Origin of the sequence: Ligilactobacillus salivarius (genome assembly GCF_035231985.1) — a bacterium.
In the GTDB taxonomy this organism is placed as follows: domain Bacteria; phylum Bacillota; class Bacilli; order Lactobacillales; family Lactobacillaceae; genus Ligilactobacillus; species Ligilactobacillus salivarius.
Map to the genome: position 1 here is coordinate 115,344 of NZ_CP117984.1, position 112,722 is coordinate 228,065.

At 31.2% G+C, this 112,722-nt stretch carries 136 protein-coding genes and 5 pseudogenes (1 of these 141 cut by a window edge); 103 read left to right on the top strand and 38 right to left on the bottom strand.

The window, feature by feature from the left end:
• Positions 1–504: 504 nt before the first annotated feature.
• From PTA89_RS09440 to PTA89_RS09485, 11 genes and pseudogenes are all read right to left on the bottom strand, one after another.
• Positions 505–1,317 carry an AlbA family DNA-binding domain-containing protein gene (locus tag PTA89_RS09440; RefSeq protein WP_324177523.1) on the bottom strand — a complete coding sequence of 271 codons (813 nt, stop codon included), beginning with the start codon at positions 1,315–1,317 and terminating at the stop codon, positions 505–507.
• 610 nt (positions 1,318–1,927) lie between these two features.
• A complete protein-coding gene (locus tag PTA89_RS09445) occupies positions 1,928–2,242 on the bottom strand; it encodes a hypothetical protein (RefSeq protein ID WP_324177524.1) in 315 nt (104 codons plus the stop codon).
• A 139-nt stretch (positions 2,243–2,381) separates the two neighbouring features.
• Positions 2,382–2,912, bottom strand: coding sequence for a tetratricopeptide repeat protein (locus PTA89_RS09450; protein WP_087449098.1), 531 nt, complete (start codon positions 2,910–2,912; stop codon positions 2,382–2,384).
• Between the two features lie 294 nt (positions 2,913–3,206).
• Positions 3,207–4,058 (bottom strand): 3'-5' exonuclease, encoded by an 852-nt coding sequence (locus PTA89_RS09455; RefSeq protein ID WP_324177525.1) that lies wholly within the window; start codon positions 4,056–4,058, stop codon positions 3,207–3,209.
• A gap of 30 nt (positions 4,059–4,088) precedes the next feature.
• A pseudogene (locus PTA89_RS10280) lies at positions 4,089–4,259 on the bottom strand (NINE protein); the annotation flags it as partial.
• 127 nt (positions 4,260–4,386) lie between these two features.
• Positions 4,387–5,646, bottom strand: coding sequence for a Fic family protein (locus PTA89_RS09460; protein WP_087449096.1), 1,260 nt, complete (start codon positions 5,644–5,646; stop codon positions 4,387–4,389).
• 282 nt (positions 5,647–5,928) lie between these two features.
• Complete coding sequence (locus tag PTA89_RS09465; RefSeq protein WP_157664642.1) at positions 5,929–6,078, bottom strand: hypothetical protein; 150 nt, start codon at positions 6,076–6,078, stop codon at positions 5,929–5,931.
• A gap of 32 nt (positions 6,079–6,110) precedes the next feature.
• Positions 6,111–6,515: a S24 family peptidase gene (locus tag PTA89_RS09470; protein WP_225361188.1), complete on the bottom strand. Its 405-nt coding sequence runs from the start codon at positions 6,513–6,515 to the stop codon at positions 6,111–6,113.
• A 40-nt stretch (positions 6,516–6,555) separates the two neighbouring features.
• A complete protein-coding gene (locus PTA89_RS09475; protein WP_087449095.1) occupies positions 6,556–7,497 on the bottom strand; it encodes an exonuclease domain-containing protein in 942 nt (313 codons plus the stop codon).
• A gap of 2 nt (positions 7,498–7,499) precedes the next feature.
• Positions 7,500–7,829 (bottom strand): hypothetical protein, encoded by a 330-nt coding sequence (locus PTA89_RS09480; protein WP_087449094.1) that lies wholly within the window; start codon positions 7,827–7,829, stop codon positions 7,500–7,502.
• A gap of 22 nt (positions 7,830–7,851) precedes the next feature.
• On the bottom strand, positions 7,852–8,598 hold the full coding sequence (locus tag PTA89_RS09485; protein ID WP_167370871.1) for an XRE family transcriptional regulator: 747 nt from the start codon (positions 8,596–8,598) through the stop codon (positions 7,852–7,854).
• A gap of 171 nt (positions 8,599–8,769) precedes the next feature.
• Between PTA89_RS09485 and PTA89_RS09490 the strand changes: the two genes are divergently transcribed.
• Together PTA89_RS09490 and PTA89_RS09495 are read left to right on the top strand one after the other, a co-directional pair.
• Entirely contained in the window at positions 8,770–8,916 is a 147-nt protein-coding gene (locus tag PTA89_RS09490; RefSeq protein WP_161022768.1) for a hypothetical protein, read from the top strand.
• Between the two features lie 74 nt (positions 8,917–8,990).
• A complete protein-coding gene (locus PTA89_RS09495) occupies positions 8,991–9,134 on the top strand; it encodes a hypothetical protein (protein ID WP_157664640.1) in 144 nt (47 codons plus the stop codon).
• 289 nt (positions 9,135–9,423) lie between these two features.
• On the opposite strand, the gene PTA89_RS09500 is transcribed toward PTA89_RS09495, so the two are convergent.
• A complete protein-coding gene (locus PTA89_RS09500) occupies positions 9,424–9,951 on the bottom strand; it encodes a hypothetical protein (RefSeq protein ID WP_087449093.1) in 528 nt (175 codons plus the stop codon).
• 98 nt (positions 9,952–10,049) lie between these two features.
• Between PTA89_RS09500 and PTA89_RS09505 the strand changes: the two are divergent.
• The 5 genes and pseudogenes from PTA89_RS09505 to PTA89_RS10285 form a co-directional block, all read left to right on the top strand.
• Positions 10,050–10,163 (top strand): annotated as a pseudogene (locus tag PTA89_RS09505) (helix-turn-helix transcriptional regulator); the annotation flags it as partial.
• 209 nt (positions 10,164–10,372) lie between these two features.
• The gene (locus tag PTA89_RS09510) at positions 10,373–10,738 is read left to right on the top strand and encodes a transposase (RefSeq protein ID WP_225361187.1); all 366 of its coding nucleotides are present in this window, start codon (positions 10,373–10,375) and stop codon (positions 10,736–10,738) included.
• Between the two features lie 2 nt (positions 10,739–10,740).
• Positions 10,741–11,019 (top strand): transposase, encoded by a 279-nt coding sequence (locus tag PTA89_RS09515; RefSeq protein ID WP_324177467.1) that lies wholly within the window; start codon positions 10,741–10,743, stop codon positions 11,017–11,019.
• Positions 10,992–11,525 (top strand): DDE-type integrase/transposase/recombinase, encoded by a 534-nt coding sequence (locus PTA89_RS09520; protein WP_324177468.1) that lies wholly within the window; start codon positions 10,992–10,994, stop codon positions 11,523–11,525. The genes PTA89_RS09515 and PTA89_RS09520 overlap by 28 nt, the downstream gene beginning before the upstream one ends.
• Positions 11,526–11,552: 27 nt before the next feature.
• Positions 11,553–11,636: pseudogene (locus tag PTA89_RS10285) on the top strand (IS3 family transposase); the annotation flags it as partial.
• Positions 11,637–11,837: 201 nt separating this feature from the next.
• Here the strand turns inward: PTA89_RS10285 and PTA89_RS09525 are convergent.
• Positions 11,838–13,772 carry a translation factor GTPase family protein gene (locus tag PTA89_RS09525; protein WP_324177469.1) on the bottom strand — a complete coding sequence of 645 codons (1,935 nt, stop codon included), beginning with the start codon at positions 13,770–13,772 and terminating at the stop codon, positions 11,838–11,840.
• A 187-nt stretch (positions 13,773–13,959) separates the two neighbouring features.
• Between PTA89_RS09525 and rpsN the strand changes: the two genes are divergently transcribed.
• Together rpsN and PTA89_RS09535 are read left to right on the top strand one after the other, a co-directional pair.
• The gene (gene rpsN / locus PTA89_RS09530) at positions 13,960–14,229 is read left to right on the top strand and encodes a 30S ribosomal protein S14 (protein WP_003703463.1); all 270 of its coding nucleotides are present in this window, start codon (positions 13,960–13,962) and stop codon (positions 14,227–14,229) included.
• Between the two features lie 19 nt (positions 14,230–14,248).
• Positions 14,249–14,356: a putative metal homeostasis protein gene (locus tag PTA89_RS09535; protein ID WP_003708625.1), complete on the top strand. Its 108-nt coding sequence runs from the start codon at positions 14,249–14,251 to the stop codon at positions 14,354–14,356.
• 48 nt (positions 14,357–14,404) lie between these two features.
• Here the strand turns inward: PTA89_RS09535 and PTA89_RS09540 are convergent.
• Positions 14,405–14,557, bottom strand: a pseudogene (locus PTA89_RS09540) (glutamate/gamma-aminobutyrate family transporter YjeM); the annotation flags it as partial.
• Positions 14,558–14,615: 58 nt separating this feature from the next.
• On the opposite strand from PTA89_RS09540, the gene PTA89_RS09545 reads away from it, so the two are divergent.
• Both PTA89_RS09545 and PTA89_RS09550 read left to right on the top strand, forming a co-directional pair.
• Complete coding sequence (locus PTA89_RS09545) at positions 14,616–15,134, top strand: helix-turn-helix domain-containing protein (protein ID WP_047036129.1); 519 nt, start codon at positions 14,616–14,618, stop codon at positions 15,132–15,134.
• A 2-nt stretch (positions 15,135–15,136) separates the two neighbouring features.
• Positions 15,137–16,033: an IS3 family transposase gene (locus PTA89_RS09550; RefSeq protein WP_081538457.1), complete on the top strand. Its 897-nt coding sequence runs from the start codon at positions 15,137–15,139 to the stop codon at positions 16,031–16,033.
• 251 nt (positions 16,034–16,284) lie between these two features.
• Here PTA89_RS09550 and PTA89_RS09555 read toward each other — a convergent pair whose 3' ends face one another.
• The 4 genes from PTA89_RS09555 to PTA89_RS09570 are packed head-to-tail and all read right to left on the bottom strand — an operon-like array spanning position 16,285 to position 19,414.
• Positions 16,285–16,905, bottom strand: coding sequence for an NAD-dependent epimerase/dehydratase family protein (locus tag PTA89_RS09555; RefSeq protein WP_324177470.1), 621 nt, complete (start codon positions 16,903–16,905; stop codon positions 16,285–16,287).
• Positions 16,906–16,961: 56 nt separating this feature from the next.
• Positions 16,962–17,786: a MurR/RpiR family transcriptional regulator gene (locus PTA89_RS09560; RefSeq protein ID WP_003703447.1), complete on the bottom strand. Its 825-nt coding sequence runs from the start codon at positions 17,784–17,786 to the stop codon at positions 16,962–16,964.
• Positions 17,787–17,831: 45 nt separating this feature from the next.
• On the bottom strand, positions 17,832–18,521 hold the full coding sequence (locus PTA89_RS09565; protein ID WP_003699384.1) for an N-acetylmannosamine-6-phosphate 2-epimerase: 690 nt from the start codon (positions 18,519–18,521) through the stop codon (positions 17,832–17,834).
• A gap of 20 nt (positions 18,522–18,541) precedes the next feature.
• Complete coding sequence (locus tag PTA89_RS09570; RefSeq protein WP_003699386.1) at positions 18,542–19,414, bottom strand: N-acetylneuraminate lyase; 873 nt, start codon at positions 19,412–19,414, stop codon at positions 18,542–18,544.
• Between the two features lie 233 nt (positions 19,415–19,647).
• On the opposite strand from PTA89_RS09570, the gene PTA89_RS09575 reads away from it, so the two are divergent.
• The 11 genes from PTA89_RS09575 (at position 19,648) to PTA89_RS09625 (ending at position 29,487) form a co-directional block, all read left to right on the top strand.
• A complete protein-coding gene (locus tag PTA89_RS09575; RefSeq protein ID WP_003699389.1) occupies positions 19,648–20,511 on the top strand; it encodes an ROK family protein in 864 nt (287 codons plus the stop codon).
• 84 nt (positions 20,512–20,595) lie between these two features.
• On the top strand, positions 20,596–21,033 hold the full coding sequence (ndk, locus tag PTA89_RS09580; RefSeq protein WP_003699392.1) for a nucleoside-diphosphate kinase: 438 nt from the start codon (positions 20,596–20,598) through the stop codon (positions 21,031–21,033).
• 298 nt (positions 21,034–21,331) lie between these two features.
• Complete coding sequence (locus PTA89_RS09585; protein ID WP_069469563.1) at positions 21,332–22,063, top strand: sugar phosphate isomerase/epimerase family protein; 732 nt, start codon at positions 21,332–21,334, stop codon at positions 22,061–22,063.
• Between the two features lie 9 nt (positions 22,064–22,072).
• Positions 22,073–23,254, top strand: a complete 1,182-nt coding sequence (locus PTA89_RS09590) for a cation:proton antiporter (RefSeq protein ID WP_069469641.1) — start codon at positions 22,073–22,075, stop codon at positions 23,252–23,254.
• Positions 23,255–23,273: 19 nt separating this feature from the next.
• Positions 23,274–24,779 carry a sodium:solute symporter gene (locus PTA89_RS09595; RefSeq protein ID WP_003699397.1) on the top strand — a complete coding sequence of 502 codons (1,506 nt, stop codon included), beginning with the start codon at positions 23,274–23,276 and terminating at the stop codon, positions 24,777–24,779.
• Between the two features lie 177 nt (positions 24,780–24,956).
• Positions 24,957–25,619, top strand: a complete 663-nt coding sequence (locus PTA89_RS09600; RefSeq protein ID WP_324177471.1) for a serine dehydratase beta chain — start codon at positions 24,957–24,959, stop codon at positions 25,617–25,619.
• 12 nt (positions 25,620–25,631) lie between these two features.
• Complete coding sequence (sdaAA, locus tag PTA89_RS09605) at positions 25,632–26,513, top strand: L-serine ammonia-lyase, iron-sulfur-dependent, subunit alpha (protein WP_003703459.1); 882 nt, start codon at positions 25,632–25,634, stop codon at positions 26,511–26,513.
• A 16-nt stretch (positions 26,514–26,529) separates the two neighbouring features.
• Positions 26,530–26,844, top strand: coding sequence for a metal-sulfur cluster assembly factor (locus PTA89_RS09610; RefSeq protein ID WP_003703477.1), 315 nt, complete (start codon positions 26,530–26,532; stop codon positions 26,842–26,844).
• Between the two features lie 26 nt (positions 26,845–26,870).
• Positions 26,871–27,362 (top strand): DUF1440 domain-containing protein, encoded by a 492-nt coding sequence (locus PTA89_RS09615; RefSeq protein ID WP_003708605.1) that lies wholly within the window; start codon positions 26,871–26,873, stop codon positions 27,360–27,362.
• Between the two features lie 116 nt (positions 27,363–27,478).
• Positions 27,479–28,264, top strand: coding sequence for a carbon-nitrogen family hydrolase (locus tag PTA89_RS09620; RefSeq protein WP_081538435.1), 786 nt, complete (start codon positions 27,479–27,481; stop codon positions 28,262–28,264).
• A 17-nt stretch (positions 28,265–28,281) separates the two neighbouring features.
• The gene (locus PTA89_RS09625) at positions 28,282–29,487 is read left to right on the top strand and encodes a pyridoxal phosphate-dependent aminotransferase (RefSeq protein WP_324177472.1); all 1,206 of its coding nucleotides are present in this window, start codon (positions 28,282–28,284) and stop codon (positions 29,485–29,487) included.
• Between the two features lie 41 nt (positions 29,488–29,528).
• Here the strand turns inward: PTA89_RS09625 and tnpA are convergent, their stop codons facing one another.
• Positions 29,529–29,960, bottom strand: coding sequence for an IS200/IS605 family transposase (gene tnpA / locus PTA89_RS09630; protein WP_044005747.1), 432 nt, complete (start codon positions 29,958–29,960; stop codon positions 29,529–29,531).
• Between the two features lie 99 nt (positions 29,961–30,059).
• Between tnpA and PTA89_RS09635 the strand changes: the two genes are divergently transcribed.
• The 4 genes from PTA89_RS09635 to PTA89_RS09650 all read left to right on the top strand — a co-directional run bounded on the left by PTA89_RS09635 (position 30,060) and on the right by PTA89_RS09650 (position 33,087).
• Positions 30,060–31,337 (top strand): RNA-guided endonuclease InsQ/TnpB family protein, encoded by a 1,278-nt coding sequence (locus PTA89_RS09635; protein WP_044005746.1) that lies wholly within the window; start codon positions 30,060–30,062, stop codon positions 31,335–31,337.
• A gap of 360 nt (positions 31,338–31,697) precedes the next feature.
• Positions 31,698–31,964, top strand: coding sequence for a hypothetical protein (locus tag PTA89_RS09640; RefSeq protein WP_003710794.1), 267 nt, complete (start codon positions 31,698–31,700; stop codon positions 31,962–31,964).
• Positions 31,965–31,984: 20 nt separating this feature from the next.
• Positions 31,985–32,326 (top strand): hypothetical protein, encoded by a 342-nt coding sequence (locus tag PTA89_RS09645; RefSeq protein WP_003710792.1) that lies wholly within the window; start codon positions 31,985–31,987, stop codon positions 32,324–32,326.
• Between the two features lie 113 nt (positions 32,327–32,439).
• On the top strand, positions 32,440–33,087 hold the full coding sequence (locus PTA89_RS09650; protein ID WP_081538440.1) for an HAD family hydrolase: 648 nt from the start codon (positions 32,440–32,442) through the stop codon (positions 33,085–33,087).
• Positions 33,088–34,363: 1,276 nt separating this feature from the next.
• Here PTA89_RS09650 and PTA89_RS09655 read toward each other — a convergent pair.
• Positions 34,364–34,627: a hypothetical protein gene (locus tag PTA89_RS09655; RefSeq protein ID WP_034983605.1), complete on the bottom strand. Its 264-nt coding sequence runs from the start codon at positions 34,625–34,627 to the stop codon at positions 34,364–34,366.
• 232 nt (positions 34,628–34,859) lie between these two features.
• On the opposite strand from PTA89_RS09655, the gene PTA89_RS09660 reads away from it, so the two are divergent.
• The 8 genes from PTA89_RS09660 (at position 34,860) to PTA89_RS09695 (ending at position 38,773) form a co-directional block, all read left to right on the top strand.
• A complete protein-coding gene (locus PTA89_RS09660) occupies positions 34,860–35,033 on the top strand; it encodes a ComC/BlpC family leader-containing pheromone/bacteriocin (protein ID WP_034983607.1) in 174 nt (57 codons plus the stop codon).
• A 129-nt stretch (positions 35,034–35,162) separates the two neighbouring features.
• Positions 35,163–35,420 (top strand): DUF5976 family putative bacteriocin, encoded by a 258-nt coding sequence (locus tag PTA89_RS09665; RefSeq protein ID WP_034983609.1) that lies wholly within the window; start codon positions 35,163–35,165, stop codon positions 35,418–35,420.
• A gap of 5 nt (positions 35,421–35,425) precedes the next feature.
• Positions 35,426–35,620 carry a Blp family class II bacteriocin gene (locus tag PTA89_RS09670; RefSeq protein ID WP_003703435.1) on the top strand — a complete coding sequence of 65 codons (195 nt, stop codon included), beginning with the start codon at positions 35,426–35,428 and terminating at the stop codon, positions 35,618–35,620.
• Positions 35,621–35,637: 17 nt separating this feature from the next.
• Positions 35,638–35,844: a Blp family class II bacteriocin gene (locus PTA89_RS09675; RefSeq protein WP_034983610.1), complete on the top strand. Its 207-nt coding sequence runs from the start codon at positions 35,638–35,640 to the stop codon at positions 35,842–35,844.
• A gap of 431 nt (positions 35,845–36,275) precedes the next feature.
• Positions 36,276–36,395 carry an induction peptide AbpIP family protein gene (locus PTA89_RS09680; RefSeq protein WP_034983611.1) on the top strand — a complete coding sequence of 40 codons (120 nt, stop codon included), beginning with the start codon at positions 36,276–36,278 and terminating at the stop codon, positions 36,393–36,395.
• A 412-nt stretch (positions 36,396–36,807) separates the two neighbouring features.
• Entirely contained in the window at positions 36,808–37,689 is an 882-nt protein-coding gene (locus tag PTA89_RS09685; protein ID WP_225355963.1) for a GHKL domain-containing protein, read from the top strand.
• Positions 37,690–37,702: 13 nt separating this feature from the next.
• Positions 37,703–38,497 (top strand): LytR/AlgR family response regulator transcription factor, encoded by a 795-nt coding sequence (locus PTA89_RS09690; protein WP_034983615.1) that lies wholly within the window; start codon positions 37,703–37,705, stop codon positions 38,495–38,497.
• A 36-nt stretch (positions 38,498–38,533) separates the two neighbouring features.
• Entirely contained in the window at positions 38,534–38,773 is a 240-nt protein-coding gene (locus tag PTA89_RS09695; protein ID WP_081538431.1) for a hypothetical protein, read from the top strand.
• Between the two features lie 807 nt (positions 38,774–39,580).
• Here the strand turns inward: PTA89_RS09695 and PTA89_RS09700 are convergent.
• Positions 39,581–39,802, bottom strand: a complete 222-nt coding sequence (locus PTA89_RS09700; protein ID WP_225355962.1) for a bacteriocin — start codon at positions 39,800–39,802, stop codon at positions 39,581–39,583.
• 468 nt (positions 39,803–40,270) lie between these two features.
• Here PTA89_RS09700 and PTA89_RS09705 point away from each other — a divergent pair, with 468 nt between their 5' ends.
• The 7 genes from PTA89_RS09705 (at position 40,271) to PTA89_RS09735 (ending at position 46,614) form a co-directional block, all read left to right on the top strand.
• Positions 40,271–40,417: a hypothetical protein gene (locus PTA89_RS09705; RefSeq protein ID WP_003708555.1), complete on the top strand. Its 147-nt coding sequence runs from the start codon at positions 40,271–40,273 to the stop codon at positions 40,415–40,417.
• Positions 40,418–40,434: 17 nt separating this feature from the next.
• Positions 40,435–40,632, top strand: a complete 198-nt coding sequence (locus PTA89_RS09710) for a hypothetical protein (protein WP_034998335.1) — start codon at positions 40,435–40,437, stop codon at positions 40,630–40,632.
• A 1-nt stretch (position 40,633) separates the two neighbouring features.
• Complete coding sequence (locus PTA89_RS09715; RefSeq protein WP_003708553.1) at positions 40,634–40,804, top strand: hypothetical protein; 171 nt, start codon at positions 40,634–40,636, stop codon at positions 40,802–40,804.
• Between the two features lie 196 nt (positions 40,805–41,000).
• Positions 41,001–43,160, top strand: a complete 2,160-nt coding sequence (locus PTA89_RS09720) for a peptide cleavage/export ABC transporter (protein WP_081538429.1) — start codon at positions 41,001–41,003, stop codon at positions 43,158–43,160.
• Between the two features lie 10 nt (positions 43,161–43,170).
• A complete protein-coding gene (locus PTA89_RS09725; RefSeq protein ID WP_081538428.1) occupies positions 43,171–44,319 on the top strand; it encodes an HlyD family efflux transporter periplasmic adaptor subunit in 1,149 nt (382 codons plus the stop codon).
• Between the two features lie 234 nt (positions 44,320–44,553).
• Complete coding sequence (locus tag PTA89_RS09730; protein ID WP_201897501.1) at positions 44,554–45,855, top strand: sensor histidine kinase; 1,302 nt, start codon at positions 44,554–44,556, stop codon at positions 45,853–45,855.
• Positions 45,856–46,614: a LytR/AlgR family response regulator transcription factor gene (locus PTA89_RS09735; protein ID WP_003708542.1), complete on the top strand. Its 759-nt coding sequence runs from the start codon at positions 45,856–45,858 to the stop codon at positions 46,612–46,614. It abuts the gene before it with no gap.
• A gap of 594 nt (positions 46,615–47,208) precedes the next feature.
• On the opposite strand, the gene PTA89_RS09740 is transcribed toward PTA89_RS09735, so the two are convergent.
• The 3 genes from PTA89_RS09740 to PTA89_RS09750 form a co-directional block, all read right to left on the bottom strand.
• Complete coding sequence (locus PTA89_RS09740; protein WP_157997913.1) at positions 47,209–47,358, bottom strand: hypothetical protein; 150 nt, start codon at positions 47,356–47,358, stop codon at positions 47,209–47,211.
• 27 nt (positions 47,359–47,385) lie between these two features.
• Entirely contained in the window at positions 47,386–47,520 is a 135-nt protein-coding gene (locus PTA89_RS09745) for a ComC/BlpC family leader-containing pheromone/bacteriocin (protein WP_003708535.1), read from the bottom strand.
• Positions 47,521–47,689: 169 nt separating this feature from the next.
• Positions 47,690–48,502, bottom strand: a complete 813-nt coding sequence (locus PTA89_RS09750) for a site-specific integrase (RefSeq protein WP_081538426.1) — start codon at positions 48,500–48,502, stop codon at positions 47,690–47,692.
• A 343-nt stretch (positions 48,503–48,845) separates the two neighbouring features.
• Here PTA89_RS09750 and PTA89_RS09755 point away from each other — a divergent pair, with 343 nt between their 5' ends.
• The 15 genes and pseudogenes from PTA89_RS09755 (at position 48,846) to PTA89_RS09825 (ending at position 63,897) form a co-directional block, all read left to right on the top strand.
• A complete protein-coding gene (locus tag PTA89_RS09755; protein WP_081535606.1) occupies positions 48,846–50,816 on the top strand; it encodes a fructose-1,6-bisphosphatase in 1,971 nt (656 codons plus the stop codon).
• A gap of 536 nt (positions 50,817–51,352) precedes the next feature.
• Positions 51,353–54,010: a bifunctional acetaldehyde-CoA/alcohol dehydrogenase gene (gene adhE / locus PTA89_RS09760; protein ID WP_324177473.1), complete on the top strand. Its 2,658-nt coding sequence runs from the start codon at positions 51,353–51,355 to the stop codon at positions 54,008–54,010.
• Between the two features lie 104 nt (positions 54,011–54,114).
• Positions 54,115–55,011 (top strand): NAD(P)H-dependent flavin oxidoreductase, encoded by an 897-nt coding sequence (locus PTA89_RS09765; RefSeq protein WP_098034790.1) that lies wholly within the window; start codon positions 54,115–54,117, stop codon positions 55,009–55,011.
• Positions 55,012–55,111: 100 nt separating this feature from the next.
• Positions 55,112–55,933 (top strand): phage minor capsid protein, encoded by an 822-nt coding sequence (locus PTA89_RS09770; RefSeq protein ID WP_225355961.1) that lies wholly within the window; start codon positions 55,112–55,114, stop codon positions 55,931–55,933.
• A 99-nt stretch (positions 55,934–56,032) separates the two neighbouring features.
• The gene (locus PTA89_RS09775; RefSeq protein WP_034998326.1) at positions 56,033–56,278 is read left to right on the top strand and encodes a hypothetical protein; all 246 of its coding nucleotides are present in this window, start codon (positions 56,033–56,035) and stop codon (positions 56,276–56,278) included.
• On the top strand, positions 56,268–56,516 hold the full coding sequence (locus tag PTA89_RS09780; protein WP_003708519.1) for a hypothetical protein: 249 nt from the start codon (positions 56,268–56,270) through the stop codon (positions 56,514–56,516). The genes PTA89_RS09775 and PTA89_RS09780 overlap by 11 nt, the downstream gene beginning before the upstream one ends.
• A 199-nt stretch (positions 56,517–56,715) precedes the next feature.
• Positions 56,716–56,964 (top strand): annotated as a pseudogene (locus PTA89_RS09785) (phage scaffolding protein); the annotation flags it as partial.
• A gap of 301 nt (positions 56,965–57,265) precedes the next feature.
• Positions 57,266–57,541 (top strand): hypothetical protein, encoded by a 276-nt coding sequence (locus tag PTA89_RS09790; RefSeq protein ID WP_324177474.1) that lies wholly within the window; start codon positions 57,266–57,268, stop codon positions 57,539–57,541.
• 418 nt (positions 57,542–57,959) lie between these two features.
• Positions 57,960–58,763: an SDR family oxidoreductase gene (locus tag PTA89_RS09795; protein WP_003706807.1), complete on the top strand. Its 804-nt coding sequence runs from the start codon at positions 57,960–57,962 to the stop codon at positions 58,761–58,763.
• A 15-nt stretch (positions 58,764–58,778) separates the two neighbouring features.
• The gene (locus PTA89_RS09800; RefSeq protein WP_095758326.1) at positions 58,779–60,638 is read left to right on the top strand and encodes a BglG family transcription antiterminator; all 1,860 of its coding nucleotides are present in this window, start codon (positions 58,779–58,781) and stop codon (positions 60,636–60,638) included.
• Positions 60,639–61,136 carry a transcriptional regulator GutM gene (locus PTA89_RS09805; protein ID WP_004564420.1) on the top strand — a complete coding sequence of 166 codons (498 nt, stop codon included), beginning with the start codon at positions 60,639–60,641 and terminating at the stop codon, positions 61,134–61,136.
• Between the two features lie 11 nt (positions 61,137–61,147).
• On the top strand, positions 61,148–61,690 hold the full coding sequence (gene srlA, locus PTA89_RS09810; protein ID WP_003699442.1) for a PTS glucitol/sorbitol transporter subunit IIC: 543 nt from the start codon (positions 61,148–61,150) through the stop codon (positions 61,688–61,690).
• Positions 61,691–61,706: 16 nt separating this feature from the next.
• Positions 61,707–62,732 carry a PTS glucitol/sorbitol transporter subunit IIB gene (gene srlE, locus PTA89_RS09815; RefSeq protein ID WP_003699444.1) on the top strand — a complete coding sequence of 342 codons (1,026 nt, stop codon included), beginning with the start codon at positions 61,707–61,709 and terminating at the stop codon, positions 62,730–62,732.
• Between the two features lie 37 nt (positions 62,733–62,769).
• Positions 62,770–63,150, top strand: coding sequence for a PTS glucitol/sorbitol transporter subunit IIA (locus PTA89_RS09820; RefSeq protein ID WP_003699445.1), 381 nt, complete (start codon positions 62,770–62,772; stop codon positions 63,148–63,150).
• Positions 63,151–63,216: 66 nt separating this feature from the next.
• Positions 63,217–63,897 (top strand): fructose-6-phosphate aldolase, encoded by a 681-nt coding sequence (locus PTA89_RS09825; RefSeq protein ID WP_289582885.1) that lies wholly within the window; start codon positions 63,217–63,219, stop codon positions 63,895–63,897.
• 60 nt (positions 63,898–63,957) lie between these two features.
• Here the strand turns inward: PTA89_RS09825 and PTA89_RS09830 are convergent, their stop codons facing one another.
• Positions 63,958–64,953, bottom strand: coding sequence for a D-2-hydroxyacid dehydrogenase (locus PTA89_RS09830; RefSeq protein ID WP_324177475.1), 996 nt, complete (start codon positions 64,951–64,953; stop codon positions 63,958–63,960).
• Between the two features lie 206 nt (positions 64,954–65,159).
• Here PTA89_RS09830 and PTA89_RS09835 point away from each other — a divergent pair, with 206 nt between their 5' ends.
• The 11 genes from PTA89_RS09835 to pflA all read left to right on the top strand — a co-directional run bounded on the left by PTA89_RS09835 (position 65,160) and on the right by pflA (position 79,069).
• Positions 65,160–66,209 (top strand): PTS sugar transporter subunit IIC, encoded by a 1,050-nt coding sequence (locus tag PTA89_RS09835; RefSeq protein ID WP_081538421.1) that lies wholly within the window; start codon positions 65,160–65,162, stop codon positions 66,207–66,209.
• Between the two features lie 847 nt (positions 66,210–67,056).
• Positions 67,057–67,329, top strand: a complete 273-nt coding sequence (locus tag PTA89_RS09840) for a helix-turn-helix domain-containing protein (RefSeq protein WP_225355960.1) — start codon at positions 67,057–67,059, stop codon at positions 67,327–67,329.
• Between the two features lie 527 nt (positions 67,330–67,856).
• Entirely contained in the window at positions 67,857–69,491 is a 1,635-nt protein-coding gene (locus tag PTA89_RS09845) for a peptide ABC transporter substrate-binding protein (RefSeq protein ID WP_324177476.1), read from the top strand.
• A gap of 261 nt (positions 69,492–69,752) precedes the next feature.
• Entirely contained in the window at positions 69,753–70,532 is a 780-nt protein-coding gene (gene sufC / locus PTA89_RS09850; RefSeq protein WP_003702968.1) for a Fe-S cluster assembly ATPase SufC, read from the top strand.
• A gap of 12 nt (positions 70,533–70,544) precedes the next feature.
• Positions 70,545–71,795, top strand: a complete 1,251-nt coding sequence (sufD, locus tag PTA89_RS09855) for a Fe-S cluster assembly protein SufD (protein ID WP_003699479.1) — start codon at positions 70,545–70,547, stop codon at positions 71,793–71,795.
• The gene (locus PTA89_RS09860) at positions 71,782–73,008 is read left to right on the top strand and encodes an aminotransferase class V-fold PLP-dependent enzyme (protein ID WP_324177529.1); all 1,227 of its coding nucleotides are present in this window, start codon (positions 71,782–71,784) and stop codon (positions 73,006–73,008) included. Before sufD ends, PTA89_RS09860 begins: the two co-directional genes overlap by 14 nt.
• Positions 73,005–73,454, top strand: a complete 450-nt coding sequence (sufU, locus tag PTA89_RS09865; RefSeq protein WP_003706789.1) for a Fe-S cluster assembly sulfur transfer protein SufU — start codon at positions 73,005–73,007, stop codon at positions 73,452–73,454. The genes PTA89_RS09860 and sufU overlap by 4 nt, the downstream gene beginning before the upstream one ends.
• Entirely contained in the window at positions 73,447–74,850 is a 1,404-nt protein-coding gene (sufB, locus tag PTA89_RS09870) for a Fe-S cluster assembly protein SufB (protein WP_003699483.1), read from the top strand. Before sufU ends, sufB begins: the two co-directional genes overlap by 8 nt.
• A gap of 192 nt (positions 74,851–75,042) precedes the next feature.
• Positions 75,043–75,627: a VIT1/CCC1 transporter family protein gene (locus PTA89_RS09875; protein ID WP_003706788.1), complete on the top strand. Its 585-nt coding sequence runs from the start codon at positions 75,043–75,045 to the stop codon at positions 75,625–75,627.
• A 311-nt stretch (positions 75,628–75,938) separates the two neighbouring features.
• On the top strand, positions 75,939–78,206 hold the full coding sequence (gene pflB / locus PTA89_RS09880) for a formate C-acetyltransferase (protein WP_003706787.1): 2,268 nt from the start codon (positions 75,939–75,941) through the stop codon (positions 78,204–78,206).
• Between the two features lie 26 nt (positions 78,207–78,232).
• Positions 78,233–79,069, top strand: coding sequence for a pyruvate formate-lyase-activating protein (gene pflA / locus PTA89_RS09885; RefSeq protein WP_081531053.1), 837 nt, complete (start codon positions 78,233–78,235; stop codon positions 79,067–79,069).
• 85 nt (positions 79,070–79,154) lie between these two features.
• On the opposite strand, the gene PTA89_RS09890 is transcribed toward pflA, so the two are convergent.
• The 4 genes from PTA89_RS09890 to PTA89_RS09905 all read right to left on the bottom strand — a co-directional run bounded on the left by PTA89_RS09890 (position 79,155) and on the right by PTA89_RS09905 (position 82,814).
• Positions 79,155–80,033 carry a patatin-like phospholipase family protein gene (locus tag PTA89_RS09890; protein ID WP_003708476.1) on the bottom strand — a complete coding sequence of 293 codons (879 nt, stop codon included), beginning with the start codon at positions 80,031–80,033 and terminating at the stop codon, positions 79,155–79,157.
• Between the two features lie 257 nt (positions 80,034–80,290).
• Positions 80,291–80,593 carry a hypothetical protein gene (locus PTA89_RS09895; protein ID WP_003699490.1) on the bottom strand — a complete coding sequence of 101 codons (303 nt, stop codon included), beginning with the start codon at positions 80,591–80,593 and terminating at the stop codon, positions 80,291–80,293.
• A gap of 585 nt (positions 80,594–81,178) precedes the next feature.
• Positions 81,179–81,568 carry a hypothetical protein gene (locus tag PTA89_RS09900; protein WP_003699492.1) on the bottom strand — a complete coding sequence of 130 codons (390 nt, stop codon included), beginning with the start codon at positions 81,566–81,568 and terminating at the stop codon, positions 81,179–81,181.
• 19 nt (positions 81,569–81,587) lie between these two features.
• Positions 81,588–82,814, bottom strand: coding sequence for a ParM/StbA family protein (locus PTA89_RS09905; protein WP_324177477.1), 1,227 nt, complete (start codon positions 82,812–82,814; stop codon positions 81,588–81,590).
• Between the two features lie 451 nt (positions 82,815–83,265).
• Here PTA89_RS09905 and PTA89_RS09910 point away from each other — a divergent pair, with 451 nt between their 5' ends.
• From PTA89_RS09910 to PTA89_RS09920, 3 genes are all read left to right on the top strand, one after another.
• Positions 83,266–83,463 (top strand): hypothetical protein, encoded by a 198-nt coding sequence (locus PTA89_RS09910; protein ID WP_003699182.1) that lies wholly within the window; start codon positions 83,266–83,268, stop codon positions 83,461–83,463.
• Positions 83,464–83,761: 298 nt separating this feature from the next.
• On the top strand, positions 83,762–83,959 hold the full coding sequence (locus PTA89_RS09915) for a hypothetical protein (protein WP_223686953.1): 198 nt from the start codon (positions 83,762–83,764) through the stop codon (positions 83,957–83,959).
• A gap of 664 nt (positions 83,960–84,623) precedes the next feature.
• The gene (locus PTA89_RS09920; RefSeq protein WP_164480351.1) at positions 84,624–85,394 is read left to right on the top strand and encodes a Fic family protein; all 771 of its coding nucleotides are present in this window, start codon (positions 84,624–84,626) and stop codon (positions 85,392–85,394) included.
• 644 nt (positions 85,395–86,038) lie between these two features.
• Here PTA89_RS09920 and PTA89_RS09925 read toward each other — a convergent pair.
• The 3 genes from PTA89_RS09925 to PTA89_RS09935 form a co-directional block, all read right to left on the bottom strand.
• Positions 86,039–86,467, bottom strand: coding sequence for a helix-turn-helix domain-containing protein (locus PTA89_RS09925; RefSeq protein WP_095759049.1), 429 nt, complete (start codon positions 86,465–86,467; stop codon positions 86,039–86,041).
• Positions 86,468–86,485: 18 nt separating this feature from the next.
• A complete protein-coding gene (locus PTA89_RS09930; RefSeq protein ID WP_095759569.1) occupies positions 86,486–87,040 on the bottom strand; it encodes a helix-turn-helix domain-containing protein in 555 nt (184 codons plus the stop codon).
• Positions 87,041–87,482: 442 nt separating this feature from the next.
• Complete coding sequence (locus PTA89_RS09935; protein WP_095761270.1) at positions 87,483–87,839, bottom strand: hypothetical protein; 357 nt, start codon at positions 87,837–87,839, stop codon at positions 87,483–87,485.
• Between the two features lie 211 nt (positions 87,840–88,050).
• Here PTA89_RS09935 and PTA89_RS09940 point away from each other — a divergent pair, with 211 nt between their 5' ends.
• The gene (locus PTA89_RS09940; protein WP_157905544.1) at positions 88,051–88,212 is read left to right on the top strand and encodes a hypothetical protein; all 162 of its coding nucleotides are present in this window, start codon (positions 88,051–88,053) and stop codon (positions 88,210–88,212) included.
• Complete coding sequence (locus tag PTA89_RS09945) at positions 88,197–88,361, top strand: hypothetical protein (protein WP_157905545.1); 165 nt, start codon at positions 88,197–88,199, stop codon at positions 88,359–88,361. Before PTA89_RS09940 ends, PTA89_RS09945 begins: the two co-directional genes overlap by 16 nt.
• A 162-nt stretch (positions 88,362–88,523) precedes the next feature.
• Here the strand turns inward: PTA89_RS09945 and PTA89_RS09950 are convergent, their stop codons facing one another.
• Positions 88,524–88,850, bottom strand: coding sequence for a ribbon-helix-helix protein, CopG family (locus tag PTA89_RS09950; RefSeq protein ID WP_094372101.1), 327 nt, complete (start codon positions 88,848–88,850; stop codon positions 88,524–88,526).
• A 114-nt stretch (positions 88,851–88,964) separates the two neighbouring features.
• Between PTA89_RS09950 and PTA89_RS09955 the strand changes: the two genes are divergently transcribed.
• Together PTA89_RS09955 and PTA89_RS09960 are read left to right on the top strand one after the other, a co-directional pair.
• On the top strand, positions 88,965–89,141 hold the full coding sequence (locus PTA89_RS09955; RefSeq protein WP_157905546.1) for a hypothetical protein: 177 nt from the start codon (positions 88,965–88,967) through the stop codon (positions 89,139–89,141).
• Between the two features lie 170 nt (positions 89,142–89,311).
• Positions 89,312–89,440 carry a hypothetical protein gene (locus tag PTA89_RS09960; protein WP_259283935.1) on the top strand — a complete coding sequence of 43 codons (129 nt, stop codon included), beginning with the start codon at positions 89,312–89,314 and terminating at the stop codon, positions 89,438–89,440.
• Here the strand turns inward: PTA89_RS09960 and PTA89_RS09965 are convergent.
• Complete coding sequence (locus PTA89_RS09965; protein WP_094372102.1) at positions 89,433–89,597, bottom strand: Arc family DNA-binding protein; 165 nt, start codon at positions 89,595–89,597, stop codon at positions 89,433–89,435. The genes PTA89_RS09960 and PTA89_RS09965 overlap by 8 nt on opposite strands.
• 133 nt (positions 89,598–89,730) lie before the next feature.
• Between PTA89_RS09965 and PTA89_RS09970 the strand changes: the two genes are divergently transcribed.
• Positions 89,731–89,883: a toxin-antitoxin system HicB family antitoxin gene (locus tag PTA89_RS09970; protein WP_157905547.1), complete on the top strand. Its 153-nt coding sequence runs from the start codon at positions 89,731–89,733 to the stop codon at positions 89,881–89,883.
• Positions 89,884–90,165: 282 nt separating this feature from the next.
• Here PTA89_RS09970 and PTA89_RS09975 read toward each other — a convergent pair whose 3' ends face one another.
• Positions 90,166–90,336, bottom strand: a complete 171-nt coding sequence (locus PTA89_RS09975; protein WP_080767600.1) for an Arc family DNA-binding protein — start codon at positions 90,334–90,336, stop codon at positions 90,166–90,168.
• A gap of 130 nt (positions 90,337–90,466) precedes the next feature.
• Between PTA89_RS09975 and PTA89_RS09980 the strand changes: the two genes are divergently transcribed.
• The 25 genes from PTA89_RS09980 (at position 90,467) to PTA89_RS10100 (ending at position 105,755) form a co-directional block, all read left to right on the top strand.
• Positions 90,467–90,628: an Arc family DNA-binding protein gene (locus PTA89_RS09980; RefSeq protein ID WP_324177478.1), complete on the top strand. Its 162-nt coding sequence runs from the start codon at positions 90,467–90,469 to the stop codon at positions 90,626–90,628.
• Between the two features lie 460 nt (positions 90,629–91,088).
• Complete coding sequence (locus PTA89_RS09985; protein ID WP_095759052.1) at positions 91,089–92,120, top strand: replication initiator protein A; 1,032 nt, start codon at positions 91,089–91,091, stop codon at positions 92,118–92,120.
• A gap of 12 nt (positions 92,121–92,132) precedes the next feature.
• Entirely contained in the window at positions 92,133–93,248 is a 1,116-nt protein-coding gene (locus PTA89_RS09990; protein ID WP_223686950.1) for a hypothetical protein, read from the top strand.
• Between the two features lie 75 nt (positions 93,249–93,323).
• On the top strand, positions 93,324–93,656 hold the full coding sequence (locus PTA89_RS09995) for a hypothetical protein (protein WP_223686949.1): 333 nt from the start codon (positions 93,324–93,326) through the stop codon (positions 93,654–93,656).
• Complete coding sequence (locus PTA89_RS10000) at positions 93,619–93,834, top strand: hypothetical protein (protein ID WP_011476634.1); 216 nt, start codon at positions 93,619–93,621, stop codon at positions 93,832–93,834. The genes PTA89_RS09995 and PTA89_RS10000 overlap by 38 nt, the downstream gene beginning before the upstream one ends.
• Positions 93,835–93,846: 12 nt before the next feature.
• On the top strand, positions 93,847–94,341 hold the full coding sequence (locus tag PTA89_RS10005; RefSeq protein WP_223686947.1) for a thioredoxin family protein: 495 nt from the start codon (positions 93,847–93,849) through the stop codon (positions 94,339–94,341).
• Positions 94,338–95,342 carry a hypothetical protein gene (locus PTA89_RS10010; protein WP_223686946.1) on the top strand — a complete coding sequence of 335 codons (1,005 nt, stop codon included), beginning with the start codon at positions 94,338–94,340 and terminating at the stop codon, positions 95,340–95,342. Before PTA89_RS10005 ends, PTA89_RS10010 begins: the two co-directional genes overlap by 4 nt.
• A gap of 39 nt (positions 95,343–95,381) precedes the next feature.
• Positions 95,382–95,582: a hypothetical protein gene (locus PTA89_RS10015; protein WP_223686944.1), complete on the top strand. Its 201-nt coding sequence runs from the start codon at positions 95,382–95,384 to the stop codon at positions 95,580–95,582.
• Positions 95,575–95,790 (top strand): hypothetical protein, encoded by a 216-nt coding sequence (locus PTA89_RS10020; protein WP_223686942.1) that lies wholly within the window; start codon positions 95,575–95,577, stop codon positions 95,788–95,790. Before PTA89_RS10015 ends, PTA89_RS10020 begins: the two co-directional genes overlap by 8 nt.
• Positions 95,791–95,912: 122 nt before the next feature.
• Positions 95,913–96,581 (top strand): hypothetical protein, encoded by a 669-nt coding sequence (locus PTA89_RS10025; RefSeq protein ID WP_223686940.1) that lies wholly within the window; start codon positions 95,913–95,915, stop codon positions 96,579–96,581.
• Positions 96,582–96,686: 105 nt separating this feature from the next.
• Positions 96,687–97,199 (top strand): hypothetical protein, encoded by a 513-nt coding sequence (locus PTA89_RS10030; RefSeq protein ID WP_223686939.1) that lies wholly within the window; start codon positions 96,687–96,689, stop codon positions 97,197–97,199.
• 32 nt (positions 97,200–97,231) lie between these two features.
• The gene (locus PTA89_RS10035) at positions 97,232–97,483 is read left to right on the top strand and encodes a hypothetical protein (protein WP_324177479.1); all 252 of its coding nucleotides are present in this window, start codon (positions 97,232–97,234) and stop codon (positions 97,481–97,483) included.
• Between the two features lie 146 nt (positions 97,484–97,629).
• Entirely contained in the window at positions 97,630–98,139 is a 510-nt protein-coding gene (locus PTA89_RS10040; RefSeq protein WP_223686936.1) for a hypothetical protein, read from the top strand.
• Between the two features lie 11 nt (positions 98,140–98,150).
• Positions 98,151–98,843: a nicotinamide mononucleotide transporter gene (locus PTA89_RS10045; protein ID WP_223686930.1), complete on the top strand. Its 693-nt coding sequence runs from the start codon at positions 98,151–98,153 to the stop codon at positions 98,841–98,843.
• 5 nt (positions 98,844–98,848) lie between these two features.
• A complete protein-coding gene (locus PTA89_RS10050; protein ID WP_223686928.1) occupies positions 98,849–99,025 on the top strand; it encodes a hypothetical protein in 177 nt (58 codons plus the stop codon).
• 30 nt (positions 99,026–99,055) lie between these two features.
• Positions 99,056–99,328: a hypothetical protein gene (locus tag PTA89_RS10055; protein WP_223686927.1), complete on the top strand. Its 273-nt coding sequence runs from the start codon at positions 99,056–99,058 to the stop codon at positions 99,326–99,328.
• A gap of 21 nt (positions 99,329–99,349) precedes the next feature.
• A complete protein-coding gene (locus PTA89_RS10060; RefSeq protein ID WP_223686925.1) occupies positions 99,350–99,553 on the top strand; it encodes a hypothetical protein in 204 nt (67 codons plus the stop codon).
• Positions 99,554–99,638: 85 nt separating this feature from the next.
• Positions 99,639–99,935 carry a hypothetical protein gene (locus PTA89_RS10065; protein ID WP_223686923.1) on the top strand — a complete coding sequence of 99 codons (297 nt, stop codon included), beginning with the start codon at positions 99,639–99,641 and terminating at the stop codon, positions 99,933–99,935.
• 508 nt (positions 99,936–100,443) lie between these two features.
• Entirely contained in the window at positions 100,444–100,758 is a 315-nt protein-coding gene (locus tag PTA89_RS10070) for a glutaredoxin family protein (protein ID WP_223686921.1), read from the top strand.
• Positions 100,755–101,024: a BRCT domain-containing protein gene (locus PTA89_RS10075; protein ID WP_223686919.1), complete on the top strand. Its 270-nt coding sequence runs from the start codon at positions 100,755–100,757 to the stop codon at positions 101,022–101,024. The genes PTA89_RS10070 and PTA89_RS10075 overlap by 4 nt, the downstream gene beginning before the upstream one ends.
• Positions 101,025–101,477: 453 nt before the next feature.
• Complete coding sequence (locus PTA89_RS10080; RefSeq protein WP_081537565.1) at positions 101,478–101,834, top strand: hypothetical protein; 357 nt, start codon at positions 101,478–101,480, stop codon at positions 101,832–101,834.
• Positions 101,835–101,846: 12 nt separating this feature from the next.
• A complete protein-coding gene (locus PTA89_RS10085) occupies positions 101,847–102,329 on the top strand; it encodes a hypothetical protein (protein WP_324177480.1) in 483 nt (160 codons plus the stop codon).
• Positions 102,326–102,748, top strand: a complete 423-nt coding sequence (locus PTA89_RS10090; protein ID WP_160996657.1) for a hypothetical protein — start codon at positions 102,326–102,328, stop codon at positions 102,746–102,748. The genes PTA89_RS10085 and PTA89_RS10090 overlap by 4 nt, the downstream gene beginning before the upstream one ends.
• A 15-nt stretch (positions 102,749–102,763) precedes the next feature.
• Positions 102,764–104,797, top strand: a complete 2,034-nt coding sequence (mobP2, locus tag PTA89_RS10095; RefSeq protein WP_324177481.1) for a MobP2 family relaxase — start codon at positions 102,764–102,766, stop codon at positions 104,795–104,797.
• Positions 104,798–105,023: 226 nt separating this feature from the next.
• Positions 105,024–105,755: a Fic family protein gene (locus PTA89_RS10100; RefSeq protein WP_324177482.1), complete on the top strand. Its 732-nt coding sequence runs from the start codon at positions 105,024–105,026 to the stop codon at positions 105,753–105,755.
• A gap of 85 nt (positions 105,756–105,840) precedes the next feature.
• On the opposite strand, the gene PTA89_RS10105 is transcribed toward PTA89_RS10100, so the two are convergent.
• Complete coding sequence (locus PTA89_RS10105; RefSeq protein WP_003699142.1) at positions 105,841–106,212, bottom strand: helix-turn-helix transcriptional regulator; 372 nt, start codon at positions 106,210–106,212, stop codon at positions 105,841–105,843.
• A gap of 274 nt (positions 106,213–106,486) precedes the next feature.
• Between PTA89_RS10105 and PTA89_RS10110 the strand changes: the two genes are divergently transcribed.
• Positions 106,487–109,381, top strand: a complete 2,895-nt coding sequence (locus tag PTA89_RS10110) for an SEC10/PgrA surface exclusion domain-containing protein (protein WP_324177483.1) — start codon at positions 106,487–106,489, stop codon at positions 109,379–109,381.
• An 18-nt stretch (positions 109,382–109,399) separates the two neighbouring features.
• On the top strand, positions 109,400–109,732 hold the full coding sequence (locus tag PTA89_RS10115; protein WP_227412259.1) for a hypothetical protein: 333 nt from the start codon (positions 109,400–109,402) through the stop codon (positions 109,730–109,732).
• Between the two features lie 258 nt (positions 109,733–109,990).
• Here PTA89_RS10115 and PTA89_RS10120 read toward each other — a convergent pair whose 3' ends face one another.
• Both PTA89_RS10120 and PTA89_RS10125 read right to left on the bottom strand, forming a co-directional pair.
• On the bottom strand, positions 109,991–110,920 hold the full coding sequence (locus tag PTA89_RS10120) for a site-specific integrase (protein ID WP_034982200.1): 930 nt from the start codon (positions 110,918–110,920) through the stop codon (positions 109,991–109,993).
• A gap of 146 nt (positions 110,921–111,066) precedes the next feature.
• Positions 111,067–111,912 carry a hypothetical protein gene (locus tag PTA89_RS10125; RefSeq protein WP_324177484.1) on the bottom strand — a complete coding sequence of 282 codons (846 nt, stop codon included), beginning with the start codon at positions 111,910–111,912 and terminating at the stop codon, positions 111,067–111,069.
• 262 nt (positions 111,913–112,174) lie between these two features.
• On the opposite strand from PTA89_RS10125, the gene PTA89_RS10130 reads away from it, so the two are divergent.
• Positions 112,175–112,722, top strand: partial view of a GbpC/Spa domain-containing protein gene (locus PTA89_RS10130; protein WP_324177530.1) — the 5' portion only. Its footprint extends 343 nt past the window's final position; 548 of the gene's 891 nt are visible here — the first part of the coding sequence; its start codon is at positions 112,175–112,177; the stop codon falls past the right edge of the window.

A 112,722-nucleotide genomic window follows, 5' to 3' on the forward strand; every position in this document is an offset into this window, starting at 1 on the left:
TTATACATTGTGGTAATGTTATGTGTTTTTTACATTATATATATTTATAATGTTTGTGACTTGGAAATTTATTTTTATAGACTACCCTTACACTCTGAAATTTATTACATATAATAGGAAGAGATATGTTAATTTGAATTAAAGAGGGGATAGTATGACAGCTGAAAGTATTATTTCGATGTTGAAAGAAATATCAGATAATGGAAATAAGAAATATCCTGTCACTGATTTTTGGTGGAGTATTTATTTTTAGAATAACTTTTTTTGATAAAATTCCTAATGATGTAGCAAATAAACTTATTGATCTTAATTTACCGGATAAAGTAATTGAATTACTAAGTTGTACTAATGGATTAAATTTATAATGTGGAATTTCAGAACATCTCACATTATTCCATAAATACTAATTTAACAATGTTTTTACTGCATTTGAAATGTTTAACTGCTAATATATATTTCTCGAAATATCAAAAAAGTATGCATTAAGTATGCACACTTTTATAGTTAGAAATTAACAAAAGAAGTATATTGGCTGGCATTTTCTTTACGTTGTTCATCAAAAATAGCATTATCTATTTTATTATTTCCGTTGTATTTAGTTATCCTTATCGTTCTTTTATGCAAAGTAGGAAAATTATCCATATTTTTAGCAAAAGTATATGCTCCTAAATTAGTTATGTTATAGTTATTTCCACTATCGACAATAAGATGTTTATCTAATAATGATTTAATAACTAATTCTGTATCAAAATAGGATATATCCATCAAATCTGAAAATAATTTTAAATCTAAAAGTTCAAAAATATCATTAGCAGTAACATCATTTTTAGCAATTTGCGATTCAAAAAATGTAGATTCAAATGATTTCCAAATGAGTCTTTCTTTTTCAGGATATTCAGCAAGAGATTTTTTTGAAGTTCCTACACGTATAAATCCTTGCCCTAAAAATTTAATTGGTCTATTAACATGAGTCACATCAATTTTTAGCAATAATATTCTCTTTTCCTCAATTATATGTTCTTCCCAATAAAGATTTATTTTAGGGTCTAAATATTGTTCTAGATATGTTATAAATGGCATATTGCCTTTAGGAGCTTTTTCTAAGTAAGGTTTAATATTGGTTCCAACAATTTCTTTCGAAATATCTTTAACTCCCCAAATTAAATAAGCCGCGGATAGGTGGAGCATCAAGGCAGAATTTCCTAGTGCAGAAATGTATTCTCCTATTTGCTTTTTATCTTTCATATTTTCTTTATAGTCTAAAATTTCAGATTCATCATGTCTATTAATTAATGTTAATAATTCATCGTTTGTCAATATAATTACCTCTCTTTATTTTCTATAAAAAATACATGGTAGTTATAAATGCCGTCGTATCAATGATAGTTTATTTTCTATGAAAAATACATTTTATTTTTTTATTTATAAAATCAAAATTATTATCAAGAGTAACTGTTTATAAATGTTTAAAAATAAATTAAAATAATTTTTGCTTATTTGGTTGGTTATGTAATTTTTGAAGGAACTATAGCTATACTCTAATGCTAGACATAGAATAGATGACGGGTTATTAACTACCTAAATTTAATTTTATCATTGATTTTATCTCCTTCACTCATCCCAAGACCAAAGAAAAAGATTAAAAGAGGAGAGATACCAGTGGATAAAAATTTATCAAAGAAAATAGTAAAAGTATAGATAATGAACTATCAATAAGTGATGCAATTATTAAAACTGAGAAACAAATAAACGAAAATTTAGATACACGTTTAAATCTACTTCTCACGATACAGCCTCCTTAAAATATCTTTGAGATTAGCTTTTAGTGACTTCAAATCATTGGTCAAAATGAATGTATGTTTTTTTAAGTTCTGTTTAAATCCGTCGATTTTGACGGGTATTTTAATTGTTTGTAAAAAAACTGTTATTATAGAATAAATCTTCTACCACATCCATTACATACAAAATCTGTTTTATTTGTTTTCTTGCCTGCAAATCCTGCTAAAGCACCAACACCACCAGTTAAAATAGCACATCCAACAGCTTTACCAGTTGAGAATCCTTTTTTATGAATACCTAAAGCTTGGATGTTTTTAGAACCACAATTAGGACATTTGAATTTATTCTTCTGTGCTTGTATCTTAAAGTCTTTCATAGCTTGATTTTCAGCCTTTAATTTTTCCTTATCAGACTTTGAAAGTCTAAAATAATCAATAGTTGCACAAATGATATATATAATCATGAATCCTAATAATCCAAAAATTAGATTTCCTATTATTGGAATTATCGTTCCAACTATTGCAAAAATTATTGTAACTGTTAATATTAATTTTTTATGATTTTGATATACATTTTCAGGTATGTGAACAACTCCTTGTTTTTTATATTATTTTTTGAATAATTTTATTTTTATCAATTCCTTTGGATTTATCTTCGTTAATATGTTTTTCTCTAAATTTTTCAGCTTTAGGAATTCTTTCAATAATTGCTTTGGTTCCTGGGTATACGGTATTTTTTCTTGCATAAATTTGACTAAGTTTTAACAATTCGACCTCATCAGAGAAACGCTTTTGTTTACGATACATAATTGCTAATTTGAGTGTGGGAAAATGTCCCATAAGCTTTAGTATCATAAGCCACTCATTTTCTGCCTTATCCCATTCTCCAATTTTATAGTAATAATTGCCTTTGTTATAATGCGGAAGAACAAAGTCTATCACCTTATTTGAATATCGCATTTCATCTGAATAATATTCATTATCAACAAATTTATATTTTTCAGAAAACTTAACATTTTCTTTTGCAGCCTTTATTTGTTTATCTGTTGACATCTGATAACCAGTTTTCTTGTTTATTCTTTTATTATTTAAAGATGCACTATTTTCTTGTTTTTTGAAAAATTTAAAAAACATCTAAATCACCTCAATTGTAAAATACCACCTACCAATAAACCTAACTATTACCTAATAAATATGGATAAATTTTCTGAAATACCTAAATAGTTAGTTATTTGATACTTAGTTAAATTCATAAGTTCATCTTTATCTTGCATAGTTAATAATAAATATGAGTAGGTTTACTATTATTTTTATCTGTCATTTAAAAATTCTCCTTTATTTTTAAAATTTAATATATTAATTAATTTTATAGTCGTAAATGAGTTGGATGTACGACTTTTGTTAGTATGTTAATGATTGTCTGACATGTTAAAAATTCTTCTTTGCAAATTGATATAAAGCATTAGTAGTATAACAATCATCTAACGAATCATGAGAATTGTTATTAATACCTAAAAATTTTTTTACGGTAGGTAATTTAGCATCTTCTAAATCCAACTTCCTAGCTAAAGGTAGCGTATCGATAGTTGAAATATTTTTAATAATTAAATTATTAGCAATTAGAAATTTTATATCAAAACCATTAATATAATGTCCAACTAAAGGTAAATCACCATAAAAAGAAATAAAATTATCTTTTATGTCATTTAGTTCTTTACCATAATCTACAATATCTTGAGTGATACCAGTTAGATTGATTATAAAATCTGATAATTTAGTGTGTGGATTGATGTATTCGTTGAATACTGCAATTTCTTTATTATCAATGTATTTTATAGCAGATAATTGAATAATTTTATCTTCACTTGGACTTAATCCAGTAGTTTCAATATCAACTACTACATAATCATCTCTGAGTTTTCTGAGTTTAGAGATTTTAATAGTTTCTGATGAATTAGTCTTTGTTCGTGTAGATTTTTTATGGGTCTTAGTTTTTGGTTTGAATTCCATTACAGGTTGAAGTTTGGGTTTGAAATAATAACTTATAACTTGACTATTTCTAGGTTTATCAATGTTAGATGAATTTGTTTCTTCAATATTTGCACTCAATGAATTATTTAACCTGGAGCTTGTACTCATTGATTCATTCAAGTTTATTGATGTTACAGTGTTATTGATATGTTTACTAGATTGATTAGTTTGTATATTTTTTTCAGTAGGGGACGTGTTATTAATGTTATTACAATCTTTAACCCAATCAGGTATTTTGAAAAAATCCATAATAAGTATTGGACAAGTGATAATCACTCCCAATCCTAATGTTAAAACAGTGATTAATAACATCTTTAATCCATTTTTCTTTAAATAAAACCTATGCAATCCAAACGTTCCAAAAAATATAGCTAGCAAATATGCTAGCCAAATATTTTTGGATTTAATAAAATTTTTCTCTATTAAGTCTTTTATCTTTTCCAAATTCAAAAAATGACTCCTTTATTTTTATTGTAAGAATTTAATTATAATACAACCAACCCAACAATCTTAAACTCATCATCTTTTTGTAACGCTACTAAGTTCTGTTTAAACCCGTCGATTTTGACGGGTTATCTTAGTGTAATGTAGGAATATCTTTTGATAATTCTTGTGATAAGTAATGCACTTTAGGTTTTTCTTTTATCAAATCAATATACCCTAACTTTTTAAGATTATTAGTAATATTTCTAATTTTATAAGTAGATAAGTGTAAGATTTCTTTTAAATCATTGTCGGTTAACTCAGGTGCATAAGTACCAAAAATATGCTTTTGATATAAAATGAAAATAACTGATTTTTCTTCATCATTTAATGATTTAAGTTTGGAAACTCTTTTTTCTGCATCATTCAAGAGTTTAAAACCAGTTTGTATTCTCTTTAAGAGTATGGTTTGACCTTCTTCCAATATTTCTAACATTCTAATAATGAAATTAGTTGCATCACCATGATTAAAGGTTTTGGACATATCCATAAAAGGTTTATAATAACGTTTTTTATGTAAAGATATTGCTGAAGAAAAACTTACAGCAGTCATAATGTCTAATTTTCTTGCTAAATATGAGCATGCTATATATCTACCAGTTCTACCATTTCCATCATAAAAAGGATGGATATATTCATAGTAGTAGTGAGCAATAAAGCATCTTTCTAGAGCGGGAATATCATGATTGTTCATCTCATAAACTAGTTTTGTTAAATTTTGAGTAATTTGTTCTTCTGAAATATCTCCAGCATGAACAATTTTACTTCCGTCCATTACATATTCAGGATGCCTTCTAAATAAATTTCCATCTGGGATTTCATCTTTTTCTTCCTCACCAACTAATTCATCCCAAATAGTTCTAAATTCTTTTACAGATTTAATTTCGTTAAAATTTCCTTTCTTAATATTAATATATTGATTAACTAATCCTTCAAATCTCATATTAGATTTTTGACTTTTAGTAATAACATTATTAATTGCTTCACCTATTTCTTGTCTAGAACTTCTAATTCCTTCAATATCATTGGTACTTTGCAATTCTAAGACTAATGTATTATAAAATAATTGATCTGAGGCAACTTCAGGAAGTTGAGACATATAGTAGGTAATTACACTGGAATTTTTGTAAATTTTATCTTTTAAAATAGATATTTGTACCGTAGGCAAAAAGAATATCTCAAATAAAGTATTTACATCTCTTATTTCTTTTTTACTATTGAAAGGAGACATTTTTAATCCTGAGTAAACTATCAGTTCATTATTAAGACGATTATTTAAAAAATCGGTATAAATAACTTTATCACTACTTTTGTCACTATAAAAAACTGATTTAAGGGAAGTATATTTTTTCATAAAAGTCCTCCTAATATATAAAAGCTATTATAAAAAAAGTGCTATTTTTTTATAATGATCAAAATCTATTGTAAAAAAAAGCGTATTTTTTAACAATAGCTAAAACTTATTGTTAAAAAAAGGCCAATTTTTAACAATAGCTAATTGTGATGATTCAATATAATAATTACATATATCTCAATCTAAAACACTATCTTTTAAATCACAACCAATCCAACAATTTTAAACACTCAACCCACCCATAATAATCCGACGTACGCTATCTTCAAATGACATTGTGAGTTAGATAACCTTAATTAACCAGACGATTAAAACAATGATAATTGCTACTGAGAAAATACCACCTTGAATATTAATGTTTAAATTGTATTTGCCATTTTCTGTTGTTTTAGAATAATCGAACTTACCTAATAGTACTTTTTTCCAATCCACAGTTACTCACTCCTTTATTTAAATAATGATAACTACACCAACAATTTTAAAATCATCATTTTTTTAATTTCAATATCAGCATATTTTTTATTCAATGAAACCAGCTTACAACTTTGTCTATTATCATCAAATACGATCTTCTTAACGTAAGAGTCGCCATTTAACTCAGCAATAACAAACTGATTATTTCTTACTTCTTCAGTGTCGTATATTTTATTAACATAAATAATTTGACCGTCAGAGAAAGTAGGAGTCATGGAATCTCCATTTACACGTAAGGCAAAATCATGTGCAGGTGGCTCGTTATTAACCATAACTTCATCATATTGTTCATCAGTCAACCATTCGCCAGTACCAGCAGAAACGGAGCCTAGAACTTCAATAGTATATGTATTATCTTTATCATTACTGGAGTAGGAGTTGTCTAACAAAATCATAGTCTAATTTCATATCAGATATATCCTTTCTGATAAATTTTTATCGTGATATCATTTGAATAAATTCTTTTTCATCGATCACTTCAATGTTGTTTGTTTTAGAATTAATATGTTCTGCTTTTTTTATTTTATTAGATTTACCATCAGGACCAACAACTCTAGGATCTTCTAAACCAACTACCAAAATATTAGTACTTAGAGTAACCGTTCTTTGAAAATTACCACCTAGATCAGAAACAATAACTTCAGCTTCATTTCTTGTCATGCTTTGCAGTTTGCCAGTAAATGCAATATTTTTATCTTTTATGCGTGTCTCATTAATATTAATTTTGTGTAGATTTTTCCTTGATAATATATCATCTGCATTTAGAAATTTAATGGGTGTAGAACCGTGTCTAGATAGGGTAAAAGGTATATATTTAGTTGGTGTAATTTTTCCAAATGATTTATATCCTGCGTCATTAACCAATTCGAATATGGTTGAATAATCGGAAACTTCTAACATGGCAATTGCTAGTAAACCACAAGCTTTAGCATCTTCTAAAGCATTATGAAACTCAGTTATGTTTTCAATTTTGTAATGTTGAATCATCTGAGATAATCCATGATGTACACCAGGTAATAATCTTCTAGATAAAGTTAGAGTATCAATAAACTCAACATTTATGAAATCAACATCATAATAGTTTGAAGATTTTGTTAGAACATTTCTATCAAATGCAGAGTGGGACACTATCAAATTATTAGAAATGTAGCTTTGTATTTTAGGATAAATTTCTTTGTATGTAGGAGCATTTTCTACATCTTCTGGATGTATTCCATGAACAAAAATATTCATAGGACTAAATTCTTGTTCTGGATTAATGAGACTATAAAAACTATCTACTAATTTACCATTTTCAAACTCAGCAATACCAACTGAACAAGGTGAATATGCATTTTCATTAGCAGTTTCAAAATCTATTGCGACAAAATTTTCCATAATCAGATTTCCTTTCCATAATTATTTTTTAGATATTCTTTGTCAACTTTATCTAGTTTTTTATTGTCGAATAGTTTATTAAATATAGTGATTTCATTAGGATTAGCAGGGCGTTTGTCGATAATATCAGACAAATTAAATAGTTTAACTGGATCGGTGCAGAAAGAACTAAATTCCCAACTATTTGATTTTTCAGTAATAACGTGATTAGCGTATAAGGATACACCAATACCATATACTATCTCTAAGTTATTACTAAATTTATCTTTGATTTCTTTAAATACAATATTGTTGCCACTCTTTAAATTAACCACTTCTAATTCTGTGTTCATTAAACATGTAACTCCTTTAATTTTATAATACAACTGATCCAACTACTTTAAAATCATCATCTTTTGTAACATTAATGGGTTTATATTCCTTGTTCAAGGAAATCAATTGCCAATCTTTTCTGTTATTATCAAAAACAATTTTCTTGACGAATGCATCACCGTTTAATTCAGCAATTACTATTTGTTCATTTCTAACCATATCCAAGTCATCAACTCTATTTACATATATAATTTGTCCGTCAGAAAATAATGGAATCATCGAATCTCCATTAACACGTAGAGCAAAATCATATTCTGGTGGTTCGTTATTAACAGTGATTTCTTCATGTTGTTCATCAGTTAACCATTCGCCAGTGCCTGCAGAAACTGCACCTAAAACATCAACATAATAGGTGTTATCAGTTTCAGTGATAGAATGAATTTTATTTTCTTGTCTAATTTGGTCTTTAAGCCTATTGTCAGCATATTCAACAACTTTCTTCTTGTTATCTGTATTCAATTGCATAACTGTATTGTTCAATCTATTTAAGTATGTATTATCTTCATTGAATTCTTCTACTAATTCAGATTTTTCTATTCCAAAAAAATTAGCCATTTTTTCGATTTTATCAATTCTTGGGTAAGTCTTAGCATTAACCCAGTCTAATACTGTTGTGTATTTAAAATCTAATTTATTAGAAAATTCTTTAGTGTTTAAACCTAATTTATCCAAATTCCTTCTAATGTTAGAAGCCATTATTTTTTTATTACCTAAAGTTGATTTAACCATAGTAATCGCCTCCTTATTTTCTATAATTATAGGTTTTAACCGTGTTATTGTCAAAAAAAGTACAAAAAAATCAAAAAAAACGTATTTTTGTGTTATTAACACGGTTTAACCGTGTTAATGTATACATGTAAGGTTGATAAGGGCTTTACAAATCTAAGAAAGGAGAAAGTTATGGATGAGGCAATAAAAATAGCCTTAGCTATCTACTTCATATCAGATATGTTCTTAAATCTATATAAGAAATATCTGGAAGTCGAAAAACTAAGACTAGAAAATAAAAAAACAAAATCAGAACTAAGATATAGACGAAAACATTAAAGTTCTGATTAAACCACAATGAAAGGGGCTTGCCCCTTAATTTGTGGCACCCTCATCATAACATAATAACGATTATGAATACAGCATTATTATATATAATCTTAGCAGTTGTAATTGTTAGCAAAATAATTGATTTTTATCTTGATAACAAAATCAAGGAATTAAAAAAAGAACAAGAACAACTAAAAAAAGAGCTAGATGAATTGAAGAAGAAATAAGGAGGTGTAGAGAGAATTAATAAACCATTCAATGAGTTTGAAGTCAAAAATAAAAAAGTTTTTATTGATGAAAAAGAAGTTAAAGCAGTTAAGAATTTGAATATAAAAAAAGGTAAGGGAAACCTTGTTGAAGTAACTCTTACCTTTGATGCAGTACCTAAACATGAATAACAAATTATACGTGATGTTGTTGTTGTGGATTTTACTAGCCTATGCCAACTTTAAAGTCAGTGAGTACAAAGGAAAGTCAGATATTGTATTTTCTATAATTACAATACTTATTGTAGTTTTAATTAGTGAAATAATTTAGTGTCAATAAAAGACCTATAAGTATAAGAAGTAGCTCGATAGTACCATATTTAGATAAAAAATATATTCTAATCAAGTGAAAAAAGCTTGAATATTGTTTAGTGTTCATTCGATAATATCTACTTCTTGGTGGAATACCAATCAATGATGTTACTTTTTCGTATTGTCTATCAAAAGTCCAAGAAAAAGAGTGCCATAACTCTTGTAAATTATCGTTATATTCTCCATTAAACATCCATAAAGCGTATTTTTTTAAAGATGGATAATAATAACCATTTGACTTTTGCAAGATAGAATATATATTTTTACCTAATTCTGCAATTTCATCATCAGAAAGTGATTTATCGTAAAATTTATCTTCAATCAATTCAAATATTTCATGATAAGCATTTTCAAACACTATTCTAGCAGTTACTTGTTTTTCGGTTCTAGTAGCATAGAGTCCACCAATTATAGCACTTAAAAAACCTACAAGAGCAGTTATTAAAGTCGATATAAGGCTATTCATAAAATCACACCTCCTTTCATTAGGAGATGAGTTAATTATATCAAACACAGTTTCGGAAGTATGTTAAATCAATAAAGTTAATATTAATAGAAAGAGAGATGATTAAAGTGCCAAAAATAACACTAAAGGCTGCAAGAGTTAATGCAGGATTAACGCAAAAAGAAGCAGCCAAGAAAATAGGGATTAGTTATCAAACATTGTCAGATTATGAGTGAAGTGCCTTACAATTGTTAGACAAAGTCTAGCGATTGTGAGGTGCTTTTTTCGTATGACTAAATATACTCAAAAATTCAAATTAGATCTTATTCAAGAATACCTAGATACTGGCTGTTCACAACGATGTCTAAAAAATAAGTATTCTTTACCAAAAGATACCTAAAAAAAATGGTGGACTGTATACAATTTAAAAGGACCCGAAGGGTTGAAATTACGACATTTCAAACGTAAATTTACTGTTGATTTTAAACTTCGTGTGATAAACTACTACCTAAATAATGATGTTTCAATGTCCAAAGTGGCGGCTTCCCATAATCTTTTGTGTTCACAGATATCTATCTGGTTGAAGTTGTTTATGGAAGGTGGATCTGAGGCCTTGAAACCCAAGAAGAAAGGTAGGCAAAGTAAGATGTCAAAAATGACAAAGAAGGATGCACGTAAAATTTTAAAAAAGGAAAGTGATGAAATTGCGGCACTAAAGAGTGAATTACGTCAAGTCAAAATGGAGCGTGATATCTTAAAAAAATCGTTGACCCTTTTCGGACCCTCAAAGCCAAGGAGAAAACAATAATTGTGGATCAGATCAGGGTAGACCAACAAAACTTGCCAAAAAAGGAACGATATGGGATTGGTGAGCTTCTAAAAACGATTGACTTGAAGCGACCAACTTATTACGACGAACGCAAACGTATCATCAATAAAAATGATAAGTATGCTGATGTTAAGGTGGTAATCAAGGAAATAGCGGAAAAAGGTAAATGGAGAGGTTCTTATACATACAGCTATCGCCGTATAATGCCACTTCTTGAGAAAGCTGGATATCAATGGCTGAAGCTACTTTACATCGTTTAATGAACGAATTAGGTGTACAACCAGCTATGTATAATCGCCGTAAAAATAATCACTATTCTTCTTATAAAGGTACAGTTGGTAAGGTAGCTGATAACTTGTTAAACCAAACATTTGATGCTACATCTCCTTTTACTGTTCTTCATACGGATGTTTCACAAGTACGTTTAGGTGATTCGACCTGGGCTTACATGTCAGTCATTTTAGATCAAGCTACCAAAGAAGTTTTAGCTGCTTCTGTTAGCCAAAGCTCAAATAAACTATTGATTATGGATACATTAAGTCAGCTTGAGGATAACCTCCCCAATAACTTTAATCCAATTATCCATTCTGACCAAGGATGGCACTACCAATTAGACTATTATCGTGAAAAGATTGATTCATTAGGTTTAATTCAAAGTATGTCCCGCAAGGGAAACTACCTAGATAACGCTCCAATGGAAAGTTTTTTCCATCTTTTTAAAGTTGAATCACAGCCTGAAATAAAGAAGTGTAAGAATATTTCTTAGTTCACACAGTTCTTTAACAAGTATGTCAATTGGTACAATAATGACCGAATTTCCAATAAAACAAAAAACATGAGTCCGGTTGATTACCGAACCCATGTCTTAGCTGCTTAAAAATATTTTATTTTTGTCTAACTTTTTTGTTGCACTTCAGATGGTGTCCTTTTTTTAATTAGATTGACGTGTGGGCTCTCTTTTATTTTGACGCAAAATAAAGAAAATAAAAGAAGGACCGTAATGTAAAAAATTCTACATTATCAGTCCTAAATATTATACAACCAATATATTAACCTTTTCATCTGACTTCGCTTTTTGCTAATTCATCCCATTCCAAAAATACTCGCAATGCATAGTTGTAGGTACATCTTTCCAGTCAACTGTATATCCAGCTCCATGAGAACAGAAAACAGATTGTGGAGTATTTTCTAAATCTGATACAGGATCATAATTTTGTTGAGATACTATATCTGTCGAATTATGACAAGGATAATAACCAGCAACTTCCAATTCTAGTGTGCCATTCCCATGAGTATATGCGCGTACATTGGTGGCATAATTGTACATTTCTGAAACAGGAGCAATTCCAGTTAGTATCCCCTCAACTTGTTGTTCATCCAAGGTACCATGCATTCGTTGAATATCATTGATTGCACGACCAATTTGAGTACGATCAACTTTTAGTCTGAAACGATACCAAGGTTCTAAGAGTTGGCAATTATTATTTTCTCTGAGCATCATTAAGCCTTGTCGAACTGCGCGACTGCAAGCTTGACGGAAATCTCCACCAACAGTATGTACATTGCTAGCTTTCCCACCTAAAAGGGTGATTTTTACATCTGTAAGAGGGGAACCGGTTAATACTCCTAAATGTTCTTTAGCTTTGAGATTAGATATAATTTGATGTTGCCAATTTTTGTCTAATACTTCTAGACTACATTGATTTTCGAATTGGAGTCCACTACCTCTTTCTCCTGGTTCTAGTAATAAATGTACTTCTGAATAATGACGAAGTGGTTCGAAGTGTCCAACCCCTTCAATAGAATTAGTGATAGTTTCTTTATATAAAATATTTCCTTTAGTAAAAGTGACGTTTAAATTATATCGATCAAGGAGTATTTGTTCTAAGATCTCTAACTGAATTTCTCCCATAATTTGTACACTAATTTCTTGAAGATGTTCAGACCAAGTAACATGTAATTTAGGATCTTCATCTTCTAATTCATGAAGAGCTTTTAAGCAAGTTTGAATATCACTACCATTAGGATCAAGAGCATAACTTAGAACAGGGGTAATAGTTGGAATAGTATCTGCTTGATTTTCTCCGATACTTAGCCCTGGATAGGTATTGATTAATCCAGGAATGGTACAAACTTGACCAGCATTAACAGTTGGATAAGTTGAAAATTTCTCTCCATTATATACTCTAATTTGACTAATCTTTTGTTCAGGCAATATTTCTTCTCGAGGTTTTAGCGAACCACCTAGAATACGAAGCCATGTTAGACGTTCACCTTTATCATTATGTGAGATTTTAAATATCTTTGCTTGGAAATTGTTTGGATAATGCGGCTCTTGTGTCCAATGATTGAATCCTTGCAAAAATTCATCAATACCATCTAATTTTAAAGCAGAGCCAAAATAGCATGGGAAAATAACTCTATCAGAGATTAGTGATAGAATTTTTTCATCAGATATGGTATTAATTTGCAAATACTCTTCAAATAATGATTCATCGCACATTGCAATATCTTCAATCATATTATCAGAAGAAAAATCAATAATTGATTCATCTAATTCACTTTTTAATTGAGATAAAATCTGTGAGGCCTTATTAGTGCTGATATCAATTTTATTAACAAAAATAAATACAGGAATATGGTAATGATTTAGCAAATTCCAAAGAGATCTAGTGTGACTAGTAATCCCATCAGTAGCAGAAATAACTAATATAGCATAGTCAAGAACACTTAAAACTTGTTCTGTTTGAGTAACAAAATCAACGTGTCCTGGAGTATCTAAGATAGTCAGTGAAAGATCATTATATTCTAAATTAGCTTGATGCGAAAAAATAGTAATACCACGTTTCTTCTCTAGTTGGTCGGTATCTAGGAAAGTATTACCGTTATCAACGCGACCCAAATTGCGTAGATTCCCAGTTTGATACAGTAACGCTTCGGAAAGAGTAGTTTTTCCTGCATCAACATTGGCAATAATTCCAGTAACAATGTGTTTCAATGAATTAATAGGCAATTAAAAAAAATGCCATTCTCCTTTCTAATCTTAGAGTAGTTAATAAGATAATTGTAGAAAATTGAAAAAAAGTAGTCAAATTATACAACTTTATTTTGAATATGATTAATTTTTATTGACTTTTTAAATCGTAATTGATATCATTTAAAAAGTAATGATTACTATTTAAATGAAATGAGGAATACATTTGGCAAAAAAATCAAAAATTGCAAAGTACAGAAAACAGCAAATGTTAGTTGCTAAATATGCAGAGATAAGAAAACAGTTGAAAGTAAATCATGATTATGAGAGCTTGCGAAAATTACCTAAAGATTCTAACCCTATACGATTAAAAAATAGAGATGAAATTGATGGTCGTCCACGTGCATATATGCGTAAGTTTAAAATGTCACGTATTAATTTTAGAGAGTTAGCACATCAAGGAAAAATACCAGGTATCCACAAAGCAAGTTGGTAGTTAAAGAGAGGTGAATATAATGGAAAAGACAGATTTAGCAAGTGCTTATCGTCGTTTGCGAAGCAGTAATCGTAAGACTAAGAAACGTGCGCTTAAAATAATTAAAGCACATAAAAAGAATAAATAAGAAAAAGCCTTAGTTAGTCCGACAAATTATCGTTAACTAACTAGGGCTTTTAAAAGTTGAGCCATATTCTGCAAGCATCATAGATACTGGTAAGAAGAAAAAGATGGCTGCAAAAATATACCAGATGATACTAGCATATCCCATTTGCAAAAAAGCAACTGGCATATTAGCGAAACCAAAGATACTTGAAAAAATCATCATGATGAAGTGCCTTACAATTGTTAGACAAAGTCTAGTGATTGTGAGGTGCTTTTTTCGTATGACTAAATATACTCAAAAATTCAAATTAGATCTTATTCAGGAATACCTAGATACTGGCTGTTCACAACGATGGATAGAAAATAAGTATTCTTTACCAAAGGATACCTTAAAAAAATGGTGGACTGTATACAATTTAAAAGGACCCGAAGGGTTGAAATTACGACATTTCAAACGTAAATTTACTGTTGATTTTAAACTTCGTGTGATAAACTACTACCTAAATAATGATGTTTCAATGTCCAAAGTGGCAGCTTCCCATAATCTTTTGTGTTCACAGATATCTATCTGGTTGAAGTTGTTTATGGAAGGTGGATCTGAGGCCTTGAAACCCAAGAAGAAAGGTAGGCCAAGTAAGATGTCAAAAATGACAAAGAAGGATGCACGCAAAATCTTAAAAAAGGAAAGTGATGAAATTGCGGCACTAAAGAGTGAATTACGTCAAGTCAAAATGGAGCGTGATATCTTAAAAAAATCGTTGACCCTGTTCGGACCCTCAAAGCCAAGGAGAAAACAATAATTGTGGATCAGATCAGGGTGGACCAACAAAACTTGCCCAAAAAGGAACGATATGGGATTGGTGAGCTTCTAAAAACGATTGACTTGAAGCGACCAACCTATTACGATGAACGCAAACGTATCATCAATAAAAATGATAAGTATGCTGATGTTAAGGTGGTAATCAAGGAAATAGCGGAAAAAGGTAAGTGGAGAGGTTCTTACACATACGGCTATCGCCGTATAATGCCACTTCTTGAAAAAGCTGGATATCACATGGCTGAAGCCACTTTACGTCGCCTAATGAACGAATTAGGTGTACAACCAGCTATGTATAATCGTCGTAAAAATAATCACTATTCTTCTTATAAAGGTACAGTTGGTAAGGTAGCTGATAACTTGTTAAACCAAACATTTGATGCTACATCTCCTTTTACCGTTCTTCATACGGATGTTTCACAGGTACGTCTAGGTGATTCGACCTGGGCTTACATGTCAGTCATTTTAGATCAAGCTACCAAGGAAGTTTTAGCCGCTTCTGTTAGCCAAAGTCCAAATAAATTGTTGATTATGGATACATTAAACCAGCTTGAGGATAACCTCCCTAATAACTTTAGTCCAATTATCCATTCTGACCAAGGATGGCACTACCAATTAGAATATTACCGTGAAAAGATTGATTCGTTAGGTTTAATTCAAAGTATGTCCCGCAAGGGAAACTGCCTAGATAATGCCCCAATGGAAAGCTTTTTCCATCTTTTTAAAGTTGAATCACAGCTTGAAATAAAGAAATGTAAGAGTATTTCTCAGTTCACACATTTCTTTAACAAGTATGTCAATTGGTACAATAATGACCGAATTTCCAATAAAACAAAAAACATGAGTCCGGTTGATTACCGAACCCATGTCTTAGCTGCTTAAAAATATTTTATTTTTGTCTAACTTTTTTGTTGCACTTCAGATTAAGCTAAATAAGCCTATTTTTTTGTTTTTATCATTCATAAAAATTCTCCTTTAAAAATGATAAGAAACATTCTAACACATGATGATTAAAACAAGGTTGAGTAATTGGGAAAAAGATAATTAATTTAGTGAGGAATTGATTTAATTTTTTCTGTAAAAACACTAAAATTACAATTACAGATAATTAACTTATGATTACAATTTTAGTATTATTTAATTCTATAAGTAAGTTCACTACTTTTTTCTTCTATTATATAGCGTATTTCTTTAGCAAATCTTTCCCTGCTAATTGGACGATATTTTCTTAGAAAACTAAATAGTTTGAATTTTAATAAAAAGTCTAACATTACAGCTAGATAATAGTTGCTTCTTCGAAATTTAGAATAAACTAATCCGGGATAGACAGATATTGCACGATTGCCCAACTTTCTACTAGCATAATTTTCAACAGTTCTTTTAGCATGTAAATAATTATTTAAAAAGAATGGAGCTGAATTAGCAGAGATAAACAAGAACTTGTTATCGAAATTAGTGATGCTATCAATGATTAACTTAGCAGGTTCAATGCTACTATTTTCATAGGTTTGATTTTTTGATTTATTAGGGAGAAGAATTCCTACACAATCAATAACCCAGTCAGATGTTTGAAGTAAAGAATGCCAACTAGTATCATGTGCTAAGTCAAAAGAATGATAATTAACACCAGCAATAGAATTAGGGCGTTTGCCATTACGTGAAATAGAGTGAAGCTCTAAAGTTGTATCTTTTGATAATTCCAGTAATATTCCTTGGCCAACTAACCCAGTTCCACCAACAACTGCAATTTTCATAGAAGATTCCTTCTTTCAAAAAACACCAACCGAGAAAACTCAATTGGTGCCTATTTTTATTTAGATAATTTTCGATCCATAATTAACTCAACGGTCTTATTCATAGTAGAACTATACTCGGATTTTTCCATAAGTTCCATTGTAATAATATCAATAACATACACAATTGCTAACTGAGAATTGATAAAGCGAGTATTATCAACAAAATTACTATTTTTGACAACCGCACTCCAGGTAGAGAGCTCAATAAGTGGACTTTGATAAAATCCAGTAATGCTGATAATTTTTGTTCCTTTTTGTTTGGCTAAAGAACAAGCAACATTTACATCATCAGTATTACCAGATTGACTAATGGCGATGATAACATCATCAGAGTTTACAATAGTACTATCTATAAACATCATATGGCTATCGACTGTACAAAAAGCAGCAATTCCCATACGAATTAGTCGTTGAGTGAATTCTTGTGCAGTATAACCTGAACTTCCTAAACCGTAAACGTAGACACGACGAGCTTTAGTAATAGCATGGACAATATTATGAATAGTGTCAGTATCTAGTTGCTTCCAAGTACCTTGAAGTACTTTTTGATAGAATTCGTAAACTTTATCTCCCATAGAATCGCTTTCAGAAGAAACTGGAACCTCAGGAGAGCTAGCAGCAGATATAGCGAGCTTTAATTTAAAATCATGAAAATCAGAACATTCCATTCTACGCACAAAGCGAGTGATAGTAGCATTACTAACACCCGCTTTTTTAGCTAATTTAGTAATATTCATAGATTGTACTTCTTGAGGATTTTGAAGAACTTTTAAAGCTACTTTACGTTCTTGGCGAGAAAGTGTGGAGAAAATTGCTTCTATATTATTAAGCAAATTCATCAACATCACCCCTGATATAATTTATCTCAAGTATAGCACAATTTTTTACTTAATTGCGTCCATAAATTTATTTGCAATTTCTAGTGGACGAGTAATCGCGCCACCAACTACTAAGGCATGTACACCTAATTCTAAAACACGTTTAGCTTTTTGGGGGAGATCAATTTTACCTTCAGCAATAACTGGATGCTCAGCAACTTTTAGAACTTCTTTTAAATATTCAAAATCATTATCAGCAATATTCATACCTTTAGTAGTAGGGGTATAGCCATGCATAGTCGTACCGATAATATCGAAACCAAGTCTATTAGCTTCTTTGACATCATTGAGATCACCAGTATCAGCCATAAGAAGAGTATTAGGAAATTCTTCGCGGAATTGAGGAATGATTTCTTCCAATTTTTCTCCATTAGGACGTGCTTGTCCTGTTACTTGGCAAGCAACAACTTCAACTCCAGTAGCGGCAACTTGACGCATTTCTTTAAGAGTTGGAGTAATATATACATCAGAATCTGGATAGTCTTTTTTTATAATTCCAATAATTGGAAGTCCAGTCTCGTCTTGAATAGCTTGAATGTCAACGATAGAATTAGCTCTAATTGCAGGTGCGCCAGCCATTTTAGCTGCACGTGCCATACGTGCCATAATGAAAGAGCTATGTAAAGGTTCACCTTCAAGTGCCTGACAAGAAATAATTAATTTTCCATGAACTTGATCAAGAAAGGTATTTTCCATAATCTTCACCCCAATTTCTACTATTCTTTGAAATATTTTTCGTAAATCTTTTGAGCTCCAGCTTCCATTTCAGGAGTTGGTTTGCTCATAGGTTCTTTGCAGTAGCCAGCATGAACCCCAAGTTTTTCAAATACTAACTTAATAGTAGGATATAAATCATTATTTAAAAGATCAGTAATATAGTCATTACTTAATGTTTGAAGTTCACGAGCTTTTTCTATATCTCCAGCCTCGAAAGCTGCAATTTCTTCTTTAACACGAGGAGCGTTTAAGTTAAATGTTGAACCAATTGCACCATCAACGTCCAATGCAAGAGCAGGTAATAACATTTCGTCAAAACCTGAAAGAATTAACTTATCTGGGAAACGATTACGAACACGTTCTAGGAGATAGAAATCGGCATTAGTATATTTAATACCTACAATTTTTGGATTTTCAAATAATTCAGCAAATTGATCTAGAGATAATGCGACACCTGTTAAGGCTGGAATAGAATAAATAATAAGTTTATTATCTACACCTTCAAGAATTGAATTATAATAATTCTTAATTTGTTCAAATGAGAAATTATAATAGAAAGGTGTAACAGCAGAAATCATAGGGTAACCTAAATCAGTCACATATTTAGCTAATTCTTTTGCTTCATTTAAATTCAAAGAGCCTACTTGAGCAATAAGATGTGTTTTGCCAGCAGCTTCTTCATAAGCAACCTTGAAGATACTCTTTTTTTCTTCTGTACTAAGCATGAAAGTTTCACCAGTACTACCACCTACATAAAGTCCATCGATATGATTTACATCAATATTGTAACGAACCATTTCACGAACGCCGTCTAAGTTAACAGAACCATCTTCGTTAAATGCAGTCATAAGAGCAGAATAAAGTTTTTTCATAATCTATTACCTCACAATTCATTTTTGATAACGCTTTAACTACCTTCGCTTATACTATACAATACGAAAAAAATTATTTCAACAACATATTTAGATAATAATTATCATAATCAAACATAAACGTTGTTATATCAATGCGATAATTATTTTTACAAAATTAATTTGAGAAAAAAAGTATCTTATGCTATATTGAAAGCGGTTATAATAAATTCCTTTAGAAAGAAGGTAATCAAATGAAAAAATATTATTTAGGTTTTGATGTAGGTGGTACTACCATTAAATACGGCTTGATTGATCCTGAATTAAATATTATCGAAAGTAGTAGTTGTCCAACTTTAGAAAATAAAGATGGTCATATTTTAAAAAGCCTAAAGAAAATTACTGAAGAAATGATGAATTCTTACACTTTGCTAGGAATTGGTGTTAGTACAGCTGGCATTGTTGGTAAAAATGGTGAAATTCAATATGCTGGTCCAACAATCCCAGGATATATAGGAACACCTATAAAGAAGGAGTTAGAAGAATTATCTGGATTACCAGTATCAGTAGTTAATGATGTAGATGCTGCTTTATTAGGAGAACGTTTAGCTGGTGGTGCGAAAGGCAGTGACAATGTTTATTGTATAGCGTTAGGTACTGGTATAGGTGGTGCATATTTTTATGAAGGGAAATTATTTTCTGGTGCTCATGCTGGTGCTAATTCTATTGGTTATGCTCTTTATGATAAAAATACTAAAACAGACTATCAGAAAAGAGCAGCTACTTTAAGTTTAGAAGCTTACTTGAAAAGATTTGATACATCTGTAATTGATGCTTTTGAAAAAGCTAAAGCTGGTGATGAAAGATTTAAAAAGATTATTGAAGATTGGGGAGATGAAGTAGCACGAGGTGTAGCAGAAATTATTTTGTTATTTGATCCTGAACTTATCTTATTAGGTGGTGCAGTTGCTAAACAAGGAGAATATCTAGTTGATTTAGTAGAAAGACATCTTGAAGAATATGTTCCTAAAGGATTGATACAGACACAAATTAAGGTTAGTCATTTAGCAAATAAAGCACAACTTTTAGGTGGAATTGCTGAGCTAGTAAATATATAAATAAAAAAATTTGTTGAGTGTTCATTAGTGTTAGATTATACTTATAGGTAATGATAGGTAAATTTAACGAGAAGAGAAAGAGAAGTGACAAATTTGGCAGAAGAAAGAACACTTATCTTAGTTAAACCAGATGGAGTTTCAAGTCATCATGTAGGTGAAATTATCACTAGAATTGAGCGTAAAGGATATGAAATTGAAGCTTTAAAGGTTGTATCAGCTACAGAGGATCAATTAAAACAACATTACAATGATAAGGTTGACAAACCATATTTTCCAGATATGTTATCTTACATGCAATCAGGTCCAATTGTGGGGATAGTTGCGGCAGGTACAAATATTACTAAAGCAATGCATCGAATGGCTGGTAATACAAATCCAGGAGAAGCTGAATTTGGAACTATCCGTGGAGATTATGGGCGAGAATGGCCTTATAAACATATCCAAAACGTGGTGCATACATCAGATAGTGTAGAAAGTGCGCAACGTGAAATTAAAATATGGTTTCCAGAATTTAATTTTTAGAAGTAAATAAAGATGAAAGCTAAGAATTACACTAATTTAACGTGATTCTTAGCTTTCTTTATTTTACAGATATTATATTTTTACTTTTATCAAAATAAAAAAATTTACTTTTTATAAAATACTGATATAAAAGAATTATCACCTTATTTTGAAAATAAATATCTTTTTTAAGTGTTGAAATATTTATTTTCTTTTTATATAATGACGTTGTTGAATGAAAACGTTTTATAAATAGAGAGTGCTACCTTCGATTACAACACTGCACAGGAATGATATTAAGAAAGGCGGTTGGATATAAATGCATGTATCTATAAACACAGCTATTTTCGAAAATGAAGTAAAAAAAGGTAAGAGCCAATTAGAATGCTTGAAAAGTCTACCAGAGAAATTGATAGATAGCATTGAAGTGCGTGGAGAGTTTTTTAATGAAGGCAAAATTGAAGAAGAATTAGGAGAAATCGCTAATTTGTGTAAGGAAAATGGATGGAAGTTATTTTATTCTGTTCCGCAAGAATTGTTTAATCAAGAAGGTTTCAATCAAGATATCGAAAATAAGATTTTAATAGCTGAAAAGTATAATATCTCTAACTTAAAATACAGTTTAGGGCATATAGATATTAGGAATACAAATTTTAACAAATTAAATGATATTTTAAATAATACATCTGTAAATGTAACTATTGAAAATCAACCTAATGCCAATGGAACTTTAGTAGAAATGAAAAAAGCAATAAATTATTTAAGTGATAATCATATCAAATTAGGATATACATTTGATTCTGGAAATTGGTATTGGATAAATGAAAATCCACATGTTGCTTTTGATGAATTGAAAGACAATATTTCTGTATATCATTTAAAAGATATAAAAAATAAAAATACGATGATGTTAAATGATGGAAATACAGATTGGAAGTATATGTTAAATGAATTAGATCAAAATATACCAATATTTTTAGAATATGGAATTGATAAAGATAAAGTAGTTGATGAAATGGAGAAAGTAGAAGAGGTATTGATGAAACGGTAGGTGTTATCAATGACGTATCTCGTTGAATTGTTTATAATATTGCTTTTGACAAAAATAGGTGCCCATTTATCTAATGTATTTAATTTTCCAAGTGTAATTGGAGAATTATTAGTAGGAATTATTGCAGGTCCTGCAGTACTTGGGATTTTAGCTCCGACTAATTTAGTTCATTATTTTTCAGAGCTGGGAGTAATCATTCTAATGTTTATTGCAGGATTAGAAGGAAATTTACAGATGCTGATGAAGTATTGGAAACCATCTGTAACAATTGCGATACTAGGTGTAATTGTTCCAACAGGAAGTGCAGCACTTTTATGTGCATTAGTATTTGGCTTTTCTTGGGAAACAGCATTATTTATAGGGCTGGTTTTAAGTGCAACTTCAGTAAGTATTACAGTTCAAGTACTTAGAGAAATGAACCGGATGAATAGTAGAGAAGGGGCCATGATTTTAGGTGCTGCAGTAGCTGATGATATCATTTGTGTTATTTTACTAGGTTTGAGTATTAGTTTTGTTGGAAGTAGCGGAACATCAGGTATAGCATTATTAAAATTAATTGGTCCTAAGATACTATTTTTTGTAATCGCATTCTTGTTAGGAAAGTGGTTTGTACCTAAATTTTTAGAAATATTTAGTAAGTTAAATGCGAGCGAAAATGATACAACTGCAGCGATAATTTTATGCTTTGGTTTTGCTGCTTTGGCTGTGTCTATGGGAATGAGTGATGTTTTGGGAGCTTATTTTGCAGGGTTAGCGATTTCTGAAACAAAATTTAAAGAGAAATTGTCATTGAAGATTGAACCTATAGGATATGCTGTTTTTATACCAGTATTTTTTGTAAGTATTGGATTGAGTATTAGTTTTAAAGGAATGCAAAATGATATTTTCTTTATTATATTGCTAATTATTATAGCAATTTTGGGAAAACAAATAGGATGTGGTCTTGGAGCAAAAGCTTTTGGATTAACTTGGGATGAATCGAATATTGTAGGAGCAGGAATGGTATCACGTGGAGAAATGGCACTAGTTGTAGCCAATGTAGCTCTGAATGCACATGTTGTTGATCAAAATCATTATACTGCCATGATAATTGTAACCGTAATCACAACTTTGATTGCTCCACTAATTTTAAAATTCTATATACAAAGAACAGAAAGAGAAGAAGTTTACACAAAAAATCAAATTAATTAATATTATGAGGTGAAACGAAATGGAAAAAGTCGGTTTTGGTACTCTTAATTGGATTGTCCTAGTTTTATATTTGCTAGCAATGTTAGCAGTCGGAGCTTATTTTACTAAAAAAGCAAGTAAGAATACAGATTCATTTTTCACAGCTGAAGGTAAAATTCCAGCTTGGGCTGCAGGATTTAGCATTTATGCTACAACTTTAAGTGCTATCACTTTTATGTCTACACCTGAACAAGCTTTCTTAAATGATTGGGCATATTCAATTGGTAATTTAGCAATTATTGCTATCATTCCAATTTTAGTTAAGTACTATGTTCCATTCTTTAGAAAATTAAAAGTTCCAACAGCTTATGGATACTTAGAAGAAAGATTTGGTCCGGTAATGCGAATTTTAGGTAGTTTACTATTTATGCTTTATCATATTGCTCGAGTAGCTATTGTTATTTACTTACCTATCATCGCAATTACATCTGTTTCGGATATTAATCCAATTATTATTGCATTATTCGTAGGCGGACTATGTATCATTTATACATTCCTAGGTGGTATTGAAGGTGTTATTTGGTCAGATGTTATCCAAGGTATTTTGTTACTAGGTGGTGCATTATTAGTTATCATTCTAGGTGCTCACTATATTGATGGTGGTTGGGCTACTGTAACTTCTGATGCAATTACACATCATAAATTAATTTCTGGATTTGATATGAAAGTAAGTGATTTATCTAAGTTTTTACCTTTGATTTTTGCAGGTCAATTCTTTAATAGTTTATATCAATATACTGGTAGTCAAGATGTTGTGCAACGTTATCAAACCACAGCAACAATGGAAGAAACAAAGAAATCTCTTTGGACAAATGGTATCTTAGCATTTATCACAATTCCTATTTTCTACGGAATGGGTACAGTTCTGTTTAGTTTTTACAACCACGCAGCAGTGCTACCAAAAGGATTTAACACAAGTGCAGTTGTACCATACTTTATTGTAACTAAACTTCCTGCAGGTATTGCTGGACTAGTTATTGCTGCTATCTTTGCTGCTGCTCAATCAACTATTGCTTCTAGTTTAAATGCTATTTCTTCTTGTGGTATTGTTGACTTTAAACAAAGATTCTTTAATGATAAATTTAAGAATATTAGTGATGTTGCTTTAGCTCGTTGGATTATCGTAATTTCTGGTTTATTTAGTTTAGCAGTTGCTATTTACTTATTAGTTGGCAATACTTCAGAAACATGGAACTTATTCTTAGCAGTAACTGGTTTGTTTGGTGTTCCTATTGCAGGTATCTTTGCTGCAGGTATTTTTACAGAAAAAGCTAATACTGTTGGTGCTGTAATTGCTTTGATTGTAGCAGCTGGTTTAACATATTATGTACAATCTTTAAATATTTCTCCATTTATTACAAGTAGCGTATCATTCTTGACATCATTTGTAGTAAGTTACCTTGTGGGTCTAGTTACACCACAATACAGAAAGGATGTAACAGGATTAACAGCTAAAACTATTGATGTGGAATACACTAAAAAATAATTATAATTAGAATATGAAAATTGCTGGTAATTTTTAAACAAAAGTTATCGGCAATTTTTTATTTAAATAGGAAGAAACTATTCTTTATTTTATTATCATAAAAATAATTAAAAGTTACAGCTTATGTGGTGTGCTATAATAATGTAGAAGATATCCTAGTGAAAGCAGGTACTCGGTTTGAGTAATTTATATAGAAGTGTTTTTGATATTATTGGACCAATAATGATAGGTCCTTCAAGTTCTCATACTGCCGGTGCGGTTGCAATTGGAAGGGCAGCTAATGATTTATTTGGTGGCATTCCTAAAAGGGTAGTTGTACATTACTATGGCTCATTTGCTAAGACGCATCGTGGTCATGGAACAGATTATGCGATTGCGGCAGGAGTTCTAGGCTTTGATGCATCAGATCCTAGGGTTCCCAATTCTAGACAAATTGCTAGAGAACAAGGAATAGATATTAGGTTTGTAGAAGAGAGCGGTGAAAGTCCTATTCATCATCCTAATACTGCAGTTTTAGATTTGATTGGTGGAGATAAAAGAGTGCAAATTTCAGGTTGTTCCATTGGTGGAGGAACCATAGAGATTCGTAATATTAGACTTCATGGAATAGATATTAAACCAACCGGACCACTATCAATTATACTTTACGTAACCACCAATACAGAAAGGGATAACGGAATATCACTTATTGAGGACTTGAATAGGTTAGCTCCATTTTATAAGAAACAAGTTTTAAAAAATAATGAATATACAATATATGAATTTGATTTGAAACAACAATTACAAGAAGGAATAAGAGGATTTTTTGTTAATAAATATGAAAATATCATCTGTCTATAAGAGGAATTTAAAATGTATGCAAGTATAGAAGAATTAGTTAGCGATGCTACAATTAAAAACTTACCAATATCTGAATTAGTTATTCAAGCTGAGTGTAACGATATGAACGTTTCCAGAAATGATGTATGGAGAAAAATGAAACATAATTTAGATACTATGAGATTAGCAGTTAGTCGGGGTGCCCATGGAATTGGAGTACACTCTAAAACAGGATTAACAGGTGGCGATGCTGTAAAAATAAAAGATTACCGAAAATCTCACAAAACATTATCTGGAGATATGATAATGTCAGCAGTACAATCAGCCATTGCTACAAATGAAGTTAATGCAGCGATGGGAGTTATATGTGCAACTCCAACAGCAGGATCTTCAGGTACTCTTCCAGGAGTGTTATTTACTCTTGAAAAAAGGTTGGGATTAGATGAAGAACAAATGGTGAGATTTTTATTTACTGCTGGTGGATTTGGAATGGTTATTGCTAACAATGCTTGCATTGCAGGTGCTACAGGTGGTTGCCAAGCTGAAGTAGGTAGTGCTTCTGGAATGGGAGCAGCTGCGGCTGTAGAAGTAGCAGGCGGGACTCCTAAACAGAGTGCTAATGCAATGGCGATTGCAATTAGTAATTTATTAGGTTTGGTATGTGATCCTATTGCAGGTTTAGTAGAAGTGCCTTGTATTAATCGTAATGCTATTGGTTCTAGCAATGCTTTGATATCTGCAGACATGGCACTGGCTGGTTGCGAAAGTATGATTCCAGCAGATGAAGTAATTAGTGCGATGGACAAGGTCGGTAAAAATATGCCAGAGTCACTACGAGAAACTGGAATTGGTGGTTTGGCAGGAACTCCAACCGGACAAGAAATTAGAATGCGTATTTTTGGTAAAAATCTATAGGAAAGGACCAAGTCGTATGAGAAGTAATAAAGAGGTCAGAGATGATATAATAGAGAAGCTAACAACAGTGGTTGATCCCGAATTGAATATAGATATTGTTAACTTAGGATTAATTTACAACGTTGACTTAGATGAAGATGGCATCTGTTTGGTAGAAATGACATTGACTACAATGGGTTGCCCACTTACTAACATTTTGGCAGATATGGTTACAAGAGCTTTGAGAGATATTCCAGAGATAAAGAACGTAGATGTTGAATTTGTATGGGAGCCAATGTGGACGACAGACCGTTTAAGTCGATACGCTAAGTTAGCTTTAGGGATACACTAGTAGCAATTCAAAGAGGGGTGATTTTTGTGAACAAAAGTCTAAAAAATGTTTTAATTGCTGGAACTGCATCAGGGATTATTTCTGGTTTAGTTAAATTAGGTTGGGAAAATATTATGCCACCTAGAACTCCAGAACGCGATGAAGTTAATCCTCCACAAACTTTCTTACAACAATTGGGAGTACCGGCAGAGATAACACAATCAACTTATAAATATTCTGGTCATAGAATGCCATGGGCTAGTTTTCTAATTCACTTCGGATTTTCAGTAACTTTTGCAACAACATATGCATTAGCATTGGAAAAGAAAATGAATTGGTTAACTAAGAAACAAGGTATTCCATTTGGTGTAGCTATGTGGATTGCTTTCCACTTGGTAATTATGCCAGCTATGAAGACTATTCCAAGTGCTAAACGTCAACCTTTAGAAGAACACTTATCAGAAGTATTGGGTCACATTTTCTGGATGTATACTAATCATGAAGTGGCTAAAGAAATTTTAGATAGATTAAACAAATAATGGAAGTAAGGATTAAGATATGTAAATCTTGATCCTTATTTTTTATTAGTATTTTTTGTTTAAAAATGATAGAGTATAATTAAATTATCATAATTACTTGAATAAGAGGTGATCGCATGACATTAAGGATTGCATTGGCACAAATTCCTGTCAAACACGGGAAACCTGAAGAAAATTACAAAAAGGTTGCTCAATATTTAAGCAAGGCAGCACAAGCTAAGGCGGATGTAGTTGTCTTACCAGAATTGTGGAATACAGGTTATGACCTAGCAAGGTTAGAAGAAATTGCAGATGTTGAAGGCCAGCGAACTAAGGAATTTTTACAAGCTAAAGCACAAGAATATAAGATTGACATTGTTGGTGGATCAGTTGCGATTAAAGAGCATGAACAGTTTTACAATACAACTTATATAGTTGATAAACAAGGTAAGCTTATTAGTGAGTATCGTAAAGTTCATTTGTTTAGATTGATGGATGAAGATAAGTATTTAGCTGCTGGTGATCAAAAAAATGTTTTTGAGTTAGCTGGTGTGAAGAGTGCATCGTTCATCTGTTATGACATCCGATTCCCAGAATGGTTGCGGACAGTTGCCAAGAAAAAATTGAGTGTAATCTATGTCGTGGCTCAATGGCCTCAAACTAGAATTGAACAATGGAAAGCCTTGTTAGTTGCAAGAGCGATTGAAAATCAAGCTTATGTTGTTGCAGTTAATCGAGTGGGCGATAATCCTGACAATAAATTTAATGGTCATTCACTGATAATTAATCCTTTAGGTGAAGTTTTAAGTGATAGTGGCGATCAAGAAACATTGACAGTTTATGATTTAGATACATCCGAAATGGAAAAATTCACTCAACAAATTCATGTATTTGAAGATCGTAGACCAGAATTATACGACTAAGAAAGCGAGGAAAGACGATGGAATTTGAGAAATCCGAAATTCTAAAGAATCTACCAAAGCAATTCTTTGCTAATTTGGTAATCAAAGTTAACAAAAAAATTGCAGAAGGAGTAGATGTTATCAATCTGGGACAAGGTAATCCTGATAAACAAACTCCTAAATATATCGTTAAGAGCACACAAAAATGGGTAGCTAGTCCGCAAAGTCACAAGTACTCATTATTTCGTGGACAACCAGATTTTAAACAAGCTATAGCAGATTTTTATCAAGAAAAGTATCAAACTACATTTGATCCAGAAAAAGAAGTTGCAGTTCTTGGTGGCTCTAAAACGGGCTTAGTCGAACTACCACTGGCTTTGATGAATCCTGGCGATGTATTTTTATTACCAGATCCTGGTTATCCAGATTATTGGTCTGGAGCTACACTTGGACAGGTAACTTTTGAGAAAGTTCCACTTTTGAAGGAGAATAATTTCTTACCAGATTTGAAATCTATTCCTGAAGAACTTGCTAAAAAAGCTAAATTTTTCTATATTAACTATCCTAATAATCCGACAGGTGCAACCGCAACTCAAGAATTTTACGAAGAATTAGTTGCTTGGGCAAAGAAATATGAAGTAGGTATCATCAGCGATTTTGCATATGGTGCAATTGGTTTTGATGGAGAGCGACCATTAAGTTTTATGGAGATTCCAGGAGCTAAGGATGTTGGTATCGAATTTTATACCTTCTCTAAGACTTTTAACATGGCAGGCTGGCGAGTTGCTTTTGCGGTAGGAAATGCTGATATCATTGATGCTTTAAATCTTATCCAAGATCATTTATTTGTAAGTATCTTTCCAGCTCTACAATATGCAGGAATTGATGCTTTGAAAGCCCCAGAACGCGATGCTGAAATCAGTAAGATTGTAGATCGTTACGAAACTAGAAGAAATGCGTTCATCCAAGCTGCTGAAAAAATCGGATGGAAAGCTTTCGTACCTAAGGGAACTTTCTATGCTTGGATGGAAGTACCAAAGGGATATAGTAGTGAAGAATTTGCAGATTTACTTTTGAATGAAGCTGGAGTAGCAGTAGCTCCTGGAAATGGTTTTGGCGAATATGGAGAAGGTTATGTACGAATTGGTTTGTTAATTGAACCAGAACGTTTAGAAGAAGCAGTTGATAGAATCGCAAAACTTAATTTATTTAATGACGATTTGGCGGAAATCCCCTTACTTTAGTGAGGGGGGATGGATAGCCTAAGCCTAGGACTCGTAGAGTCCTATTTTTTGTATGCATTATATTTATGGTCGTTAATATATCTCTCAACAACATCTTTACTCATGTTACCTAGAGAGCCTAGATAATAGCTAGAAGACCATAAATGACCGCTCCAATATTGTTTTTGTCTAATTTCTGGATGTGTTTGTAAGAATAAGAATGCACTTCTGCCTTTTAGTGCTTTGATTACGTCTACTGCTGATTTTCTCGGTGGAAATGAAATAAGCATATGTACATGGTCTGGCATTACTTCCATTTTTTCAATGACTATTTCATTGTCGTCAGCTACTCTTTGTAGAATATCTTTCATTTCGTTAGATAACTTTTCATTTGTAAAAGTCTTATTTCTGTATTTTGTACACCAAATTAAGTGAAAATGTAAATTATACACATAACGTTTTGTGTATATTGCGTCTTTTATTTTATTAGTCATTGTATAGTCTCCTTTACCTTATAAAATTAACGATTTCTATTGATACAATCTAATACATTGATTATAATTATAGTATAAACTTAAAGGAGGTGAAATACAATGAAGAAGATGAGTGATTTAGAGTATCATTATGGATTGAAAATGCGCATTTATCCAAGTACTAACCAAAAGAAGATTATTAAAATCAATGGTAACATTGCTAGAACTGTTTATAATAAAATGGTTGCTATTGACCAAGAATTATATAAGTTGAAACAAGTTAAGTTACCTATTGATATTGTTAAGGAACGTATTAAAGAATTAAAAAGTCGTAAAAACGCTAGAAATTTATCTAATCATTATCAGTACATGCAAGATAAGAATATTGATAGTTTAGCTAAAGCTAACGCTATTCAAAATTATCAAAAAGCATGGAAGATGTTTAGAAAAGTACATTCATCTGGTACACCTAAGTTCCATAAAAAGAGTTACCGTTTGAGTTATCAAACTAATGCTCAATATGGTAAAGATGCTAAAATGGACGTTTATTCTGCTAGCGTAAAATTTCTTGATAAGAATCATATTAGTTTGCCTAAATTAGGTAGATTAAGAGTATCTGGTTCTCACCGTCGTATTATTGACAATAAAGATGATATTAGAATCGGTACTGTTACTATCTCTAAAGATACAGCTGATAGATACTTCGTATCAATGCAATTAGGCTCTGATACACCATTTGTAAAGAAATTAGCTAAAACTAATTCTCAAGTTGGTGTTGATTTGAATACAGAGAATTTTTTGACCGATAGTTTTGGTAAAGTGGTAGCTAATCCACGTTATTACCGTACTATTAAAGGTAAAGTAGCTAAAGCTCAAAAAGTATTATCTAGAAGGCAAAGAAGAGCTAAAAAAGAAAAACGTTCTTTACGTGATAGTAAAAATTACCAAAAACAAAGAGTTTTAGTAGCTAAGCTCCATGACAGAGTGCGCAATCAACGTAATAACTTTTTGAATCATGTTACTACTGCACTTATTAATAACCACGATTTGGTGGTAGTAGAAAATTTGAGAAGTAAAAATATGCTCAAGAATCACGCTTTAGCTATGTCTATATCCGATGTTGGTTGGAGAAACTTTTTACAGAAATTGGATTATAAAGCTAATTTGTATAACAGAACAGTTATATCGGTTAATCCTAAAAATACAACACAGACTTGTTATGCTTGTGGCTTTATAATGGGAACAAATGGAACTGATAAGTTGAATCTCAAGGATAGAGAATGGACTTGTCCTAATTGTCATGAACATCATATTAGAGATTGGAATGCAGCTAAAAATATTCTAGCTAAAGGATTAGATAAGTTAGAAAAACCAAAAAACTTAGCTAAAGCTAAGTAAAGGGTGCGTTTGGCAGCTTGCGCCACCCGTATATTATTGTATACAAAGTGCTGTGGTAAATTGATGTGTAAGACGTAAGTATCTTTTTTTGGATATTTATGCTGTATTTTACCCACGGAAGAGTGTGTTAGTAGAGCCGAAAGGCTTGAACACTCACAAGCCCCATGTCTTTAGACTGGGGTGAGTTGACATAGTTGGGAATAGTGGCAAGACAGCGATGTTTTGTCGCTATTTTTTTGAACATACATGGATATGTTGTTAACCAAATAAGCAGAAAAGAGTGTTAATTAAGAAAATACAGAATTAAATTTAATTAAAATAGTATAATAATGGCAAAAATAGAGAATAGGTGGTGGAATGATGGATTATTTAGTTATTAAGGCAATTATTTGGATATTTTTTATAATATCAGCAATTTTGAAAGTTAATTATAAGAAAAAACATGGTGAATTAGATAAACGAGCTAGAAAGCAAGCAACATTAGGAACATTTCTAATAGTAACTACAATATTTGATGAAGGTTATGAGAATAAAATACTATATATAATAGTATTAATAGCACTGTTGGTATATATAGTATTAGTGATATATAGATTAGTTATGGCTATTAAGGATAGGAAAAAGTAATAAGAAAGGTGATAAAGCAAATGAAAGCAATCTATAGAGGTAGAAAAGTAGATGTTTGGCAAGTGAGTAGAGATAATGTCCAGCCTGATTGGGTTAAAGATGCTTTTGAGCATAATGGGTTGCGATGGTTACATGGTAGTGGTAATAAAGTCAGAATTTATTGGCCAGCAGTTACTAGAGCAAAAAAAGGAATAATACGAACTATTTTAAATGGAATTTCAGCTTCTTTTGTTGGTATAGCTGGTGGTGCATCGGCAATGTATGACATTGGCTTTGAGGGAGATGTTATCGACTTTACCAATTCTAAGGTTGTTACAGCCGAAAAGTTCGCTAAGAAATATCGGATAGTGTCTGAAGATTGAGGTAAAGGTATTAAATTGTCTATGACAAGATAATCAACTTTTATGTCAAAATAAGATTGAATAATTATATGATATAATAAATATGTATTACGAAAGGTGGTTGATTTATTGTGATTAAAGCGGCTATATTTGATCTTGATGGATTGCTAGTAGATACAGAAATTGTATCTTTAAAAATATATCAGGAATTATTATCTGAATATGGATATAGTTTTACTAAAGAAGAATATGCAAAACATTATAGTGGTAAAACAGAAAAAGAAAATATTAAACGTTTTATAGATACGTATAACTTATCGGTATCTTATCAGGAATGTTTAGATGAAGTTTTGAATATTGAACGCAAACTTATTTCACAAGGTGTGGAATTAAAAGTAGGGGTAAAATCTCTACTTGTGTATCTAAAAGAGAATAATTATAAAGTAGCTTTGGCAACATCAAGTACCAAAGATAGAGCGATCTCTATTCTAAAAGGGCACGATATTCTCAGCTACTTTGATGAGTTTGTATTTAGTGAAGATGTAACACTAAGCAAGCCTAATCCAGAAGTTTTCTTAAAAGCTTGCGAAAAAATAAATGTATCAACTAATGAGGCAATAGTTTTAGAAGATAGTGAAAATGGTATTATGGCTGCCTACAATGCACATATTCCAGTTATTTGTATACCTTATATGAAAAGACCAGCGAAAGAATATTTAGAGAAAACTATTGCTGTTTGTAAAACATTAAACGATGTTATTGATTATTTAAAAACAAAATAACAGTTACCGCATAATAAAAGTAACATAATAAAAAAAGTTGAATATAAAGATAGGACCAATTTACTAATTTATGCAAAAATGTAGTTTTGAATCTACAAAAATCGATTATTTGCATAAATTTTCTAATTGGTCCTATTGCTATATTGCATATTTACTTTTTATCTATTTCCTTTTATTTATTTCTTTCCAACTCAACCATAAACATATTAAGAATCCCAAATATAGAACTAGAAAAGTAATTAACATTATAGTACGTTCTAATTGCTTAGGAATTTTAGGAATAGGAAGTTTAAATAATGGCTGATGATAAAGAGGGACAACTCCTAATTGTGGTAGAGTAGAGTTTTTACTTCCTCTATTCCTTAAAAGGATTGGATGGGCTTATTTTTATAGCAAAAAAAGCAGAAGTTGGGTTGCTTGCCACCGCATCTGCTTTTACTATCTGGATTAATACTTCAAAGATTAATGTTTCCGTTTATGACGGTTCTTAATCTTGTCCGAAATAATATCAGATATTATATTTGTTAGGATAGTTAGCCCTAACATTTGTAGTAGGTTTAGCAAGAGGTATACACCTCAATTCCGGTACAGTTTAAGATGGTTAATCTTATGTACCAAAGGTCATTATACACTATGATATAAGTCAAAAAAATATTTTAAAGTGATTTATTGACAAATTTATATGCTGCTATATAATTTAGATAGTAGGTTAGTAAGAGGTTAGTTACCTCAAAAAGAAGTTATGGTTAGTTACCATTTATTTCCTCCTTTCTGTTATTCCAACAGAAAGGTTTTTTTATTATTCTTAGAAAACATAAGACACCTTGTTTCTACCTATTATATGAGTAGAGGCAAGGTGTCTTTTTTGATTGAATACGATTTGAATACGTTGAACCGAAACTATGGAACATTACAGTGAACTAAATATCATCTTTTTTGTTAAAATGGTAGTTATAGAAAGCTTTGAGAAAGCTCAAAAAATTGCACGTTAAAACGAAGCGTTTAAAGCTAACTATCTAAAGTGGTCAGGTGATAAATTGTTATTTATTATGAATGGGAGTTAAGGCACCTGTTAAAATTAGTGCTTGGACGAACTTTAAGACTTTATTTAATGGAGCTTCAGGTTGGTGGGCAACTTATGCAAGTGGGTATATAGGCGATTACTTGGATTTCACTAATCGAAAAATTATATCATTAAAAAGAAGTACAAAATTGTTGATACATATGTTAATAAATAAGCCTATCAGATGTAATTTGATACCTGATAGGCTTATTGTTATCTTCCTGAAATCAAGAAAAATTTAATAATAGAAATAAAGATAAATAGCAATTGTAATCCAAAATCAATTCTATTTAGTGGATGCTTGTCATCAGTAGCTTCAAAATAATGGAAATGTAGCATGGTTGTAACCAAAGAAGAAAAGGCTAGTATACCAAGATGAATTAGATTTCCATCAACTAATGTCCAGATCAATAGGAATAAAGTAATTAGTGAAACAGAAATTTTGCTGAAATTAATATTATTAGAAAAACTATTCATAATTTTTACCTCAATTCATTATAAAAGTATTTTTATTATTACATAGAAAGTAATAAATTGAGGAGATTTTTCCAATTTGGTAATAAATAGTGCCTATCTGGTTGAAAAAAGAGAATAAGAATAAAATTTAGCAAAATTAGAAGAAATAATCAAAAAGAGCAGATGAAGTGAATAATCATAAGTGTAAATTATAGCTATAATAAATTTTTAAAAATTATGAGGTGTTGAAGTTATGAATAATAATTTTGTACAAATTGATAAGAAAGAATTGGCACATATAATTGGTGGAAGAAATTCTTATGACTATATAGATAGTGGTAAGTTTGGTTATGATATAGGATGTACAATCGCTAATACCAAATTTTTCAAAAGATTGAGACATTCAAATCAAAATATTTGTAGTTAAAAAGAAATGTAACCAACTAGGTATAGAATAACGTATTTTACGCTAAATTGATATTTGAATACAGAATGATAATACAATAAAAGTGTAAGTATATGTTTCACAAGTGTTTTAGAAAGGATGTGTTTTTACATGCTAAAAAAACTATGGGAGACTTGGTTGGATGGTGGATTCATTAGAGGAAAGAAGAGATATGTTATTGCTCCAGTTATTTGGGCACTATTGATTCCACTAGGAATATGGTTGTTTGGTAATGAGGACATGTCTTATTTAGATTATATCCAGACGCCTAAAATGATAATAGTTGCTATTTTTTGTCTAATAGGTGGTAGTACACTACTTTATTTATTAGATACTACAATGAAGGTAAATAAACATATGAAAGGATGATTATCATGATGAAGGAATTTACAGTATTGACAGAATGTGAATTAGCAAAGGTTGATGGTGGGAAACGTGGACCTAACTGTGTAGGTAACTTCTTAGGTGGTCTATTTGCTGGAGCAGCTGCAGGAGTTCCACTTGGACCAGCTGGTATTGTAGGTGGAGCAAACTTAGGAATGGTAGGCGGAGCGCTTACTTGTTTATAATATAGGAGTGATTTAAAATGAAAAATCTAGATAAAAGATTCACAATTATGACTGAAGATAACTTAGCATCAGTAAATGGTGGTAAAAATGGTTATGGTGGTAGCGGAAATCGCTGGGTTCACTGTGGAGCTGGTATCGTAGGTGGAGCTTTAATTGGAGCTATCGGTGGACCTTGGTCAGCCGTAGCGGGTGGAATTTCTGGTGGATTTGCAAGTTGCCATTAATATAAATATAAAAAATTAGAAAATAGATCTATTTTTCTGCAAGTAGTGTCAAGTGTAAGTTATAGTATATAGCTAAATTTGACACTACTTTTATTTTTAATAGAATATAATATATTTTGGGAATTAGGAAATAAGTACATGATAATTTAGGTTACAGTAATAGTTGTATATATTATCTTTATCAGTATCTATACTAGTAAAAAAGAAGATAGACATTACAAGTCATTTGATGAGAAAGCTATAGAAAAGAATAAGAAAGTAGGTTATGTGAGGCATGGGTGTTAAACTTTATGTGGTGGCTATAGGCTATAGTTTTAAGAATTTCATCCAAATAAGCATTAAAATGAACCGAATATGATAAAAAACGAATAAAGTAGATTAAAAAATGTTAAACTATATTTGTAATAAAGATAACAAAGGAGAGATTTTTTATGAAATTTGAAGTGTTAACAGAAAAGAAGTTACAAGTTATTGTAGGTGGTAAACAAGAGGGAGGAACAAAAACTTATGATAAAGTATGTAGGTTTAAATTTTTAGGAATTTGCAAGTAAAATGACAGATATAGTGGATATATATAATAGATATAATATTATATTATATGCAGTTGGTTTATTTATTAGTGTAGCATGTGACTATCTATTTTTCTATTTAATTACACCCATTAATAGAAGTAAAAAGCAAAATATTCTATTTACAATTATTACATTTCCGATAGTTTTTTTGTATCATGGAGGTGGAGATTTAGGTGCTTTTTGTGCCGAACTTTTTGAAGTGTCGGCTTTTTATATAGTATATAAAAGAAGAAAAAGAGATTATCAGGTATTGGGAAGAATATTAATTCTCCTACTATATTCATATCTTTCATTTGAGATAGAATTTTTACTTTCACAAATAATTTCACAATACATCAGCGCACTTCCAATAGACACTATTGTTATAAATATTTTAGAATACTATATTTTAATGAAAACAGATATTATAAAGAATTTAGATGATGAATATGGGAAGACATTCTTCTATTTAATTATTTATTTATTAGTCAGTTTTGCAGGAATATATTATTTGACTGGTTATTTATTTAAAGTTGATAAGGTGTTATATCTTATATTATTAGTAGTTATTATCGTACAATTAATTTTCTCACTATATATCTACAATAATAGTAAAAAAATTAGACAAGATAAATTAAGTTTACAGCAAATTAAAGATTTAAAGATTTACACTCAACAGTTAGAAAGTAGCCAGCGAAGTTTACGCAAATTTAAGCATGACTACCAAAATATGTTAGTAAGTTTGAAGCTCAGTGCAAAGAAAAATCATGATAAAGAGTTAATAGATAAACTAGCTGAATATTCGAGTAAGATCTTAGAAGATAAAGTATTATGGCAGTTTAATGATGTTGACAACATTAAAGATGAATTATTAAAGAGTCTATTTATCAGTAAATTGAATAGAATCTTTCAAGATAATATTCAATACTCTTTTGAATGTCGGGATGTGATAGATAGTTTATCGAATGAGTATAATGCATTTGATATAATTAGAATATTAGGGATTACGTATGATAATGCAATTGAAGAAAGTCTTGAACTTGGCGATGAAGCTAGGATAGATACAATGGTTTATCGAGAGAATGGTGAGCTTGAAATAGAAATTAAGAATCGTTGTCGAAATACAGACTTAACAATTCAAGATATGAAAAAATCGGGTTTTACAACTAAGAAGAATCATGATGGATTAGGATTAGCTAATATAGAAGAATTAAGTCAACCTTATAATGATATTTTTATCAATTATCAAATTAAAGATGGTTGGTTTACTTTCCTTATGGTTATGAGTATTTAAGGGGTAGTTTAATTTGGAAGAATATGGAATTATTATTTGTGACGATGAGAAGGATCAAGTTAGAAGGATACATGATCTAGTTAAATATGCTATTTGGTCTTTAGAAGATTCTGCTGACAGTAAAGATAAAGAGTTTAAAATAACTTTGGAAGCTAATAGTTATATTGAAGTAGCTGACTATTTAGAAGATAATAAAGTAGATAGTGGAGTTTATTTTTTAGATATCGAGCTTAGTAGGGATAAAGCAGATAGAGATGGAATAGACTTAGCTGAATTTATTAGACAAAGAGATCCAAATGCACAGATAATTTTTATTACAGCTTATGAAAATCTAGCAGCAATGACCTATCGACGTCGCACAGGAGCGTTAGATTTTATTACTAAAAATGATAGTGATGAAGTGATTCAAAAGCGACTAAATGAGACTTTATCATTAGCTGCAAGGAGAATTAGGGAATCTCATGCCATAAAGAAAATGACATTTAGCTATAAAATGGGCAGAAGAATTATTAACGAAAATATTAATGATATTCTATATATTATTACCACTCCTAAGTCACATAGATTAGAAATAGTTACAGTTAATGGTATGGGTGAGTTTACAGGCGATATTAAGAAGTTAGAGGCAGAAAATGATTTTCTAGAAAAAATATCACAATCTTGTTTAGCTAATCCAAGTAATATTGTTGAAATTAACCTGTCAACAAGGGTTATTTCTTTTAAAGATGGATATAAAGAGACTTTTCCTAGAAGAAGTAAGGCTAAAATGAAAAGTTTGATTGAAAGGTATAATTTGAAAACAGTTTAATCTTTTGTTTTTATTGATATAGGTGGTGAAAATGACATGGTAGAAATAGGTATTATCATATTACTAGTTGTAGGGTTTATGGTAATTTCAAGGTTGAAAGTAAATTTTACAAAAAATAGTAGATATGCAGGCTTTTTATTGTTAATATTACTGGATCTAAATGGACTTATGCGAACTTCTATGTTAACAATGAGAGGTTTAATCTTATTGGGAACATTGATGGTTTTTGTAGTTATGTTGATTAAAGAAATTAGACAAAATAGAAAATATAATTAATAAAGAGGGTTGGAACTAGGGTATTCCAATTCTTTTCAAAATCCTGTGTAGTCCTAATGTTGGATCCATAGGATTTTTTATTTTCTATGTGAAAAAATTAAAAATTCTATAATAACCACGATTCTGTCACTACAGAGTTAGAAAAATAACAAACAGAAGACGAGTGATTATTATGGAAAACACAAAAAGTTTAACATCCACGCTCTCATATAACTTATTTTCTTATTGTATTTTAAATTTTTTTTAGATAATGCCCATCTTCTTTTTTACTAGTATAAATACTGATAAAAATAACATATACGATTATAACTACAATCCAAAATGACATATATTCTACTCCCTTAACACCAATGATTCTATTTGAAAAAAATAGTGTCAAATTTAGCCAATAGATTATTAGCTTATATGACACCATTCAAAAAATATTTTATTATTTAATATAACTACCTATCATTTACGCGGCTTACTTGTAACTATAATTACTATCCCTACAGACATTAGAAAAATCGAATATATTACGCCACTTCCTAACATCATATTGATTAACCCCATAAGTATCTGACCTATACCTATGCAATACATAAGAATTCTATCTGTCTTCTTCATCAGGAATTGTGATACCCAATCCACGCACCTGCTCCTGCTCCAACTATTCCACATCCTGTTGTGACCCATGGTCCAAATTGTTTACACACTTTGATACCCTCAGTTGCACCACCTAAAGCGCCTATAAAAGCATTTCCCTAGTTATTTCCACCTACAATGGTAGATAATTCTTCAACTTTTACAACATAAAATCTAGTCATCTTAAAAACCTCCTGTCGCACCTGTAACTATAGTCCAACCAATAGGTGCATAATGTGCACCTATCATAGCACATGGAACTCCACAAATTTCACCACCTAATCCAGTGCCTGCTATCGCTGCACTAGCAAATCCAGCCACATAAGAGCTCCCTTTACTACCTTTACCACCATCAACCTTTGCTAACTCACATTCTGTCAATACTGTAAATTCTTTATCCATCATGATAATCATCCTTTTAAATGTTTATTGACCTTTATTAATGTATCTACAACATAAAGCAATGGACTGCTAGATATTAAACAAAAAATAGCAATCATTATCATTTTAGGAGAGCTAATAAATTCCAAAAAAGGTATACTGGCAGAGTTGCCTAACCAATCACCTAGCCAAATGCCTAAAGGTACAAAAATTGCTAAATTAATTGAAAAAAGAAAGTATCTATATTTTTCCTATTTTCTAGCCGTGATGCCCATAATTTAATCAACGCCTTTCATTGACAATGTAAGTTATATCTTAACCACACTGCTAGTATATGTCATTTCTAACTTAGATAATATGAATTAGCGAAAGATGTGTAAAATTAAACAGAATTGGTACTATTGCCAAATAAATCTAAAAAAAGACCAAATTTGATAATTTAGACATAATGATTTAAGAATATGATAAATTGAAGCTAGGAGGTGAATTGCTATGAAAGTGTATAACGAAGAAAATCTAGCCGAAATTATTGGTGGGAGAAGTATAGAAGGTAAGATATGGTATGGATATGGCTACCAATTAGGGATGACGGCAAGATGGAATTTAAGACATCCGTATTTTCAATTACCTTATCATTAAAAGTGGAGGAGTAAGATATGAAAATAAATAAAAAGTTTTATAAAAATTATACTTTTTATATCGGTTTAGTAATGTTATCAATAGCGATAGGAAGTATTTTTTTTGATAAAGGATATTTTTTATTTACAATTATTGATATATTTTTTGCTTACTTAGGCATAAAATATATTTATCAATCATTGGTGGTAACAAAACTTTGCGAAAGAGGTCATTAAAATGAATAAAAAATTAAATAGTATAGATGAAAAAGATTTAGTAAAGATTGTTGGAGGGGGTTCTCCATGGTCAAACCTCATTGTTCAAGGAGCAGTTGCAGTTTTTAAATCTGGATATAGACACAGAAATGATATAAAGGCAGGATTTAGTGCAGGATTTTACGGTAAATAAAATAAGAAAGCTAGGAAAAATCAAATTAAAATTTACTCAATGATTTTTCTTAGTTTTTTATTTTGATAAGTCAAAGAAACCAAATAAGTAAAAAAAGGACCAAATTCGATAATTTAGGCATAATAATTTACAGACATGATACACTCAATATAAAAGAGATGAAAGATAATAAGTTTAGTAAAGGGGATATTAACTTATGATACATAAATATAAAAAATATTATATCCCACAAGTAGATGAATCTGATTGTGGTGTAGCTTCGTTAGCCATGATTTTAAAACATTATGGTTCTTCTGTATCATTAGCGTATTTAAGAAAAATTGCTAAAACAACAATGGAAGGTACCACAGCATTAGGAATTGTTAAAACAGCTCAAGAATTAGGATTAGAAACGCAGGCAGTAAAAGCAGACATGTCCCTTTTTGAAATGAAAGATATTACGTATCCTTTTATTGCACATGTGATTAAGAATGGAACATTATTACATTACTATGTGGTATTAAAAGCAACGTCTAAATATATTTTAATTGCAGACCCAGCTCAAGAAGTAGGGATAACCAAAATGTCATATGAACGTTTTGAAGAAGAATGGACAGGTGTTACTTTATTTATTGCTCCCGGTATTGAATATAAGCCAGTAAAAGAAGATAGAAAAAAGTTATGGTCTTTATTTACTAAGTTATTTAAACAAAAGCAGTTAGTGCTTAATATCGTTTTAGCAGCCTTACTGATAACAATTATTAGTATCTTAGGTTCCTACTTCTTACAAGCAGTTATCGATACATATATTCCTAATGGCATGCGTAATACAATGGCAATTATTGCACTAGGATTATTAGTAATTTATATTTTCAATTCAATTTTTACGTATGCCAGAGATTTTCTATTAGCTGTTTTAGGACAACGACTTTCAATCGAAATTATACTAAGTTATATTAGGCATATTTTTGAGTTACCTATGGAATTTTTTGCAACTAGAAAAACAGGGGAAATTGTTTCTCGTTTTAATGATGCCAGTAAGATTATAGATGCTCTAGCTAGTACAGTAATATCTATTTTTTTAGATGTTAGCATTGTAGTTATTATGGGCATCATTTTAGCCATTCAAAACCTTAAATTACTGGGTATAACGCTCATATCACTTCCAATCTATGCAGTTATTATTCTTACTTTTACCAAAGCATTTGAAAAATTAAATAATAAGCAAATGGAAAGTAATGCAGTACTTAGTTCGTCTATTATTGAAGATATTCAAGGTATAGAAACGATAAAGGCTTTAAATAGTGAGCAGACTCGCTATCGTAGAATTGATAGTCAATTTGTAGACTATTTGAAAAAATCACTAGCCTATTTAAAAACTGATTCATTACAACAAGCATTAAAACTGTGTATTCAACAATCTTTAAATGTCGTAGTGTTATGGCTAGGGGCGAACTTAGTGATTAACAATCAACTTTCCATAGGACAATTAATGACTTTTAACGCCTTATTAAGTTATTTTGTAAATCCATTGCAAAATATTATAAATTTACAGCCAAAATTACAGAGTGCAAGAGTAGCTCATAATCGCCTAAATGAAGTTTATTTAGTGGAAAGTGAATTTAAAGATAAAAAAGTCATTCATGATGTTCAACAACTTCAAGGAGATATTGAGTTTGAAGATGTTGATTATCGTTATGGATATGGAGAAAATGTTCTAGATAAGATTAATTTGACAATTAAGCAAGGAGAAAAATTAACAATAGTGGGGATGAGTGGTTCTGGTAAGTCAACTTTAGTTAAACTATTAGTAAATTTTTTTGAACCAACTTCAGGAATTTTAAAGTTTAATAATCATAGTAGTAATGAAATAGATAAACATATCTTACGTTCTTATATTAACTATGTACCACAAAATCCTTATATATTCGCAGGAACCATAGAAGATAATCTTAAATTGGGTAATCGGATTAATGTAACAGATGAAGATATTTTTAATGCATGTAAAATTGCGATGATTGCCGAAGATATAGCTAAGATGCCACTGCAATTAAGAACAGAACTAGACGAAAATGCTAATACTTTATCAGGTGGACAGAAGCAAAGAATTACAATTGCTAGAGCTTTATTATCGCCAGCACAAGTATTGATTTTTGACGAGTCTACAAGTGGATTAGATGCAATTACAGAAAAAAGGTTAATTGATAATTTAATGCAATTAAAAGATAAGACAATTATTTTTATCGCACATAGATTATCAATAGCTAAACGAACAGATAATATTTTAGTATTAGATAATGGAAAAATCGTGGAACAAGGTAGACATGATGAATTGTTAGCACAAGAGGGATACTACTACAATTTAGTTAATAGTTAGGGGTGGAATTATGGAAGATAAATTTTTAGAAAGTAGTGAATTTTATTCTACTAGATTTAGAAACTTTTCAACTATGATTATTATCCCAACTGCAATTTTACTGTTGCTAGTAATCATGTTTGGCTTTTTTGGAAAAAAAGAAATAACTATTAAAGGAGTAGGGACACTTGAAGCTGTGGGAACTAATCCTGTTATTCAAGCAACTGTAAATAGTCCTATTGAAAAGAACTATTTAGAAGAAGGTAAGTATGTTAAAAAGGGTGATACACTTCTTGTATATAATAATGTAAATATCAGGGATAAAGAGAAATTATATAACTATCAAAGAGAAACTTTAAATCAACAGTTAGAAGCATTAAATTTACTCAAACAAGGAATACAAACGAATCAAGATACTTTTGGAAGTGATGATGAATTTGGATACCATAATGAGTTAGATAGTTATTTAGAACAAAGAAATACATATTTGACAGAAAATACAATGATACAGGAAAAAGCAAAAAATGATAAAGCAAAACAAAGCTCGATTTCTAGCGAATTAAAAAAGCAAGGAGAGTTGTCATCAAGTATACCTGATTTTGACTCATCAAAATATGACGTTGAAATAAATAATCAAAAACTTCAAGAGTTACAATCAAGTAAGCTAAACTCTATTAATCAAGAAATTACAAAAGTTAAACAGAATCTTCAAGAGATAGATACAAATATCAGTGATAATAATAATGTTAATAAGGAATATAAGGTAACAGCCATTAAAAATGGAATTCTACATATTAACAATAACTATAAAGGAAGTAGATATGTAAGTGCAGGTACAAATCTAGCACAGATATTGCCAGTATTAAAAACACAAAAAACATTGAAAATTAATGCATATATAAGTACGGCAGATATTTCTTCCATTAAGGTAGGGCAAAACATAAAATTTAAAGTAATCAGAAATGTTCCTAAGCCGATTATTTTAACAGGCAAAATTTATAAGATAGGTGTTTCTCCAGTAACGGTAGAAAAAAATGATTACTATCAAGTTGAAGCAAAAGTCAATATTAATGATAGTAATAAAGATTTACTAAAATATGGTATGCAAGGACAAACGACAGTAATTACAGGGAAAACAACATTTTTTGAGTACTATAAAAATAAATTATTAGACAAATAAATCATTTACTACGGTTTTTACAACATTTACTACATCTTATGCTATTTATTTAATTTATATTCTATAATAGGAGATATTGTAAATTAAAGAAGTGAGAAAGATGATATTTAGTCTTATCATTTTAATAATGGTAGTTATTGCTGTATATCTAATATGTAAAGATATTATAAATAATTTAAATAATCGTTTGTAAGAGCCGTGAGATTTCATGGCTCTTTTTTAGGGGGATTTCTAGTGAACTTAGAATTATTAATTCCTATTAGTTTATCAATAGGAATTGTACTATTGTTTAACACATATCAATTTAAAAGAATGAATATAGTATCAATCATAAATATCTGTATAGCGTTTATTTTATCACTGTATAATGGGATTTATTACCATGAAAGATATTTACTGTTACTTTTGGTATTGGTAATTGAAGTAATAGTAATAAATAAAAAAATTATAACAGTAGATATAGCAGTATTATTAATTATTTATTTATTTTTTGTTTTAGATTATAATATTTTACTTTTTTTAACACATTTAGTTGGTACAATAGCAGGAAAAATTACGAAATTTGATGAATTTTTAATAGGTGTGTTAATTATAGTTAGTCTTATAGTGGTTTATTTGTTACTAAAGAATAATCGAAATAAGATTAATAAAATTATCGAAACTATAAAACATAATACAATCTTATTAAAAACCATTATATCAGTAGTGCTAATCTTATTATTTTCTGAAAGTTTGATATTATTTTTAGTGGATATATATGGAATAAGGGAATTGGTACAAGGTTTTCTAATTGCTTTTTTAGGTATTGTAACAGGAATGATTTTACTTATTTTAGATTATTATATAGTAATGTATCAAGAAAAAGTACAGTATAAGTTGCAACGTGAAAAATATATTCAACAAGAGAAGTATTTATCTGCTTTAGAGAAAAGTTATCAAGATTTAAGAAAAGCCAGACATGATTATCAGAATACTTTGTTAGCCATTCAAGGAGCTATAAATGAAAAAAATATATTAGAAGCAGAAAATTATTTAAAAGAGATATTGAAACAAACCAATAATGATACTAAAAATGAAGCTAAGATTTTATTTAATCTAAATAAAATAAAATTATCTGGAATTAGAAATCTATTAGCAGTAAAAATTAAAAAAATGCAAGAATTTGGAATTAAATATACAATGGAAGTTATAGATGATATTGATAATTTGCCGGGGGATATTGTCAGTATTGTAAGAATTATAGGGATATTGGTTGATAATGCGATAGAGGCATCACAAAATCAGGATAATCCGCAGATTAATCTGGCACTGATTAAGTATAATTCTAAAGCTTACAGTTTTTCGATTGTGAATAAAATTAACAAAAAAGTCGAACTTAATAAAATTATTGAACGAGGATATACAACAAAAGAAAATCATACAGGTTTAGGGCTTGATAATGTATTACAGTTGGTAGAAAAATCAGAAAATTTTACTCTTGAAATCAATCAAAGCAACAATACGATAGAATTTGACTTTATGATGGAGGGAATGTAGATGCTAAAAGTATTAATATTGGAAGATAATAATCTTCAGCGTAAAACCATTAGTCAAATTGTTCAAAATAGAATTATGATTAATAATACGGATAAATCATATGATATGGAAATTGCAATTTCAACTGATAATCCAGTAGATGCTATAAATTATGTGGAAAATCATAGAGAAGAAATGGTACTAGCTTTTTTAGATATAGATTTAAAAAATAAACAAATTAATGGGCTTGATATTGCGGAGCATATTCGACAATATCTAAGATTTGCAGAAATTGTTTTTGTAACAACTCATCAAGAATTAATGCCATTAACTTTACGAAAGAAAGTCGCACCATTAGATTTTATTGATAAGGATAACAATATGACTGACCAAATTAGAGAATGTGTAGATATAGCATATGAACATTATCAAAAAGAAATTAGTGGTCCTAGTAAAAGTACTCTTACTTATGAGATTATGAATGGTATATATAAGCAAATATTAATTGAGAAAATATACAGCTTTGAATCAATAAAGGGTAATAATAGGCATATAAAATTAATTGCGGAAGATGCAGTAGCTACTATTATCGGTAACTTAAGGGATATTGAGCAAAAGAATGAAGAATTTTTTAGATGTAATAGAAATACAGTAATAAATCTTATTAATATTGAGCAAATAGATTTAAATTCCAAAATAATAAAGTTAAAAAACAGTAGCATATATAATATAAGTACTAGAAAAATTAAGGATATTAAAAAAATTCTAAAAAGTAGATAGAAATAAAAGAGGCTGGGAAAAAACTATATTTTCAGATAAATTTTAGAAAATAGTTGTATTAAAAACCGCTAGGAATCAACGTTTTTAGTAACGTGATTTCTAGCGGTCTTTAAGTCTTGAGACTTTTTTCCCAGACTCTTTTTGTTAGCTAATTATTATTTATTTTTTCTATAAAATTTAATATTTGCAAATAATAATACAATTAAAGTTGTAATAGTTATCCAAATATTAAGAGAAAATAAACTATGCATTAAGATAATTTTTGCTAGACTTATTAAAGAAAATAGTCCTAACATAACTGATAATAGTATAATATTTAATTTCATTAAAATCGCAAGTCTTCTAAAAAGTTAATGTAACTGTAATATTCCCAACATAATGACCCGATCTTATAAAGACATGCTTAATTCTTATCTTTTGAATATTTAGCATGTCTAATTTTTGCAGCAATTAATATAATAAATAACGGAACAATTCCATTAACTTGTCCACGAGTGAAAATATCTACAATTATTAGAAGGAACGTAATAATTATAAGTATTGATTTTAGTTTATTGTATTTCATAATAATCATTCCTTACTTTATAAATGACATCAAATTAAGAATAAACCTGCAACCGCTATACCCCATAAAGCAGCTTTACCGGTATAATGACCGATACGACCGGCTAACCTATTATACCCTCCGTTTACATGAGACAATGTAGTGTCTGAAATTATTTCAAATTTTTGTAAATTATTCATAGTAATCATCCTTCTTGATATTAATAATTAAATTGCATTAAGAAAACCTTCACCAAAACTAACTACTGCATCAACAATGTGGTATCCCAAACCGTGTTTACCACCGATAATACCCTGTAATTCTGTATTATTTAATGATGTAAAATTGTTACAATTATCCATAAAAAAGACCTCCTAAAAATTATATTTAGTAACTGTTAACAATGTATAGTATATACGCATTTTACAGCAAAAGAGAAAAATGTATTAAATGTATAAAATTATGTATTAAGTGATAATTATTATCATAGAACAGCATTTAATTCACTTGAAGTACTATTTAATACAATAATTATGACAATTCATAAACATATTCATTAAAATCAACATTCAACAAATTTTGACGATAATATACTAGCGACTTAATAGATAGATGAAGATGATTCAAAAGCTCAATTTCAGACTTATCTTTATTAGTAAGGAGATAATTATAGATATAGCTTTGTCTTAATTTTGAAGGAGCTAGTGTCATATTCAAAATTTCTTCATCAGGTCTAACTCTCATTAATAATGAATTTAGCGAATTCAATGGTTTCTCAGGATCGTTTTTTAGTGAGAATACAAAATAATTATCGGGTTTTACTTCAATATTATCTAGCAAAATTCCAATATTTTCTGTATTAAAGTTTCGAAGCTGTCCAAAAGTAATATTAAGTAATCCCTTTGGTTCGATGTTTTGAGAGATTAAAAAAAGTTCAAGTTTAGCATCATCGGAAAGTTCTGCAATTTTGAAAATTTCAGGTAGGTATTGTTGCCAACCAAGTGTAATATTGGTATATTTATTGACTTTATAAGTTTTTAAATCGATTAAGGGGTATTCATCAATCAAGTGATTACTATAGAGAAAAGTAAAATACTTTTTCAAGTGAAAATAATATTTATTAGCAGTATTAGCAACAATATGATGTTGTTCTTGAATATTTACAAGATAGTTAGTGATATCTTGAGGTCGGACAAGACGAATATCATTACCATGTTCTGATTGACTATAAAAATAGTTATAGAAACTATTGACGGTATAATCGTACAACATTACGGTACTTTCGCGATAATGTTTAACATCTTTAGCCCAAGATAGAAATTTTTCACGATAAGGATACTCCATATATAACACCTCACTAAAAATTACGTTGCAACTATAACTATTGAAATTATATCACATACAAAGATACCCTCAAAAGTGTTATAGAGAATCTTTTGAGGGTATTTTGCATAATTAACTTAAATATTGAGTAAAGAGATGCATATAGTTCGGTAAATGCTAGATAAGTTTATTTTTTTAAATTTTACATTTAATTAAGTGTTAGTTATGGTTAATTTACATATAAATAAGGTTTAATATTTATGAATAAGTGTTTGTAATTAAATAATTAAAATGTATTGACAAAAACCTTTTCAAGGCGTAATGTAAAACCATATTGATGACCATAATATAGGGGTTGATGGCGATGAATTTTGATGATAATGAAGAATTAGTAAATAAGCAAGTTGACATGAATGCTTATTCACACAACTTATTAAAAGAAAAATATCCTACGAAACAAGATGTGATTACTGAAATTATGAACTTGGAAGCAATTTTACATCTTCCAAAGGGAACTGAACACTTTGTAAGTGATTTGCATGGGGAGTATACAGCATTTGATCACGTTTTAAGAAATGGTTCTGGAAGTATTAAACAGAAAATTCAAGACTATTTTTCAGATAGAATGACGGAACAAACGATGCAAGATTTTGCTTTGCTAATCTACTATCCTGAAGATGAATTGGCTCTAGTAAAGAAAAAATTACGTACAGAAAATGAGCTACAACAATGGTACTTAGATAACATTTCCCACTTATTAGAATTTTTAGAATTATCAGGAAGTAAGTATACGCGCTCAAAGGTTCGTAAAGCACTAAATCCTAATTTTGTATACATAACAGAAGAATTATTATATAACGATCCACAAGAATTTAATAAGAGAAGTTATATTAATCAACTTTTGAAGAATATTTTGAAATTAGATCAAGCAGATAAATTTATTATTGCTACCTGTTACACAATTCAAAGATTAGTAGTAGATCACTTACATGTTCTAGGCGATGTTTACGATAGGGGAGAAGAACCAGACAAAATTATGGATAGATTGATGAATTATCATTCTGTCGATATGCAATGGGGAAATCATGATTTACTATGGCTAGGTGCAATGGCAGGCTCAAAACTATGTATGTTGAATTTATTGAGAATTTGTGCAAGATATAATAACTTGAACATTATAGAAGATGCTTATGGGATTAACTTACGTCACCTTTCGAGATTTGCTGAGGAGCAATATGAGGATAATCCTCAATTTAGACCTAAATTGACTAATGGTGATGGGTATAGATTCAACGGCGAAAAGCTACAAATCACGCAAATTCATCAAGCTGTTGCGATGATGCAATTTAAGCTTGAAGGGAAAGTTATAGCTAGAAGACCAGAATTGGAAATGGATGATCGAGATTTACTTAATAAGATAGATTACAAGAAAAATGTAATTAGTTTAAATGGTAAAGAATATCCGTTACAAAATACTTGTTTCAACACTGTAGACCCTAAAAATCCTAGTGAATTAACAGATGAAGAAAATGCGATTGTAGATGAATTATTAATTTCCATTCAACATTCTACAAAATTAAAACGTCATCTAGATTTTATGATGAATAAAGGTAGTATGTACCGTACATATAATGGCAATCTCTTATTCCATGGATGTATTCCTGCAGATGAAGAAGGAAATTTCTGTAGCTTGAAGATTGGTAGTAAAGAATATTCTGGCAAAAAATTGTTTGATTTTTCTGAAAAAATGATTCGAAAAGCTTACTCTAAGCCAAATGTAAAAGATGATTTTGCCACTGATTTTATGTGGTATTTATGGCAAGGAGCTCTTTCCCCACTGTTTGGTAAGAAATCTATGACTACTTTTGAACGTTATTTTATTGCAGATAAAGCTTGTCATGAAGAAGTAAAGAATCCATATTATAAATTAAGGGAAAATAAGGATTTCTGCATCAAAATTTTACAAGAATTTGGATTTGCTGGCGATGATACTAATCATATTATCAATGGTCATACTCCAGTTAAAAGAGGCCATAATGCAATCTGCGCAGAGGGTTATATGTTGGTAATTGATGGAGGATACTCCAAAGCCTATCAGCCAACAACAGGGATCGCTGGATATACATTATTGTATAATTCATATGGCTTGCAACTAGTTTCGCATCAACCATTTACTTCAAAACAAGATGCTATTAGAAGCGGGAAAGATATCGTTTCAACGGTTCGAGTGGTAAAGCATGAATTACAACGAAAATCAGTTGCGGATACTGATATTGGTGAAAATATTAAAGAAAAAATTAGAGTTTTGTATAATTTATTGAGAAATTATGATTAGAATAAAACATCATCTCAGAGCTAATTTGAGATGATGTTTTTTGATGAAAATAGTTGTTATACGTAGCATTGACACACTTGATAATCTGATGTTGTTGTTTTTAAACTAAATGGAATTAATGGCGATTAATGAGATTTGTAAAAAACAGTGTTATTTTAACTATAATTATGAACTTAACGTTTGATCAACATTAAGTTATTTTTTTGTTGATAAAATTCTCGGAATATATTGTAAAAGTGTACCATATGAGATATGATTAAATTATAATAGAAAACGTTTACAAAAAATATTTTTTAAGTTTTTTGTTACGCTTTATTTTGTATTTTTAATCGATTGATATAAGTGACTTATTTAACAAAATCTGAGAAAAAATAAAATTAAATTTAAAAATAGTATTGATTTATTGTAGATATGATGTTATTTTATAAGTGTAATATTTGTGAATTAATTCACGATAACATAATTATATTTGTATCGTTTATTAATGGTTAAATATTAACTTATAGTTTATTTAGCTATAGTAGGAGGCTAAAGCAATGGTTAACAAGACAAACAACAAAGAAGAAGATGCTCGTGCATACACTGATGGTTTAGTAGAAAAAGCATTAAAAGCTGAACAAGAATATTCTACTTTCTCACAAGAACAAGTAGATAAAATTGTTGCAGCAGCTGCTTTGGCAGGTTCAGAAGCTGCTTTGATTTTAGCTCATGAAGCAGTAGATGAAACTGGACGTGGGGTTGTAGAAGATAAGGATACAAAGAACCGTTTCGCAACTGAAAATGTCTATAATGCTATTAAGAATGATAAAACAGTTGGTGTAATTGAAGAAGATAAGATTAAAGGCGAAGTAAAAATTGCAGCTCCACTTGGTGTTTTAGCAGGTATTGTACCTACAACAAACCCAACATCAACAGCAATGTTTAAGTCATTATTAGCATTGAAGACTAGAAACGCAATTGTATTCGCTTTCCACCCACAAGCACAAAAATGTTCAGCACATGCTGCAAAGATCGTTTATGATGCAGCTGTAAAAGCTGGTGCTCCAAAGAACATTATTCAATGGATTGAAGAACCAAGTCTAGAAAAGACAACAGCTCTTATTCAAAATCCAAAGATTGCTTCTATTTTAGCTACTGGTGGTCCAGGAATGGTTAATGCAGCTTTGAAGTCTGGTAATCCATCAATGGGTGTAGGTGCTGGTAATGGTGCTATCTACGTTGATCATACAGCACACCTTGACAGAGCTGTTGAAGATTTACTTCTATCTAAGAGATTTGATAACGGTATGATTTGTGCTACTGAAAACTCTGCAGTTGTTGAAGCTCCTATCTATGATGAATGGCTAAAGAAGATGGAAGAAAAAGGAGCATATGTTGTTCCTAAGAAAGACTATAAGAAGATTGAAGATTTCGTATTCAATGATAGACATGGTGTAAATGGCCCAGTTGCTGGTAAGCCAGCTCGCTGGATTGCTGAACAAGCTGGTGTAGAACTTCCAGAAGGTAAAGACGTAATGTTATTTGAACTTTCTGCTAAGAACATCGGTGAAAAGCTATCATCTGAAAAACTTTCTCCATTATTGTCGGTATATAAAGCAAAAGATCGTGAAGATGGTATTAAGACCGTTGCTGCATTATTAGATTATCAAGGTGCAGGCCATAACGCTGCTATCCAAATTGGTTCTCAATCCGATCCATTTATAAAAGAATTTGGTGATAGAACTAAAGCAGCTCGTATCTTGGTAAATCAACCTGATTCCATTGGTGGTATTGGCGATATTTACACAGATGGCTTACGTGCAAGTTTGACACTTGGAACAGGATCATGGGGGAAGAATTCATTGTCACATAATTTATCAACATCAGACCTATTAAATGTTAAGACAGTTGCTAAGAGACGTAACAGACCTCAATGGGTTCGTTTACCAGAAAAGATCTACTACGAAAAGAATGCTATCAGCTATCTACAAGATGAAACTGAAGATATCAACCGTGCATTCATCGTAGCTGACCCAGGAATGGTTAAGTTTGGATTTGTAGACAAAGTTTACGATCAATTAGCAGCAAGAGAAAATGAAGTTAAGACAGCTCTTTATGGAACTGTAAGACCTGACCCAATGTTAGGACAAACAATTGAAATTGCTCAACAAATGGCACAATTCGAACCAGATACAGTTATTGCTATCGGTGGTGGTTCTGCATTGGATGCTACAAAGATTGCTCGTTACATCTATGAATACTCCTTAGATCAAGAACCAGGATTCTTAGATAGCTACGAAAAAGTTAGTGAAGTATTTAAAGAATTACAACAAAAATTCGTTGATATTCGTAAGAGAATTGTTAAATTCCATCACGCTAAGAAGACAAGAATGTTTGCAATTCCAACAACATCTGGTACAGGTTCTGAAGTAACACCATATGCTGTTATTACAGATGATAATACACACGTTAAGTATCCATTAACAGACTATGAATTGACACCACAAGTAGCAATTGTAGATCCAGAATTTGTAATGACTGTTCCTAAGAGAACTGTAGCTCTATCTGGATTGGATAGTTTGTCACATGCTCTTGAATCATATGTATCAGTCATGGCATCCGATTTCACACGCCCATGGTCAATGCAAGCTATTAAGTTAGTATTTGAAAACTTGGAAGCTTCATATAAGTATGATCCAAAACATCCTACATTAGAAGGCGAAAAAGCTCGCGAAAATATGCACTATGCTGCAACATTAGCAGGTATGGCATTTGCTAATGCATTCTTGGGTATTAACCACTCAATCGCTCACAAGACTGGTGGGGAATTTGGATTACCTCATGGTTTGGCAATTTCCATTGCTATGCAACACGTAATTAAATTTAACGGTGCTTCTGGTCGTGTAAAACGTACACCATTCCCACGTTATGAAGTATATCGTGCTCAAAAAGACTATGCAGATATTGCTCGTGCATTAGGTTTGAAAGGTAACTCAGATGCTGAATTAGTAGATGCATTATGCAACAAGATTAACGATTTAATGAAGAAATTAGACGTTGAACCTAAGTTATCTGCAAATGGTGTAACTAAAGAACAATTTGAAAAAGCTCTTGATAAGATGGTTGATCGTGTTTACGATGATCAATGCACAACTGCAAATCCTCGTCAACCATACTTGGAAGAAATTCGTCAATTGTTGATCGATCAATTCTAATTATTTAGTAAATTGTAATTACCATTAATATCAATTGGGATATCTTATAACTATATGGTTGTAAGATATCCTTTTTATATTTTAAATAATTGAGGTGAGAAATCATGAATCGAATTACAGAAATGTTAGGAATTAAATATCCAATTATTCAAGGAGCGATGCAAGATGTAGCCAAAGCAAGATTGGTGGCAGCTGTTTCTAATGCTGGTGGGCTAGGTGTATTAGCTTCAGGTCAAGATACACCTGAACAGGTACGCGAAGAAATCCATAAAGTAAAAGAATTAACTGATAAACCATTTGCTGTTAACTTGATGTTTTTAAATAAGAAAGTTCCAGAAATCGTTGATGTTGTCATTGAAGAAGGAGTAAAAATTGTAACAACTGGTGCTGGTACACCTAAATTGTACATGCCTAAACTAAAGGAAGCAGGAATAAAAGTAATGCCTGTAATTCCAAACGTAAAAATTGCTAAGAAGATGGAAGAGCTAGGTGTAGATGCTGTTATTGCTGAAGGTATGGAGAGTGGAGGTCATATTGGAACTATGACATCACAAATACTCTGGCCTCAAGTTGTTGACGCTGTAAAAATTCCGGTTATTGCAGCTGGGGGAATTGCTGATAATCGTGGAGTGAAAGCAGCGATGGCGATGGGAGCTGAAGGTGTACAATGTGGTACAATTTTCTCAATTTCTAAGGAAAGTCCCGTTGGTGACAATTGGAAGAAAGTGATTATTGAATCAAAGGACACTTCTATTGGTGTAATTGGTACAAAAATGGGAGTAGCTAGCCGAATAGTTGTAAATAAGAAAGCTAAAGAGCTATATGAGTTAGAAGACAAAATGACTGATAAGTTAAAATTCAATCAATTATTAGATGAGGCATATCAGAAAGCTGTCTATCAAGATGATGTAGAGAATGGGATAATATTTGCTGGTTCAGTCGCTGGAATGATTCATGAGAGCAAGAGTGCTGCAGAAATTATTTCTGATTTAATGAGGTAGTAGGTAAGCTAAAAATAATATTGAAATTGAAGAATTGTTAAGGATAAATTTTGTCCTTAACAATTCTTTTATAGAGATTATTTGTTACAAGAATAGTTTAATGTCTAGCTACTCTAACAGCCGTGAAGCGTGTGCTTATATTCAAGGCAAGGTAGTCAATATAGTTCCAACTAATGATCCTAATTATAATGACAAGTATGATTCAATCTACAATCACGGTTACGGTGAACCCGCTGGAACATTAGGAATTAACTGCAGGCACAAATTATTTCCACTTACTCCAGGTGTCAATGTAAATAACATGACCCAGTATAATCCTAAAGAAGCAATTAGAAATGGTAATTTGCAACAAAAGCAACGTTATTATGAACGCTCAACTAGAGATGCTAAGAAACGTTTGAAAGTTGTTGAGGAATTAGAAGACGAGCAGATGATAGCTCCTCGCACTAAAACACTAATTGCAGCACGTCAAAAGAAGTTAAGAGAATACACTAAAGAAACTAACAAGATGTATGGTAAGAAGTATGATATTTTGACTAGGGATTATGCTAGGAAACAAATTATTTCTAAAAATAAGCCAATAATTGAGCAATTTAGACGAGATGTAAGATATACTACGAATAGAAGGAAGGTTAATGATAAATCTTCTAGCCCAATAAGCAAACTAGAGCTCAATAAAATAACTAAGGTCTTTAGAAAAGCTAGCGGTCAAATCCTTATGGGACAAGAAATAGATGCTAGATTAGAAAGGGAAAGAGCAGAAGCATCAAATATTAATGACGCTATAATGCTTTCTTCTAAAGCTGGTCGAGCAGCTTTAGAAGAATTGATTCATGCTAAACAAATGAAGGTTAATGGAAATCCTGTAGATAAAAAAAGATGCTTGTTTAAGAGAAATTCAAGCTGGAAATATTTTACTTAAGAATGCAACTAAGTGGAATTTGACAGAGAAAGAGATTGAAGATACAAAGACATTAATAGAAATATATACAAATAAACTTAATAAGTTGGAGGAAGATTGATGAAAGCGATAGATGTTTTTTACTTGGAACACGACGATATTTCATGTATCACTGTACAAAGAACGGATATTGTGGCAGGTCAAAAGATAATTGATGAAAATGGAACAATATTTGAAGTATATGGTCTTGTTCCTAATGGTCGTGGATTGCTCAATGGAATTTCTAGTTTACTAGTTCATGGCAAATTTGAAGGGAATATTGTGAATTTAGTAGATGAACCTAAAGGGGTAACAAATGAAAATTAGTATTGAAACTAACTTATATGATATTTTAGATAAATTTCAATGTAAATGGGTTAATGTACAATTAAAAGAAGGTAAATCAGTAAAAGTGTTTCTCTTGGATATAGATTTTCTTGAAGATAATGATGTTGGAGACGCTATTGTGTATAACACAACTGGTAGTTTAGACTATGGAGATGCTATTTATCTAAAAGATATGAATGAAATTGAATTATATAAGGATGGTAAATCAAGAGAGTAACATTCCGACCTGAGTAAGTCATAAAACTGCTTTTTTTGTATGCAATCAATCAGCGTGGAGCGTTCCACGTAAAATAAAAACGATAGGAGAGATTGACATGAAACGTGAAGATTTGAAGGATTTAGGTTTGACTGATGAACGTGACGGCTTGAAATCACAACTTGGTGAACGAGAACGAGATAAGTAATTAGATAGCTTACAAAAGTCATCTAGAGATGTTGATGATTTAAACGAAGAAATCAAGCAATTACAATCTGATAATAAGAAAGCTAATGAAGAATGGCAAAATAAATTAGCTACTCAAACTAAGAATTTTAAAATCGAAACAGCATTACGTGAAGCAGATGAAGAAGAATTTGAAACATTGGTCGAAGTAATGTCCGCTAAGGTTAAAGAAGATAGACCAGTCTCATCAAGAGAAGCATTAAGACGCTTATGGGGAAAGTAAAATATGGTATAATAATCATATGAGAAAGTCCCGGAGGTGAGATATGAAGAAAATGTATAACTGGTTAAAAAAAGACGATCGTTTTTGGTGGATACTAATAATTACAGTAATACTAGCTATAATTATTGGCACGATGTTCTTCTGGGACTGGATATGGAAGCATATTTATATTTGGATTTTTCTTTATATTAGCCTAAGTATAATAGGTAATGTGAGACCATATTGGCGAAGATGAGTAAACTATATTTTTAGATTATTAAAAGTCAACTGAAAAAATGAAGTGCCTTACAATCGCTAGACTTTGTCTAACAATTGTAAGGCACTTCAAATAGTGTCATTTAATAATAAGTTGAGTGAGAAAATAAAATCTAGTAGAAAAAAGTTAATTGATTATACAGTTAAATTCTCTACTGTTTTATCAGGAGTAATGCCTATTATCAAAGGTATAGGAGCTGCTGCAGTTGACGGAGCTCAAAAAGCTAGTGATTTACAAAATGCTTATGTTAAGACTTTTAATTTGCTAACTACTGGTGGCGAAAAGGCTGCAGAGGCTACTAAAAATGTAGCTAAAATGTAGGCAGAAGGCAAAGAAATGTCTGTACAGTATGGTGTCAGTCAACAAAAGATTGCTGACGGTGGTTATTCATCTTCACAAGCACTCGGTTCAATGAAAACAATGCTACAGCCAGTGTAGCGTCAAGTGAAGATTTTAATGACGTTGTACATAATTCTACTGCGGCATTAGAAGTTTTTGGAGAAAGTAGATATAACAAAGAAGATGGCGACAAATACTAAATATATTAATGAAGTATTTCATTTAAATAAATTCATACACAGTGTTGATTTGAATTTATATTATCTATATAATTTTATTTAAATATTTAATTCGTGCAATATTTTTCTCAGATTTTAGAAATTCTTTGTATTAATTGTTGTAACCGTTAACACTAAAATAAGAATTGTAATAAAGATATAAAGTTATTGGAGGAATTCTTATGAGTGAGAACTGGTTGAACTTAAATGAAAAGGTGTACATTGTAACAGGTGGTTCTTCTGGTATTGGGGAAGCAATTGTAAAAGAATTATTAAATGACGGCGCATATGTATATGATGCAGATTTGCAACCAGCTAAGGAAGAACATGATCATTTAACATTTGTAGAGACAGATGTAACAAATAAAGAACAAGTTGATGCATTAGTTGCTAGAGTTATTGAAGAACATGGACATATTGATGGGGTTGTAAATAATGCAGGTATTAACTTGCCTAGGTTATTAGTAGATGCTAAGGAAAGTAATAGTAAATATGAATTAACTGAAAATGATTTTGACAAGATGTTCAATGTCAATGTAAAGAGTGTATTTTTAATGTCACAAGCTGTTGCTCGTCAATTAGTAAAACAAAAATCAGGTGTAATTGTTAATATGGCTTCTGAAGCTGGTTTGGAAGGTTCACAAGGACAAAGCATCTATTCAGGAACTAAAGCAGCGATTGTAGGTTTAACACGTTCATGGGCAAAAGAATTAGGTGAATTCAATGTTCGTGTAGTAGGTGTAGCTCCTGGAATTATGGAAGCAACAGGTTTAAGAACACTAGCTTATGAAGAAGCTTTAGCATATACAAGACACAAAACGGTTGAAGATATCCGTGCAGGATACAAGAGTAAGAGTACTACACCATTAGGAAGAAGTGGTAAATTATCAGAAGTTGCTGATTTAGTTGCCTACTACTTATCAGACAGATCAAGTTATATAACAGGTGTTACAACAAATGTTGCCGGAGGAAAATCTCGCGGATAGAAAGTGGGATAGGTTATGAATGTATTAAACTATCAATTGTTTAAGATTCTTACGACAAATGATTCGATTACAGTAGATAGGTTAGTTAGTGAGTTACAGGTATCTAAGAAAACTTTACAAAAGTATATAACGAGTTTGAATGAAGAATTAGGTGAAATAGCTGAGATTCAAGAAAAAAATCAAAAATATTATTTGAAAGTTGAAGATTATGCTAGATTAGCTAAATTTCAGACACATTATTTAAAGACAACTTTGGATTTCAATAATCCTTTAAAACGTCAAGCGTATATATTATTGATGCTGATTAAATCTAAAGGATATATGTTACTTGATGATTTATCTGAATATTTGATGGTAAGTAAAGGTACAATCAATCGTGATATTAAAGAAATAAAACTTCTATTAAAAGATTACGATACTACTATTCGATCGGTAAGTAACAACGGGGTAATGCTAGAAAGTAAAGCAGATTGTCAGATTGCTTTCATTCTGCGTAACTTTGTTTGTGACTACTATGATTTGGGCGAGAAACTAGCAATTGAAGAAAAGCAGGAAATAACCAAATTAGTTAGAAAGTACGATAAAAGTAAAACAGTACGTAATTTAATAATAAGACATTTGAAAATACTTAACTTCTTACATGAACATGGTAGAAAAATTTCAACGACTCCAGACTGTTATTATGAATTGACTAGTTCTAAAGTAAATGACGAAATTATATCTATATTGAAGAAGTATTTACATTCTGAGGAAATAACAGAAGCAGAAAAAAGTTTCCTATTGATACCGCTGAATATCAACTATAGTAATAGAAATACTGAACGAATAAATAAACGCTTGATGTGGATAGATGAGTTGTTCGCAGAAATTTTTAGTCAAGTTAAGGAAAATATCAGTCTAGATATTGATTACAATCGAGTCTTTGAACAGATAAAGTATCATTCAATTTTCATGATAAATAGAAGTGCCACATATATGAGAAATGATGATCTATTCAGTCAAGAAATTGTTGAAAAATATCCAGTGGCAGTAGATTTAGCTATTATGACAGTTAATTTATTAGAAAGTAAACTGCATATTAAGATTTCAGATAAAGAATTGGGTTATTTAGCACTTTATTATCAAATGGAAATAGAAGATGAAAAAAGAGGGAATCCTCAATATCATAAAGTTGCGATTGTTGGTGAAGTAAGTAAAAGTATTCAAAATTTGATTATTAGTAGGTTAAATGAAACTTTTCAAGGAACAACTGAAGCGGATATTTTCAAGAGTAGTGAAAGTTTCAAGAAATCATCTGAACGTTACTTGATTGTATTTTCAACTTTACCACTTGAAAGTAAAGATGTTACAACTCCAATTGTTAGAATTCAGAGTATCTTTAAGAATGACGAATTAGTTAGCAAAGTAACTCTATCGCAAGTTATGGCGGGAATTAGTAGCCAACAAGTAAAATTTAGAATTCAAAGATTTGAAGAAAGAATTTCCTATTTGAAAGCTGTGGAGAATTTAATTGATACAGAAATTTCAACAGGTGAATTATTACCAGGATTTAAGCTAGATTGGAAGAAAAGAGAAGAAAAAATGAGTAATGTCTTCCAAAATGGGATTGCAATTCCGCATATGGTTGATAAATCTAATCATTCTAGAATATTATTGACGGTTGGCATCTTATCAAAAGCTGTAAAATATCAAGGAAAAGAAGTAAGAATTATTTTCTTAATAGGTATACCGCAAAATCTAAACTCTAAATTGAGTAAGATTCTGTCTCACGTATACGACTTAATCTTTATGATTTCAGGATATGATGAAATTTATAATAATTTGTTGGAATATGACATGGATTTACCATTAACACAGATAACGGAGGGAATATAGATGATTATTTTAATAGGATTGATTGTTGTAGGGGCGTTTCTCTTACAAGGATTGTTTGGAATCTTTCAAATTAAAAATTTTTCCAGAAATTATCGTGAACTAAGATTACTAGGACCTTATCGCATTCTGATTGGTAAAAATCCTAAACGTTTCTTTTCAGGTTCATTGATGTTGATAGCGATAGATAATGATGGAAATATAAAAGAAGCCCGTTTAATGCAAGGGGTTACAGTGTTTGCTAAATTTAGAACATTGAAGAAACTCGAAGGTAAAAATATCGCGGTTTTAGCTGCAGATTATCAAGAGTTAAAGAGAATGAATAAATTGACTAGACAATGTTTATTGAATGCTTACAAAACTTTTGTTGATTTTAAGACACAAAAATTGTCAGCAAGTGCTTACGATACAAGTGTAAATGTGTTCAACATGCCATTATTTACGAAGATTGGTTTAATGGCAAATAATTTGAAGGTAAATATGTCAAAGAAATTTAATTAGGAGATGATCTCATGGATATAGTTGTAAATCTTGCATCAGGTTTTATGAACCTCTTTGAAACAGGTGGAAAAACATTCATTGGTTGGATGAAGACAATCGTACCAGTTGTATTGCTATTATTGGTTTTAATGAATACAATTATTGCATTCTTAGGTGAAGAAAAGATGGATAAGATTGCTAGAGGAGCATCTAAGAACATCTTTACACGTTATCTAATTTTGCCATTCTTATCAGCATTTATGTTAGGTAATCCAATGTCCTTTACAATGGCTCGTTTCTTACCTGAATACTACAAGCCAAGTTACTACGCTGCACAAGCTCAATTCTGTCATACAAGTAATGGGGTATTCCCTCACATCAATCCAGGTGAATTGTTTGTATGGATGGGTATCGCACAAGGTGTACAAAAATTAGGTTTGAATAGTATGGACTTAGCTATTAGATACTTATTAGTAGGTTTGGTTATGAATTTCATTGGTGGTTGGGTAACTGACTTTACAACTGCTTATGTATGTCGCACAACTGGAATTAAGTTATCTAAGACAGTGGATTAATTGGAGGTAATGAACTATGAGTAAATGGAACAGTATTAAAATCGTAAAAGGCTCAGGTGGTTGGGGTGGTCCAATCGTTGTAACACCAACAGAAGAAAAACATAAAGTAGTTTATGTAACAGGTGGTAACAGACCAGATATTGTTGATACAATTGTTGAATTAACAGGTATGGAAGCTATTGATGGGTTTAAGACAGCAATTCCTGATGAAGAAATCGCATTAGCAATTGTTGACTGTGGTGGTACTTTACGTTGTGGTATTTACCCAAGTAAAAATATTTTGACAGTAAATGTTCTTCCAACAGGTAAGAGTGGTCCGTTAGCTAAATACATTACTCCAGAATTATATGTATCTGCTGTAACTCCAAAACAAATTTCATTAGTAAATGCTGAAGATGCAGAAGCAATTGTTAAGCAACAAAATGAAAAGGCTACCAAAGAAGAAACTGCAGCTGATAAAGAAGACGGAATAGATACTTCTAAGACGTTGACACAACAAGGTCATGGTGGCGGATTTATCGCTAAGATTGGTATTGGTGTAGGTAAAGTTGTTGCTACATTTAACCAAGCTGCTAAGGAATCAGTACAAACAGTTTTGAATACAATTATTCCATTTATGGCATTCGTTGCTTTGCTAATCGGTATTATCATGGGTTCCGGTATTGGTAACTGGTTCGCTAAAATCATGGTACCTCTTGCAGGTAACGTTTGGGGCTTGATGATTTTAGGTTTCATTTGTTCATTGCCATTCTTATCACCATTACTTGGACCAGGTGCTGTAATCGCCCAAGTTATCGGTACTCTAATTGGTGTTGAAATTGGTAAAGGTCATATTCCTCCACAATATGCATTACCAGCATTGTTCGCTATCAATACTCAAAATGCTTGTGACTTCATTCCTGTTGGTTTAGGTCTTGAAGAAGCTAAGCCAGAAACAGTTGAAGTTGGGGTTACATCTGTATTGTACTCACGTTTCTTAAACGGTTTACCTCGAGTATTTGTAGCATGGTTAGCTAGTTTTGGATTATATTCAGGAAAATAAAAGTAAAAAATGAATTGATGATGAGGTGTGATTTATTATGTTCTTACAAAAGAAAAAGACTAAACTTTACGAAACAGAAGTTATAGAAATTGGTGAAGAAGCTAAGAATTTCAAGGAAATTAAAATGGTTATCTTATTTGGTGAAGGTGCTCCAGATGCGCTTAGACCATCTTGCTACATCATTAAAGTAAACGAATTATCTGGCGAAATAAAGGCAGGCATGACTTTACAAATTGACGATGAAAAATATAAAATAACAGCAGTAGGTAACGAAGTTCAAACTAACTTGAAGAACTTAGGTCATATAGCTATTAATTTCACAGGAGATAAAACTGCTACATTACCAGGATCAATGTACGTAGAAGAAAAGGAATATCCTGAAATTAATGAAGGTACAAAAATTGCTATTATAAAATAAATTAGGGAAGCATAGGGAGCGTTGAGGTTTCTCTATGCTTTTTTAGCATGAAAGGACAAAATAGATATGGAATTTTTATTAGATACAGTTGATTTGAAAAAGATTAAATATTACTGTGATAAATTAAATGTTAAAGGAGTAACTTCTAATCCAACGATCCTAAAAAAAGCTGGAGTAGGCGATGATTTATTCGTACATCTAAAAAAAATAAAGGAAATTATTGGAGATGAAAGAGAACTCCACGTACAAGTTGTAGCACCTTCTGTATCTGGAATGATAGATGAAGCTCACAAAATTGTAGATGAAGTAGGCAAGGATGTATATATTAAAGTTCCAACTACTTTAGATGGGTTAGAAGTCATGAAAAAACTAAAGGCTGAAGGAATTAGGGTAACAGCAACCGCAATTTATACGGAATTTCAAGGTTATCAAGCAATTAATGTTGGTGCTGACTACTTGGCTCCTTACTATAATAGAATGTTAAATCAAAATATTGATTCAGCTGAGGTTATTAGAAATCTAGCTAAAAGAATTAACTTAGATAATAGTAATACTAAAATTTTAGCTGCAAGTTTCCATAATGTAGCACAAGTAAATGAAGCATTAAGCAATGGTGCTCAAGCTGTAACAGTTGGTCCTGATATTGTAGCATCTGCTTTTAAGATGCCATCTATTTCTCAAGCTGTGGTAGATTTTAGAAATGACTGGGAAAGTCTATATGGTGATGAAAATATAAATAACTTATAGTAAGTATAACAAAAAACCTCTGAGATGGATTCTCAGAGGTTTTTATTAGGATTAAACTAATTAGTTTACACGTGTTGAAGCATTGCCAGTTTCCAATACTTCCAAAGTAGCATTTAAACCACCTTCAACTAAGTTTCTAACAGCTTCATCAGTGTAGTATGCTACGTGTGGTGAGTAGATAATCTTATCAGATTCAAGTACTTTCTTGAATGTTTCGTCTTCAATATCTTTTCCAGTTAGGTCAATAGGAACTAATGGACCTTCGTGTTCGTAAACATCAAGACCAGCTCCAGCTAAAAGGCCATCGTCTAAAGCTTTCAATAAATCTTCTGTATCAATTAAAGCACCACGAGCCATGTTAACTAATACAGCGTTAGATTTGAATTTCTTGAACATTTCGTAGTTAAACATGTGATGGTTTTCCTTGAAAGCAGGCATATGTAAAGAAATAATGTCTGCATCGCGGATAGCATCTTCTACGGAATCACGATATTCTAAGATACCGTCTAATTTGTCACTAGGATATAGATCATAGCCGACAACTTTAGCACCAAAACCATGGAAGATTTTAGCTACATGGTAACCAATACGACCAGTTCCGATAACAGCAACTGTCATATCGCCGATAACACGACCTCTGATTTCAGGTTCCCATGAGAAATTATGTTCTTTAACACGTTTTTCAATTAATGGGAATTTACGTACTAAGTTCAATGCTGTAGTTACAGTGTATTCAGCAATTGATTCTGGGGAGTAGCTAGGCACGTTAGTAATAATAATGCCATTTTCTTTAGCAGCATCTAAATTGTACATATCATAACCAGCACTACGTTGTGCGATTTGTTTGATACCAAATTCTTTCAATTTAGGATATAAGTCATCTGTAACTTCTGCTACCTGCATTAAAGTTAGACCGTCAAAACCCTTAACTTCATCGATAGTATCAGATGTAAGGATGTCACTAGTCATATCAATTTTAACGTTGTGTTCCTTTGCCCAGTTTTCAGCCATTGGACGTTCTTCATCACGAACACCAAACATTTTGATTGAAACCATAAAAAATACCTCCTTGTGTGTATGATAACCTTTACAATATATAGTATACCATTTATTATAACAGAATACTTAAATATAAAGGTTAAATTTAATTAATTTTTTACACTTTCTTCTAATGAAGTAAAGAAACTAAAGAAAAATATATTTACATTGCTCACAACGTCACTTATAATATATGTATATTTTACATAAAGAAGGTGACGAATTTGGAAACAACAAAGATTACACCCAAAGTTTTCATTGATCGTGTTTTAGGCGGTACTGCCATCGGAATTATAGTTGGTTTAATTCCTAATGCTGTTCTTGCCGCTATCCTCAAGATGTTCGGCACTAATCCTTTTGCCGTACATTTAGGACAAGCAGCAATTATTTTCCAATTAGGAACACCTTTAATTATTGGTACATTGATTGCTCAAAAGTTTGGCTTTGATGGCATGAAGATGACCGTAGTTGGTGGAGCCGCATTTGTAGGTTCTGGCGTAATTAAATACTTTCCAGCGTTGAATAAGACAGGAGCTTATGTAGGTGCTGGAACAGGGGATATTATTAATACTATGTTAACAGCAGCGATTGCAGTTGGATTAATTCTGTTGATAGGCGATAAATTTGGATCAGTAGCAATCGTTTTAACACCAATTGTAGTAGGAGCAGGTGCTGGCTTAATTGGATTCTATATGTATCCATATGTTACAGCGATAACTTCCGCAATTGGTAATGTGATTAACACATTTACAGAATTACAACCAGTTTTAATGTGTATTTTAATTGCCTGCTCTTTTGCAGTGTTAATTATCTCTCCAATTTCAACAGTAGCGATTGCAATGGCTATCCAAGTTAACGGCTTAGCTGCTGGTGCTGCTGCAATGGGAGTTGCTGCAACAACACTTGTACTTGTAGTAAACTCATGGAAAGTTAACAAGCCAGGGGTAACAATCGCGATTGCCTTAGGTGCGATGAAGATGATGATGCCTAACTTATTTAGACGTCCAATTATCTTAGTACCATGTTTCTTTACAGCAATAATTTCTGCAGTTCCTGTAGCTTTGATGTCAATTTCAGGTTCTCCTGCTTCCGGTGGTTTTGGTTTAGTAGGTTTAGTAGGACCATTAGCATCAATTGAAAAAGGCCTAGGCGTTGTCGCAGCATTGCTAGCATGGTTAGTTATTCCAGTTATTGCGTCACTTGTTGGTCAATTCTTATTTGAAAAAGTATTTAAGCTATATGACCGCAAAGATGTTTTTGAATTTTTAGGTTAGAAAATATTAGAGTTGAATAATTGATGAAGACACTAGAGAAATCTGGTGTCTTTTTTAACAGTAAAATATTAAATTTTTAGATATAGACACAGGAGAAATTCTAAAATTTATGCAAATAAAGCGATATCAAAGTTTGTTTTGCATAAATTAAGAAATTGGTCCTATGTCGAAATCGCAAAAATTAACCTAACAGTTTATAGTTTAATGACCTAAGCTTTGTTAGTATATAAGTGTACCGATGAAGCTAGTGGATAAGGTGTGACAAGCCGCCTAGCCATACGTCTCTTAATAACTACTATGACGAAATATACGGATACGTTTATTTTTTCTAATTTCCACTTAGGTAGTACTAATTGGGAGCAACGAAAAAAGTTGTGTAGAGAGAAGCAAGGGGACTCATATCTGAAACTAAGACACTTGCCGTCAGGGATTCGCAATATGCCATCTTCAGTTAATTAAGGCTGATTACCTTAGGAACCAAAGAAGAATATCAATTAAGAATTCGTGTCGTGAAGTTGTGGTAACGTAACTATAACTGACGAGTAAGGTTTGAGTAGCCAAAATCGACAATATTACATTAATTGGAACATTGCACATGTTTGGTGAAAATTGGATAGGAAAAGGTCTATGCCCTGAACTTGAAATGCGGACTAGATCGTGGAAGTTGCTAGCCATGATGTGCTAGTCTGATTCAGTAGTCTAATAAGTCCAGATACAAGAGTATCCCACGTAAGCCAATACGCGTCGGTTTACATAATTTTTAGTCAATGCAAATTTTGCGTTGGCTATTTTTGGTATTAAATGTTCGAGGTATGTATAATTAAATTGAGGTGATTTCGTGGAGCCAATGTATATTTCGATAAATTCAGAAAAAACTGGTGCTAATCTAAAAAGTTTATTCAAAAACAATGGGTACAGTGTACGTGATATTCAATCAGTTATGGGATTTGAGAATCCGCAATCCATTTATAAATGGTTATCTGGTAGCTCACTACCTAGTTTGGATAACTTAGTCATTCTCAGTAAGGTTCTACATACCACAATCGAAGACATCCTCGTTGTTGACGGGGATGTTGTTTTTTTATTCCATTTAACTTGGACCATACATTTAAATAGATAATAATTGAAAGGAAACATATAGAATAAATCATTATATTTTAGAAATGATAGATGATTTAAATGATTCTAAATTGGAACGAGCAAGTAATTTAGCTGAATCAGAGAGTTTATTAAATAAGTAATATTATTTTTGCCAAAAATTAGAAAATGCAAACTTATAATTAAAATTTATTGACAAAAGTATAGTAAGGTTATATGATTTGATTAAAGAAATGAGAGGAGTGTGAATATTATGTCAAAATTTATCAATACACAATGTTGTTGTTTAGTAACATGTTGTCCAGTAGGCAACATGGATTTTGGCATGCAGAAAATTAGATTCACACTTCCAAGATTGGATTAAACTGTATATATTTATTATCGGTACCGATGCAGATTAATTTAATCAGTTAGATTATATGAGATAATAATAACTGGACTTGCGATTCTAATTTTTTGGAGTTGCAAGTCCTTTTTGTTTATCTGGAAGGATGGATGATGAACTGTTTATAGATTAAAAACACATCTTACATAAAGGAGAAAATAAAGATGAAAAAAATTAAAGCAATTATTACTGGAATATTTATAAGTTTAACCGCAGTTTTGTTAGTTGCATGTGGAAAATCTACTAGTGAAAATTCTAAACAAATTTTAAATTTAAGTACAACTGGACCATTAGATACTATTGATATTTCTAAATCTACTGGTTATGGTCAAACAGGAAATGTTTTTGAAAGCTTTTATCGACTAGGTAAAGATGGTAAAGTAACCCCTGGACTAGCTAAGAGTGGTCAGGTTTCACAAGATGGCAAAACATGGACTTTTACTTTGAGAGATGCAAAGTGGAGTAACGGTGATAAGATTACTGCTCAAGATTTTGTATATTCCTGGAGAAGAACAATTGATCCTAAGACAGCTTCGCCATATGCTTATTTGTTCTATGATGTAAAGAATGCTCAAGCTATTAATGAGGGTAAAATGTCAGCTGATAAGTTAGGGATAAAGGCTGAAGGTGATAATAAGGTTGTTATTACATTAGATAGACCTATATCATATTTTAAAGTCTTAATGACATATCCATTATTTGGACCACAAAATGAAAAAGTAGTACAAAAGTATGGTAAGAAATATGGAACTAATTCTAAATACATGGTGTATTCAGGACCATTTAAAGTTAAAGATTGGAATGGTACTTCGGATAAATGGTCATTTGTAAAGAACAATCAATATTGGGATAAAAAAGTAGTGAAACTACAAAAGATTAATTATCAAGTAGTTAAGAATACCAATACAGGCTATCAATTATTCCAACAAGGCAAGTTAGATTTAACACCATTATCTAGTGAACAAGTTAAGAATTTACATAACAAGCCAGAATTCAAACAATACTCTTATTCTTACGTTGCGTATCTAGACTACAACTTTAATGATTCTAATGAAGTAAATCGTAAAGCACTAAATAATAAAAATATTAGGTTAGCTCTATCATTAGCAATCGATAGAAAGACACTTACAAAGAAAGTCTTCGGTGATGGCTCTAATGTACCAACTGGATTTGTAGCATCTGATTTAGCTTCTAATCCAAGCACAGGTAAAGATTTCGCAGAAGAACAAAAAGTAGATAATACGGTTGATTATAATGAAAAATTAGCTAAGAAATATTGGAAGAAGGGATTACAAGAAATTGGTGAAAAGAATTTAAATTTCACAATTTTAGCTTCTAATGAAATGGCTAATAATGATGCCTTAACTCAATATTTACAATCACAATATACAAAGGTACTACCGGGAATTAAGATTTCTGTGCAAAACATTCCTGGAAATAGTGCATTATCTAAAGCTCGCAAAGGTAACTATGATATTTATGTATCAGGTTGGGGTGGAGACTTCAAAGATCCAATCACATTCATGCAAATTCCAGTTACAGGAACTTCGTACAATTATGGAAAATATTCTAATAAAGAATATGATGCTTTAATTGAAAAAGCGCAAAATGAAGATGCCAATGATGCTAATAAGCGTTGGGAAGATTTAGTAAAAGCAGCTCGAATCTTTAATGCTGATCAAGGGGTAACGCCTCTATATCAACAAACAACATCTTATATGCAAAATACCAAAGTAAAGGGTATTATTCAAAATACTGCAGGTACACAATGGAACTACAAATACGCTTATATTAAATAGGTAAGAACTCGTCTAGAATGATTTCTAGGCGAGTTTTTAAGTTGCGCTAAATAATTTGTATAAGAGTATTGATTATGTTATATGTAAGCGTTATTCTATATTTGTAAACTTATTATAAAGATTATTACTTAATTACAAATAAATTTAAGGGAATATATTGTAAAAATACTTAAATCCAATCGTTAAGTTAAGTAATTTGTCTTATAATGTTATTGATAAGAAAATTCCAGGAAAGGTAACTATTTTATAGTGGTGATTTAAATGTCAGTATTAGAAGTTAAAGATTTACATGTAACTGTTGAAGGAAAGGAAATTTTAAAGGGCGTTAATTTAAAGATGTCGACTGGTGAAATTCATGCAATTATGGGTCCGAATGGTACTGGGAAATCAACACTTTCTTCAACTATTATGGGAGATCCTGCTTACAAGATTACAAAGGGAGATATTTTATTGAATGGTAAAAGTATCATTGATTTACCAGTTGATGAACGTGCTAGAATGGGACTATTTTTAGCGATGCAATATCCACAAGAAATTCCAGGAGTAACTAATGCAGAATTTGTTAAGAGTGCGATCAATGCTCGTCGTCCCAAAGATGATCCGATTCCTTTAATGGATTTCATCAAACGTTTAGATGAAACATTAGAAACATTGGATATGTCTGAAGAAATGGCTGATAGATATTTAAACGAAGGCTTTTCTGGTGGTGAAAAGAAACGTAATGAAATTATGCAGATGATGATGATCAGACCTGAATTCGCAATATTAGATGAAATTGACTCTGGACTAGATATTGATGCACTTAAAGTTGTTTCTCGTGGTGTCAACCAAATGCGTGGCGATAATTTTGGATCTTTGATTATTACTCACTATCAAAGACTCTTGAACTACATCGTTCCAGATTATGTACATGTTATGATGGATGGTCAACTTGTCAAAACTGGTGGCCCAGATTTGGCAATTCGTTTGGAAAAAGAAGGATACGCAAAACTTCGTGATGAACTTGGTCTAGATATTAAATTAGTTGATGAAAATGCTTAGGGGGCTTATACAATGAAACAATTATCCATAGATGAATTGATTGAACTTCGAAAAGAGCCCGAATGGTTTAGAGCTAAGCGAAATGAAGCTAAACAATTAATTGAAACTACTAAATTGCCTAGTTTCCAAAAAATTAAGTATCATGACTGGGATATAAATGTTGATGGGACGAGTGTAATTGATGATCAACCTAAATTTGATACTAACGCTGATGTCTATCAATATGCTAGTAATAAGGCACAAATTAAGTTACCATCAGAATTTCTTGATAAGGGTGTAATTGTCGAAGACTTTGAAGATGCTTTGATTAATCATGAAGACATTATGAAGAAATACTTTATGGAAAAAGGATTAAAAATGGACGATAATCGCCTGTTAGCAGAACATGTAGCAAATCTTCAAAGTGGAGTTTTGGTTTATGTACCTAAAAATGTAGACTTAGAAACACCATTAACATGCGAATATATTCAAAATTCACGAGTTGAGGAAGATTATGTTCATCATGTACTAATTGTTACAGAAGCAAATAGTTCACTATCTTATGTAGAACGTTTAAAAACAGATGGTGATAAGAAAAATACAGCTAACATCGTAGTTGAAGTTATCGCTGGTGATGGAAGTCGAATTCACTTTGCTAGTGTCGATAATTTAAGTAAGAACACAACTGCCTATATGAATCGTCGTGGATACTTACAAAGAGATTCCAAGATTGACTGGGCAATGGGTATGATGAATTCTGGTTTAACAATCGGTGATTTTGATTCTGATTTAGTTGGCGATGGCTCTCATGCTGAATTAAAAGTCGTAGGTATTTCAACAAGTGATCAAATTCAAGGAATTGATACACGAGTTACAAATATTGGAAAGAATACGATCGGCCATATCTTACAACATGGTGTTGCTTTAGATGCATCCGAACTAACTTTCAACGGCATTGGACATGTAATGAAGAGAAGTAAAGGCTCTGATGCACAACAAGAAAGTCGTATTTTAATGTTATCTCCACAAGCTAGAGGGGATGCTAATCCAATTTTGCTAATTGATGATAATGATGTTACTGCAGGACATGCGGCAAGTATTGGTCGTGTAAATCCTGAACAATTATATTACTTAATGAGTCGTGGCTTACAAAAACGTTTAGCTGAAAAATTAGTAATTAGAGGTTTCCTAGCTCCTGTTTTAGATGAAATACCTTTGAAAGAAATTCGCAATGAGTTTAGTGAATTGATTGAAAGAAAGGTAAGTTATGATGAAGAAAACTAGTGATTTAAGAAAAGATTTTCCTCTTTTAGAAACTAAAATGAACGATCAGCCTTTAACTTACTTAGATAGTGCAGCTACTTCGCAAAAGCCTAAGCAAGTAATTGACGAAATTGCTGACTACTATAATAATTACAATAGTAATATTCATCGTGGTGTCTACAATTTAGCAGTCGAAACAACTGATAAATATGAAAATGTAAGACATAAAGTGGCAAATTTTATTAATGCTTATCGCGATGAGGAAGTACTTTTTACCAAGGGAACAACTCAAAGTTTGAACTGGATAGCACAAGGTTATGTTAGATATAACTTACATGAAGGCGATGAAATTGTTACCACCTATATGGAGCATCACAGTAACATTGTTCCATGGCAAGCAATTGCACAAGAAAAGAATCTAAAGGTAAAGTATGTAACTTTAACTGAAGAAGGCAAACTTGATTTAGACGATTTAAAGCAAAAGATTACTGATAAAACAAAGATTGTAGCAGTTACTCATGTTTCTAACGTTTTAGGAACAATTAATCCAATTAAAGAAATTGCAGCTATTGTTCATCAAAGTAATGCAATTTTAGTAGTTGATGGTGCTCAATCTGTACCACATTTGCCGGTAGACATGCAAGATTTAGAGGCAGACTTCTATGTATTTTCGGGACATAAGATGTTAGGACCTACTGGAATTGGTGTTCTATGGGGAAAGTATGAACTCTTAGAAAAAATGCATCCTTTAGAATATGGTGGAGAAATGATTGACAGTGTAACAACTGAAAAATCAACATTCAAAGAGATTCCTTGGAACTTTGAAGGTGGAACGCAAAATATTGAAGGTGTACTAGGTCTTGGTGCAGCGATTGATTATTTGGAAGAAATCGGAATGGAAAATGTGGCTCGGAACGATGAGGACTTACAAAAGTATGCACTTGAAAAGTTAGCTAATATTAAGACTATTGAAATTTATGGTCCCAAAGATCCTGATCAAAGATGTGGAGTAGTATCCTTTAATTTGAAAGGTATTCATCCCCACGATGTAGCAACTTTTTTAGATGCTGATGGAATTGCAGTTAGAGCTGGTCACCATTGTGCACAACCACTTATGGATTGGTTAGGTGTGAGTGCTACTTTGAGAGCAAGTTTCTATTTTTATAATACTTATGAAGAAATCGACAAATTAGTAGATTCTCTAAAGAAAGTAGAGGAATTTTTCCAAATATGAGTAATTTAAATAATTTATATCGACAAGCAATTTTAGAAGAAGCTAACCATCCACGACATAAAGGTAAATTAGAAAATAAAAGTGTTGAAGTTGAATTGAGAAATCCAACTTGTGGCGATGTTATTACCTTAACTGCATTAATTGAGGATAATAAGATAAAAGATATTGCTTTTGATGGCTATGGTTGCACAATTTCTCAATCATCCGCAAGTATTATGACAAATGAAGTATTAAATAAAGACTTCGATACAATAAAAAACATGGTATTGTCATTTTCCGATATGATTACAAAAGAAGTAAAACCTGATAGAAAAGTTTTAGGTGAGGCAATAATTTTAGAAGGGGTTAAACAATTCCCAGCTCGAATTAAATGCGCAATGTTATCATGGAAGGCAATTTATCAACTTATTGAGAAGTATGAAGGAAAGGGTGAAAAGAATGATTAGTGAAGATATAAAAGACATTGGTGGCCAATATAAATATGGCTTTAAAGATGATATTGAACCAATATATACAACTGGTGAAGGTCTTAGTGAAGAAGTTGTAAGAAATATTTCTAAAGCTAAAAATGAACCTGAATGGATGTTGGATATTAGATTGGCTGCTTATGAAAAGTACAAGACTTTGAAGATGGCTAATTTTGGACCAGATTTGTCAGAATTGGATTTAGATCATATTAATTATTTTAGACGTGATACTGATACAGTAGCTAGAAAATGGGAAGATGTTCCACAAGAAATTAAAGATACCTTTGATCGCTTAGGCGTACCAGAAGCTGAACGTAAATATTTAGCTGGTTCTTCTGCTCAATATGAATCAGAAGTTGTTTACCATAATATGAAAGAAGATTTTGCCAAAAAAGGTATCATATTTATGGATACAGATTCTGCAGTTCAAGAATATCCGGAATTAGTAAAAGAATATTTTGGAAAGTTAATACCAGCAGATGATAATAAGATGGCCGCGCTTAATACTGCTGTTTGGTCTGGAGGAACATTTATTTATGTGCCTAAGGGAGTGAAAGTTGAAACACCTATTCAAAGTTACTTCCGAATTAATGCCGGAAATTCAGGACAATTTGAAAGAACACTAATCATTGTCGATGAAGGTGCTAGTGTTAACTATGTAGAAGGTTGTACAGCTCCTAATTATTCACAAGATTCCTTACATGCGGCAGTTGTTGAAGTAAATGTTTTGAAGGATGCTTATTGCCGTTATACAACAATCCAAAACTGGTCCAACAACGTATATAGTTTGGAAACAAAACGTGCCAGAGCTTTGGAAAATGCTACTATGGAATGGGTAGACGGTAACCTTGGTTCTAAAGTAACTATGAAATATCCAAGTATCTATTTAGATGGTGAAGGTGCACATGGAAATATGTTATCTATTGCATTTGCGGGCAAAGGTATTGACTCTGATACTGGTGCAAGAATGATTCATAATGCTAAGAATACATATTCGTCAACTGTATCAAAATCTCTCTGTAAAGATGGAGGAATTGCTGACTATCGTGGGTATGTAAGGTTTAATAGAGATAGTGATGGTTCGTTTGCGCACGTTGAATGTGACACTATCATTATGGATGATGAGTCTTCAAGTGATACAATTCCATTTAATGAAGTATTAAATAGTAATGTTTCAATGGAACATGAAGCTAAAGTTTCTAAAATTTCTGAAGATCAGCTTTACTATTTGATGAGTAGAGGTATTTCTGAAGAAAAGGCTACTGAAATGATTATTATGGGATTTGTTGAACCATTTACTAAAGAACTACCAATGGAATATGCAGTCGAATTGAATAGATTGATTGAGTATCAAATGGATGGTAGTGTAGGTTAATTATAAAAAAGCATGCTTTTTAAGTATGCTTTTTTATATTATTGTGAAACATGTATATAATTATAAATTTTGCTAAATTAGTACTAATTACTCATATGATGTATAATTTAATCGTAATGAAAGCGGTTTATATAATTTAAATATGTATATAAAAACGGTATTATTTTTATATTTCGTGAGGAAGTGTACAAATTGAAAGTTACGTATGTATTGAAAGTTAAGACTAATTTTTTTTGGGATAGCTTAAATGTTATAAGGGCTAGTATTTTAGGTGCCAATGATGGGATTATTTCAGTATCTGGAATCGTGTTAGGTGCTGCAGGGGCTAATCTTAATAGTAAGACCCTTTTAATCAGTGGTTTGTCTGGCATGCTAGCTGGAGCTTGTTCAATGGCTGGTGGAGAATGGATATCTGTAAGTACCCAAAGAGATATTCAAGAAAAAACAATGGAAAGACAAAGTCAGTTGGAAAATGAAGACTGTGAAAATTGTCCGATAAAATTGCAAAAGAACGATATCTTAATGCCGTTTCATGCTGCAGCCAGTTCTTTCTGCTCATTTATAATTGGGGCAATGATTCCATTATTGACGATGATTCTAGCAAGACCAGAACATCGCGTGGTATTTACATTAATTGCGATGATTGCCTCATTATCAATTAATGCAGTAGTTTGTACACACAACTCTGAGGTTTCAACTAGCAAAACAATTTTACGAAATGTTATAACCGGATTGTTAACGACGTTAGTTACCTTTATTTTAGGGGCGTCAGTATAGATACTTTTAAAGGTCCTATACCTAAATTTTATTGGGTATAGGGTCTTTTTTTGTAATTTTAAGAAATTCTAAAATAAAATTAATGAAATTTATATTTTGATACATAAATCACATTTTTAAAGTTTATAAACTGTTGTCAAAAATATTGTCATATTAACATTTATAATGATTAAAATAAATGATAGCGTTTATAATATTTTTTGAAAATAAAAAACATTGTTAACGATTTTTCATTGAATTTAATTTAACTAAGGTGTAGTATTAACAGTGTAGAAAACGTTTTCTTAAAAATCACAAAGGAGGCTTTGGGTATGGTTGAAAAGACTCAAATGCAAAACGTTGATGTAAAAGATGCTTGGGAAGGATTTAGAGGAAAAGAATGGAAAGAAGAAATTGATATTCGTGAATTTATTCAAGATAACTTCACTCCATATGATGGAGATCAATCTTTCCTTGAAGGACCAACCGAAGCTACAACGAAGTTAAACGATAAATTAATCGACTTAAAATTAAAAGAACGTGCACATGGTGGACCTCTTGAAGCTGATACAAAAGTAGTATCAACAATTACATCTCATAAACCAGGTTATTTAGACAAGTCATTAGAAAAGATTGTTGGTTTACAAACAGATAAACCTATGAAACGTGCACTTATGCCATATGGTGGTATCAGAATGGCTAAAGGTGCTTTGGAAGCTTATGGATTTAAGATTGATCCAGAAACAGACTTCGTATTTGAAAAGCTATCTAAGACACATAACCAAGGTGTATTTGATGCATACACAAGCGAAATCATGAAAGCTCGCCACAACAAGATTATCACTGGACTACCAGATGCATATGGTCGTGGCCGTTTGATTGGTGACTTCCCACGTGTTGCATTGTATGGTATTGATCGTTTAATCGAAGAAAAGAAAAAAGATTTGGAAAATTGTGGCGATGGTGAGATGACTAACGACATAATCCAAATGCGTGAAGAGATTTCTGATCAAATCAAAGCCTTAAATGATATGAAGATTATGGCTGAGTCTTATGGCTATGACATTTCCAAACCAGCTACAACAGCTAAAGAAGCAATTCAATGGTTATACTTTGGATATTTAGCATCTATTAAACAACAAAATGGTGCTGCTATGTCTATTGGTCGTATCGATTCATTCATCGATATTTACATTGAACGTGATATGAAGCGTGGTATTTTAACTGAAAAAGAAGCACAAGAATTAATTGACCAATTCACAATGAAATTGAGAATGGTATGCTTCATTCGTACACCAGCTTACAACTCACTATTCTCAGGTAACCCTATCTGGGCAACATTATCAATTGCTGGTATGGGCTTAGATGGACGTCACCATGTAACTAAGACATCATATCGTTTCTTAAATACATTGCATAATATGGGTGCCGCACCAGAACCAAATATCACATTACTTTGGTCTGATCGTTTGCCTGAATCATTTAAGCACTATGCTGCAAGTGTATCTATTGCAAGTTCTACAATTCAATACGAAAACGATGACTTAATGATGAAGACATGGGGAACAGACTACTATGGCATTGCTTGCTGTGTATCTGCACAACCAATTGCAAATGGTATGCAATTCTTCGGAGCTCGTGCAAATCTAGCTAAGGCTGTATTGTATGCTATCAATGGTGGTAAGGATGAACTTACAAAACAACAAGTAGGTCCTGCATACGAACCAATTAGCTCAGAATACATTGACTACGATGAATTCATGAAGAAATTCGATGACATGATGGAATGGATTGCTGATATTTATGTAAATGCTTTGAACACAATTCATTACATGCATGACAAGTATTACTATGAATCAGCACAAATGGCATTGAAAGATACATTAGTAGATCGTAGCTTTGCTACAGGTATTTCTGGATTGTCTGTTGCTGCTGACTCAATTTCAGCTATCAAGTACGGACATGTTAAAGTAATTCGTGACGAAGATGGTATTGCTGTTGACTTTAAAGCAGATCATGACTTCCCTCGTTATGGTAACGATGATGATCGTGTTGACGATATTGCTGCATGGCTTGTTAAGGAACTATTTACTAAGATGAGCAAGCATCATCTATATCGTGGAGCTAAGTTAACAACATCCGTTCTTACAATTACTTCAAATGTTGTTTATGGTAAGAACACAGGTACTACTCCAAATGGTCGTCAAAAGGGTGAACCATTTGCACCAGGTGCTAACCCAGCATACGGAGCAGATACAACAGGTGCTTTAGCATCATTATTATCTGTTGCTAAATTACCATACAAGTATGCTACAGATGGTATTTCTAATACATTTGCTGTAACACCAACAACATTGGGTCATGATGAAAAGATGCAAGAAGATACATTAGTAAACATGATCGGAGGCTATATGAGAAAAGATGGTCATCATTTGAATATTAATGTATTCAATAGAGATACTTTATTAGATGCTCAAGCACATCCAGAGAAGTATCCAACATTAACAATTCGTGTTTCAGGTTACTGTGTATACTTTGCTGATCTAACTAAAGAACAACAAGATGACGTTATTGCAAGAACCTTCCATACTTCAATGTAATATTTAGAAGAGAGTAGGTGGAGAGAATGAGTGCTAATCCTTTATTGAATCCAGTTCCAACTAAAGACGGTCATGTCGTAGGCTATGTACATTCTTTGGAAACTTTTGGGGCTGTCGATGGACCAGGTATACGTTTTGTCGCTTTTATGCAAGGTTGCCATATGAGGTGTAAATTCTGTCACAATCCGGACACTTGGAAAACAAGGGTAGGTTCACAAATGACGACTGAAGAAGTTCTAAATAAGGCACTTCCTTATCGTAGCTTTTGGGGCGACAAAGGTGGAATAACTTTATCAGGTGGTGAAATTCTATTGCAAATAGATTTTGCACTAGAGTTATTCAAGATGTGCAAGGAAGAAGGTATTAGCACTTGTTTGGACACTTGTGGACAGCCATTTACAAGAAGAGAACCTTGGTTTAGTAAGTTCAATGAGTTAATGGACTATACCGACATTCTATTAGTTGATATCAAGCATATTAATTCGGACGAACATAAGAGATTAACCGGATTCCCAAATGATAATATTTTGGATATGTGCGAATATCTTTCTAGCATAGGGAAACCTGTTTGGATTCGTCATGTCCTTATCCCAGGCATCACGGATAATGATGAATACTTGAAACAATTGGGCGAGTATGTTAAGGAAAATCTTCATAATGTCGAAAAATTTGAAGTATTACCTTATCATACAATGGGCGTTCATAAGTATCATGAAATGGGTATCAGATATCGTCTTGAAGGTGTTGAGCCTCCTACGCCAGAAAGAGTAAAAAATGCTGAAAAACTGCTAGAAGTAGATAGATATCAAGGATATAAAGATTGGTATCCAGGCATTAATACTTTGGATCAACAACCAAGCTAGCTAAATTGGCAAATATAAAATAAAAACATGGTATCGCTTAGTTTTGCTAAGTAGATACCATGTTTTTTAGTTTTAAAATGTATTTTTAGTCATATAGGGGTTCACTTTTTTGAAGATAGTTAAGCATTGCTTCAAGATTACTTTCAGCATCATTTCTACCTATATTATAGAGTTCAGTCATCTTTTTAGTATTGTGTTCAAGCCTACCAACTTTAACTGGATCCTTGGGTGCTAAACAAAAAATTTCGTCGTTGTGTTCAAGTTTATTTAAAACTTCAACAGAATGATTATACATTTCAGGGCGTCTGATAGCCGTTTTAACGAATTCTGGGTATTCCTTGAAGCTATTACTGTAGAGGCGTTTTAAAGCAAAACTAGTAGGCTTTTTGCGATAATCACGTGGACGAGTACGAACAACTACAATTTTTTGAAAACCCATTTTTTGAGCGATATCAAAAGGGATAGAGTTAGCAATACCACCATCTAGACAAAGTCCTTTAGAAGTATTATGTGGCTTTGAGATGAAAGGCATAGATGAAGAAGCTTCTAAAGCATCAATTAAGTCTTGGCCAGGTTGGGGATTACGTAGCGTCACAGCTTTTCCGCTTTCTAGAGAAGTAGCTACAACAATAAAATCAGTTTCAGACTTTAAATAAGCTTTATTATCGAAATTATGCCAATCTAATCCATGATCATCAAATAAGAAATCTAAGTTAATAATACTTTCATGCTTAAAAGGGCGTGCTAAAGAGATATAGTCATGATCTTTACGGTATTTAACATTTACATTATAAGTTCTTTGATATTGTTTTGAAACGAAATTAGCACCATTTAGAGACCCTGCAGAAACTCCAATAACACAATCAAATTGAATATCATGTTCCAAAAAGGTATCTAGAACGCCAGAAGTATAGAGGCCACGCATTGCACCACCTTCTAAAACTAGAGCTGCATTGTAATACATGTAACCATTCCTTTCGAAAAATAACTAGAATTAATATAAACCTAAAAAGTAGAGATAGCAAGAATACAAAGGAATAATAAGAGAATTTAAATATTTAATTAGCCAAAAACAATGCAACTGTAAAATATTTAACAAAAAAACAATCTCTATCATTAAAATAGAGATTGTTGACAGCCAAATCTTTAATCAATTAAGAATACTTAAGTATATCCAAGATAAGTATTAAAATAACAACTTAATTTAATGCTTATAATCACTTATTCGACGGTTTTCATATATGATAATGCGTCGATACCCCTTAATGGTAAATAACTAGAACTAATATTGGATTCATCAATATTAAGAACATAGTCTTCTTGAATGTTTGTAACTAAGTGAGACAAATTGTTAATTTGTTCAGATTCAAAGCGGTTAAAGGATAAATTACGCTTTTTCTTCATAGCATCTTCTAATGCACGGGAAATTGAAATATTTAAGTAATGTCCAGTTTCACTGTTAGAAATACGCCATTCAATCTTATTTTCGTCATTGTTTAACTTGCTAATAATAATTTTATTCATATATAATTACCACCTTAATAAATGTAAATGCTTTCCCTAACTTACAAGTATAACTCTACTCTTATTTACGAATAAAAGCAAGGGTAAAATTGAAAATATAAGTAAATAATTGTTTTTACTTATTTAAAAAGTTGAATATCCATATAATATAAGGATTGGTATGTTAATATAATTGTTTTGATAAAGGATTATTGAATGGAATCAGTTATATAATACAAATTTGCCTTTAAAAACAACAGATCGTAGACAGATTATTAAAATCAAAATTAGGAAATTAATTTCCAATAAAATAAAAAGTTATTTTAACTTTCTGAAAAAATATGATTTTACTTATTTAAACTCAAAAATGATCAAATACTGTCAAATAAGGAAAAGATAGGATTTAACAGTATATAGTAAATTCAAAAAATAGTAATTAATAACTATTGACTCAGAACTTAATCAGAACTCAAAATTCTCAGAATTTAACAAAAAACAACAATTAATTAGATAAAAAAACATAGGAACCTTTCAATTCGGTAAAGCCTAGCAGTAGCTAGGTTATTTTTTTGCAATAAAAAAGCCCTAGACGGCTCTAGGACTTACTTATTTATCAAATTTTGTAGATAGCATAGATAAATCTATACCAGTAGTATTATCTGCTTTTTCATTCAATAACGCTTCACGTTCAGCTTGTAGATCAGCTAATTTTTGATTCACATCATCAAGCTTTTGTTGATGTGCAGTATCAGCAACTTTCTCTTCATTGAAGTTGGATATTACTTGTGAGGCTTTCTCTGAATATGCAGAGGTGCTAGCAGCTTTCTTAATCAAAGCTTCTGTAAAATCACCATCACCAACTAATTCAAGCGCTAGCTTAATCAAATTTCTAATTGAAACACTTTTATTATCTTGCGCATCCATCCATTCACGATATATACCATCAACAGTGATAGTGTATGATTTGGTTGAAGGATCCTTTGTTGGTCTAGCCATAAATTATCACTTCCTAATCTTATTTAAGTACATTTAAGACTAATTCTAGTCCTTTCTCATTTAAAATTTGTGCATAAGACTTATCAATCCAAATTACAGGTACGTCAATACCTCCAGAGAAGTCTTTCATTTTTTGAGCCAATTTTTGACGAAGTTTAGTCTGTTCTAACATAGGAATTGATCCTCCGCCATAAACATATAGAACTTCAACATTTGCTCCAGCTTTTCTCATAGTTTTACTTGCGGCTTCAACAATCTTATCTGCGAAGGGTGCTAATTGTTCAAACACAGTCTGACGTACCTTATTTTGCATTCTCTTAGCTAAAGGGGATACGTCTTGGGATAAGTAATCCTGTAACTGTGAACGGGCCTCAAAATTCATATTTTGCGTTTGTAAGACGTCAATTGCATCTTGTAGTGCATTTCCATAACCATTGGGTAAGCTAGTTGATGAGACGGCATTAGCTTTACCGTCTTTAATAACAACTAGATCTGTTGTTCCTTCACCAATATCTATACCTAATAAGTTTCTGATTTTGACTAAATCAGTTACTTCAATCTCTGTAGCTAATTCGGGATAATTTTTAGCAAAATCTTTCTTAATTAATCCCTTTAGTTTGATATCACTATTTTGAATATAAAGTTGTGCTACTTCGCCTTCTAGAGCAACATAAACTTTGTTGAAGGTTAGAGATACAGTGATAGGATCTTTTAGATTATGGAAGACTACAGTATGTTTACTATTAACGTATTTGTTAATATAACTATCAACAATACCATTCTTTTTACCCTCAGATACAGGTAGAGCAGTAGTCATATTAACTTCAGCATTAAGTTGTTCAGATAAATCTTCACCATTTTCAACAGCTAAAGCAACACGTTGAGCTGCAATCATACCTAAAGTTAGAATGATAGATAAATCATTATCTGATTTGCCTGTAAAATCATTAACGTCAAAAGCTCTCATAGGTAATGAGCTTTTGACAGCAGCAGTTCCCAGTAAGAAACGGCCTTGAGTTTTAACAGCTGAACTAGAAACAGTTATATCCATGTGATTAATCATATCAGATAGATAACTTAATTTTTCCTTCTCTGAATCAAACTCAACAGGCTTTGCTATATCTTGTTCACGTTGTAGTGCTAGCACTGAAGGAAAATGGATTTTAGTATCATTAACCTTAGCTTTTACACTACCGTAACCTAAATCATTTGCGACATTCATCTTTACAACATTATTTTTTGACATAGAAATTACCTCTTTCTATATCAATATCAATCCACCTTTAATTATACATAAAATAAATTTAAAATCAATAATAAATGTTTGTTAAATGTATATAACTGTTTTTAAATGTTATTAATTGATTTTGTAATTAACAATTTGATGTTATAAAGTGTGTTATAATATTATTTAATGTTTTCAAACGTATCTATGTGGTTTTGAAATTATAAAGAAAAAATAGGAGAGTAGAAAAAATATATTGATTTTGTTATAATCAAGTAGACATAGAAATTACTTTTGAGTGCTGGATAATTGTTCAGCACTTTTTTTAATATTTTATAAAAGAAAAGATTATTTCCATGATATAATATTTTTGGCGAAAGTTAGAAGACGGTGGTGAAGTTCCTTATGAAAGGATGTGGTGCTTATGTACCATTTAATTTTGATCCTAAAAGAAAGGAGGATTCACCCGCCTATGATGCTCATAGTTCATTGGTTGAGCGAAATAGGTGCGATTCTTTGGGCATTAACTGGTGTAATGATAGTTTTGGCTAAATTAATTTCAGCTATTACTCATTGCGAATGTAAACTAGTTACCATGTTAGATTTAGCTTTTAAAGTTAAGAAAGCGTGGAAGAAGCTCAAAGATGACAAAAGAAAAAACCGTCAGTAACTTTTGGCGAAGGACTGAAGGTTTTAAAATATAGTATTTAGTTTATCGCCACCGTCTTAAGCGGTCGCCACTAGGGTCAGGAATTCCAGTTCCTGACTCTTTTCATATACATTATAACACAAAATAGTTTACAAAAACTATTAACTTTTTATGCTGCAATTTATGAAAAGTAAGATACTTCCATGATATAATATTTTTGGCGAAAGTTAGAAGACGGTGGTGAAGTCCTTTATGAAAGGATGTGGTGCTTATGTACCATTTAATTTTGATCCTAGAAGAAAGGAGGATTCGCCCGCCTATGATGCTCATAGTTCATTGGTTGAGCGAAATAGGTGCGATTCTTTGTGCATTAACTGGTGTAGTGATGGTTTTGGCTAAATTAATTTCAGCTATTACTCATTGCGAACTTAAACTAGTTACCATGTTAGATTCAGCTTTCAGAGTGAAGAAAGCATGGAAGAAGCTCAAAGATGACAAAAGAAAAAACCGTCAATAACTTTGGTAGGGAATTGACGGTTCCATACTGTTAAAATAATCTCACCACCGTCTTAAACGGTCGCTACTAGAGTCAGGAATTGCAGTTCCTGGCTCTTTTCATATACATTATAACACAAAATAGTTTACAAAAACCATTAACTTTTTATGCTGTAATTTATGAAAAGTAAGATACTTCCATGATATAATATTTTTGGCGAAAGTTATAGGACGGTGGTAAACTTCTGGACGGAAGGAGCTGATGCGTATGAACGTATCTGTAAAATCTGGAAGAAAGGAGGTTTACCAACCTTTGCTAATAAGCATAGGTTCATTACTTGGGTTCTTGTCAATTTGGCTTATTAAACCAGTTACTAACTTTATCATCAGTTGTATAGAACTGGTAAATGCTATTGCGGATTTACTAGAAGCTCTAGTGAAATTACGTAATATTTGGCATGAATTTTCGAGCAAAAGAAAAAACCGTCGGTAACTTTGGAGAGTCCGATGGTTTTGGTTAACTACTAAAAACTATGTCTTGCCACCGTCTTAAGCGGTCGCTACTAGAGTCAGGAATTGCAGTTCCTGGCTCTTTTCATATACATTATAACATAAAAATAGTTTACAAAAACAGTTATTCATTTTAAATTGTAGTATAGACAGAAATTTTAGTGAGGAGGGATAGCATGTCGAGAGATAATACAGCTTTAGCAAAATTCATTACATCATTAGGTAGTTTAAATAGTTATGGAAGTACAGTTCTACAAACAAAAAAGGCATTAGATACTAACTCAACTAAACCATTGAGACAAGATAATGATGATGTGGCAATCTATACAGATGCACTAAATGGAATTAAAGCAATTCAAAAAATCGGCTTTACAGTAGATGGAATAATAGCAATCAACAAGGAATTTAAGAGTGATTCAGATGAAGAACCCAATATGCCAGGACATTTAAGGAATGCTTATTACAATGAAGATGATAGAATAGCAATTATCGTTGATCAAAACACTCAACAAGCATACTATCCACCAGAAGTAATATCCAGAATGGACTTAGAGAATATCGTTAATGAATTTAATGGCTCAGAAAAAACGGAAGAAGACGCTTGGAAAGTTTTTGCTAAATTGAGTAAGCTACAACCTTTTCAAGATGGAAATAAGCGAACAGCTTTAATTGCTGCTAATGCTGCGCTTAATACATGGGAAAAAGAGAATTATTTGGTGTTACCTTTTAATGATTTAGATAGAGTGGAATTTACTATCAATTTAATGAGATATTACATTGCAGCTGATTCTGAAGAAGAGAATAAAGCATTTAAAAAGATGATAAGTACATTACCAACTCAAAGAGAAGTATTATTGCACAAGCCAATTTCTGATGATCTGAATGAATTGGATAATGTAAAGACTACTGTCATTAAGTCAATGTTTCGTAAGCATAAAGATAGATGATTGTTTTATCATTCAAAAAAGAGCTATAAACGCCAATACAATCAACGTTTGTAGCTCTCTTCGGTGCTAATTAATTATAAGTTAAAAGCCACAAGGACTATTCATTTTCCTAGACCTTGATTTTAGCATAAATTGGATATAAAAGCTATTAAATAAAGTGCTTTAATATTGATTAGAAGTAACTGATTTATAAAACTAAACAAAACTATAATTTTTTTGTTTTATATTCGCTTATGAATATCGTGTTGAATGCTAGTAATAAATAGGTCTAATATAAAATAATTTTAAATGTTATTAAATACAATAAAACTTAATATATGTTTTATAACTTTTAAAATAACTATATTCAATTTGTTTGTTATTTATAAAAATGTTTTAAAATATTATAAAACATTTATAAAGCTTTTAAACGTTATGGATTTATAAAGTTAATTTGTATAAATATTATTAAAACTGTTTTTAAACATTATTAAACTTATTATTTCATTTTATGATTTTTACTCTTAATTATTAATTTATATCACTATTTTAGAATAGATATTAGATTTACTTTTTAAAATTAAATAAAAAGTTAAACGTAGTACAAATTTGCACTATGTTTATTTTTTTAACTATTTATGATGTTTTAATCCTTACTTTGGTGTTTAAAAAATAACATCATTTGTATTTTTTTGTGAGTTATACAAGAGATCTGAATATTCTCTGATTTTATTCTTATTTGAACTATTGAGTTTATAGTAGCTTTTAATCTCTAAATCAATATGTGCAGAATTTTTAAGAAAATCTATATAGTCGAGAACTAATTTCTTGTTTTCTGCAGAAAGTAAGTTTATGTTCCTAATTAACGTAATATTGCTTTTATCTAGGAAGGTCGCATCATTTCCATAAAGAGATTCAGGTGGAATATTCAAGTATTTACATATCTTTAAAAAATTATCAATACCAGCATTGCTGATACCTCTCTTTAACATAGATACTAAAGTAGTATATGGCATATCAATATTCTTTGCGAACGCTCTAAGACTACCATATCTATCTTTTATTATTGTACGTAAAAATTCTTCCCTATTCATAGTTATTCTCCTAAAGTTCTAATTATTATTTTGATAGCCTAAAAGCCAAAAAGCATCAACATCTAAAGCTTGTGCTAGCGAGTAAATAGCACCTGGTTTAGCTTTATATTTTCCCTTTAAATAATCAGTTATAGAAGCACGGCTGAGACCAGAACGTCTAGCTAGTTCAGCTTGAGAGATTCCTTTATTTTCAATAGCAATCTTTAATCTACTTTGGAAATTATTAATATTATTTTTAACAAGTTCATCATAAGCATTCAGAGATACTAAGATTGTATAAAGTGTTAGATCGTTGATAGTTAAGTTGTTTTTTTGAGCGTATACTTCCAATATAGTATGTAGCTCAGCATCAATAATTAAATTAATCTTAGTACTCCTGTCTTTAGGAATTGTGGAAATGTTAATGGGTGTTGCATCAGCAAGGCTAAAGAAAGATGAATTCAAATATGAATATAAAGAAATTTTCATGAAGGTGTTAGATGTAATGTTTAATTTATTTGCAGCATAGATTAAATTTTCTCTTAACTCTTTAGGCATTCTAACAGTTATTTTGTAAATTTTATTCGTATCCATAATATCATCCTTTATAAAAAATATTTTTAAACAAAAATATCATAGTTTGTGATTTTTACAATAATTGCCATTGAAATTCGTATTAAATAAAAATTTAAACGTAGTACAAATTTGTACTATGTTTATTTTTTTAACTATTAACAATTAAAATCTTACATTTGATCAATTATTTTGAAGAAGTCAATAAAAATAGCAATTTTTTATTTTAGATATCTGAGTAATAAAAAAATATCCTAAATAATATTTATAAAATATAACTCCTATAAATTTAAAATATGACAGAAAAACTTGCAGCTGTCATCAGCTATGTAAAAATCAAATTGTAGGAAGGGAGGAATGTATTTTGTGGCGAAACTTTGTACTTCATTTTATTTAAGTTAGATTTGTTATATCAGAAAGGAGGAAATTAAAAAACGCTCTACAAATGTAGAACGTTATAGAATTAATTATTTCTATTTTTAGTTAATTTAACTAGCGGAACGTAGTAATCAAGCGCATGCAGAGAAGCATAGACCACTAAATCGGTTATAGATAAATTATACTTATCAGATTGTCTTTGCAAAATTGTGTATGTCCAATTATTGACAGTAAAATTTATTCTAGCATCTTTTTCTTTAGGTAAATCAAACTTATCAATATCTGGTAATTCAGGAACATCTAAATATTTAAAAATTGCTATTCGTAGGAAAGAAGTGAGAGTAAATCCTAAATCATTAGCAGTATTTTTTAAATTATCCTTAAGTTCATCTGGCAATCTGATTGTAAGTTTACGACTATTTTCAATGCTGATAACTCTCAACTCCTTTATTAAAGTAATCTAAAATGAATTTCTTTGAAAATTATACCATATAATTGATATTTCAAAAAAGAAGTTAAAAAAGGTAAATTGCAAAGAATTTTATAAAAATATATTTGACACAAAAAAGGAGTCGTAGTAATATGTAAGTGAATAAAATCGAACTCAAAAAATGGGTCGAAATATTGTTCAGATAGTCTAAGGAGGTTATTTGATGAGTAATGAGAATAAAAATATAACAATAAGAATTCCTGTGGATTCTTATCGTAATTTAAAAAAAATTAGTAAAGGTACGCATTTAGCAGTTAATTCTCTTATAGTTATGGGACTTTTAAAAAAATATAAAGGAGAAGAAAAAGTATGGAAGAAAAAGTAAAAAGAACATTGGTCTTGCCAAAAGTTTTATATGAAAGATTAGAAGTCAAGGCTAATGAAATGGGAATAACAGTGAATTCATTAATTTTATATCACATTTATGAAATGATTGATGACTATTATGACGAGTTTGGAACTTTTTTTGATTAATGTAGATTGTATGTTGGAGTTCAGGTGCTAAATCAACTAAAAAGTAACCAAATAAGGCGGTGGTTCAAATGAATAAAGGAGATGTAAAGAAAATAACGCTTCGCTTACCTTTAGAGGTAAATGAAGCGTTAAAAGAAATTAGTGAAATAACCTCAATAAATGTTAAAGATCTAATTTTGTTAGCAGTTCTGAATAATAATCGAAAGTTTTTTGAGCAGCAAAAACAATTAGTGAATTAACTGAAGTATGGTTATTTTTAGCTTGATTTTCAACTATTGAAAATAGCAAGTCATTCAATTTAATTGATGATCTTACGTAATCATTGCTACTTACTTTGAGTTGTGAATATTCTGGAATATTATCAACAACTACATATTTTAGGATTGCAGTTCTAATCATTTCAGACCTAGTAAGACCTAAATTGTCGGCAAGCTCTGTTAGATTATCTGCTAATTCTTTAGGTAATCGCATAGTGATAGTATGTGTCATGTATTTCACCTCAAAGAAATTATAACATAAAAGTAATTATGTTTTTTGACACTCAATGAGTGATATGATAATATAAATGTGACACTTGATGAGTGATATAAAGGAAGTGTTTAAATGGAAAAAATAAGAAGAACAGTTATTATACCTAAATTTATGTACAAGCAAATTAAAGAAGTTGCTAATGCTACCAATAATTCAGTGAATTCTGTAATTTTGTTATCCTGTATAGAATATGTAAGTAAATTTAATGAAGATTTTGGAGAGCTTATTAAAGAGCAAAAGAAAAAGTAGAGTGCAGGTGCTAAGTAAGGGTTCGATTCCCTTAACTCTAATAGCAGCTTGGATGTAAGCTGTGAAAAGTATTTTTTTATTATTCTTGGTTTGTATGACTGGTGTTTAGTTTACTAGGTTAGTTCGATTCTAACTATACAAATATAAAATCAAATAAGGTGGTGATTTAAATGGATACAAGGAAAAGAATTACAATAATTTTTCCTGAAGATATGCACAAAAAGTTAAAAAAGAAAACCAAAAGAATAGGTATTTCAATGAATACGTATATACTTTTGGTTTTGCAAAAAGCTATTTAATTTTACTATGCGATTCTTCAAATTTAGAAATATGTTCATCAATTAATCGTTCAATTTCCTTGTTTGTAGAACGACCATTATATTCTGCAATAAATTTAATTTTATCTAGTTTTTCTCTAGGAATCCTAAGTGTGTATCTAGGTAAATTATCAGACATAATTAGAACCTCCTGACTTAAAAACGATGTCATATTAATAATACCATTTAAAAGAACTTAAAAAAAACATTGACGCATAGTTGACTAAGTTATGACGCAATGATATTATTTTAATGAAAGGTGTGACGCAATAATGACGAATAAGAATAAACGTTTTACCTTGAGAGCTTCAGATCAATTAGCTACTAAATTGGAAAAGAAAGCACAAAGATTAGGTGTTTCAAAAAATGCACTGATTTTATTTACTCTAGAAAAGGAACTAAACAATGAACAAAAGAAAAAGTAGAGTGCAGGTGCTAAGTAAGGGTTCGAGTCCCTTAACTCTAATAGCAGCTTTGATATAGCTGCAAAAAGTATTTAAGTATTTTTTATTATTCTTGGTTTGTATGACTGGTGTCTAGTTTACTAGGTTAGTTCGATTCTAACTATACAAATATAAAATCAAATAAGGTGGTGGTTTAAATGAGGGAAAGAAAAAGAATAACGCTTCAACTCTCTAATGAATTAAAAAATAAGATAGAGAGAGAAGCGTTAAAAAGAAATAGTTCTATAAATGAACTTTTAAATATTATCCTTTACGATTGGTATTATCGTTAAAATATTGCTGAAGTACAAATTCAATTTCTTTATTAGTAGATCGCTTATTTTTTTTAGCAGACTTAGAAACTATATCAAATAGTTCCTTGTCAATTCGCAAGGTAAATCTTTTATCGTTATCATTTGTGAATTTATCAACCATGGTTTACCTCCTTAAATGATGTCATCCTGATGAAAATTATAGTATAGAAATTACACTAATTCAATTTGTCAAGTTGACGTCAATTATAAAAAGTGATATTATAAAATCGTTAGAAAGGATTGACGTCAATATGACAGGAAATAAAAGACCTAGATTTACTTTTAGAATGTCTCCTGAAATGTTTGAAAAAGTAAAAACAAGTGCCTTTAAAAAAAATATTAGTATGAATGCTGAAATTTCAAGAATCCTATATCTTTATTTTAAAAATGAAATAAAACAGAAGGAAAAGTAGAGTGCAGGTGCTAAGTAAGGGTTCGAGTCCCTTAACTCTAATAGCAGCTTTGACATGGCTGCAAAAATAAAAAACATATCAATATCAATCCAAACAAAACATACTAATTAGTTCCTGTTATGGCAACGCTTAAGCGTGGAAGTTCGATTCTTCCGACAGGAATTACAACTCTATTTGATGAGTTGTAAAAACTAACCCCCATAGGCTACCTCATGAAATAAATTATTGCTTACTCAAACTATTACTAACTGTTATTAATCGCATCGAGGTAGCTATTAGGAGAATGTGTCTTTAGGGCTAGAGTTCAATCTCAGCATTCTCATAGGCTTTACCGAAGCCTATTATTTATCTATTTTTTATTTAATTTAGTTGTTGTGGCTAAGCATGATCCTGGATGCTTCAGAAGGTTCGATTCCTTCTTAGCCGTTAAACGTTAATGTAAAAAAAGGAAGTGTCAAATATGCGAAAAGAAAACAAAGTTCCACAAAATTTTCTCTTTATAGACGTAGATTTATTTAATAATCCTAAATACCATACTTTGAGTAATACTGCTAAGTTAGTTTATTCTTTGTATACCTCTAGATTTAGGATTTCCTTCTACCACTATCTGGAAGAAGATTACACTTATTACGATGCAGAAAAGGGGTTATTTATATATTTTTCTAATGAAGATCTAGCTAAAATTTTAAATGTCTCTACACGTAGTATCACGAACTATAAAAGAGAGTTATTAGAATTTGGACTAATTGAAGTTCAAGATACTAAGAATAACGGACACAGAATATATGTAAAGGATGTGGAAGTAACTCCAACAGATCTTGATAAAGAAGATTTAGTAATGCCTTACTTTGCTACTGACAAGGAAGAATATCCTAGTGAGGTAATTAGTGATACAAACACAATGGAAAATAATTCCGTAATAACGGAAAAAATTTCTAACAACAAAGAGAAAAAAATTCTATTAAGTAAGAGAAATTTAAAAACAAAAGATATTACATATGATTCAGGTACGGGATATATTCCTAATAATAATTCAACTCAACCTCAAACTAACTCTTATCTAAGAGATCTATCTGTTGAATCCATTGGAAATAGAATTAAGAATCAAATATCTACTCCTGTTTTCGCAAAAATTAAAATGTTGGCTCAGAATTCTTACGAAAAAATAAAATTCTATGCTGACACTATTTTTAAAGCTAAAAGTCAAGTAATGAGTCGATTATTGAACAACCCTAATTGGCTATATCGCCAAGAATTTCAAGAAGCTACACGCTTTGAGAGTAATATTTTTCTTGCTGATGGGTTAGAAAAATCGTTATTGAAACTAGCTGAGATTATGTATAAATCTGATACTAAAATCCATTCTGAAGAGCGTTTGTCCTACGTTTACTTAAGAAATGGTCTAGCAAATTCGACCAAGAAATATTTACTTGATAATTTTGAATTTTCTGATGATGAAAGATATCAGATAACGCAGGCCTTAGCATTTTAGGAGGTGGATTTTATGGAAAAAAAGGATGTATATGCATACACTCCGACTGTAAATATTGAGAAATATGAAAAATTGGATTCTGAAGAAAGAAAAGATTATTTGTCTTTGGACAAAAGAATGCACAGAATAACTGAAGGCTTTGCTTACGATGTGGGGAAAGTTTTAAAGGATGCTCAAGAGAAGTTTAGAAATCAAGGGCGAAAAGATATATTCTCGTTCACAGATTGGCTCAAATCGTGGGGATTTGCCAAGAGTAGAGCATATCAGTTGATTAATTTTACTGAATATGTTGATAAATTGCAGAATAACACTGAACTAGATGGTCAGAGCATGGTTGAAACATTCAACTCCTTACCGAAGATGATGCAGTATAGCATTATCAAAGATAGGGATCCTGATCATCAAAATCAGGTCGAAAAGTTACTGTCTGAGAAAGTGACAGAAACTGAGCAATACAAGAAAGTTCTACAAGACTTCTATAACGCTAAAGATGCATTAGATGTATCACAAGCCAAACAAAAAGAACTAGAAGCTGCAAATCGTGAACTTCAAATAAAAAATATCGCAGTTCAAGAAGAGAATGCAAAAACTCAATCAAAATTGATTGAGAGCCAGCAGAAAATTCATAAATTACAAACAGAAAATTATAAACTACAGAACCAACCTGTAGAACAAATCCAAGTTCCACCTGCTGATTATGGAGAAATAAAGCGCTTAAATAAAAAGCTGATCCAAGATTTAGAAAAATCTGAAGAGAAAGAAAAATCTCTAAGAGAGAAGTTAGAGCAAAGTCAAAGTGAATCGGATAAGGATTTAAGTCATTTAGAAGTTGAGCTTAAAAAGGTCAAGCAGGAGAAATTGGAGTTAGAAAAGCTTTTACAAAGTGATCAAGTTAAACAAAATTTGGAAGACTTTAAAAAAGCAACAGTGATAGTTGCAGAAATAAAAAGATCTTTGGTAGAAGTCGGAGAAAAGTTACGAAAAGATGAGATTAAAGCTTTGACAACAAAAGATTTAGAAAACTTGGATTTTGGCGAAATCGTTGTACAAGTCAGTGATTTAATTGACTGTTTAAATGAGATCCAAGAGACAAGAAAAATGATAGAAGGAGAGTTTTCAGAGGTATAGGGGGATTGAAATATGATTGTCAGTGGTTACTTTCTGATGCAAACGGGGTGTGATGTGATTCAGCGGTTCTGGAAAGTGCCGAGTAAATTTGAAACATTGATAAGTAAGACTAACTTGAGTGAAAAGACTCTGTTGGTAATGGCACCTGACATGGAAGGGTATGTACATGTAGCAATTTTGGCCAATAAGAATATCAGACCTAATTCCTTAAAACAAAATGCTTTAGTTTTAGGAAATATTCTAAATATTATTCCTACAAAAGAACATACACCTTTAGTTCTGACAGATTATTTACTTGAATTACCGTTTGAAGTTATTAATCAAGGAATTGAAACCTTAATTCAACTACATTCTTCGGAGGACGATGGCAATGATGAAAGAAAAGTGGAAGTTAATAGAGGAAGCTAAACAAAAATCTGAGATTTTAGATGCAACAATTCATGGTACTTGGTTTGAAGAAGTAGAAGAAAGCCGTAGTGAACACAATAGGAGAAAAAGAAAAGTGATAGTTTTCTACAAAATATTTGGTATTACTACATTTATTCTGATTTTACTATTGGTAATTTATAACATACAAGTGGGATAGGGGATTGTGATCATGAGTGAAGAAGAAAAGAAAAGATACAGAAATAGAAAAATAGTAACCGTAATTGTAATGGGAATATTAGTGCTAATATTTGGACTTATTGGACTATTGCAACTAAATTCTTTAAAAAGAACTCCAACAAGCGAAAGAAAAGAAGCTATAAATTCTAATATTCCAACGATAGTTATGTTTTATTCAAAAACTTGTCCAGATTGTAAGAAAGTTATTGGAACAGTCAAACTTGCAAGATTTAAGTCCTATGGTAATCCTACCAGGCAAGATTATGGAGTAGCTTTTGTTGAGGTAAATACACCTGATGATAAAGATTTGGTTAATCAATATCATATAACAAAAACTCCAACATTTATGATCTTTAAAAATGGTCAACCACAAGCAATTGGAAGTGCAAATGGATTTGACGTATTCCAATATGCAGGAACAGATAAGAAACAAATAGAGAGTTTATATACCAACCTTGTTTTGAAGCAAGGAGGGGATAGTCAATGATTGATGAGATAATCCAAAAGTTTAGGTCATTTAGGAGTAAATGGCAAGAATTTCTAAAAAAACACCATGAATGGTATATGGATCATGCACGTCAGCGTAAATTAATTATCTTTGGTGTGTTAGTCACATCAATGATTGGATTGCTAATTGGTACGAGATTTGTACCTTCAAAAAGTAGATTTCAAGATACACCAATTGGAACAGGTTTATCTTTTGGTAAGAATAACAACGCAACAATCTCTATGGATTCTAGAAAATATAATGCTGATCAGAAATTTATGGTAATTAAATTTACAGTTAAATCAGATGGCAGCCACCCAATTGATCCTAAATATGTAAGCTTTAAGGCAGTAACTTTAGAAGGACAAGATACAAAATACCAAGTTTTACCATTAGCAAATAGCCAATATATTTTACTTTTATCAAATCTTTCAAAGGGATACAAAGCAATTCAAATAAAAGCTACTAATCATCAACCTAGTGTAGATAATGCCACAATGGATACTGAAGCAGCATTAGATGTAACAGATAGTAGTTCTTCCAGTGCTTCTTCTGAAAGTGTGGAGAACGATCCAGTTACTAAAGATGGAGTAAGATTTGTTATCAATGAAGATAATAAATTTATTGATAACAAGCTGGTTAAATTATCACAAAAAGATTATGCAGTTCAATCTCTAACACAATCAATTAAGATTTTGAATAGAAGAATTAATAAACAATATGCAAATATTGAATCATTCCAAAAACAAATTGTAGCTGATAAAAATGCAATCCAAGCCGCAGAAAAAGATAGACAGTATCAAGTAGATCAATCTGATGCAGATAACCAGATAGCGTCCGCTAAGGCCGATATTAAATTTCAGGAAAGTTCAATTAAGAATTCTAGAAAGTTGATTAATACATTGAATGATCAAATAGATCTTTATCGTAAACAAATTATGGATGTGGAATCAGGAAAATATAAGTTTAAAAAACCAGTTAGTGCAGATAGTTTAAGGTGATATCGGAGTGTAAGAATAGTCTAAGTGAGGAGCATAGGAATGGTAAAGAAAGCAAAAACAGTACCAAATGTTTATAAAGAAGCTTTTGAATCTGTAGTGTTAAGAGGACAATCCCTGGCAATTAGATGTATTGAAGGCGAAATTAGTTATGAAGATGCTTTTATTGAATTGATTGACGACTTAACATCTGTTGAGATGGCCATTGAGACTGTAAAGAAAGAAGAGGAACCTTATGGATAGACTATATTTTTTTATGAATAAAAAAGTGATAGAGGAAAATCAAAAATTAGCTGAAGAAAATCATAAATTAAAAAGGTTGATCAGATCATATAGACAAGTAATTGCTGACTTACAAACAGAAAATATGTCATTGGAAAAAGCATTATTTGAGGAAGAATTTGAAGATGATGGAACTGAAATTCCTGCAGATCTATGGGATAAGTTCTAAAAAATTTTAGAGCGTTAAAAAAGCGTTAAAAAGCGTGCGATTGCGTTAAAAAGCGTGTGAAAAATCTTAATTTTAACGCTTTTTAGATCAAAAAATTAATTAATTAAGGCTTGAAAAAAGCAATGGCTAGAAAAAGAAAATATGTATATGAACTAAAAAAGTTAGAGGTGGAAGAAATGGGAAAAGAAGATAAAAATGTTTTTATCTCAGGAAGTTTGGATAATGAAGATGAAAAAGCATATAAAATAGCTAAGGCGATTTGTAGAAAGTTAATAGACAATGGCTTCAATATAGTAACAGGGTTTGGAAAAGGTATAGGTTATTATGTTGCTGGAGCAAGCATACAAAAGTTGGAAAGTATTAATGAGAACATAGAAGATCGATTAATAATGCGTCCATTTGCCGATGATATGAGTCCAGAAGAAATAAAGAAATATAGAAGTAAATTAATAGCTAGTACAAAATTTACAATCGTTATGTACGGACAAGCCGTTGACAATAACGGTAATAAAGTTGCAGCCAATGGTGTATTAGAAGAAGTAAGAGTATCAGAGAAACAAAATAACTATATAATTCCTATTGGGAGTACAGGATACGCTGCAGAAAAAGTTGCTTTAGATATTAAGAATAATATTATAAGTTATCCTTATTTAGAGAATTATATTGACAATTTATGTGTTGAAAGTGATCCTAATGCAATTGCAAAACTAGTTCTACATATTATTACAGATATTAGAAATAATGTTGTTAACCAGTCAACCGAACCACCAATTAAAGTAGGTGACTTGTAGAAATACAAGCTGGTTGATTAGCTAATGATTATATCTTCATTATTGTTTGTAAAAAATTATAGTAGTAAAAATAATTCTGTTTTTTACAAAGAAGAGGTGGAAAATATGAAACTTGTAAGTAAGAATAATCCCAGATTAAAAGAAAAAGTTGTGACTTCATGCATAACAATTACACGTAGTAATTTCAAGGATCCTGATCTAAAAGCCAAAGACATTATTAATGTTGACGATAAGAACTATATTGTTTTACATATTATATCAATAAAAATCACTAATCGTGTGAAGTTTCGTATTGAGTATAAAGTAGTTGTCCAAGATTTAAATATTAATGTACGCCTTTTTGATAAAGTTGATCCGTATGAAGACATATTTGAAAAAACATACACAATAAAAGTTGGAGAATTTTTTAAGTGCGATAAAAGTATGCAACTTACAGTTGTTGACACCCCTGAAGGAGATTTTACATTCACTTATGTTTTAGATCAGGTTAAATCAACTAGAGTCAAATATCCAGATATCTATGTGATAGCTGAATATAAATACGTTCATATTGTTAATCAAGATGAGATTAATAGTATTTTATACAAAGAAAAAATAAAAAAATTCACACTAATTTAGTGATATTTTAGCAAGGAGGAATCATATATCGAATGCAAAAACAAAAGATAGGGAAATTTATAGTAAAAACTAGTGACAAATTGTGGGAACGTTGGATAGGAATTCTAAATACAATCTATTTCTTTATGATTGGAATACAGGTTTTTACGATAGTATACATACCTTTTCCAAGAAAACTAGAAGTGGTAATTATAATTGGAACTATAGGTTTTGGAATCTTATTTAGTGTATTAGTATATATAGCTTTGGGACAAATATTTAAAAAGATCATGGATCAATTATAGTAAAGTACGATTCCTGCAGATCTATGGGAAAAGCTCTAAAAAATTGTTAAAGCGTTAAAAAAGCGTGTGAAAAATCTTAATTTTAACGCTTTTTAGATCAAAAAATTAATCAATCAAGTATGTAAAAGAGGAAAGGATGACTCAACATGGATGCAGTTAAAGTTGTTAAAGAAATTAAAAAAAGAGTTAACGGTGTATATATATCCAGTGATTTAATTGAGTATCTACAAGAAGTAAACGCTAAATATCCAGGCAAATTAAAGCCTATTGCTAAAGGAGCGTCTTTTAAAGGAATTCAAGAAGATCATAAAGTTATCAATCGACTAATTCAAAGTATTTCAGATAATGAAAAGACATTTAGTTTCACTAGGTCATATTTATTTTTAAATTATTTAAAATATAATATTGAAAATTTATCTGAAGTTAAAGAAATCTCATTAAGTATTGAACTACTTGAAAATGCTACAAGTGTTGAATTAATTCAAGTCAAGCAAGGAAAGCACGATATTACTGAGCATTTTAATTTAGAGAAAGATGGATCCAGATTCATGATAAATTTTGGCAATGAAATAATACGAAAAATTGTTAAAGAAAACCTACCTCTAAGTTTTAAGTATAAAGAAACTATCAGCTTGGAAGTTCCATCATTTGTATAAGGTGTGGTTATATGTATACATTTGTTAACTCCAAAGCTTTTACTTATACATGGTTTGGAATGTCATTATTTCTACTTTGTATAACTTCTTATATAGGTTATACAGGATTAAGTTTATTTTTTATCTTAACTTTCATCAGTAGTTTTTTTGACATCTTACTAGAGCATTGGTACTCGATAGGTGTATCAAAGAAATTAGTTATCTTCAATTGTTTTGCTAATGCTTTAGGTATTATTGTTCAAGCATATTATGGATTATACGGTGGCATGGTGACTTCTACTATTGGTTTCATGTTGTTAATTCATAAAGCATTAACATGGGATAGTAGAAAAGATGGGAAAATCAGTTATTTCAAAAGACAAGAGACAACGCTAACTATCATGGGTATTAGTTTAGGAATAGTAATTCTAGGTATGGTCTATGGAATAGTATTCAGAGGAAATCAGCCATTTTGGTTAGTAGGGTTGAATATTTTGACTTTTATATTAGGTGTAGGTGGAAGAGTATTGTTACTCAATGGAAAAGTACAAGCTCAATACCTATATATTGCTAGAGAGTTAGCAGATTTAGCTATCTTTATTTCAATGATCAGTTTAAGTCTAACATCAGATAGTTTGTGGTTACGTTTAGCTAGTATTGTTTCTAGCTTAATAATTTTGTTTAAAGCAAGTATAAATTGGGCATATGAAGCTAAAAATAGGTGATTAGAATGGATATAGTAGTAAAAATATTAATTGGTTTAGTTACACAAATTATTAACTTTCTTATTTTATATAGTTTATATTTACTATTTAGTAAAATTTTCCATCTACCAACTAGTATTATCATGATCATTCTAATCATGATTGGCAATGTAATTGAAGTTAATTTTAAGATTAATGTGTAAAGGCATAAATACATTGAGGTGATGAGTGGTATGCAAAAACAAGAGATTATCAATCCTTACGAATTAAGTAAGGACGACAAGGTCAAGAAACAAAGAACATTTTATTCTAAGAGAAAAGCTATTAAATATCTTCAAACTAAAGCAACACATTTTGAAGTTACTAAAAAGCTATTTAATGAGTTAGACCAGACTGGAAGATTGCTTCCAAATAAAAGTAGATTTGGTTTTGGTAGATACTCTGAATATAATCTTGATCTCTACGCTTATGAAACTCAACCACGATCGATCAAGACGGAAATTTAAAATAACAGAAGAAGGGGTTTTATGCAATTTTTAGATAAAGCGCTGACTACGGTATTAATTGTAACACTTTTGGCAAACGCAGCTACATTACTCATGGGGTTATTTTATTTTTTTAATCTACCGTTATTTGAATTATGGATTGTAGAGAATGTAGTATTGTTTTTTGAAACACTGGCTAAACTAGAAATTGAATTTATAATTTTTGATCATGAAGATCATTGTTAATCAAGATGAGATTAATAATATTTTGTACAAAGAAAAAATTTACACTAATTTAATGATATTTTAGCAAAGAGGAATCATATATCGAATGCAAAAACAAAATTCAGAAATAATTAGCGGTATGAAAAAAGAGTTAGAACAAAGTTTTAAAGGGTTAGATATGTACGTTAGGTATCACAAAAATAATTATGAAGAAACAAGTTCCTTCGATATACCAGATATTACTATTTATTATGGTGAATCAAGACTAGATATTTATCATGATGATGATATTAATACAACGCAAATTACTTTTGAATGTCAAGATACTAGTACAAACAATTTGGAAGAATTGAGTAAAGTTATAACTGTGGTTGGTAAGTACTTTGCTATGATTAAGATTTAAAAAATACTAACAAGCAGACCTTGTATCCACGATATTTTGAGTTGGTCTTACGCTTTGAGAACGTAGCAAGGTATTGCAAAGTTAAGCTGTTCTTTGCATCAATAAACACAAAGATCAAACACTTTTAAAGTCACGTCATAAAAACAGCACAACAGAATCTCCTTTAAGTTTAGTTGTTGTAGTTAGCCCTATATCCACAAGATCTGAGTGGTCACTTGCTTTTGAGAACAAGATAGGGTGTAGGCGAGATATAAGATCGAGCTTTTATATTTTGCCTAGAAGATTTTGGGTGATAATAATTCACCCTTCACACTTTCTTTTAAATACTACTACAGGTTGCAAGAAAAAATAATATGAAGGGACGTGGGCTACCTTCATTGCATATAATATTATTTTTTGTCTATACCTTGCAGCTAGTCCTACATCCACAAGATCTGAGTGGTCGCTTACTTTGAGGGTAAGGTAGGACATTAACATAATCAATAATCTACTAAGGGAAGTGATTGATATGATTCATGCAGTATTGTATACAAAACCAAAATGTGTTCAATGCAAAATGACTAGAAGAAAGATGACAGCTTTAAATTTTCCGTATGTCGATAATTATTATGGTGATTGCCACGAAGACAATTCGATTGATGTTGAAAGTTCAGACGAAAAGAAACGTAACTGGTCGATTGAGAAAATTGAAAAGCTTAAGCAAAAATATCATATAAAGAGTTTACCGTTTATAAAAATTGTTGATGATAATAATAAAGTTTTAGATTCGTGGGTAGGATTTCGACCAGATAAAATTTCTAAATGGTGTTTAAAGATAAAATGACATTTAAAAATAAGTGCGTAGTATTTACGGGTTCTCTTCAAAGTATGTTGAGAAAAAATGCAATAGAAAAAGTAAATGCTGCTGGAGGTATCGTTAAAAATTATGTTTCAAGAGAAACTGATTATTTAGTAATTGCTCCTAGACAGTTAGATATGTTTGAAAAGGAACGTAAAAGTAAGAAACAAATAGCTGCAGAAAAAATTAATATGAATGGCGGAGAAATAAAAATAATTTCAGAAGAAAAGTTTCTAAGCATGTTGAAGTAATCTAATAGATAAAGATAAACAAATTTCTCAACAAAGAGAGATTAAAAAATTTGGCCGTCACAAATGTGATGGCTATTTTTTATAGCATTTTAAAATTGTTTAACAAATGTTTTACGTAAAATAAGCGTAAAACAAAGCGTAAATTAGGTGTAAAACAAGTGTTAAATAGCTGTGTAACAAGCGAGAAAATTTGGGACATGAGAAAATGCCGACACTGTCGGCTCCCACGCACCCGTGGGATAATTTTCACTTATGCTCTTTAGCTTAGTTGTACAGAATGCAGAGCTTCGTTTTACAACTTAGCTAAATGATTTTGTAGTTTTGCTTCTTTCGTTTCGTTTTTCAAAAAAAGAAATAAAAGAAGTCGCCTTTGATTTTGAAAAGGCGAAAATAATGGCGAAACTTTTCTTGTAAAAAATAAAATTTTATTGTGAGCTTGTGGAGGTGAATACTATGAAGTATAAAGATGCTCATATAAGATTTGATATTGATTTATATAAAGAACTTGAGATGGAATCAAAAAAATATAATGAAGGAATAACAGCAGTAGTTAATAGAATAATTTCGGAATATTTTAACAAAAAAAGGTGGAGTAGCAGTAATCCTGAAGTAATAAATGTTTTAACTCGATTAATTGAACATGAGAATAACAATACTCATATTTTAAAAGATGCTTTGGAAGTTTTAGTAGAAAATAATCAATTGAGTAAAGAGAATCAGCAAAGACTGGATATCCTAATTGAAGATAATAATAATATTTTAGGATACGATGATATTTTGGATAAGTTAAATGATAGTGAGAATTTGTAAGGAGATTTTATCATGGGTAAAAAATTTACAGGATTTAGAATGAATGAACAAGTAGAGACACAACTTAATGTTTTAGAGTTGATGATTAAAGATAAACCAGAAAGATTTTTGCATGCCCCTGAAAATAGAAGTGCATTAATTAATTTAATGCTAGGTGACTATGCTAATTTTTTGATTACTAATTTTAAAAAAGGAAAAAGCTACGATGTATTAAAAAAGCAATTAACTGATTTGAATACTAGAAAAACAATCAGTAAGAATGAAAGATTAATTCAGGCTAACTTTGATAAATTAAGTGCAATATTGTATCTATTAATATCAACTAATCAATCTCTACAAAGACTTGATATGAATGATTGGAGAAATATTCAATCAATGTACAAGCAAGGTACAGTGGAGCATGAAATTTACAACAAATTAAAAGATATGGTTGAAGAAGATAAAATCAGAGCGGTTAAAAATGCAAAGCAAGCTGGAAGGAGGATAAAAGAATGAGAGTTAGAAATAGTTCAGAGTTTTATAGTTTATTGCATGCACTAGAAAATCTAGATCCTGAATGGTTTGTTCATGTTGGTGAGGAAAGCAGACCTAATATTTATTTAGACGATGGCGATTATAAAATTCCTGTTGAGAAAATTTTATTAGAAAGAAAATTATTAGCAAAGCTTAGAAATATTTTAGGTATGAACTCTAGAAGCTGGCGAACCGCAGAGAAGAAAGATGAGATTAGATTATACGTTACATTCTATCGTCAATTTGGTTTGACCTATGCACAAGTTGCTGATATTTTAAAAATTCCTGCAAGCACATTGCGACATGATTTCCCAGAACTAAAATATAACGAAACCATTAGTAAAGATTTCAAACTATCAACCGATATTTTTGGAAATCAATTAAAAGCTAATGAAATTTGATGAGGGAAAATACAAATGACAGAAACACCAGATATAATTTATACTCAACAATTTGTAGCAGCAAATGTTCAATACTTAGATTATAGTGAGCGTGAAGAAGCAGTAGATCTTTTAAATGATTTTGATTTAGAAACAGGAGAGTCTAATATTCAACATGACGTTGATGAAAATTTAGCAGGGTATTTAGGTTACACAGATCGAAAAGCTGCGACAAAATTAGAAGATGGTCTGACAGGAGTCTATCCAACTTTTACACAAGACTCTTTGAATTTAACACACAAACAGCATCACGAATTAGCTGATAAAATCAGAGAGGCACAGAAAAATAAATCCATGTTGTGGCAAGGTGTTGTATCATTTAATCCAGATTTTTTAGAGAGGGCAAAGCTATACGATCCTGAAACTGGAGTAGTAAATCAACGAGCAATCAAAAGAGCAGTTCAAAAAGCAATACCTGAGATGCTAAAACAAGAAGAGCTAAATGTTCCAGAAACATTTTGGTGGGCAGACGTTCATCTGAATACAAATCATGTACATGTTCATATAGGCATTTCTCAAACCAAAAATACTAGACCATTAAAATTTGGAGAACCTAAAGGAACATTTCAAACGAAGTCATTGAAAAAAATTAAAAGTGTAGTTCATAGAGAAGTTGAGGATAAAATCAGTCGAGAACATGATATTAATTTAGAGAAGAAAATTGATGAACTAAAGAAAGATGTTGTTGATCAGTTAAAAGAAAATTTACAACAACAGCAGCAACAAAAAATGCTAGAACAAATTTGGTATGCATTACCTAAGTATAAAGATAAAAGACGCTGGAGAGCTAGTAATAATAGTTATGATTTTAGAGAAGCTAAGTTACTAACAGGTAAGTTAGTTGATAATCTTTTAAAAACAGATTTAAATCAAGATTATGAAAAATATCTCTTAGCAATTAAGCAAAAGGATTCTGATAATAGAGAAAAGTATGGTCAAAATATTCCAGATTCTATTCCTAAAAAGCAAAAGGATTTGCATGATTATCTAATGAATAGAGTATTTGATGAACTCAGAAAAGTAGATGTTGTTGCTACTAAAAATAATTTTAGTGAACGTGTTAAATGGTTAGGCATTGAAGGAAACAATGAATTAATAGAAGTGCTATCTAAGCAGTTAAAAAATACAAAATCAGATATTACAGCCAAAAAATTAAAAAAAGAAATTGGAATTAGAAAATATTATGTAGGTGTTCTGATAAAAGAAAACAAGAATAAAAATTATTTGGATCAAATATCTGAATTAGAAGAAAAAGGTCTGAAAAATAATGTTCAAGACTATCTGATTAATGACCTTCAAGAAAAGTATCGCTTAGGTGTGCTACAACTAATTCCAAGAAATAAAAGAAACAATGACAATAGAAAAGAATATCAAAAACTAGTAAATAAGCATGCTGATGTCAGTCAATTAAGTGTAAAGAAAATAAATGAAAAGATAGTTGCTCAAAAAAATCAATATCTAGATGAGTGGCTAAAGGTAGTAAAAAATACAAAGGATCCAAATGTACAGATCTATTTAAAAAATCAAGGACTAGAGAATGTTAATTTGTCTGAATATGTTGACCTTCAAAAAAGAATTATGCAAGCTAAACTAGCAATAAAAGATAATAATAAGAAGCATGCGGACAATATTAGTTTGAGAAATCAGAAAAACGGCAAATTGTTTAAACAATTAAAAAAAGACTATGAGTATTTAAAAAACATAAATTCAAAAATAGATTTAAATCAAACACAGATAAGATTAAATCAAGCAAGTAATAGTAAGAATGTAAGTAGACAGAAAAATGAGTCTAAATCTTTGGCCAAAAAAGAAAACACAGAAAGAAAGCCTACGAATAGTGTTTCTCCTAGATTGCTTAGCAAATTATCTTCTGCCTTAACTAGCGTAAAAAAAGAAGGTCAGGAAAGAATTAATGCGTTGAGAAGAAATCTAGATAAAGAAGATGACTTTGAAAAACAAGATAGAATTGATGAAATTGAAACTGAAACAGGACGTTCGATGGAAAGATAAAGGTTATAGCATCTCATGCGTAATGTGTGAGGTGCTTTTTTATTCTATATAACATGTTATACTTATATAAATAAGTATGGAAGGTATATGCAGTGGAAACAGTTAAAGCTAGAAAATAAGGAAATGGGACTATCATTCTAGTACCTAACTGTGTTTTTGCTTATCAGCCAATATACCGAACATTATTTCAGATAATGATGATTTTTTAACTAGGCAGGTGAAAACAATGTTCGAAGATAAGTATAGCTTTACTCAAGATCAAAATAGAAGGTTTGCTAAGATGAATCTAACGAGACTAGTATTTACTAACTCAAGATTTGAAGGGGTGAATACTACACTACCTCAGACGCAAACAATCATTGATGGTTTAGGAGTTGATGGTGTGCCTATTGATGATATTAATGTAATTGTCCAATTAAAAAGATCATGGCAATACATAATTAATGAAGATAGGCCAGTGTCATTAAGAGTAATGAAAAATATCAATAGTGTAGTTGCTAAAATGGATTCTTTGGCTCCAGGAGAACTCAGAAATGGTAGTGGCTTTGTTGCAACGTTAAGAGGAGACTTTGTACCACCTGATGTTGACGAACAGGCTGAAGAAAAGTACTTGAAAGAATTACTAGAGAATAAGGGTAAATCTGCTACGGAAAAATCAATTGAGTTAATGTATCATTTAATGAGAAATCAAATCTTTTGGGACGGAAACAAAAGAACTGCGACATTAATTGCCAATAAATACATGATTGATAATGGAGCTGGATTAATTAATATTCCTTTAGACTACTGGGACGAATGGAATAAGTTAATTTCCGACTATTACTACGACAATGATATGAGTAAAATTAAAGAATGGACTTATAAAGTTGGAATTCAGGGAATAGATAGTTATAGAAATATTTCCCAAGATAGAGAAAATTTTGTGAATTTAACTAAGCGTAAATCTAAAGAAAGATAGTAAAAACTGCCCAGTTAAGCTAGTTGCTGGACAGTTTAATATTAAGGGCGTGTTTTTTACACGTCTTTTTTATTTTTCCAAATGACTAATATTTGTTTGCAAAATATCCATCTAAATATCCCCAGAATCTTTCCCTGTCTTTACTTGAAATGGGGATATCATGATAGGTTGTTGCTAGCATGATCATTCTAGCTAAATCTGTTTCTATTGGAGTAGCGTATTTACGTTGTTCAGTAATTTTTGAAACACCAATCAAATCGGTGATAGGTACTTTAAAGAAGTCGGAGAGCTTTATTAGCTCATTAATTGATAGTCTACGTGTGCCATTTTCCAACTTTATGATAGCATCACGACCAACTCCAAGCTCATGTGCTAATGTAATTTGGTTGACTTTGTACTTTTTTCGGAGAGAGATAATGTTGTCTTTTAGCACTTTATCAGTTTTAGTTAATTCCATCTGTCTTTCAACTCCTTTATATATCAAGCTTTATTTTAATTCTACTAACTTGTTACAAAAAAATCAAATTTTGTGCTAAAAGTCAACATATTAGTTAAAAGTAAAATTCTCCTAACACGTTAAAGAAAAAATAAAAAATGTTGAAAAAGTCAACATAATAACAGTTGACAAAGATTAAAAACAGTTGTACACTAAACTTGTAAAGTTAAGAAATTTTTAAAGTATGTTTTATGTTTGTTTTGATAAGGGTTTTATTAAAAGGAGGAAATCTCTTATGAAAAAGAAAGTTTTAACTACAACAATTGCAACTGGATTAATGGCAGCAGGTGTTCTAACAACACAGAATCCTGCGAGCGCAAAGGCGGACACAGTTCCAACAGGGGATAATACCACTTCTACTAATGAAGTAGCTACTCAAGAAAGTGATGCTAAAACTATTGCTCAAGATAATGTAAACACAGCTCAAACTAATTTAGACAAATCTAAAGCGGATACACAAAATGCAAGCGATAGTTTACAACAAGCTAAAGTAAATGAAACAACAGCTCAAAAAGCAGTAGACGAACAAACAGGTAAAGTCTCTGATGCTCAAAATAACGTTGATAAAGCACAAGCTGATGTAACAACAGCTCAAAATGGATTAACAGCAGCACAAGAAAATGCTAAAAATGCAACAGAAACTAATATTCAAGCAGCTAAGGATAATGTAGCAACTCAAGAGCAAAATGTAGCAACAGCTCAAGATCAAGCAAAGCAAGCTAATGATGGCGTTGCTGAACAAACAAATAAAGTTACTGATGCTCAAAAAGCAGTAAATGATGCACAGAAAGATACTTCTGCAGCTCAAAACAATGTAAATGTAGCTCAAAAGACAGTTGATGATGCAAAAGCAGCTATGGATCCAGCTAATGTACAAGCTACTGTTGATGCAGCTAATAAAGCTGAAGCTCAAGTAAATCAAGATAAGCAGAATGTAGCAACAGCACAAAATAATTTAGATAATGCAAAAGCGGCTGATGTAACACGTCAAACAAATATTGATAATGCTCAAAAAGCGGTAAATACAGCACAAGCTAATGTTGATTTCTCTACAAAACAAGCTCAAGAGATGAAAGATCAATTCAACAAGTATCAAGGAATCAAAGATGCAGCCCAAAAAGAAGTTGATGGTCTAAATGATAAGTTATCTAATGTAAATACTATTACAATTAGTGACGTTGAAGCTTATAAAAAAGCTTTTAACGATTGGTATACAGGTAGTAAACGTGGAGAAAATTGGACTGAAGAAGATAAGAATTTCTTAAATGATTTTATGAATTCAAATACATATAAAGGCAATGCAGCTGATAAAAATATAACAGTAGATATAAATCACTTAACAGCTGATCAAATAAAAGAATTGTCTTTATTCTCAGCTGATTTGTTAAATCAAGTAAGAAATCAGTTAGGACTTCCAAAAGTTATTGTTACAGAAGGATCCTTGAAATTAGCTAAAGATGTTACAGACAACTATGTCAGTGATAATTGGGATAAATTCGATCACGATGTAGATGGAATATCTCGTGCTGCTGCAGAAAATGGATTATTATCTGGTGGAAACTTCTATGAAGATGCTATATTCTCTTCAGATTTTTCTGAAGCATCAACAATGGACGATCTAAAGAGTATCCTTTACACAGGAATTGTTACTATGATTGGTGGTTCTGGCGACGAAATGTTACATGCTGCTGGATTATTAGGTGTTGATTTTGGTGATGATATTAGTACTGGTAAAGAACAATATTTCTCAGCTGGCACAAGTATGTTCCCAATTAAAGAAGATCAAATGTGGATTACGAAAATGGGACATTTCTTCAACGTTAGCAAGGATTATATTAGAGATTCTGCTAAATTCTCAACAACTGAAGTTTCTGGTACTTCAACCGAAGATTTAGTAACTCAATTAAATACAGCAAAGGCTAAATTAGCTAGTGCAACTGATGCTTTGAATAAAGCTAAAGATGCTGATACACAAGCACAACAAATTTTAGCTAAGAATAAAGTGGAATTAACAACTGCTCAAGATAATTTAACAAAAGCTCAAAATGTGCCAGTTCAAACAGAAATAGCACAAAAGGCTTTAACGGATGTACAAAATAAATTAGCTGCAGATACTAAGATTAATGAAGAAGCACAAGCTAAAAAAGAAGCTGCATTAGGTGATGAAGCTGCTAAACAAAAAGTCTTAGATCAAGCAAATGCAAACTTAGCAACAGCTCAAAAAGCTCTAACAGATGCTCAAGCTAAACAAAAAGCAGCTGAAAATAATCTCTCAGCTGAAAAAGCTAAATTAGCAAGTTTGCAACAAGTATCTAATGAAAAGACACAAGATGTTAAGGCAGCACAAGTAGCATTAGACGATGCTAAGAATAAACTAGCAGCATTAGAGAATGCACCATTGCTCGTAAAGGCAGCTGAAGATAAGTTAGCAGCAGCTCAAAAAGCATTAGATCCAGTAGAAAATGTATTAGTTTCTGAGAAAGCTAAGTTATCAGCATTGAAACAAGATTTAGCAGATGCACAAGCTGATGTAACAATAGCTCAAAAGAATTATGATGAAAAGCTAGCAATTCAAACTAAAGCACAAACAGATCTAGATAATGCCAAGAAAGTTCTACAAGCAATTTATGATCGTGAAGCTCTAGAAGCACAAATTGCAGCTCAAGAAAAAGCAAGAGAAGAAGCTGAGAAGAAAGCTGCAGAAGAAAAAGCACAAGCTGAAAAGAATGGTTATCATGTAGATGGTAACAAAGTAGTTGATGAAAATGGTAACCAAGTATCAAATTGGACTGTTAAAAATGGTCAAATTATTGATAACAAGGGTAAAGTAGTATCTGGACTAACTATTAATAAAGCTGGTGCTGTAGTAAACAAGACTGGTCAACAAATTAATTCTAAGAACGTGGTAGATAACCTACAAGCTAATAAACGTACTCAAGCTCCAGTTGTTCAATCTAAGGTAGCAGGTAAGACATATGTAAGCACAGTAGTGGTTCCTGAAAAAGCTAAAGCAAATGCATTACCACAAACTGGTGAGAAAGAAAGTAAGACAACTCTTGTAGGCGCAATTCTAGTTGGATTGGGTAGCTTAGTTGGATTATTCGGATTAGGTCGTAAAAAAGAATATTAATAAATAGGAGGGGACAATATGGAAAAAGCATGGAATATCGTAAAGATGATTTTTGCTAGTGTAGATCGTGGATACTTAATTAGAAGTTATATTCTAGGCTTTCTGTACATGGCAATTGTAGTTGCTCCACATACTTTTATGTATTGGCATAGAGATACAACTTGGATTACGCTATTGCTTTTTCCATTTGCCAAATTAGTTTGGGACGGAGTAATGAATACATTAATTGGAAATAACGTATTTATTTTTCCAATATGGATTATATACCTATGGAAATTTACAAAATACTATATCTTGATTAAGTGTATCTTCTATTTATTAATCGTGAGTATATTAAACAAATGTAAATAAAGCCCTGGACTTTTATAGGTCTGGGGTTTTGTTATATAATTCAAGAAATAGCAAAGTAAAAAGAATGAAAGGAGTGGACTTAGTACATGAATATAAGAAGTTATATAGATTTATTAATAACTGGTAAAAAGAGAAGAGATTCTTTTAATTTAGAGGCATAAAAACAAGTTGAATTTGAAAAACAACAGTTTGAAATGTTAAATAAAAAGGAAAGATAAATAAATCCCATATCTTAAAAAGATACAGGATATGATATCATTATAATGTTTTTAGATACTTTAATATCTTTCGATTGTCTTTAGTTTCAAGTTCTTGTATGATATGAAGATAGGTTTCTTGGGTGGTTGTAACATTAGCATGACCTAAACGTTGTGACACACTTAGAACTGATACACCTTGAAATAGTAGCAATGATGCATGCGTATGCCTTAATCCATGAATGGAAATCGTAGGAATATTGGCATGCTTACATAGTGTTTCCAATCTGCTATTTACAGTAGAATTGAATATTTTTTGACCCTGGCTGACAAAGATAGGTTGGTTAGGGTCTTTTCTTTTATTTAATTTTCTAAAAGCTTTTAAAGTATTGTCATCAACAAACACTTTGCGATTAGAACTTTTATTTTTGGTAGGCTGAAAACCATAATCTTTAAATTTGTAGTTCCAAGATTTATTAACAATAATTTGCTTATTTTTATAATCAAAGTCAGAAGGGGTTAGGGCTAGGGCTTCAGCAAATCTTAAACCAGTTTTGCTAACTAAGTAGATAAACCAGTCCCAGTTTATTTCAGACGATAAATTCAATTCATGGACTAAGGCTTCTAATTCATTTTTGTTTAAGAATTTCTTCTTTTTCTTTCTTTTTTGAATTCCTTTGATAATTGCCTTTCTAGTGGGATCAACTTTAATTAATCCATCCTCATAAGCGTCTGTAAGACTAGCTTTTAAGTGATGATGAAAGTCTAGCGTAGTTTCTCGTTCATGTGTTTCTGCAAATTTATTTAAAAGTGTTTGATAACTTTTTCGATCAATTTGATTCATATGTAGATCGGGGCATAGTCGTCTAACATGCTTGTATGCTAACTCATATTTAATTAAAGTTGCATGTCGAACTGCACCTTTCTTATATAAATCAATCCAATTTCTGTAGTATTTGTAAAACAATTTTGTACTTGTTCTCGTAGCCATAGTGCATTCTCCTTTAGTAATAACTAATAAAACAACATATAATAAATTATCATTAATCAAGATAAAATAGAATAGATATAGCGTAAAAAATAATTTCCTCTGCAGCCTTAATAGTTGATATTAATGGAACTTTGAGACTTTCACGTTCACCCCAAAGCAACGTTCGTGTGTTTATAGTGGATTGTTGGTGGGGTTGGTGGTGTACTTTTAATAGGAAGTGGGATTCCACCTAGATTCTGATGATAGAACCCCATAAATCCTGAACCATCAGGAGCGTCGTTTCCCCAAGCCGGGTCAGCAGCACTGAATACATATGATACAGTACTTGAGTTAGGCACTAAGAACCATGATTGATACTGTGTATTTTTACCTTCAGAAAAATCATCAATCCCATTTGTGTTAATAGATCCAAGATATCCAGCTCCACTATAATCTTTGTTCTCAGAACCACGTAATGCACTAACAGCGTTATAAACAGCAACTGATTGCGCAGCATCAACGTCACCTACACCAATTAGACTAGTTATATTAATGGATGTATTGGTACCATGTTCTAAGAATGTAAGCCCATATTTAACAGCGCCAATTCCAGCTACGTCAGAACCAATATACTTCTCTCCAACCATAATCATTGGAGGTAGACCATATCTACCACTGTAATCTAGCCCTAATCCTTGTACAGTAACTTTAAGATCAACACTTTTACCAGATTTAGTATCAGTAAAGGCATTGTTATATTTCCAACTTACTCCTTGAGATAATTTATATAGGTTACCGTAAGCTTTAGATGAAATGTAACCCTTTAATCCAGGATCTACTTTGGGATTAGATAAAATTGAGTTTAATTCACTTTGGCTAAAGCTTTGTAAAGATCCCTTATCAAAGGTCATATTACTTCCAGCACTAACATAGGAAACATTAGGCAGATTTTGTCCTAAGAAATCCAATACTTGTTGAACAGACCAACCTGTTTTAGCAGCAGCTGCTTCCAAGAATTGTTGATTATCTTTCTCCCACTTAGCATAAATATCTTTGTATTGTTGTATCTGATAAAAAATATACTCATAAATACAGTTAAAATTTTAGTAATTATAGAGTTAATTCTTTATAATTAAATAAAATTATTGATGTTGTTTATCATGAAATAATGTTCAGATACAACAATACAAACAAAAGTTAGATGAATATAACCAAAAACTCAATCAGGCTGGAAAGAACGTTGTTGATTCACGTTCAGTCATTCAAAGTTTAGTTATTGAAAGTGATACTAACGCTAAACTTGTTTTAGGAAATGTACAAGGATCTAATAACTACTACAAAGATGGTAATCAAAAACTAAATGGTAAAGAAGATTTTGGCCCAGGTTATACTGTTTGGTATACATCTAATAAAAATGTTTCATTTGATGCAATTTGGACTAATTTAAATAAAATATCTTATAAAGGTAGAAAAATCACTAAATTAGCAATGCACTTCAATGCTGATACATATGATTCAAATGGTGATCATTATATTTTAATTTCTCAAAATCCATATAATGGGTTTATGTTACAAGGATTTTATTTAAATGAATTGACTATGAATATGTATTATGACAATGGAGAGAAAGTTACTTTTGAAGATGGAACAGCCTATCTAGCAGTTGCCTCTCTAAATACGTACAAAGATAGGGTCAGATGGGGTCAAGAAACAACTAGGGTTATCTCAGGCGGTAAAGCTTTAGGCCTATATGGATCGTCTGTATCATATCATAACGGAAATAGTCTTTACTCAAATAAAGCTAATTCAAATGATGCTACTGG

What these genes read in the sequence shown, in the direction of transcription:
- PTA89_RS09445 (WP_324177524.1), bottom strand. Translation starts at nt 2,242, where the DNA reads ATGATTATATATATCATTTGTGCAACTATTGATTATTTTAGACTTTCA.
- PTA89_RS09450 (WP_087449098.1), bottom strand. Translation starts at nt 2,912, where the DNA reads ATGTTTTTTAAATTTTTCAAAAAACAAGAAAATAGTGCATCTTTAAAT.
- PTA89_RS09455 (WP_324177525.1), bottom strand. Translation starts at nt 4,058, where the DNA reads ATGGATTTTTTCAAAATACCTGATTGGGTTAAAGATTGTAATAACATT.
- PTA89_RS09460 (WP_087449096.1), bottom strand. Translation starts at nt 5,646, where the DNA reads ATGAAAAAATATACTTCCCTTAAATCAGTTTTTTATAGTGACAAAAGT.
- PTA89_RS09470 (WP_225361188.1), bottom strand. Translation starts at nt 6,515, where the DNA reads ATGATTTTGTTAGACAACTCCTACTCCAGTAATGATAAAGATAATACA.
- PTA89_RS09475 (WP_087449095.1), bottom strand. Translation starts at nt 7,497, where the DNA reads ATGGAAAATTTTGTCGCAATAGATTTTGAAACTGCTAATGAAAATGCA.
- PTA89_RS09480 (WP_087449094.1), bottom strand. Translation starts at nt 7,829, where the DNA reads ATGAACACAGAATTAGAAGTGGTTAATTTAAAGAGTGGCAACAATATT.
- PTA89_RS09485 (WP_167370871.1), bottom strand. Translation starts at nt 8,598, where the DNA reads ATGGTTAAATCAACTTTAGGTAATAAAAAAATAATGGCTTCTAACATT.
- PTA89_RS09490 (WP_161022768.1), top strand. Translation starts at nt 8,770, where the DNA reads ATGGATGAGGCAATAAAAATAGCCTTAGCTATCTACTTCATATCAGAT.
- PTA89_RS09495 (WP_157664640.1), top strand. Translation starts at nt 8,991, where the DNA reads ATGAATACAGCATTATTATATATAATCTTAGCAGTTGTAATTGTTAGC.
- PTA89_RS09500 (WP_087449093.1), bottom strand. Translation starts at nt 9,951, where the DNA reads ATGAATAGCCTTATATCGACTTTAATAACTGCTCTTGTAGGTTTTTTA.
- PTA89_RS09520 (WP_324177468.1), top strand. Translation starts at nt 10,992, where the DNA reads ATGGCTGAAGCTACTTTACATCGTTTAATGAACGAATTAGGTGTACAA.
- PTA89_RS09535 (WP_003708625.1), top strand. Translation starts at nt 14,249, where the DNA reads ATGGAAAAGACAGATTTAGCAAGTGCTTATCGTCGTTTGCGAAGCAGT.
- PTA89_RS09545 (WP_047036129.1), top strand. Translation starts at nt 14,616, where the DNA reads ATGACTAAATATACTCAAAAATTCAAATTAGATCTTATTCAGGAATAC.
- PTA89_RS09555 (WP_324177470.1), bottom strand. Translation starts at nt 16,905, where the DNA reads ATGAAAATTGCAGTTGTTGGTGGAACTGGGTTAGTTGGCCAAGGAATA.
- PTA89_RS09560 (WP_003703447.1), bottom strand. Translation starts at nt 17,786, where the DNA reads ATGAATTTGCTTAATAATATAGAAGCAATTTTCTCCACACTTTCTCGC.
- PTA89_RS09565 (WP_003699384.1), bottom strand. Translation starts at nt 18,521, where the DNA reads ATGGAAAATACCTTTCTTGATCAAGTTCATGGAAAATTAATTATTTCT.
- PTA89_RS09570 (WP_003699386.1), bottom strand. Translation starts at nt 19,414, where the DNA reads ATGAAAAAACTTTATTCTGCTCTTATGACTGCATTTAACGAAGATGGT.
- PTA89_RS09575 (WP_003699389.1), top strand. Translation starts at nt 19,648, where the DNA reads ATGAAAAAATATTATTTAGGTTTTGATGTAGGTGGTACTACCATTAAA.
- PTA89_RS09585 (WP_069469563.1), top strand. Translation starts at nt 21,332, where the DNA reads ATGCATGTATCTATAAACACAGCTATTTTCGAAAATGAAGTAAAAAAA.
- PTA89_RS09590 (WP_069469641.1), top strand. Translation starts at nt 22,073, where the DNA reads ATGACGTATCTCGTTGAATTGTTTATAATATTGCTTTTGACAAAAATA.
- PTA89_RS09595 (WP_003699397.1), top strand. Translation starts at nt 23,274, where the DNA reads ATGGAAAAAGTCGGTTTTGGTACTCTTAATTGGATTGTCCTAGTTTTA.
- sdaAA (WP_003703459.1), top strand. Translation starts at nt 25,632, where the DNA reads ATGTATGCAAGTATAGAAGAATTAGTTAGCGATGCTACAATTAAAAAC.
- PTA89_RS09610 (WP_003703477.1), top strand. Translation starts at nt 26,530, where the DNA reads ATGAGAAGTAATAAAGAGGTCAGAGATGATATAATAGAGAAGCTAACA.
- PTA89_RS09620 (WP_081538435.1), top strand. Translation starts at nt 27,479, where the DNA reads ATGACATTAAGGATTGCATTGGCACAAATTCCTGTCAAACACGGGAAA.
- PTA89_RS09625 (WP_324177472.1), top strand. Translation starts at nt 28,282, where the DNA reads ATGGAATTTGAGAAATCCGAAATTCTAAAGAATCTACCAAAGCAATTC.
- tnpA (WP_044005747.1), bottom strand. Translation starts at nt 29,960, where the DNA reads ATGACTAATAAAATAAAAGACGCAATATACACAAAACGTTATGTGTAT.
- PTA89_RS09635 (WP_044005746.1), top strand. Translation starts at nt 30,060, where the DNA reads ATGAAGAAGATGAGTGATTTAGAGTATCATTATGGATTGAAAATGCGC.
- PTA89_RS09640 (WP_003710794.1), top strand. Translation starts at nt 31,698, where the DNA reads ATGGATTATTTAGTTATTAAGGCAATTATTTGGATATTTTTTATAATA.
- PTA89_RS09645 (WP_003710792.1), top strand. Translation starts at nt 31,985, where the DNA reads ATGAAAGCAATCTATAGAGGTAGAAAAGTAGATGTTTGGCAAGTGAGT.
- PTA89_RS09655 (WP_034983605.1), bottom strand. Translation starts at nt 34,627, where the DNA reads ATGAATAGTTTTTCTAATAATATTAATTTCAGCAAAATTTCTGTTTCA.
- PTA89_RS09660 (WP_034983607.1), top strand. Translation starts at nt 34,860, where the DNA reads ATGAATAATAATTTTGTACAAATTGATAAGAAAGAATTGGCACATATA.
- PTA89_RS09665 (WP_034983609.1), top strand. Translation starts at nt 35,163, where the DNA reads ATGCTAAAAAAACTATGGGAGACTTGGTTGGATGGTGGATTCATTAGA.
- PTA89_RS09670 (WP_003703435.1), top strand. Translation starts at nt 35,426, where the DNA reads ATGATGAAGGAATTTACAGTATTGACAGAATGTGAATTAGCAAAGGTT.
- PTA89_RS09675 (WP_034983610.1), top strand. Translation starts at nt 35,638, where the DNA reads ATGAAAAATCTAGATAAAAGATTCACAATTATGACTGAAGATAACTTA.
- PTA89_RS09680 (WP_034983611.1), top strand. Translation starts at nt 36,276, where the DNA reads ATGAAATTTGAAGTGTTAACAGAAAAGAAGTTACAAGTTATTGTAGGT.
- PTA89_RS09685 (WP_225355963.1), top strand. Translation starts at nt 36,808, where the DNA reads ATGAAAACAGATATTATAAAGAATTTAGATGATGAATATGGGAAGACA.
- PTA89_RS09695 (WP_081538431.1), top strand. Translation starts at nt 38,534, where the DNA reads ATGGTAGAAATAGGTATTATCATATTACTAGTTGTAGGGTTTATGGTA.
- PTA89_RS09700 (WP_225355962.1), bottom strand. Translation starts at nt 39,802, where the DNA reads ATGATGGATAAAGAATTTACAGTATTGACAGAATGTGAGTTAGCAAAG.
- PTA89_RS09705 (WP_003708555.1), top strand. Translation starts at nt 40,271, where the DNA reads ATGAAAGTGTATAACGAAGAAAATCTAGCCGAAATTATTGGTGGGAGA.
- PTA89_RS09710 (WP_034998335.1), top strand. Translation starts at nt 40,435, where the DNA reads ATGAAAATAAATAAAAAGTTTTATAAAAATTATACTTTTTATATCGGT.
- PTA89_RS09715 (WP_003708553.1), top strand. Translation starts at nt 40,634, where the DNA reads ATGAATAAAAAATTAAATAGTATAGATGAAAAAGATTTAGTAAAGATT.
- PTA89_RS09720 (WP_081538429.1), top strand. Translation starts at nt 41,001, where the DNA reads ATGATACATAAATATAAAAAATATTATATCCCACAAGTAGATGAATCT.
- PTA89_RS09725 (WP_081538428.1), top strand. Translation starts at nt 43,171, where the DNA reads ATGGAAGATAAATTTTTAGAAAGTAGTGAATTTTATTCTACTAGATTT.
- PTA89_RS09735 (WP_003708542.1), top strand. Translation starts at nt 45,856, where the DNA reads ATGCTAAAAGTATTAATATTGGAAGATAATAATCTTCAGCGTAAAACC.
- PTA89_RS09740 (WP_157997913.1), bottom strand. Translation starts at nt 47,358, where the DNA reads ATGAATAATTTACAAAAATTTGAAATAATTTCAGACACTACATTGTCT.
- PTA89_RS09745 (WP_003708535.1), bottom strand. Translation starts at nt 47,520, where the DNA reads ATGGATAATTGTAACAATTTTACATCATTAAATAATACAGAATTACAG.
- PTA89_RS09750 (WP_081538426.1), bottom strand. Translation starts at nt 48,502, where the DNA reads ATGGAGTATCCTTATCGTGAAAAATTTCTATCTTGGGCTAAAGATGTT.
- PTA89_RS09755 (WP_081535606.1), top strand. Translation starts at nt 48,846, where the DNA reads ATGAATTTTGATGATAATGAAGAATTAGTAAATAAGCAAGTTGACATG.
- adhE (WP_324177473.1), top strand. Translation starts at nt 51,353, where the DNA reads ATGGTTAACAAGACAAACAACAAAGAAGAAGATGCTCGTGCATACACT.
- PTA89_RS09765 (WP_098034790.1), top strand. Translation starts at nt 54,115, where the DNA reads ATGAATCGAATTACAGAAATGTTAGGAATTAAATATCCAATTATTCAA.
- PTA89_RS09770 (WP_225355961.1), top strand. Translation starts at nt 55,112, where the DNA reads ATGTCTAGCTACTCTAACAGCCGTGAAGCGTGTGCTTATATTCAAGGC.
- PTA89_RS09775 (WP_034998326.1), top strand. Translation starts at nt 56,033, where the DNA reads ATGAAAGCGATAGATGTTTTTTACTTGGAACACGACGATATTTCATGT.
- PTA89_RS09780 (WP_003708519.1), top strand. Translation starts at nt 56,268, where the DNA reads ATGAAAATTAGTATTGAAACTAACTTATATGATATTTTAGATAAATTT.
- PTA89_RS09795 (WP_003706807.1), top strand. Translation starts at nt 57,960, where the DNA reads ATGAGTGAGAACTGGTTGAACTTAAATGAAAAGGTGTACATTGTAACA.
- PTA89_RS09800 (WP_095758326.1), top strand. Translation starts at nt 58,779, where the DNA reads ATGAATGTATTAAACTATCAATTGTTTAAGATTCTTACGACAAATGAT.
- PTA89_RS09805 (WP_004564420.1), top strand. Translation starts at nt 60,639, where the DNA reads ATGATTATTTTAATAGGATTGATTGTTGTAGGGGCGTTTCTCTTACAA.
- srlA (WP_003699442.1), top strand. Translation starts at nt 61,148, where the DNA reads ATGGATATAGTTGTAAATCTTGCATCAGGTTTTATGAACCTCTTTGAA.
- srlE (WP_003699444.1), top strand. Translation starts at nt 61,707, where the DNA reads ATGAGTAAATGGAACAGTATTAAAATCGTAAAAGGCTCAGGTGGTTGG.
- PTA89_RS09820 (WP_003699445.1), top strand. Translation starts at nt 62,770, where the DNA reads ATGTTCTTACAAAAGAAAAAGACTAAACTTTACGAAACAGAAGTTATA.
- PTA89_RS09825 (WP_289582885.1), top strand. Translation starts at nt 63,217, where the DNA reads ATGGAATTTTTATTAGATACAGTTGATTTGAAAAAGATTAAATATTAC.
- PTA89_RS09830 (WP_324177475.1), bottom strand. Translation starts at nt 64,953, where the DNA reads ATGGTTTCAATCAAAATGTTTGGTGTTCGTGATGAAGAACGTCCAATG.
- PTA89_RS09840 (WP_225355960.1), top strand. Translation starts at nt 67,057, where the DNA reads ATGTATATTTCGATAAATTCAGAAAAAACTGGTGCTAATCTAAAAAGT.
- PTA89_RS09845 (WP_324177476.1), top strand. Translation starts at nt 67,857, where the DNA reads ATGAAAAAAATTAAAGCAATTATTACTGGAATATTTATAAGTTTAACC.
- sufC (WP_003702968.1), top strand. Translation starts at nt 69,753, where the DNA reads ATGTCAGTATTAGAAGTTAAAGATTTACATGTAACTGTTGAAGGAAAG.
- sufD (WP_003699479.1), top strand. Translation starts at nt 70,545, where the DNA reads ATGAAACAATTATCCATAGATGAATTGATTGAACTTCGAAAAGAGCCC.
- PTA89_RS09860 (WP_324177529.1), top strand. Translation starts at nt 71,782, where the DNA reads ATGAAGAAAACTAGTGATTTAAGAAAAGATTTTCCTCTTTTAGAAACT.
- sufU (WP_003706789.1), top strand. Translation starts at nt 73,005, where the DNA reads ATGAGTAATTTAAATAATTTATATCGACAAGCAATTTTAGAAGAAGCT.
- sufB (WP_003699483.1), top strand. Translation starts at nt 73,447, where the DNA reads ATGATTAGTGAAGATATAAAAGACATTGGTGGCCAATATAAATATGGC.
- pflB (WP_003706787.1), top strand. Translation starts at nt 75,939, where the DNA reads ATGGTTGAAAAGACTCAAATGCAAAACGTTGATGTAAAAGATGCTTGG.
- pflA (WP_081531053.1), top strand. Translation starts at nt 78,233, where the DNA reads ATGAGTGCTAATCCTTTATTGAATCCAGTTCCAACTAAAGACGGTCAT.
- PTA89_RS09890 (WP_003708476.1), bottom strand. Translation starts at nt 80,033, where the DNA reads ATGTATTACAATGCAGCTCTAGTTTTAGAAGGTGGTGCAATGCGTGGC.
- PTA89_RS09895 (WP_003699490.1), bottom strand. Translation starts at nt 80,593, where the DNA reads ATGAATAAAATTATTATTAGCAAGTTAAACAATGACGAAAATAAGATT.
- PTA89_RS09900 (WP_003699492.1), bottom strand. Translation starts at nt 81,568, where the DNA reads ATGGCTAGACCAACAAAGGATCCTTCAACCAAATCATACACTATCACT.
- PTA89_RS09905 (WP_324177477.1), bottom strand. Translation starts at nt 82,814, where the DNA reads ATGTCAAAAAATAATGTTGTAAAGATGAATGTCGCAAATGATTTAGGT.
- PTA89_RS09910 (WP_003699182.1), top strand. Translation starts at nt 83,266, where the DNA reads ATGATGCTCATAGTTCATTGGTTGAGCGAAATAGGTGCGATTCTTTGG.
- PTA89_RS09915 (WP_223686953.1), top strand. Translation starts at nt 83,762, where the DNA reads ATGATGCTCATAGTTCATTGGTTGAGCGAAATAGGTGCGATTCTTTGT.
- PTA89_RS09920 (WP_164480351.1), top strand. Translation starts at nt 84,624, where the DNA reads ATGTCGAGAGATAATACAGCTTTAGCAAAATTCATTACATCATTAGGT.
- PTA89_RS09925 (WP_095759049.1), bottom strand. Translation starts at nt 86,467, where the DNA reads ATGAATAGGGAAGAATTTTTACGTACAATAATAAAAGATAGATATGGT.
- PTA89_RS09930 (WP_095759569.1), bottom strand. Translation starts at nt 87,040, where the DNA reads ATGGATACGAATAAAATTTACAAAATAACTGTTAGAATGCCTAAAGAG.
- PTA89_RS09940 (WP_157905544.1), top strand. Translation starts at nt 88,051, where the DNA reads ATGAGTAATGAGAATAAAAATATAACAATAAGAATTCCTGTGGATTCT.
- PTA89_RS09945 (WP_157905545.1), top strand. Translation starts at nt 88,197, where the DNA reads ATGGAAGAAAAAGTAAAAAGAACATTGGTCTTGCCAAAAGTTTTATAT.
- PTA89_RS09950 (WP_094372101.1), bottom strand. Translation starts at nt 88,850, where the DNA reads ATGACACATACTATCACTATGCGATTACCTAAAGAATTAGCAGATAAT.
- PTA89_RS09955 (WP_157905546.1), top strand. Translation starts at nt 88,965, where the DNA reads ATGGAAAAAATAAGAAGAACAGTTATTATACCTAAATTTATGTACAAG.
- PTA89_RS09960 (WP_259283935.1), top strand. Translation starts at nt 89,312, where the DNA reads ATGGATACAAGGAAAAGAATTACAATAATTTTTCCTGAAGATATGCAC.
- PTA89_RS09965 (WP_094372102.1), bottom strand. Translation starts at nt 89,597, where the DNA reads ATGTCTGATAATTTACCTAGATACACACTTAGGATTCCTAGAGAAAAA.
- PTA89_RS09970 (WP_157905547.1), top strand. Translation starts at nt 89,731, where the DNA reads ATGACGAATAAGAATAAACGTTTTACCTTGAGAGCTTCAGATCAATTA.
- PTA89_RS09975 (WP_080767600.1), bottom strand. Translation starts at nt 90,336, where the DNA reads ATGGTTGATAAATTCACAAATGATAACGATAAAAGATTTACCTTGCGA.
- PTA89_RS09980 (WP_324177478.1), top strand. Translation starts at nt 90,467, where the DNA reads ATGACAGGAAATAAAAGACCTAGATTTACTTTTAGAATGTCTCCTGAA.
- PTA89_RS09985 (WP_095759052.1), top strand. Translation starts at nt 91,089, where the DNA reads ATGCGAAAAGAAAACAAAGTTCCACAAAATTTTCTCTTTATAGACGTA.
- PTA89_RS09990 (WP_223686950.1), top strand. Translation starts at nt 92,133, where the DNA reads ATGGAAAAAAAGGATGTATATGCATACACTCCGACTGTAAATATTGAG.
- PTA89_RS10000 (WP_011476634.1), top strand. Translation starts at nt 93,619, where the DNA reads ATGATGAAAGAAAAGTGGAAGTTAATAGAGGAAGCTAAACAAAAATCT.
- PTA89_RS10005 (WP_223686947.1), top strand. Translation starts at nt 93,847, where the DNA reads ATGAGTGAAGAAGAAAAGAAAAGATACAGAAATAGAAAAATAGTAACC.
- PTA89_RS10010 (WP_223686946.1), top strand. Translation starts at nt 94,338, where the DNA reads ATGATTGATGAGATAATCCAAAAGTTTAGGTCATTTAGGAGTAAATGG.
- PTA89_RS10015 (WP_223686944.1), top strand. Translation starts at nt 95,382, where the DNA reads ATGGTAAAGAAAGCAAAAACAGTACCAAATGTTTATAAAGAAGCTTTT.
- PTA89_RS10020 (WP_223686942.1), top strand. Translation starts at nt 95,575, where the DNA reads ATGGATAGACTATATTTTTTTATGAATAAAAAAGTGATAGAGGAAAAT.
- PTA89_RS10025 (WP_223686940.1), top strand. Translation starts at nt 95,913, where the DNA reads ATGGCTAGAAAAAGAAAATATGTATATGAACTAAAAAAGTTAGAGGTG.
- PTA89_RS10030 (WP_223686939.1), top strand. Translation starts at nt 96,687, where the DNA reads ATGAAACTTGTAAGTAAGAATAATCCCAGATTAAAAGAAAAAGTTGTG.
- PTA89_RS10035 (WP_324177479.1), top strand. Translation starts at nt 97,232, where the DNA reads ATGCAAAAACAAAAGATAGGGAAATTTATAGTAAAAACTAGTGACAAA.
- PTA89_RS10040 (WP_223686936.1), top strand. Translation starts at nt 97,630, where the DNA reads ATGGATGCAGTTAAAGTTGTTAAAGAAATTAAAAAAAGAGTTAACGGT.
- PTA89_RS10045 (WP_223686930.1), top strand. Translation starts at nt 98,151, where the DNA reads ATGTATACATTTGTTAACTCCAAAGCTTTTACTTATACATGGTTTGGA.
- PTA89_RS10050 (WP_223686928.1), top strand. Translation starts at nt 98,849, where the DNA reads ATGGATATAGTAGTAAAAATATTAATTGGTTTAGTTACACAAATTATT.
- PTA89_RS10055 (WP_223686927.1), top strand. Translation starts at nt 99,056, where the DNA reads ATGCAAAAACAAGAGATTATCAATCCTTACGAATTAAGTAAGGACGAC.
- PTA89_RS10060 (WP_223686925.1), top strand. Translation starts at nt 99,350, where the DNA reads ATGCAATTTTTAGATAAAGCGCTGACTACGGTATTAATTGTAACACTT.
- PTA89_RS10065 (WP_223686923.1), top strand. Translation starts at nt 99,639, where the DNA reads ATGCAAAAACAAAATTCAGAAATAATTAGCGGTATGAAAAAAGAGTTA.
- PTA89_RS10070 (WP_223686921.1), top strand. Translation starts at nt 100,444, where the DNA reads ATGATTCATGCAGTATTGTATACAAAACCAAAATGTGTTCAATGCAAA.
- PTA89_RS10075 (WP_223686919.1), top strand. Translation starts at nt 100,755, where the DNA reads ATGACATTTAAAAATAAGTGCGTAGTATTTACGGGTTCTCTTCAAAGT.
- PTA89_RS10080 (WP_081537565.1), top strand. Translation starts at nt 101,478, where the DNA reads ATGAAGTATAAAGATGCTCATATAAGATTTGATATTGATTTATATAAA.
- PTA89_RS10085 (WP_324177480.1), top strand. Translation starts at nt 101,847, where the DNA reads ATGGGTAAAAAATTTACAGGATTTAGAATGAATGAACAAGTAGAGACA.
- PTA89_RS10090 (WP_160996657.1), top strand. Translation starts at nt 102,326, where the DNA reads ATGAGAGTTAGAAATAGTTCAGAGTTTTATAGTTTATTGCATGCACTA.
- mobP2 (WP_324177481.1), top strand. Translation starts at nt 102,764, where the DNA reads ATGACAGAAACACCAGATATAATTTATACTCAACAATTTGTAGCAGCA.
- PTA89_RS10100 (WP_324177482.1), top strand. Translation starts at nt 105,024, where the DNA reads ATGTTCGAAGATAAGTATAGCTTTACTCAAGATCAAAATAGAAGGTTT.
- PTA89_RS10105 (WP_003699142.1), bottom strand. Translation starts at nt 106,212, where the DNA reads ATGGAATTAACTAAAACTGATAAAGTGCTAAAAGACAACATTATCTCT.
- PTA89_RS10110 (WP_324177483.1), top strand. Translation starts at nt 106,487, where the DNA reads ATGAAAAAGAAAGTTTTAACTACAACAATTGCAACTGGATTAATGGCA.
- PTA89_RS10115 (WP_227412259.1), top strand. Translation starts at nt 109,400, where the DNA reads ATGGAAAAAGCATGGAATATCGTAAAGATGATTTTTGCTAGTGTAGAT.
- PTA89_RS10120 (WP_034982200.1), bottom strand. Translation starts at nt 110,920, where the DNA reads ATGGCTACGAGAACAAGTACAAAATTGTTTTACAAATACTACAGAAAT.